The sequence below is a fragment of the Streptomyces sp. NPDC006259 genome, from assembly GCF_042870975.1.
Lineage (GTDB): Bacteria > Actinomycetota > Actinomycetes > Streptomycetales > Streptomycetaceae > Streptomyces.
Window position 1 is genome coordinate 1 of the sequence record NZ_JBIAHY010000007.1, and the last position, 114,247, is coordinate 114,247.

A 114,247-nucleotide genomic window follows, 5' to 3' on the forward strand; every position below is an offset into this window, starting at 1 on the left:
CGCCCGGTTACATTTCGAACCCGGAAGCTAAGCCTTACAGCGCCGATGGTACTGCAGGGGGGACCCTGTGGGAGAGTAGGACGCCGCCGAACAATCTTTGGAAGGACCCCTGGTCCCCAGCGTTCAGCTGGGGACCAGGGGTCCTTTTGTTTTTCCAGGAAGCGCCGGGTACCCGGCTGCGTGAGAATGACTTGCAGTACCGAAGACAGGAGTCACCCATGTCCACCAACTCTCCCGACGACCGACCGGAGCGCGACCAGCGACGGGACAGTGGGGACCGCGGAGACCGTGGCGAGCGCGGGGGTTTCCGCAGCGACCGCGGTGACCGTGGCGGCTTCCGTCGCGACAACGACCGTCCCGGTGCCGGCCGGCGCGACGACAGCCGTGGTGGCGGCAGCAGTGGTGGCGGCGGTGGCTTCGTCAGGCGTGACGACAACCGTGGTGACCGTGGTGGTTTCCGTCGGGACGACCGGCGTGATGACAACCGTGGTGGCGGGCAGGGCGATCGCAACCGTGGTGGTTACGGGCGTCCTGGTGATCGGCGTGAAGGCGACCGGGGTTCCCGTCCGGCGTTCCAGCGCGACGACCGTGACCGTGGACCGCGTCGCGACGACCGTGGCGAGCGACCCGCCTTCCGCCGGGACGACCGTGGTGAGCGTCCTCCCTTCCGTCGTGACGACAGGCCCGGTGACCGCCGCGACGACCGCGGTGGCCGTCCGACCTTCCGCCGTGACGACCGTCCCGGTGCCGGCCGGCGTGACGACAGCCGTGGTGGCGGCAGCAGTGGTGGCTTCGTCAGGCGTGACGACAACCGTGGTGGCGGGCAGGGTGACCGTGACCGTGGTGGTTACGGGCGTTCTGGTGATCGGCGTGAAGGCGACCGGGGTTCCCGTCCGGCGTTCCAGCGCGACGACCGTGACCGTGGACCGCGTCGTGACGACCGTGGCGAGCGTCCCGCGTTCCGTCGTGACGACAGGCCCGGTGACCGCCGTGACGACCGCGGTGGCCGTCCGCCCTTCCGTCGTGACGACCGTCCCGGTGACCGTCGCGACGACCGTGGTGAGCGTCCCCCGTTCCGCCGCGACGACCGTGGTGAGCGTCCTCCCTTCCGCCGCGACGACCGTGGTGAGCGTCCTCCCTTCCGTGGTGATGACCGCGGTGACCGTCCGGCCTTCCGCCGCGACGACCGTGGTGAGCGTCCCGCGTTCCGTCGTGACGACCGTCCCGGTGACCGCCGCGACGATCGCGGTGAGCGTCCCCCGTTCCGTCGTGACGACCGTCCCAGTGACCGGCGTGACGATCGCGGTGAGCGTCCCGCCTTCAGTCGTGACGACCGGCCCGGTGACCGCCGCGACGATCGACGCGATGACCGGCGGGGCGAAGACCGCGGTGGGTTCCGGCAGCGCGACGACAGCCGTGGTGGCGAGCGTGGCGGCGACCGCGGTGGGTTCCGCGGCCGTGACGACCGGGGTGGGCGTCCCGGTGGTTTCCAGTGGCGTGACGACCGCGGTGGCCGTCCCGGTGGCTTCCGGGGACGTGACGACCGCGGTGGGCGCGACGACCGCAGGGACGACGGGCGTGGCGGTGGCCGGTTCCGTGACGACCGGGACCGCGACCGGGAGCCGATCAAGCGGCTGCCGATCCCCGAGGACGTCACCGGCGACGAGATCGACAAGGACGTACGGCAGGAGCTGCAGAGCCTGCCCAAGGGGCTCGCTGAGGACGTCGCGAAGAACCTGGTGATGGTCGCGCGGCTGATCGACGAGGAGCCCGAGCGCGCCTACGAGTACTCGAAGGTGGCTCTGCGGCTGGCGTCGCGTGTCGCCGCCGTACGGGAGGCGGCCGGATTCGCGGCGTACGCCACCCAGAAGTACAGCGAGGCGCTGGCCGAGTTCCGTGCCGCGCGGCGGATGACCGGGACCGTGGAGCTGTGGCCCGTCATGGCCGACTGTGAGCGCGGACTCGGGCGGCCGGAGAAGGCGCTGGAGATGGCCGGTGCTCCCGAGGTGCACAAGCTCGACAAGGCCGGACAGGTGGAGATGCGGCTCGTCGCGGCCGGTGCCCGGCGTGACATGGACCAGCTGGACGCGGCCATCGTGACGCTCCAGAGCCCCGAGCTGGCCTCGAACTCGGTGCAGCCGTGGACCGCGCGGCTGCGGTACGCGTACGCCGACGCGCTGCTCGCGGCCGGCCGCAAGGGCGAGGCGCGGGAGTGGTTCGCGAAGGCCGTGGAGGCCGACCGGGACAGCAGCACCGACGCCTCGGACCGGCTGGCCGAGCTGGACGGCGTGGAGTTCGTCGACGCGCTGGCCGAGGACGACGGCGAGGACGTCGTCGTCGAGGGTGAGGAGCCGGTCGAGGGCAAGGCCGACGACCAGGACTGACCCGCGTGAGTGAAGAAGGGGCTCGCCTCCGGTGCCATACCGGGGGCGAGCCCCTTTTTCGTCTCCCGATCAGGACTCCGGCCCGAACTCCGGCCTCGACTCCGATCCGGACTTCGCCCCGAACGCCGTCCCGCTGTCCGATCGGACCCCGGTCAGAGGTCCAGTGCGCGCAGGACCAGGCCCGAGGCCGGTTTGGGGCCGAACGACGTCGACTTGCGGGGCATGGTGACGCCCTGGCGGGCGAGGTCGCGGACGACCTCCTCGCGGACCGGGTGCAGCAGCACGGCCGTACCGGCGTCGCGTTGCGCCTTCTCGACCGTGGCGGCCGTGTCGTGGATGTAGGCGATGCGGCTGGGGTCGTCCTCCGGGATGTGCCACACATGGTCGAGAAGCGTGGCGTGCAGGACCGTCGCGTCCAGGGTGCGCCAGGCCTGCGGGCGGTCGGCGGGGACGGTACGGGCGAGGAGGGCCGGGTCCGGGCGGTCGATGAGGTGGAAGGCGCCGTCGCCGGCCAGCAGGAAGGCGTTGCCCTCGACGGTCGCGTCCGCGAGGGCGTCCAGGGCGCGGGGCAGGGGCACCTCGAGACGCCGGACACGGAACAGGCCCTCCACGGCGGACACGGCCTCGGCGACCGGGAGCCCGTGCAGGAGGCGGTGGATGGCGCGGACCCGCAGGGGATAGCGGACGGTGTCCACCAGGAGCACCAGGCCGTCGTCCCACGGGCTGGGCGAACCGTGCTCCGCGCGTAGACGCAGATACGTCGCCCAGCGGTGATGGCCGTCGGCGATCAGGGCCTGGTGCTGGGCGAGGTCGGTCCGGACGCGGGCCAGCTCGGCCGGGTCGGTGATCGACCAGAGGCGGTGGCTGAAGCCGTCCTCCGTGGTCGTCGACAGGAGCGGGTCCAGCTCCGCGGTGCGTTCGACGATCTCCGCCGCCGTGCCGTTGCCGCGATAGGTCAGGAGCAGCGGTTCCAGGTTGGCCCGGGTGGCGCGCATCAGGGCGGCGCGGTCGGCGACGATGTGCGGCATCACGTCCTCGTGCGGGAGGACCACACCGGCCGAGGGCTCCGAGACCCGCAGGGTGCCGATCAGGCCGCGTTGGAGCATGCCGTCGGCGTGCCGCTGTTCGTAGACGTACAGGGCGGGTACGGGGTCGGTCGTGAGGACGCCCTCCGAGAGCCAGCGGCGGAGCGTGTCGGCCGCCTGTTCGTTGCGGGCGCTGGGGGTGATGGCCTGAGGGAGGATCAGACGGACGATGTTGTACGGGTCCGCGTCCTGGAGGTGGTGCAGGCCGTCGGGGCGGACCACGACGTCGTACGGCGGGGAGGTGACGGCGGCGAGACTTCCGACCCGGTCGGGGTCGTAGCGCAGGCCTCGGAACGGGGTGAGTTCCAGGCCTCGGGGCGCCGTCGCTTCCGAGTGACCTGCTGAGTTCATCCCGGCATCGTACGTCTGTCGGTGGCATGCGCGATGATCGGGGAAAGCGATCGAACGAGGAGCGATGTGGAATGAGCCGGAGCGTCAGGACGGGGCCCCGGGGCAGCCGGCAGGCCCTGAGCGAGGCGTACGACACGGCGCTGCTCGACCTCGACGGGGTGGTGTACGCGGGAGGGCACGCGATCGTGCACGCCGTCGAGTCGCTGGCCACCGCGCGGGAGGGCGGGATGCGGCTGGCGTACGTCACCAACAACGCGCTGCGCACGCCCGACGCGGTGGCGGATCACCTCACAGAGCTGGGCATACCCACGGGGGCGGACGACGTCATCACCTCGGCGCAGGCGGTCGCCCGGCTGATCGGTGAGCAGGTGCCGGCGGGGGCGCGGGTCCTGGTGGTCGGTGGGGAGGGGCTGCGGGTCGCGTTGCGCGAGCGCGGGCTGGAGCCCGTCGACTCGGCGGACGACGACCCGGCCGCCGTGGTGCAGGGGTTCGGCGGGCCCGACCTGCCGTGGGGGCGGTTCGCCGAGGCGTCGTACGCCGTCGCGCGCGGGGTGCCGTGGTTCGCGTCCAACACCGACCTGACGATTCCGAGCGGGCGGGGCATCGCGCCGGGGAACGGCGCGGCGGTGGAGGTCGTGCGGATCGCGACCGGTGCCGAGCCGCAGGTCGCGGGCAAGCCGCTGCCCCCGATGCACCGCGAGACGATCCTGCGGACGGGCGCCGAGCGGCCGTTGGTGGTCGGGGACCGGCTGGACACCGACATCGAGGGCGCGTTCAACGGCGAGGTCGACTCGCTCCTCGTGCTGACCGGGGTGACCGACGGCGCGCAGCTCCTCGCCGCGCCGCCGCAGCACCGGCCGACGTACGTGGACGCCGATCTGCGCGGCCTGCTGACCGGGCAGCCCGAGGTCGAGCAGGAGGGGGCCGGCTTCCGGTGCGGGGGATGGACCGCGTCGGCGGGCGCGTCGGGGAGGCTGGAACTCGACGGTGAGGGCGCTGTCCTGGACGGTCTGCGGGCGCTGTGCTCGGCGGCCTGGACCGCGGCGGGCGAGGGATCGTGCGGGCTGGACGGGGGGAAGGCGCTCGCTCGGCTGGGACTGTGAGTCAGGCGGCGTGCCGGCCGGGTGGGATCCCGGCGGGGGCCGGTGGGACGGGCGATGGCCGTGGCCTTCCGGCAGCGGCCGTGACCAGGGAGCGAAGAGAGATGCAGGGTAGGCTAACCTAACTGCGTGTTGGTCGACAGTGTTCTCGAACAGCGCGCGGAGACCGCCCCCGCGCCCCCGACCCGCCGGGCGATACGCCCCCTCGGGCTGCTCGTCTCCGTGGCGGTCCTGCTGCTGGTGGCAGCGGCGAGCATCGCCATCGGCGCCAAGGAGCTGTCCCTCGACCAGGTGTGGCACGGTCTGTTCCAGGACACGGGGACGTACGGCGATGTCGTCGTGGGGGAGCGGGTCTCACGGACGGTGCTCGGGCTGCTGGTCGGCGCCGCGCTGGGGTTGTCCGGGACGGTGCTCCAGGCCCTGACGCGCAATCCGCTGGCCGACCCCGGACTGCTCGGCATCAACGCGGGCGCCTCGGCGGCGGTGGTCACCGCCATCACCTACTTCGGTGTGACCAGCCTCAGCGGCTACGTGTGGTTCGCCTTCTGCGGTGCGGCGGCCGTCGGCGCGCTGGTCTGGTTCCTCGGCGGCAGCCGCGGGGCCACGCCGGTGCGGCTCGCGCTCGCCGGAACCGCGCTCAGCGCCGCGCTGTTCGGCTACGTCCAGGCTGTGATGATCATGGACAAGGCGGCTCTCGCCCGGATGCGCTTCTGGACGGTGGGCTCGCTCAGCTCGGCCACCGAAGACATGATCTGGCAGGTGCTGCCCTTCCTCACGGCCGGCACCCTGCTCGCGTTCGCCCTCGCCAGGCCGCTGAACGCCATGGCCATGGGCGACGACACCGCCAAGGCACTCGGCGCCCACCTCAACCGCACCCGGGCGCTGTCCATGCTCGCGGCCACCGTGCTGTGCGGGGCCGCGACCGCCGCCTGCGGGCCGATCGTGTTCGTGGGGCTGATGGTCCCGCACGTCGTGCGCTCCTTCACCGGGCCCGACCTGCGCTGGATCATGCCGTACGCGGCGATCCTGTCGCCGGTGCTGCTGCTGGGCTCCGACGTGCTGGGCCGGGTCGTCGCCCGCCCCTCGGAGGTCCAGGTCGGCATCATCACGGCGATCATCGGCGGCCCGGTCTTCATCTTTCTCGTACGACGGCGGAGGACGGCCCAGCTGTGAAGACCGCATCCGAGTCCGCGCCGGAGCGGACCACGCGAGCCGTGCGCCGCACCCCCGGCGCACCCCGCGCCCTGCGCACCCCCGGCGGACTGTCCCTCCGGGTGGACCCGCGCGCCCTGATCGTCGTGACCGTGCTGGCCCTGGCCGCGCTCGCGGCCGGCGTGGTGCTGATCGGCACCGGCGACTTCCCGATCTCCACCGCCGACGTACTGAAGACGCTCGTGGGCAAGGGCACCGAGGGCCAGGAGTTCATCGTCAACGACCTGCGGCTGCCGCGGGTGATCGTGGGCCTGCTGGTCGGTGCCGCGCTGGGGCTCGGCGGCGCGGTGTTCCAGGCCGTCTCCCGCAATCCGCTGGGCAGCCCGGACGTACTCGGGCTCGGTCAGGGGGCGACGGCCGGCGCGCTCGTGGTGATCGTGCTGATGTCCGGCTCCGCCAACCAGGTCGCCGTCGGAGCGCTCGTCGGCGGACTGGTCACCGGCGCCGCCATCTACCTGCTCGCCTGGAAGCGGGGTGTGCACGGCTACCGGCTGGTCCTCGTCGGCATCGGCGTGTCGGCGATCGCCACCGCCGTCAACGGCTATCTGATCACCAAGGCCGACCTCGTCGACGCGGCCCGCGCGGTCGTGTGGATGACCGGATCGCTCGACGGCCGGGACTGGAAGCAGGTCTGGCCGCTGCTCGTCCTGTGCTGCGTCCTCGTCCCGCTCGTCCTCGCCAACGCGCGTGGGCTGCGGATGATGGAGATGGGCGACGACGTCTCCAACGCCCTCGGGGTGCGCGTGGAGCGCGTACGGCTGCTGCTCATGGTCTGCGCCGTCCTGCTCACCGCCGCCGCCACCGCCGCCGCGGGACCCGTGGCGTTCGTGGCGCTCACCGCGCCGCAGCTCGCCCGGCGCCTGACCCGCTCGCCCGGACCGAACCTGGTGCCCGCCCTCTTCATGGGCGCCGCCCTCCTGGTCGGCGCCGACTGGGCGGCGCAGCGGCTGTTCGGTGACGGACAGCTGCCCGTGGGCGTGGTCACCGGCGTGCTCGGCGGCGTCTACCTGCTGTGGCTGCTGGTCACCGAGCGCAGGGCGGGCCGGATATGAGCAGCGCCACCACCCGTGTCGGCCACGGGCCGAACCATCGAAGGAGCACCGTGAACCGCCTGTCCGCCGAGAACGTCACCCTCGCCTACGACCAGCGGGTCATCGCCGAACAGCTGTCGGTGGAGATCCCCGACCACTCGTTCACCGTGATCGTCGGCCCCAACGCCTGCGGCAAGTCGACGCTCCTGCGGGCGCTGTCCCGGATGCTGAGGCCGAGCGAGGGCCGGGTGCTGCTCGACGGACAGGTCATCCAGTCGATGCCCGCCAAGAAGGTCGCCCGGACGCTGGGCCTGCTGCCGCAGTCCTCGACCGCGCCCGACGGCATCACGGTCGCCGACCTGGTGGGCCGCGGCCGCTATCCGCACCAGGGCATCCTGCGCCAGTGGTCGACCGAGGACGAGCGGGTCGTGCGGGAGTCCATGGCACAGACCGGAGTCGCCGAACTCGCGGACCGGTACGTCGACGAGCTGTCCGGAGGCCAGCGCCAGCGGGTGTGGATCGCGATGGCCCTCGCCCAGCAGACCCCGCTGCTGCTGCTCGACGAGCCCACCACCTACCTGGACATCCAGCACCAGATCGACGTCCTCGACCTGTGCGCCGAACTGCACGAGGAGCACGGCCGCACCCTGGTCGCCGTCCTGCACGACCTCAACCACGCCGCCCGGTACGCCACCCACCTCATCGCGCTGAAGGGCGGCACGGTCGTCGCGCAGGGCCCGCCCGGCGACGTCGTCACGGCCGCTCTGGTCGAGGAGGTCTTCGGGCTGCGCTGCCAGGTCATCGACGACCCCGAGACGGGGACGCCGCTGGTGGTGCCGGCCGCGCGCAGGGCACGCGCACGCGTGCCCGTCACGGAAGCGTCCTGACGCCCACCCGGCTCTCCGGCGGCCCGCCCGCAGGAGCCACCGGACGGTCGCGGGAGGACCCGGCGGTCGAAGGTGTTCCCTCGTCAGCGTCAGAGGAGTTTCCTGAGCTGGAGCAGGTCCCTGAGGCCTGCCTCCAGCCGAACCCGCCCCGAACCCCACGCCTTCGCGAAGTTCAGCTCGCCGTCGACCAGCGCCACGAGGTCGTCGCCGGTCATCCGCAGCCTGATCGCGGCCTTCTCCCGAGGAGGGCCCTCCACGGTGTCCCGCACGACGATCCGGCCGCCCGTCATCCGGCCGGTGAACGTGACGTCCAGGTCGGTGATCCAGCAGCTCACCGAGCGGTCGAGGGCGGCGGCCGCACGGACGTCCCCCCCGGCGCCACCCATGTTCTCCGAGAGCTTCTCGAGTGCGGCGCGGCACTCCTCGATCGTGGCCATCGCGCTCGACGGTACCGCAGCGGTTCGGGGTAGCGTCGGGTGCATGAGCGACACAGTTCCGCAGCCGGAGGCCGCGCCCCAGGCGCAGGAGCACGACCCCTCCGCCGCCGCCCCGCTCCAGGTGCCCCGTACCCCCACCGGCGACGCCGAGGTCGACGCCCACCTGGACCGGCTGGCCGACGCGGACCACCTCGCCACGGACGGACACCTGGAGGTGTACGAGGATGTACACCGGGGGCTGCGCTCCGCGCTCACCGCGCTGGACGCCCGCCCGGACACTCCGGTGCCCGCCCGTCGCCCGACCACCATCCCTGAATGAGACCCCTCCGGGTCCCCTCTTTGATTCGCCGTACGGCAGTAGGAGCTGAACCGAACGTGGCTGGAGTCGCACGTCGTCGTCTGGACGCGGAGCTGGTGCGCCGCAAGCTCGCGCGCTCGCGTGAGCACGCCGGTCAGCTGATCGCCGCGGGGCGGGTCTCGGTCGGCAGGACGGTCGCCACCAAGCCCGCCACACAGGTGGAGACGGCGGCGGCGATCGTCGTCTCCGTCGACGACGGCGATCCCGATTACGTGTCGCGGGGCGGACACAAACTCGCCGGTGCGCTGGAGGCGTTCGTGCCGCTGGGGCTCCTCGTCGAGGGGCGGCGGGCGCTGGACGCCGGCGCGTCCACCGGCGGTTTCACCGATGTGCTGCTGCGCGCGGGCGCCGCGCACGTGGTCGCCGTCGACGTCGGGTACGGACAACTCGCCTGGTCTCTTCGCGGTGATGAACGCGTCACGGTCAAGGACCGTACGAACGTACGCGAGTTGACGCTCGAAGCGATCGATGGGGAGCCAGTGGATCTTGTCGTGGGGGACTTGTCCTTCATCCCGCTCGGGCTGGTGCTGCCGGCCCTGGCGCGGTGCACCGAGCCGGACGCGGACCTGGTGATGATGGTCAAGCCGCAGTTCGAGGTGGGTAAGGAGCGGCTGGGCAGCGGGGGTGTCGTGCGCAGCCCGCAGCTGCGCGCCGAGGCGGTGCGGGGCGTGGCCCACAAGGCGTGGGAGCTGGGACTGGGCGTGAAGGGGGTCACCGCCAGTCCGCTGCCCGGACCCTCGGGCAACGTCGAGTACTTTCTGTGGCTCCGGGCCGGGGCGCCTGCTCTGGACCCGGCCGATGTCGACCGTGCAGTGGCGGAGGGGCCGCGTTGACCCAGAACCGAGCTCGTACTGTTTTCCTGCTGGCCCACACCGGGCGGCCCGCCGCGATCCGCAGTGCGGAGCTGGTGGTGAAGGGGCTGCTGCGCGAGGGCATCGGGGTGCGCGTCCTGGAGTACGAGGCCGCCGACCTGCCGCTGCCGGACGAGGTGGAGCTGGTCTGCGAGGCCACCCCGCAGTGCCTGGAGGGCTGTGAGCTGCTCATCGTCCTCGGCGGTGACGGGACGCTGCTGCGCGGTGCGGAGTTCGCGCGGGCGTCCGGGGTGCCGATGCTCGGCGTCAACCTCGGCAGCGTCGGCTTCCTGGCGGAGGCCGAGCGGGACGATCTCGACAAGGTCGTCGACCGGGTGGTGACGAAGTCGTACGAGGTCGAGGAGCGGATGACCGTCGACGTCGTCGTGCACCGCAACGGGGACATCGTGCACACGGACTGGGCGCTGAACGAGGCGGCCGTGCAGAAGGCCGGCGCGGAGAAGCTGCTCGAGGTGGTGCTGGAGATCGACGGGCGGCCGGTCACCGGGTTCGGCTGCGACGGGATCGTGCTGTCGACGCCGACCGGGTCCACGGCGTACGCGTTCTCGGCGGGCGGGCCCGTGGTGTGGCCCGAGGTCGAGGCGCTGCTCATGGTGCCGATCAGCGCGCACGCCCTGTTCGCGAAGCCGCTGGTGACCTCGCCGAACTCGGTGCTCGCGGTGGAACTGCTGCCGCACATTCCGCCGGGGGTCCTGTGGTGCGACGGGCGGCGGACCTTCGACCTGCCGCCGGGGGCTCGGGTGGAGGTGCGCCGGGGTGCCGTGCCCGTGCGGCTGGCGCGTCTGCACCACGCGTCCTTCACCGACCGGCTGGTGGCCAAGTTCGCGCTGCCGGTGTCCGGGTGGCGCGGGGCCCGGCACTAGAACGCGTCCGGCGCCCGGGTGCCTTCCCGGCGCCGGGGCGTCCCGTCGCGGGCGGGGAGCACCGCGGCCGCTGCTCGTCCGGGGCGGACGCGACACGACCACCCCGCCGCCGCGAGGGCCGTCCGGGCAACGAGGATCGCCTCGCGAAGGTAACGCCGTGTCGTCGTTACGGGGGGTGGCGTCGCACGGTGTCGGCAAAACCTCGTATGGTCGGGGACGTGTTGGAGGAGATGCGGATACGGTCGCTCGGGGTCATCGACGACGCGGTCGTCGAGCTGTCGCCAGGCTTCACCGCGGTCACGGGTGAGACGGGCGCGGGCAAGACCATGGTGGTCACCAGCCTCGGGCTGCTGCTGGGCGGGCGCGCCGACGCCGCGCTCGTGCGGCTCGGCGCCGACAAAGCGGTCGTGGAGGGGCGGATCAGCGTGCCCGCGGGCGCCTCGGTGGCCGTACGGGCCGAGGAGGCCGGGGCCGAACTGGACGACGGGGCACTGCTGATCAGCCGTACCGTCTCCGCCGAAGGGCGGTCGCGGGCGCATGTCGGCGGGCGGAGTGTGCCGGTCGGGCTGCTCGCCGAACTCGCGGACGAGCTGGTGGCCGTGCACGGACAGACCGACCAGCAGGGGCTGCTGAAGCTGTCCCGGCAGCGGCAGGCCCTCGACCGGTACGCGGGCGACGCGGTCGCCGAGCCGCTCGCCCGGTACACGGAGGCCTACCGGCGGCTGCGGGCCGTCTCCGGTCAGCTCGACGAGATCACCACGCGCGCGCGTGAACGGGCCCAGGAGGCCGACATGCTGCGCTACGGCCTCGACGAGATCGCCGGCGTCGAGCCGCGCGCGGGCGAGGACGCGGAACTGGCGGAGGAGGCGGAGCGGCTCGGGCACGCCGAGGCGCTGTCCGCGGCCGCCACGGCCGCCCACGGAGCCCTGGCGGGCAACCCCGAGGACCCCGAGGGCATCGACGCCACCACGCTGGTCGCGGGCGCCCAGCGGGCCCTCGAGGCCGTTCGGTCGCACGATCCGGCGCTGGCCGCGCTCGCCGACCGGATCGGGGAGATCGGGATCCTGCTGGGCGACGTGGCGGGGGAGCTGGCGGGGTACGCCGACGATCTCGACGCCGATCCGCTGCGGCTGGCGGCGGTCGAGGAGCGGCGGGCCGCGCTGACCGCGCTGACCCGGAAGTACGGCGAGAACGTCGACGCGGTCCTCGACTGGGCCGAGCGCGGTGCCGCGCGCCTGGGCGAACTGGACGGCGACGACGAGCGGATCGACGAGCTGGCCGCCGAGCGCGACGCGCTGCGGGCCGAGCTGGGCGGGCTGGCGCAGGCGCTGACCGACGCGCGGACGGAGGCCGCCGAGCGGTTCGCCGCCGCCGTGACGGCCGAGCTGGCCTCGCTGGCGATGCCGCACGCGCGCGTGTCCTTCGACATCCGGCAGACCGAGGATCCGGAGGGCGTGGAGGTAGGCGGACGTTCCGTCGCCTGCGGGCCGTCCGGCGCCGACGAGGTGGAGCTGCTGCTCGCCCCGCATCCGGGGGCCCCGCCGCGGCCCATCGCCAAGGGCGCGTCCGGCGGTGAGCTGTCGCGCGTGATGCTCGCGGTGGAGGTCGTTTTCGCGGGGACGGACCCGGTGCCGACGTACCTCTTCGACGAGGTCGACGCGGGCGTGGGCGGCAAGGCGGCGGTGGAGATCGGGCGGCGCCTGGCGCGGCTCGCGAAGACCGCGCAGGTCGTCGTCGTCACCCACCTGCCGCAGGTGGCGGCCTTCGCCGACCGGCAGCTGCTGGTGGAGAAGACCAACGACGGGTCCGTGACACGCTCCGGCGTGAAGGTGCTGGAGGGCGAGGAGCGGATCCGGGAGCTGTCCCGGATGCTCGCGGGCCAGGAGGACTCGGAGACGGCACGCGCACACGCGGAGGAACTGCTGGAGACGGCACGCGCGGACGCGTAGCGGCGGGAACGGAGGGCGGGACGGCGACCCACGGGTCCGTCCCGCCCTTCGGCCTTCCCGGGCCGGGCAGGGTCGGCTTGCCTAGGGTGGTCCGATGATCACACGAAGGAGCAGGGGTGCCGCGTTCGCCGTGGCGGCCGGCCTCACACAAGCGGGAGCGGCGGCTCTGCGCGCGGCGGCGCCCGGCGGGCCGGAGCGCTGGGAGCGGACGAACTTCGCCGGTCGGACCGTGGATCTGTACGCCGGTCCGGCGGCCGTCCTCGCGGCGGCGCTCGGGGCGGCACGGGTGCGTCCGGCCGCGGCCGGGGCCGTACTCGCCGCCGGCGCCTGCGGGGCGTACGACGACCTCGTGGGCGCCGGTGACCCACGGCGCGGCTTCCGAGCGCACCTGGGAGCGCTGCGGCGGGGGGAGGTCACCAGTGGGGCCGTCAAACTGGGCGGCATCGGGACGGCGGGGCTGCTGGCCGGGGCCCTGCTGAAGGAACGGCCCCTGGACAAGGTGCTCGCGGGCGTCGTGATCGCCGGGGCGGCGCACTTCGTCAACCTCGTCGACGTACGCCCAGGCCGGGCCGCCGGTGCGGTGCTCGCGCTGGGCGTGCCGGGGTCGCTGCGGGCGGGGCCCGGTGGTGAGCTGGCCGCGGTGGCGACGGGGGTCGCGGCGTCCGTGCTGCCCGACGACCTGGGGGAGCGCTCGATGCTCGGTGACGCCGGGGCGCACGCGCTGGGCGCACTCCTGGGTGCGGCGGTCGTGGTGGGCAACGGGCGGGCGGGACTCGTGGCGCACGCGGCCGCGGTCGTGGGCGCGGCGGTGTGCGGGGAGCGGGTGAGCGCGCTGGCGCGGGGCCCCCGACGGTCGGCGGTCGGGGACGCGGGAGAGCGAGCCGGTGTGAGTGCCGCCGCGTAGGGGACGGGGGCAGGCGCGGTCGACGGTGTCGGCAGGCCCTCGGCCGGGCCCGCCACCCGTCCTGCACCCCGCCGAGCGCGTCGGCAGAGGTGCTCGGGCGCGGCGGCGGGGAAACCTTTCGGGTGCGGTGGCAGGAAGCCCTTCGGGTGCGGTGGCAGGCCGGTGGGGTGCTCGGGGGGCGTCGGACGGTGGGGGAGGTGCGGGACGCTCGGGGTGACGGGTTCCGCCGCCCGTCGGCCGGTTCGCGCCTCGGGTTGTGGAGCGCCTGCGTGGTCTTCGGGCAGGTCGCCACCGAGCCCCGCCGAACAGGTTCACCCACCGAACGGAACCTCGCCTTCCTTCACTCGTGTGGGTGACATGCGGGGGCGTGTTGCCGGGGCCGCGAGTGGTTGACGGCACGGAACACCCGTGCGTCCTGGCATCCTTGGGCGGAGGACGTGGAGGAGCGCGAGCGGTCCACCCTCCGCCCGAGTCCCTTCTGTACGGTCCTTCGTGACCGACCGATGCCGAACCAGGAGCCCCGGCCACGTGAGCAGCCACTCACCGCACGGCCAGTCGTCGCTGCGCACCGTGCAGGTGCTGGGCGGCGGCAACGCCGGCAGCAGCGCCCATGTGCGCTCCCTGGCCGCGGGGCTCGTCGCGCGGGGCGTGCGGGTGACGGTGTGCGCCCCCGCCGAGACCGATCACGCCTACGACTTCACCGGCGTCGGCGCCGATCACGTGCACGTGCCACGCAGCAGCGATCCCGCGTCGGTGGCGGCGCTGCGGGCGGCCTGCACGGACGCCGACCTCGTCCACGCGCACGGACTGCACGCCTCCTTCCGGGCCGTGCTCGCGCTCAGTGGGCGCAGCACGCCGCTCGTCGTCACCTGGCACAACCGGGCGCACGCCGAGGGCGCCCGCGCCCATCTGCGGCGCCTGCTGGAGCGGCGGGTCGCCAAGGCCGCCGCCGTGGTGCTCGGCACCACCTCCGACCTCGTGGACCGGGCGCGCCGCACCGGCGCACGGGACGCCCGGCTCGCCGCGGTGGCACTGCCCGGCCCCCGCCGGGCCGAGGAGGACCCCGAGCGGCCGCGAGCCAAGGTGCGGGCCGAACTCGGTGCGATCGGCCGCCCGTTGCTGATGGCGGTCGGCTCCCTCGACCGGTCCCGCGGCTACGACGTCCTGCTCGACGCCGCCCGCGTGTGGGGCCGGCTGGATCCCCTGCCGCTGGTCGTGGTCGCGGGGGAGGGGCCGCTGCGGGCGGAACTCCAGCGCCGTATCGAGGACGAGGGCCTGCCCGTCCGACTCCTCGGGCGGCGCGACGACGTCGGCGAACTGCTGGCCGCCGCCGACCTCGCCCTGCTGCCCGGTGCCGGGGAATCGCGTTCGGTGCTGGCGCAGGAGGCCCTCCACGCGCGCGTGCCACTCGTCGCGGCGCTGACCGGCGGAGTGCGCGAACTGGTCGGCGACGCGGCCGAACTCGTCCCGCCCGGCGACGCGGTGGCCTTCGCCGACGCCGTCGTACGCCTCCTCGCCTCACCCGAACACCGCGAGCGGCTCCGGGACTCGGGCATCCGGCAGACGACCACCTGGCCGAGCGAGGACGAGACCGTCGCGCAGGTCCTCAGCGTGTACGACGAGTTGACGCAGCCGCTGCCGATGATCTGACGCGGGCCGGCCGTCCGGCTCCGCGGCACGCGCCCGGTGGCGGGGGCCTCAGGGCACCAGCCGTCGGGCCCGCAGCGCCAGGCTCAACGCCAGCACGGTCTGCGGGTCGTCGAGGTCGGTGCCCAGCAGCTCGCCGATCCGGGCGAGGCGGTTGTAAAGCGTCTGCCGGTTGAGGTGCAGTTCGCGGGCCGTCTCCGCCTTGCGGCCCGCGTGCGCCAGGTAGGTCTCCAGGGTGGGCAGCAGAGGCGGCTTGGAGCGGTGGTCGTGGTCGCGGACCGGGCCGATCGCGCGGTCCACGAAGGCCGCGAGGTCCCGGTGGTCGCGCAGCCGCCACAGCAGCAGGTCGATGTCGAGGCGGCGGGCGTCGTACCAGGGTCGGTCCGACAGGCCCTGCGCCGCCGTCGCCGTCTCCGCCGCGTGTCCGAGGCCCGCCGAGGCCGCCGCCCAGCCGCCCGCGGCGCCGACCACCACGACGGGCGGCCGGGCACCCGGCCGCTGGATCCCGGCCCGCTCCACCCCGGCCCGCAGTGCCGCCGCGACCCGGTCCGCGACCGCCGGCCGTTCCGACTCCGAGCGCAGCCCCAGCAGCAGCGGCACGCGGCCCTCCACCGGCCGTACGCCGAGCAGGACGGGCACCCCCACCGACGCCAGCTCCTCGGCGACCGCCCGCGCCAGCACCGCCCAGCCGCCTCCGGCCGACAGCGTGTCGCCCAGGCGCATGACGACCGGCAGCAGCGGGCCGTCCCCGGGCTTGAAGCCGAGGACACGGGCCTGCGCCGGAGCCTCCGCCGCCGCGACACGGCCCTCGGCGAGGTCGGTCAGGAAGTCGCCCCGCCCCCGCGCCGCCAGCTCCTCCTCCTGGCGCGCCTGCATCAGCACCACGGCCAGGATCCCGGCCGCCCGCTCGGCGGCGATCCGGTGCACCGGAGCGAGCGGGGCGCGTACGGGCAGCAGCACGAGCCGTGCGCGCACCGCGCCCGCCCCCGGCCCGCCGCCGGGTACGTCCACGAGCACCGCATCGGCGGGCGCGTCCTTGTGCGGCCCGCGCAGCCCCTCCCACACCTGGAGCGGATCCGCCCGCTCGGGCCCGGCCCCGGCGGCGTACAGCAGTTGTCCGTCGGTGGTCTCCAGGAAGACCGGATTGTCGCTGAAGTCGGCGAGGATGCCCAGCACCTGGGGGATGCCGCCGCCGCCGAGCAGCGCCTGGGTGCAGCGGCGGTGCACCTCCTCCGCCTGCTGGAGCAGCGCGTAGTGGCCGTTGACGATCTCGGTGTGGATCTCCTCGGTGACGGCCACGAACGGCACCTCGCGGTGCAGCTGGACCAGCGGCAGACCGGTCGTGCGCGCCGTCTCCACCAGCGCCGCGGGCAGCCGGGCGAAGCGCGGGCCCAGTTCGATCACCAGTGCCGCGATGCCCCGATCGGCCAGGGTCCGCACGAACGCCCGCTGCTCGGCCGGACGGGTGCCGACGCCGTAACCCGTGGTGAGCAGCAGCTCGCCGCCCTTGAGCAGGGAGGCGATGTTCGGCACCTCCCCCGCGTGCACCCAGCGCACCGTGCGGCCGAGCCGCTCCGCGCCCGCCAGGATCTCGGGCAGCCCGCTGCGCAGGCCGGGCAGCTCCAGCGCCCGCCGCACGGTGATGCCGGCGCCCCGGCTGTCGAGTCGGGGGTCCGCGCGGCTGTCCATGGAGCGGACGCTACCCGCGGACCCCGTCCGGCGACCATCCGCCGGCCGACTCGACCCGGCGGACGGCTCAGCCGCCGTACGCCCCGGAGGCCGTCAGGCGCAGGGCCGTGTCGATCAGCGGGACGTGGCTGAAGGCCTGGGGGAAGTTGCCCACCTGGCGCTTCAGCCGGGGGTCCCACTCCTCGGCGAGGAGACCCAGGTCGTTGCGCAGGGCCAGGAGCTTTTCGAACAGCCTGCGGGCCTCGTCCACCCGGCCGATCATCGCCAGGTCGTCCGCCATCCAGAACGAGCAGGCCAGGAAGGCGCCCTCGTCGCCGGGAAGGCCGTCGACACCCTCGCTGTCGCCCTCGGTGGGGTAGCGCAGGATGAAGCCGTCCGACGTGGACAGCTCGCGCTGGATCGCCTCGATGGTGCCGATCACGCGCTTGTCGTCCGGCGGCAGGAAGCCCATCTGCGGGATGAGCAGCAGGGAGGCGTCCAGCTCCTTCGAGCCGTAGGACTGCGTGAAGGTGTTGCGCTCCTTGTCGTAACCCTTCTCACACACGTCCCGGTGGATGTCGTCGCGCAGCTCGCGCCAGCGCTCCAGCGGACCGTCCGCGTCACCGGACTCGATCAGCTTGATCGTGCGGTCCACGGCGACCCAGGCCATCACCTTGGAGTGCACGAAGTGGCGGCGCGGGCCGCGCACCTCCCAGATGCCCTCGTCGGGCTCGTCCCAGTGCCGCTCCAGGTAGCGGATCAGCTTGAGCTGGAGCAGCGAGGCGTAGTCGTTGCGGGCCAGTCCGGTCATGTGGCCGAGGTGCAGCGCCTCGGTGACCTCGCCGTACACGTCCAGCTGGAGCTGGTGCGCCGCGCCGTTGCCGACCCGGACCGGGCCGGAGTTCTCGTAGCCGGGCAGCCAGTCCAGCTCCGCCTCGCCCAGCTCGCGCTCGCCGGCGATGCCGTACATGATCTGGAGGTTCTCCGGGTCGCCCGCGACCGCGCGCAGCAGCCATTCGCGCCAGGCGCGGGCCTCCTCGCGATAGCCGGTGCGCAGGAGCGAGGACAGGGTGATGGCCGCGTCGCGCAGCCAGGTGTAGCGGTAGTCCCAGTTGCGGACGCCGCCGATGTCCTCGGGCAGGGAGGTGGTCGGGGCCGCGACGATGCCGCCGGTGGGGGCGTACGTCAGCGCCTTCAGGGTGATCAGCGAGCGGATCACGGCCTCGCGGTAGGGCCCGTGGTACGTACAGTGCTCGACCCACTCGCGCCAGAAGTCCTCGGTGGCCTGGAGCGACTGCTCGGGCTCGGGCAGCGCGGGCGGCTCCTTGTGCGAGGGCTCCCAGGAGATGGTGAACGCGATCCGGTCACCGGGGGCGACCGTGAAGTCGGCGTACGTCGTCAGCGACTTCCCGTAGGTCTCGGCCTCCGTGTCGAACCACACGGAGTCGGGTCCGGCGACGGCGACGGTACGGCCCTCGTGCTTGTGCACCCACGGCACGACCCGGCCGTAGGAGAAGCGCATCCGCAGGGTCGAGCGCATGGGGACGCGGCCCGAGACGCCCTCGACGATCCGGATCAGCTGCGGGGCGCCGTCACGCGGGGGCATGAAATCGGTCACCCGGACCGTGCCGCGCGGGGTGTCCCACTCGGACTCCAGGATCAGCGAGTCGCCCCGGTAGCCGCGCCGGGCCGCTCGCGGTGGCTCGGCGTCGGAGGCGTGCGCCGGACCGAGCCGCCAGAAGCCGTGCTCCTCGGTGCCCAGCAGCCCGGCGAAGATCGCGTGGGAGTCGAAGCGGGGCAGGCAGAGCCAGTCCACCGTCCCGTCGCGGCAGACCAGAGCGGCGGTCTGCATGTCTCCGATGAGTGCGTAGTCTTCGATGCGCCCGGCCACGTGCAACTCCAGTCGAACGGCCACGTAGGCCCCCATGAGGGGCTGTCGCTTGGTGCGGTCAAGGGGGAAGGTGTTGTCATGCGTCGTTGAGCGGTGAAGCAAAGCAGTCGTCCGCCGTGTTGGCAAAACGCCGATCGTTGCTCAACGAACTGACGAGCTCTCATTGTTCCGGTGGGTACGGGCTGGGGTGTGCCGTCTTGACCGGCCGGGCTCGGCAGCGATGGTCCGAGCAGGATACGACGCACGTAGATGATCTGCGTGCCGCTCCGGGCAACGCGGGTGGGCCGAACGGGTGAGCAGGGGGTGAGCGCCCGGCAAGCGCGTGCCCAGCTGTGCCGGACCGTGCGCGGAGCGTGCCCGGAAGCCGTCGCCCCGAGGCGCTGATACCCTGGTAGCCCGTGGACCGGTGGGCACGAAACCCCCGAACCGCAGCGACGGCACCCCCGGAGATCTCCGGCACGAACCGCTGGTGAAAGCCTCCGGGAGCCGCACCGCACCCCCAGATCGCGACCACGGGAGCCCCCTCTTGGCCATGCCGAACGCTGCTTTTCGAAACAGCTCCGCCACGACGACCAAGCACATCTTCGTCACCGGGGGTGTCGCCTCCTCGCTCGGCAAGGGGCTGACCGCCTCCAGCCTCGGCATGCTGCTCAAGGCGCGAGGCCTGCGCGTCGTGATGCAGAAGCTCGACCCGTATCTCAACGTCGACCCCGGCACGATGAACCCCTTCCAGCACGGTGAGGTGTTCGTCACCAACGACGGCGCCGAGACCGACCTGGACATCGGTCACTACGAGCGCTTCCTCGACCGCGACCTCGACGGCTCCGCCAACGTCACCACCGGCCAGATCTATTCGACCGTGATCGCCAAGGAGCGGCGCGGCGAGTACCTGGGCGACACCGTGCAGGTCATCCCGCACATCACCAACGAGATCAAGCACCGCATCCGCCGCATGGCGACGGACGAGGTGGACGTGGTGATCACGGAGGTCGGCGGCACGGTCGGCGACATCGAGTCGCTGCCGTTCCTGGAGACCGTCCGCCAGGTCCGCCACGAGGTCGGCCGGGACAACGTGTTCGTCGTTCACATCTCGCTCCTGCCCTACATCGGTCCCTCGGGCGAACTGAAGACCAAGCCCACCCAGCACTCCGTGGCCGCCCTGCGCAACATCGGCATCCAGCCGGACGCGATCGTGCTGCGCTGCGACCGTGAGGTCCCCACCGCGATCAAGCGGAAGATCTCGCTGATGTGCGACGTCGACGAGGCCGCGGTGGTGGCCTGCCCCGACGCCCGCTCGATCTACGACATCCCGAAGACCGTGCACGGCGAGGGCCTGGACGCCTACGTCGTCCGCAAGCTGGACCTGCCGTTCCGGGACGTGGACTGGACGACCTGGGACGACCTGCTCGACCGCGTCCACAACCCCGACCACGAGATCACGCTCGCCCTGGTCGGCAAGTACATCGACCTTCCCGACGCGTACCTCTCGGTCACCGAGGCGCTGCGTGCCGGCGGCTTCGCGAACAAGGCCCGCGTGAAGATCAAGTGGGTCACCTCGGACGACTGCAAGACCCCGGCGGGCGCCGGGGCGCAGCTCGCCGACGTCGACGGCATCTGCATCCCCGGCGGCTTCGGCGACCGCGGTGTGCTCGGCAAGGTCGGCGCGATCCGCTACGCCCGCGAGAACCGGATCCCGCTGCTCGGCCTGTGCCTGGGGCTCCAGTGCATCGTGATCGAGGCGGCGCGCAACCTGCTCGACATCGCCGACGCCAACTCCACCGAGTTCGACCCGGCCACCGCCCACCCGGTCATCTCCACGATGGCCGAGCAGCTCGACATCGTCGCCGGTGAGGGCGACATGGGCGGCACCATGCGGCTGGGCATGTACCCGGCGAAGCTGGCCGAGGGCTCGATCGTGCGCGAGGTCTACGACGACAAGGAGTACATCGAGGAGCGGCACCGGCACCGCTACGAGGTGAACAACGCCTACCGCGGGGAGCTGGAGAAGAAGGCGGGCATCCTGTTCTCCGGCACCTCGCCGGACGGCAAGCTCGTCGAGTACGTGGAGTACCCGCGTGACGTCCACCCGTACCTGGTCGCCACGCAGGCCCACCCCGAGCTGCGCTCGCGGCCGACGCGTCCGCACCCGCTGTTCGCCGGGCTGGTGAAGGCCGCGGTCGAGCGGAAGACTTCGAAGTAACACACCAGTTGTACGGTGGCCGGGGCGCATCCCTTCAAAGGTGAGCACCCCGGCCCCCTTTTTTCGGTTCGATCCGGCCGGTTCTCGTCCGGCCGGGTTCCTTTTGTACGTGTGGAAGGACAGGGCATGACGATCAAGGACACCGCTCAGGCGTGGGAGATCCGGGCGACGGAGACCCCCTTCGTGGGCAACAAGACCTCCGTCCGCACGGACGAGGTGGTCATGCCCGACGGCTCGGTCGTCCGCCGTGACTACCAGGTGCACCCCGGATCCGTGGCCGTCCTCGCCCTCGACGACGAGGGCCGCGTCCTGTTGATCAAGCAGTACCGCCACCCCGTGCGGCAGAAGCTGTGGGAGATCCCGGCCGGCCTGCTCGACGTGCCCGGCGAGAACCCCCTGCACGCCGCGCAGCGCGAGCTGTACGAGGAGGCGCACGTCAAGGCCGAGGACTGGCGGGTGCTGACCGACGTCTACACCACTCCGGGCGGCTGCGACGAGGCCGTGCGCGTCTTCCTGGCCCGCGGTCTGTCCGAGGCCGAGGGGGAGCGCTTCGCGGTCGAGGAGGAGGAGGCCGACATGGAGCACGCGCGCGTGCCGGTCGACGAACTCGTCCGGGGGGTGCTCGCCGGCGAACTGCACAACAACTGCCTCGTCGTGGGCGTCCTCGCGCTGGCCGCCGCCCGGAGCGGCGAGGGGCTCGACGCACTGCGTCCGGCGCAGGCGCCCTGGCCGGCCCGCCCCTTCGAGGCGTGACCTGGCTCCTTGGACGGGGGACGCGCGACCTTCGAGGCGTGACGCCGCTCCTTCCAGGCGTGGCGCCGCTCCTTCGACGGGGGACCCGCGCCTCCTTCGAGGCGGAATCACGCCACCTTCGAAGCATGGCCCCGTTCCCTTCGAGGCGTCGCCCCGCCAAGGGCCCTTCCCTTCAGACCTGCGGTGTGACGATCGGCTGATCCGATCGGGCGACCCCACCGCCGCGCTCCTCACGGAACGTCGCACAGCGTGAACTAGGCTCTGGAACCAGCCCGATCCGGAGTCCCGGCGGGCTTGCGCGTGCGGTGGGACGGGAGTGTGGCCCGTGACGGATCAGGCAGTGGACACAGACGGCGTGCAGCTGTCCGGACACGCTGCGACGGAGGGCCATTTCCTGGGCCGTACCCGGGAGTTGAAGGAACTGCGCGCCGACATCGAACGCGCCGGACTGGACACTCTCTCCGGGAAGAAGGCCCCCCGCGCGCGCGTGCTCCTCATCGCCGGACGGCCCGGTTCCGGCCGTACCGCACTGGCGGAGGAACTCGTCCGGCAGGTCGCCGAGCGTTACCGGGACGGCGTGCTGCGCGTCCGGCTCGGCGAATCCGACGGCACCCCCGTCCCCGTCGAGCGAGCCGCCCGCGAACTGCTCACCGCGCTCGGCCGGCCGGTCCCGCCCGGCGCCGGTGCGGACGACCTCTCGGCCACCCTGCGCGAGGCCCTCGCCGAGCGGCGCACCCTGCTCCTGCTCGACGACGCGGCCGGCGCCGACCAGGTCGACGCGCTTCTTCCGGACACCCCCGAGTGCCTGGTCGTCGCCGTCTCGGCCGGCCCGCTCACCGGGATCTCCGACGTGCGGCCCTGCACCCTGGGCGGACTCGACACCAAGTCCGCCCTCGACCTGCTCACCCGCCACACCGGCTCGGTCCGCATCACCGTCGACCCGCGGGCCGCCGAGGGGCTCGTCGAGGCCTGCCAGGGGCACCCCGCCGCGCTGATCCTGGCGGGCGGCTGGCTCGCCGCCCGGCCCAAGTCGGCGGTCGCCGACCTCGCCAAGCAGCTCCACGCCGAGGGCGACGAGGGAACCCCCCTGAGCCGCGTCTTCCGGCTCGTGCACGCCACCCTGCCCCCGGCCGCCGCGCGGATGCTGCGACTGCTCTGCCTGGCCCCGGCCGGTCTCGTCGACCCGCACACCGCCTCCGCGCTCGCCGGCTGCTCGATCGGCGCCGCGCGCACCACCCTGGACGACCTCGTCGCGCTGGGCCTGCTGCGGACCGTGCCCTCGCCACTGCCCGAGTACGAGGTCCCCGCCTGCCTCCACCCCCTGCTGAGGACGGCCGCCGACACCCACGAACGCCCGGCCGAGGTGCAGCTGGCCCGCGCCCGCATGCTGGAGCGGACGGTCCGGCTGCTCCAGTCCTGCCGGGCGATCACCGAGACGGACAACCCGCAGGCCCGGGAGAAGCTCCAGGGCATGCCCCGCGCGCTGCGTTTCGCCACCCCGCGCGCGGCCGCCGACTGGTTGAGCGTCCGCCGGCCGGCCCTGCTCGCCTCCGCCCGTCTGGCGGTCGCCGACGGCGAGCTGGACACCCTGGCCAGGCGCCTGATGTCCCAGCTGGTCAGGGCGATGGTCGCGCACTTCGGCACCCAGGCGGCCGCGCCCGACCTCTACGGCGTCCACCAGCTCGTCCTGGACGTGGCCGAGCGCCGCGGCCTGCCCCGCGAGAAGGCCGCGGCCCTGCTGAACCTGGCCGACGTGGACGCGCGCACCGGACGCACGGCGGAGGCACTGGCACGCTACCGGGCCGCGCTGGACGCCGGACGCGAGGCGAACGACCCGTACGCGACCGGTCGCGCGATGGAATCCGTAGGCGGCGCGCACCTGGAACTGGGGGACTACGACCGGGCCGCCGACTGGTTCGGCCGGGCCCTCGCCCAGCGGCTGGCCCGCGAGGAGCGCGCGGACGCCGCCCGGCTGTACGGGCGCATCGCCACCGCCCACACCTACGCCGGACGGTACGGCGAGGCGCAGCGGGCCTGGCGGGCCGCGGCCGCCGCGCACCGCAAGGCCGGCGATGTGGCCGCGTCCGCACGGGCGTTGAGCGAACTGGCGAGGGTGCAGGAGTACGCGGGGCGGCCCGAGGAGTCGCTGCGCACCTGCCAGGAGGCGGTGGAGTGGGCCAGGCGCGTCGACGACACCCGTCTCCAGGCCGCCCTCCGGCTACGGCTGGCCGACACCCTGGAGCACCTCGGTGACCCCGCGGCCGCCCGTCTGCACCGCGGCGAGGCCGAGCGCATCCTGGGAGAGGAACCCGGCACGTGCGATCCGGAGCCGGAACACGGTGCTAACACCTGCGAAATCCGTAGTACACCCGCTGAAGGTTGATGCAATGAAAGGCTAGACAGCGGGAACACCTTCATTAGACTGGCTCTGCCGCACGTTCTCCTGCGGTGCATCCCGGTGCGTCCACTACCTCCGGGTATGCGTTGCTATGCCCCCACACCCTCTGAGCCAAGGACCGTGATCGACGTGAAGGTCGGCATCCCCCGCGAGGTCAAGAACAACGAGTTCCGGGTGGCCATCACCCCCGCCGGCGTGCACGAGCTGGTGCGCAACGGCCACCAGGTCGTCATCGAGCGCGACGCCGGTGTCGGGTCGTCGATCACGGACGGCGAGTACGTCGCCGCCGGTGCGCGGATCCTGGAGACCGCCGACGAGGTGTGGGCCACCGCCGACCTGCTGCTGAAGGTCAAGGAGCCGGTCGCCGAGGAGTACCACCGCCTCCGCAAGGACCAGACCCTCTTCACCTACCTGCACCTGGCCGCCTCCAAGGAGTGCACCGACGCCCTCGTCGCCTCCGGCACCACCGCCATCGCCTACGAGACCGTCGAGCTGCCGAACCGCGCCCTGCCGCTGCTCGCCCCGATGTCCGAGGTCGCGGGCCGGCTGGCCCCCCAGGTCGGCGCCTACCACCTGATGCGCGCCAACGGCGGCCGTGGCGTCCTGCCCGGCGGCGTCCCCGGCGTCACCCCGGCCAAGGCCGTCGTCATCGGCGGCGGCGTGTCCGGCTGGAACGCCACCCAGATCGCCGTCGGCATGGGCTTCGACGTGACCCTGCTGGACCGCGACATCAACAAGCTGCGCGAGGCCGACAGGATCTTCGGCACCCGGGTCAAGGCCGTCATGTCCAACTCCTTCGAGCTGGAGAAGGCCGTCGTCGACGCCGACCTCGTCATCGGTGCCGTGCTCATCCCGGGCGCCAAGGCCCCCAAGCTGGTCACCAACGAGCTGGTGTCCCGGATGAAGCCCGGGAGTGTCCTTGTCGACATCGCCATCGACCAGGGCGGCTGCTTCGAGGACTCCCGTCCGACCACCCACGCCGAGCCGACCTTCCCGGTGCACAACTCGGTCTTCTACTGCGTCGCCAACATGCCGGGCGCGGTGCCCAACACCTCGACCAACGCCCTCACCAACGCCACGCTGCCGTACATCGTCTCGCTCGCCAACAACGGCTGGGTCGAGGCGCTGCGCCGCGACCCGGCGCTGGCCAAGGGCCTCAACACCCATGACGGCCAGGTCGTCTACCGCGAGGTCGCCGAGGCGCACGGCCTGGCGCACGTGGAGCTGGACACGCTCCTCGGCTGACGTCCCCGGGCAAGTCGCCTTTCCGTAAAAGGCGATACGTCAACACGACGCGTCAACCGCGCCCCACCGGCCGGACCTTGCCCGCCAAGGTCCGGCCGGATGTGTGTATGGTCACTTCGCGGCTCTCGGTCAACTCGCCTCGAACGTAACCCTTCGACCGATTCGCACACCGGTGAAACCTGCTGTGCGACGGCCGTACGCCCTTGACAGCGGGATGTTTCATTGTCGACACATCGAGTCGGGTCCGGCGGATTGTGTTGCTGCGAACACCCGACACGCCATAGAGTCGCCAACCGTCGGCATGGTGCCACGCTGACCTTGTCTAGAAGTTTCCTGGTCACCAAGGAGGTAAGACGACTTGTGAATGAGTCGACATTTGCTCCCGGGGGTGGTCAACCAGGAATGCCTACGCGGAGTCCAGGCTCCATGGGGCTCGAGGCTGTCGGCTCCGTCGCTGTCAGAACCTTCGCAGCCCACCAGAGCCAGTCGCACCCCCACACGGCTCTGTCAGCACACCAGAGCATGGATGGCCATCACGTGAACGCCATGGCCGGCGACGGAAGTGGCGCGCCCCGCAACCACTTCGCCGACTACGACGAACTGCCCGAAGGGCACTTCTACGACCCCGACGCCGAGTACGAGCCCGACCCCGAGTACGCGGCCACACTCGCGCCCGACGCTGCCCGCCAGCGCCGCGAGCGCGTGGGCCCGACCGGGCGCCCGCTGCCGTACTTCCCGATCCCGGGACCGCTGACCAACCACGGTCCCGCGACGATCATCGCGATGTGCAACCAGAAGGGCGGCGTCGGCAAGACCACGTCGACCATCAACCTGGGTGCCGCGCTCGCGGAGTACGGACGCCGGGTACTGCTCGTGGACTTCGACCCGCAGGGCGCGCTGTCGGTCGGTCTGGGCGTCAATCCCATGGAGCTGGATCTCACGGTCTACAACCTGCTCATGGAGCGGGGCATGTCGGCCGACGAGGTGCTCCTGAAGACGGCGGTCCCCAACATGGACCTGCTGCCCAGCAACATCGACCTGTCCGCCGCCGAGGTCCAGCTGGTCTCCGAGGTCGCGCGCGAGTCGACCCTCCAGCGGGCCCTGAAGCCGCTGATGGACGACTACGACTACATCGTGATCGACTGCCAGCCCTCGCTCGGCCTGCTCACGGTCAACGCGCTCACCGCCGCCCACAAGGTGATAGTGCCGCTGGAGTGCGAGTTCTTCGCGCTGCGCGGTGTCGCCCTGCTGACGGAGACCATCGAGAAGGTCCAGGAGCGCCTCAACCCGGAGCTGGAACTCGACGGGATCCTGGCGACCATGTACGACTCGCGCACGGTGCACAGCCGTGAGGTGCTCGCGCGGGTCGTGGAGGCCTTCGACGACCACGTGTACCACACGGTCATCGGGCGCACTGTCCGCTTCCCGGAGACCACGGTCGCCGGTGAGCCGATCACCACCTACGCCTCCAACTCCGTCGGTGCCGCCGCCTACCGCCAGCTCGCCAGGGAGGTGCTCGCCCGGTGTCACGCCGAGTGAGTCTGCCGGGGGCCGACGAACTCTTCCGTACGACAGGGGGAATGGCGCTCCAGCCGTCCGCGCCCCGGCGCCCCGCCAACGGCGAGGCCCGGGTACCCGCTCCGGCGGGGGAGAGCGACGGTGCGGCCGGCTCCGCCGGGAACGCGCCGCACGCCGTGCCCGCACAGGGCGGGGACGGCGAGGGCGCCGAACACGCGGCGGCCGACGCCGAGCAGGGCGGCACCCGGGGCACCGGGGAGCGCTCGGGGCCGCGCCAGGGCCCGCAGGAAGGTTCTGCCGCCCAGGGCGACGCCCAGTCGCGCAAGCGCGGACGGGCCTCCGCCCGCCGGCCCAGCGGCCGGGAGCGGCACGACGAGAAGATCACCGTCTACGTGTCCGCCGAGGAACTGATGGACCTGGAGCACGCCCGTCTCGTGCTCCGCGGCGAACACGGGCTCGCGGTCGACCGCGGACGCATCGTCCGCGAGGCGGTCGCGGTCGTCCTCGCCGACCTGGAGAGCCGCGGCGACGCCAGCATCCTCGTACGACGGCTTCGCGGGCGGTAGCGGTAGCCTGCGGGGGCCATGACCTCGAACGATCCCGCCTCCGGCCCCGGCGCACCAGCCGGCCGTCGGCGTGCGCTGGGACGGGGACCGGGACCGGGTACGGCGCCTCCGGGACCGGGTACGGCACCTCCGGGACCGGAGAGGGCCGAGACGGTCGCACCGCAACCACCGCCGGTGCGGGAACCGGTGCCGGCACCGGCACCGCCACAGGAGTCGGCACCCGTCGCCGAGCCTGCCGACAGCCCGCAGGAGCCTGCCGACGGCCCGCAGGAGCCCTCCGAGGGGCCACCGGACTCCTCCGACAGCCCGCAGGAGTCCTCCCAGGATCCGCCGGACTCCTCCGACGGTGTCTTCAAGGTGCGGCTCGCCAACTTCGAGGGCCCCTTCGACCTGCTCCTCCAGTTGATCTCCCGGCACAAGCTGGACGTCACCGAGGTCGCGCTGTCGAAGGTCACCGACGAGTTCATGGCGCACATCCGGGCGATGGGCCCCGACGGGGACCTGGACCAGACGACCGAGTTCCTCGTCGTCGCCGCGACGCTGCTCGACCTGAAGGCGGCCCGCCTGCTGCCCGCCGCCGAGGTCGAGGACGAGGCCGACCTGGCTCTCTTCGAGGCCCGCGACCTGTTGTTCGCCCGGCTGTTGCAGTACCGCGCGTACAAGCGGATCGCCGACATCCTCCAGGAGCGGCTGGAGGTGGAGGCCCGTCGCTACCCGCGGACCGTCGGCCTCGAACCGCACCACGCCGAGCTGCTGCCCGAGGTCGTCATCTCCATCGGCGCGGAGGGTTTCGCGAAGCTGGCGGTCAAGGCGATGCAGCCGCGGCCCAAGCCGCAGGTGTACGTCGACCACATCCACGCCCCCCTGGTCAGCGTGCAGGAGCAGGCCGGGATCGTGGTCGCGCGGCTGCGGCAGCTCGGCGAGACCAGTTTCCGCACGCTCGTCGAGGACGCCGACGACACCCTCACCGTCGTGGCGAGGTTCCTGGCCCTGCTGGAGCTGTACCGGGAGAAGGCCGTCGCCCTCGACCAGGAGACCGCGCTCGGGGAGCTGCTGGTGCGCTGGACCGGTGGCGACGGGGACGACGAGCCGAGGGTGACCGACGAGTTCGACCGGCCGCCGGAGAGGACCGAGGAGGAGGACAAGCCGTGAGCGAGGAGACCCTGGGGGCCCCGGCGGCCCCGGCCGGGCCGCGTGCCGTCGCCGGCCTCGACCTCAAGCCCGCCCTGGAAGCCGTCCTGATGGTCGTGGACGAGCCCGCGACCGAGGAGCACCTCGCCAGGATCGTGGAGCGCCCGCGCCGCCAGGTCGCGGACGCGCTGCGGGAGCTGGCCGACGACTACACCGTGCAGGGGCGCGGCTTCGAGCTGCGGTTCGTCGCGGGAGGCTGGCGGTTCTACACCCGCGCCGAGTACGCCGCGGCCGTCGAGCGGTATGTCCTGGACGGCCAGCAGGCCCGGCTCACCCAGGCCGCGCTGGAGACCCTGGCGGTGGTCGCCTACCGCCAGCCGGTGAGCCGCAGCAGGGTCTCCGCGGTGCGCGGAGTGAACTGCGACGGCGTGATGCGCACCCTCCTCCAGCGCGGTCTGGTCGAGGAGGCGGGCACGGAACCCGAAACAGGTGCGATCCTGTACAGGACGACGAACTACTTCCTGGAGCGGATGGGCCTGCGCGGTCTGGACGAGCTCCCGGAGCTGGCGCCCTTCCTCCCGGAGGCGGAGGCGATCGAGGCCGAGACCCAGGAAGCCGTACCGTCGTTCGATCCGGACGCCCCGGATGCGGACGACGGTCCCACGACGGACACGACGACGACGGAAATCTGATGCGAAGCAGCGGTAGCGGTAGCGGCAAGAGCGGTGGGCGCGGCAACCCCCGCGGTGCCGGCAACAACAGGGGCCAGAAGCCGGGCCAGGGCCGGGGGCAGGGGCAGGGGCAGGGCCGTGGCCAGGGCGGTCGCGGCGGCCAGGGCGAGGCCCCGGGCCGGCCCAGCAGGCCCCGCCCCGAGGAGCGCCGCTACGACGTGGGCCCCGGTGCGTCCCACGAGGGCCCGAAGGCGGGTCGCGGCGGCGCGGCCCGCGGTGGTGCCAAGGGCGGTCCGAAGAAGCCCCAGCAGCGCGGGCCGTCGGTCCCGGCGACCTCGCGCGAGTACGAGACGCGGGCCGAGGAGCGCAACCGCGAGCGGTACGCGGCCAAGAAGGACATCAAGCTGCCCAAGACCTTCCCGGGCGCCGAGCAGGAGGGCGAGCGGATCCAGAAGATCCTCGCGCGCGCCGGCTACGGCTCCCGGCGGGCCTGCGAGGAGCTGATCGAGCAGGCGCGCGTCGAGGTCAACGGCGAGATCGTCCTGGAGCAGGGCAAGCGGGTCGACCCGGAGAAGGACGAGGTCAAGGTCGACGGCCTGACCGTGGCGACGCAGTCGTACCAGTTCTTCTCGCTGAACAAGCCCGCCGGTGTCGTCTCCACGATGGAGGACAACGAGGGCCGGCAGTGCCTCGGCGACTACGTCACCAACCGTGAGACCCGCCTCTTCCACGTCGGCCGGCTCGACACCGAGACCGAGGGCGTCATCCTGCTCACCAACCACGGTGAGCTGGCACACCGGCTGACGCACCCCAAGTACGGCGTGAAGAAGGTCTACCTCGCGCACATCGTGGGCCCGATCCCGCGGGACCTGGGCAAGCGGCTCAAGGACGGCATCCAGCTCGAGGACGGGTACGCGAAGGCGGACCACTTCCGGGTCGTCGAGCAGACCGGCAAGAACTACCTCGTCGAGGTCACCCTCCACGAGGGGCGCAAGCACATCGTGCGCCGGATGCTCGCCGAGGCCGGGTTCCCGGTCGACAAGCTGGTGCGCACGGCCTTCGGCCCGATCACCCTCGGCGACCAGAAGTCGGGCTGGCTGCGCCGGCTGTCGAACACCGAGGTCGGCATGCTGATGCAGGAAGTCGACCTCTAGAGAGCCTCGACGCGTCCGGAGACCTTCGACGGCCTCCGGGGCGGCTTGTGGGAGCGGCCGGTTCCGGATTTTCCGGGCCGGCCGCTTTCTTGTGCCCGGACACCGGCCAGGTTTATAGTCGATACGACTATTAAAGGGGGTGGGCGGGTGCGCGGCTACGACAAGTACGCCTTCGAACCCTTCGCCGTCACCGTGGACCTCGCCGTCCTCACCCTGCGCGCGGGCGCCCTGCACGTCCTGCTCGTCGAGCGCGGGGAGGAGCCGTACCTCGGCCGCTGGGCGCTGCCCGGCGGATTCGTGCTGCCGGACGAGTCCGCCGAGACCGCCGCCCGGCGCGAACTCGCCGAGGAGACCGGCCTCGCCGACGTCTGCGGACTCCACCTGGAGCAACTGCGCACCTACAGCGAACCCGACCGTGACCCGCGGATGCGCGTCGTCTCCGTCGCCTTCGCCGCACTGCTGCCCGACGCGCCCGAACCGCGCGGCGGAGGCGACGCCGCGCAGGCGCGCTGGCTGTCGTACGACGACGCCGGGCCGCTCGCCTTCGACCACGGCCGGATCCTGGCCGACGCCCACCACCGGGTCGGAGCCAAGCTCGAGTACACCTGCCTCGCCACGGCCTTCTGCCCGCCCGAGTTCACCCTCGGCGAGCTGCAACAGGTCTACGAGACGGTCTGGGGCACCGGCCTGGACCGGCCCAACTTCCGCCGCAAGGTGCTGGCCACCCCCGGCTTCGTCGAGCCCGTCCCCGGCGGCGCCGCGCGGCTCACCGGCGGCCGCGGCAAACCGGCGGCCCTCTATCGCGCGGGTACCGCCACCACCCTGCACCCACCCCTGCTGCGACCGCCCCGGGAAGGACGTTCCGCATGACCACCACGACCGTCAGGAAGCGCGCCGCGACGGGGGCCCTGCTGGGCCTCGCGCTGGGGGACGCGCTCGGATTCCCGACCGAGTTCAACGACGTCCCGTCCATTCTCGCCAAGTGCGGGCCCTGGCGGGAGATGGAGCTGCCGAAGCGGGCCTTCGTCTCCGACGACACCCAGATGACGCTGGCCGTCGCGCGGGCCCTGCGCACGGCCATGGACCGCGGGCTGCTCGTGCCGGCCGGGCTGGAGCGGTCGCTGCGCGAGGAGTTAGTGGACTGGTACCGGTCGCCCGAGAACAACCGCGCCCCCGGCCGGACCTGCCTGACCGCCTGCGACCTGCTGAGAGACGAAGGGCGGCGGTGGCAGGACGCCGGCCGGATCGACTCCAAGGGCTGCGGCGCCAACATGCGTGTCGCGCCCCTCGGCCTCGCCCCCGGCCTCAGCGACGAGCAGCGGGCCGGCGCCGCCCAGCTCCAGTCGGGCCTCACCCACGGCCACCCCACCGCGCTCGCCGCCTCCGACCTCACCGCCCACGCCGTACGGCTGCTCGCGCAGGGCGCCGAACCCGCGGGCCTCGTCGGACTGCTGCGGTCGTACGCCCTCGACAACCGGACCCGCTACCACCACCGCTGGCTCGGCGACCTGTGGACCCGCTCCCAGGACCCGACGGCGGAACACTTCATCGCACGGGGCTGGGACGAGTGCCTGGGCGCCCTGGAACGGCTCCGGGAGGCTCTGCGCAGCCCCTCCCCGGAGACGGACCCCTGCCTGGCCACGGGGGAGGGGTGGATCGCCGAGGAGGCGCTGGCGACCGGACTGCTGTGCTTCCTGCTGTTCCCGGACGCCCCGGTCACCGCACTGCGCCGGGCCGCCTGCTCGTCCGGCGACTCCGACTCCGTGGCCTGCCTGGCCGGCACCTTCGCGGGCGCGTACGCCGGGGTCGACGCCTGGCCGACGCCGTGGGCCGACCGGATCGAGTACCAGAGCGAACTGGTCACCCTGGGGGCGCTGTGGGACCACTGAAGCCGCTCACGCCAGCGTGATGGCGTCGCCCTTCACCGCGATCTTCTCGGCGGGCAGCGGCTCGGTCGCCGGGCCGCCCGCCACCGCGCCGTCGGTGATGGAGAAACTGCTCTTGTGGCACGCGCAGTTGATCGTGCCGTCGGCGACGGTCGCGACGACGCAGCCCTGATGCGTGCAGACCGCCGAGAACGCCTTGAAGTCCCCCCGCGCCGGCTGTGTGACGACGACCTTCTCGTCCGGGAAGATCCGGCCGCCGCCGACCGGGATGTCGGTCGTCCGCGCCAGCTCCCGACCGGCGGCGGCGGACGTGCCGGACGGGTCGCCGCCCGCGTCCTGGTCGCCACAGCCGGCGGCGAGCGCCGCCGCGCCCGTCGCGAGGAGAACCGTCCGGCGGGAGGCGGGGAGGGTCATGTCGTCACTCCGGGGTGCGGGAGAAGCAGACGGTGCGTCCGAGGGACAGAGTGGCACAGAACGCGCGACTCGCGCCGGTGGACGTCGGACCGCGCAGCAGAGGCGTCGGCACCGCGCGGGAGGCGTCCCCAGCGCGCGGGAGAGGCGTCTCAGCGGGCGGGCGTGGTGTTCCGGGCCGGGCCGGGCTGACTACGCTGGATGACGAGGAGTCGTCGTCTAGGTGATCGAGGAGCAGCGCCGTGGCGGTACGAGCGGTCCGGGGGGCCGTCCAGCTGGACAAGGACGAGGCCGGACACATGGACGAGCAGGTGGGGGCCCTGCTCACCGCCGTCATGGAGCGGAACGCCCTCGTCGCCGACGACCTGATCAGCATCTGGTTCACGGCCACGCCGGATCTGCACAGCGACTTCCCGGCCGCCGCCGTGCGCAAGCTGGGCATCGTCGACGTGCCGCTGATCTGCGCGCAGGAACTCGACATCCGGGGGGCCATGCCGAGGGTCGTCCGCGTCCTCGCGCACATCGAGTCGGACAGGCGCCGCTCGGAGATCAACCACGTCTACCTCGGCGCCGCGGCCGCCCTGCGCAAGGACATCGCCCAGTGAGGACCGCGCTCGTCATCGGAACCGGGCTCATCGGCACCTCCGCGGCCCTCGCCCTCGCCCAGCGGGGCGTCGTCGTCCACCTGGAGGACCACGACCCCGAGCAGGCCCGTACGGCGGCGGCGCTCGGCGCCGGCACCGACGACGCCCCCCAGGACCCGGTCGACATCGCCATCGTCGCCGCCCCGCCCGCCCATGTGGCCGCCGTCCTCGCCGACGCCATGCGCCGGGGGGTGGCCCGCGGCTACCTCGACGTCGCCAGCGTCAAGGGCGGGCCGCGCCGGGAGCTGGAGGCGCTCGGCCTCGACCTGTCGGCCTACCTCGGCACCCACCCCATGTCCGGCCGCGAGAAGTCCGGCCCGCTGGCCGCGACCGCCGACCTCTTCGAGGGCCGGCCCTGGGTGCTGACGCCCACCCGCGACACCGACACCGAGGTGCTGAACCTCGCCCTGGAACTGGTCTCGCACTGCCGCGCCGTCCCCGTCGTGATGGACGCCGACGCCCACGACCGGGCCGTGGCGCTCGTCTCCCACATGCCCCACCTGGTGTCCAGCATGGTCGCCGCGCGCCTGGCGAACGCCGAGGAGGCCGCCGTACGACTGTGCGGGCAGGGCATCCGGGACGTCACCCGGATCGCCGCCTCCGACCCCCGGATGTGGATCGACATCCTCTCCGCGAACCCGGGGCCGGTCGCCGACCTGCTCGGGGACGTCGCGGCCGACCTCGACGAGACGGTCCGCGCGCTGCGGGCCCTGCAGTCCTCCGACGAGGAGAAGCGGCGCCAGGGCGTCGGCGGCATCGAGGACGTCCTGCGGCGGGGCAACGCCGGTCAGGTGCGGGTCCCCGGCAAGCACGGGTCCGCTCCGCGGTCCTACGAGGTGGTGGCGATTCTCATCGACGACCAGCCGGGCCAGCTCGCCCGCATCTTCGCCGATGCCGGTCGGGCGGGGGTCAACATCGAGGACGTACGCATCGAGCACGCGACGGGACAGCAGGCGGGTCTGGTGCAGCTGATGGTCGAGCCGAAGTCCGCGGTGGCCTTGTCGTCGGCCCTGCGGGAGCGAGGGTGGGCCATCCGGCAGTAGCACCCGGCACGGGTGCGGCCGTTCCCTGGGCGCTGCCGCACCCAGTCCTCCGATGCGGCGCCGCGCGGGTCCCGCCCTCGGATCCCGTCCTCCAAGCCCCGGGAGGTGGCCCCCGGACGGGCTGACGACGCCCGACCGGCGTCGAGAGGCGAGGGCGGGCGGGAGGCCGCGGCCGCCGTCGAGAAGCCGCGGCCGGACGAGTGACCCGTGCCCGGTAACCTTGTGCGGGGCACACTCGCGCCCCGTACACCCACCGCCACGCACCAGGAAGGTGTCCTCCCGTGGAAAACGGCGCCGCCCAGCCCGTGATTGTCGCCATCGACGGTCCGTCCGGCACGGGCAAGTCGAGCACGTCCAAGGCCGTGGCCGCCAAGCTCGGGCTGAGGTACCTGGACACCGGCGCCCAGTACCGGGCGATCACGTGGTGGATGGTCAGCAACGGGATCGACATCGAGGACCCCACGGCGATCGCCGCCGTCGCCGGCAAGCCGGAGATCGTCTCCGGCACCGACCCGGCCAACCCGACGATCACGGTCGACGGCACCGACGTGGCCGGCCCGATCCGCACCCAGGAGGTCACCTCCAAGGTCAGCGCGGTGAGCGCCGTACCCGAGGTGCGGACGCGGATCACCGAGCTTCAGCGGTCGCTGGCGGCCTCCGCCGAACAGGGCATCGTCGTCGAGGGACGTGACATCGGGACGACGGTGCTGCCCGACGCCGACCTGAAAATCTTCCTCACCGCCTCGCCGGAGGCCCGCGCCGCCCGTCGCAGCGGTGAGCTGAAGGGCGCCGACGTGCAAAGCACCCGCGAGGCGCTGATCAAGCGGGACGCCGCCGACTCCTCCCGCAAGACCTCCCCGCTCGCGAAGGCGGACGACGCCGTCGAGGTCGACACCACCGAGCTGACGCTGGCCCAGGTCATCGAGTGCGTGGTCACCCTCGTCGGGGAGAAGCGGGCGGCCAGGTGAGCGAGCTGCCCTCGGAGCGGGGCGCGGAGGTCGGGCGGCGCATCGGCGTCGGCCTGATGTACGGCTTCTGGAAGCCGCGGGTGCTGGGCGCCTGGAAGGTGCCGGCGACCGGTCCGGTGATCTTCGCCGTCAACCACTCCCACAACATCGACGGGCCGATGGTCATGGGCGTGGCGCCCAGACCGACGCACTTCCTGATCAAGAAGGAAGCGTTCATCGGCCCCCTCGACCCCTTCCTGACCGGCATCGGGCAGCTCAAGGTCGACCGGGACACCACCGACCGCAAGGCCATCACCCGCGCGCTGGGCGTGCTGGAGGCGGGCGGGGTCCTCGGGATCTTCCCGGAGGGCACCCGGGGCGAGGGCGACTTCGCCTCCCTGCGCGCGGGGCTCGCCTACTTCGCGGTGCGCAGCGGGGCGGCGATCGTCCCCGTGGCCGTACTGGGAAGCACCGAGCGGCGCGGACGGTTGTTCAAGGCACTGCCCCCGCTGCGCTCCCGCGTCGACGTGGTCTTCGGAGACCCGTTCGAGGCGGGCGACGGCAGCGGGCGGCGTACGCGCAAGGCGCTCGACGAGGCCACGGAGCGCATCCAGAAGCACCTGGCCGCCCACCTGGAACACGCCAGGCGGTTCACCGGCCGGCTGACGGACGAGGGATAGCGGCACAGACGGACCGAAGCACAGACGGACAGCACCACAGACGGACAGCACAACGAAAACGCCGGGCGTCCGGGCGGGCACTGGGCGACACTGAGTAGTGGATCAAACCGCCGAAAACGGGTGCTCCACCGATCACCACGAATGAACGCAGAGGTACGGACTTCATGAACGACCAGATCCAGCCCGACGGCTCGGACTCCTTCGAGCACGATCACGGGGCGCTCGGCGACGCCGAGTACGCGGAGTTCATGGAGCTCGCCGCGGTCGAGGGCTTCGACGCCGAGGACGTCGAGGGGGCGATCGAGGCCGCCGGGCACGGACCGCTGCCGGTCCTCGCCGTCGTCGGCCGCCCCAACGTCGGCAAGTCGACCCTCGTCAACCGGATCATCGGGCGACGCGAGGCCGTCGTCGAGGACAAGCCCGGCGTCACCCGCGACCGTGTCACCTACGAGGCCGAGTGGGCGGGCCGCCGTTTCAAGGTCGTCGACACCGGTGGCTGGGAGCAGGACGTCCTCGGCATCGACGCCTCCGTGGCCGCGCAGGCCGAGTACGCGATCGAGGCCGCCGACGCCGTCGTGTTCGTCGTCGACGCCAAGGTCGGCGCCACCGACACCGACGAGGCGGTCGTACGACTGCTGCGCAAGGCCGGCAAGCCCGTCGTGCTCGCGGCCAACAAGGTGGACGGCCAGAGCGGCGAGGCGGACGCGGCCTACCTGTGGGCCCTGGGCCTGGGCGAGCCCCACCCGGTCTCCGCGCTGCACGGCCGCGGCACCGGCGACATGCTGGACGCCGTCCTGGAGGCGCTGCCGGAGGCGCCCGCGCAGACCTTCGGCACGGCGGTCGGCGGCCCGCGCCGGATCGCCCTCATCGGCCGCCCGAACGTCGGCAAGTCCTCGCTGCTGAACAAGGTGGCCGGCGAGGAGCGCGTCGTCGTCAACGAGATCGCCGGCACCACCCGCGACCCGGTCGACGAGCTGATCGAACTCGGCGGCGTCACCTGGAAGTTCGTCGACACGGCCGGCATCCGCAAGCGGGTCCACCTCCAGCAGGGCGCCGACTACTACGCCTCGCTGCGCACCGCGGCCGCGGTGGAGAAGGCCGAGGTGGCGGTCATCCTGATCGACGCGTCCGAGTCGATCTCCGTGCAGGACCAGCGGATCGTCACCATGGCGGTCGATGCGGGCCGCGCGATCGTCCTCGCCTTCAACAAGTGGGACACCCTCGACGAGGAGCGCCGCTACTACCTGGAGCGGGAGATCGAGACCGAGCTGGCCCAGGTGGCGTGGGCGCCTCGGGTGAACGTCTCGGCGCGCACCGGACGGCACATGGAGAAGCTGGTCCCGGCCATCGAGACGGCCCTGACCGGCTGGGAGACCCGCGTCCCCACGGGCCGGCTGAACGCCTTCCTCGGTGAGCTGGTCTCGGCCCACCCGCACCCGATCCGGGGCGGCAAGCAGCCGCGCATCCTCTTCGGCACCCAGGCCGGCACCAAGCCGCCGCGGTTCGTGCTGTTCGCCTCCGGCTTCATCGAGGCGGGCTACCGGCGCTTCGTCGAGCGCCGACTGCGCGAGGAGTTCGCCTTCGACGGCACGCCGATCCACATCTCGGTGCGGGTGCGGGAGAAGCGCGGTAAGAAGAAGTGACCTGACGACGACACGGCCGGAGGGCGGCACCCACTGCGGGTGCCGCCCTCCGGCCGTGTCGTCGTCAGCAGTGTGCCTCAGCCGCTCCGCCGGGGCGCCGGGGGCAGGGCCGCGGGGACGTGGTGCATCCCGGTGGGCGTGTGCGGCTGCCCGAGCGGGCCGACCCGCTGCCACTGCGGTGGCGACTGCGCCGGTGACTGCGGCTGCGCCTGCGACCGGGCTGGGGCCTGCGACGGCTGGCCGAGCCGTGCGGTCTGCGCGCCCGCGCTGTAGGCGCTGTAGGAACTGCTGAACGACCCCGGCCGCGGCACCGTGTACGACCCCGTGCCGTGCGGGATGTTCCCGAAGGCGGTGAACCCCAGTTCGTCCTCGCCGCTGCGGTCACCCGGCAGCGAGCGGAACGACTTGACGTACTCGGCGTAGAGCGCGTCGTAGATCGGCGTGGCCGATGGGCCGCCCTGGGAGTCCTGGGCCGGTCGCGCGGACGGGATCGGGTAGGGCTGGCGGCGGGGAACGTCGTAGGTGTGCACGTATGTCCAAACGACGTGTGAGGTCGGGGGATGCGGCCGGTGCCCGGCGTTCGGGAGCGCGGGTCACGGCCCGCGGCCCCGCCGTCCGGGCTCAGGTTCCGGCGAGGGGCAGTGCCGCCCCGACCAGCTTTCCGTTCGCCGCCGCCTTGTCCAGCGCGCCCCGGAGCAGGTCCTCCCTGGGCTGGCGGCCGATCGAGCCCACCGGTGCCGCGAACATCAGCACCTGCTGGTGCTTGTTGGCGGCGGCCCGCCAGCCGTCCGTCACCTGCAACGGCTGGTGGGCCTGCCACCAGGCCACCGGCTGCCCGCCGTTGACCGAGGGCTGGAGCACCGCGTGCAGCTGGCCCGCCGCCAGCAGCACGGACCAGCCGTGCTGCACCGGAGGCACCTCGGACAGCTCGGACAGGGGCATGAAGCCCTGTTCGATGAGGAGCGGCAGGAAGTCGTCGCCGATGTCGGTGGCGCCGGGCCGCACGATGGGCGCGGTCGGCTCGACCACCAGGGCCGGGTGCAGCTCCCCGGAGATCAGGACCAGGCCACTGGTCACGCCGAGCACCGCCTGCTCGGGGACGACCTTGTCGGGGTCCAGGTCGACGGTGTCACCGCTGATGGAGCGCACGGCGCCCTGGAGCTGCTCCTCCGTGACCTGGACGATCTGCGAGGGCAGGCAGGAGGCGTGGGCGAAGGCGAGGACGGCGGTCTCGTCCCCGATGAACAGGACGGTGCTGGTGCGCTCGTGGTCGGAGTCGCCCGGGGTGCGGCAGGAGGTGCAGTCGTAACTGCCCGGGGTGTTCTCTCCGGCGAGCAGCCGGTCGGCTTCTTCGGCGCCGATCTCGGCGCGTACCTCGTCGCTGACGTCGAGCATGCGCGGCACGGGTGACTCCCTCGGATGCGGTGCGTGGGCGGGCCGGGTGGCTCCCCGGCTCATGCAGAGGACAACGGGCGAGTCGCGGTGGGGGTCACGCTGAACGGCGAAGCGAATCGAACCGGTCCGGGCGCACGGTCACGAGAGGTGCGCAATCGGCCACTCGACGCCAAAGAACGGGCAGGTCACGGAAGTTGGTTGCGTGAGCTGGAGAGCGGCCCATCGGGTGGTGGTCGACAATTGAGGCAATCGAGGAGGAAGTAGGCGTCCGGGATGCGTTGATACCGCGTTGACACCGGTGGTGACGGTGACTGGTCCGGGGTGGCGGCCAGTTCTTTGATGGCGAGCCGTCCGAGACGCTGGATCGCTCGGCGGGTGCGGCGGGCACCGCCCGGGTCCGTCCGCCGGCCGCGCACGGCCGGACAGCGCGCGGTACCACCGCCGCCGAGGGTCGAGGCGGGTTGCGACGACCGCGTTCCCGCGTGGCGGCGCGCTCCGCTCCCTAGGCCGCCCGTGCTCCTTCGGCAGCCGCCGCGGGGACCGCGCCACCGGCTCGGAGCGTTCAGGCCGGACGCCGTGGACTCCGAGCGGATGCGGGGCGGCGCGGTGAGTCTCGCCGGGGCGGCGCGCGGGCGGTCCGTCGTCGGGGTGGTCGGCCAGTCGACGGCCACCCGGCCCCGCCGCCTCGTCCATGGGCACACCGCCGCCGCCGTACGGTCTGCTCACCCCGCATGCCTCACTCGCGCCCTCTTCGCCGGCTCCTCCTTCCCGCCTCGCCCCTCGCGCCGCCTCCGTCGGCCGCCGTGCCGCACGGGTGACCGCGAGCCGCGGCCACGGCGCTCGCGCCGCCACGCGCCCGACGGACGGGCGGACGGGCGGAGGTTGTGTGGGGGAACCGTGGAATTCCTATGAGTGTTCGGTCCCGGCAGGCTCCTGCGGAATGGGAATGGAGCGGGGTCCGGGAACGGCTCTGGGGCCCTTTCGGCGGGGTAAGGGAAAGGGCCGGGCCTCCACGGGGAAATGGCGACCGAATAGGCGCGGAAGGCGTACGGAACCGCTCGTTCGTGTGACGGAGTCGGGCCGAAACGCGTGTCGTGATCCTGTGACAGAAGTGTGACCGTAGTGATCCACATCTCCCGTTCGGGGTTCCCGGAACGGCTGTGCCGCCCTAGCGTTGCGGGTATGGCACCGATTCCCACTCCGCCTGCGGAGCCCCAGGACAGTCCGGACGGATACGTCGGCCTCGAGAGCGGCAGGGCCGAGCGGCTCGCCCGTGAGCGGGGATGGTCGACGGTGCGCTCGCTGGCGCCCGGGACGGTCATCACCATGGAGTACCGCGCGGGTCGGCTCAACTTCGAGGTGCGCGAAGGACAGGTGACGCGGGCCTGGAAGGGCTGAGGTGCCGCGGGGCCGGGCGGGTGCGTACCGGCGGGCCCCGCGGGCCGGTCAGCCGCCTGTCAGGGGGCGGGCCGCCGAGGTGGTGGAGCCGTGCGGAAGCCGGTCCGCGTGCGGCGGACGGCGGCTGCCGACCGGGGTGACGGGCGCGCGCTCCGCGCGGGCCGTGTGCGGACCGGGGGCGAGGTGGACCGGCGCTCTGGGCGGGCGGGGCGCCGCCTCGTGGGCCGCGATCGTCTCGTCCTGCTGACCGGCCGAGGCGCGCTGCTTGAGCGGCACGGCCACCGGGACCGGGACCGGGGTCGGCACGGGCACCGCACCGGCGCGGCGGTCGCGCAGACGGTCGCGCAGGGTGAAGATCCAGGCCTCGGTGCGGGCGATCAGCGGCTCGCACCAGGGCAGTCCCAGCAGGATCAGCAGGCCGGCGGCCCAGCCGAGGATCACGTCGCTCAGCCAGTGCGTACCGAGGTAGACCGTGGCCAGGCCGACGCCGAGCGAGGTCACCGCGGAGAGGGCGGACAGCCAGCGCCTCGCTCGCGGGGTGGAGGCCAGATACGCGAGGATTCCCCAGGTCACCACCGCGTTGGCGGTGTGGCCGCTGGGAAATATATCGCCGCCCAGACCCATCTCGTTCGAGCCGATGGCGGTGGCGTAATGCGGTCCGAGACGGCCCATGCCGATCTTGGCGGCGCCCACCGTGATGTTCAGCAGCAGCAGTGACGCACCGAGCGTGAGCAGCGGCCGCAGGGTGTGCTGGCGCCAGGATCTCCAGCCGAGCCAGGCGCAGACCATGACGGCGGTGGGCCCGCGCTGGCCGAGGACCACGTAGTAGTCGACGAACCAGTGGATCTCGGACCACTGCTGGTACGGCCGGAAGAACATGACCTGCCAGTCGAGGCGGACCAGCCACGAGGTGGTCACCACGAGCCACACGATGGCCAGGTAGAAGGCCAGGGTCGCCGAGAACAGCGCGACCCGGTGCCTGCTCATCTGCGGCACATCGATGTGGGCCGGCCGTTCAGGCTCGCGGTCGAGCCTTGCGAACACCCGGTCCAGACGGGTGAGGTTTTGTTCGGTACGCACCCAATCGACGTTACAGCGAGTGAGTGCAGTTCCCTGCCGAATCCACGGCTTTGTGATGACGATGTGATGTGGGATTGCTCTCAGAAGGGTGCCTATTCCTCCGGATTCCGCAATCACCTGGCACGGTTCCCTTCAATTCCTTTGATCATTCCGGGGCTGGTTTTGGCTGACTTATGAATGCGTTCACCGAATGCACGGGCGCCATTCCCGGTCGGCTCACCGGTCAGCCGGACGGGTCAGGGCGGACCGGAACCGTTCAGCCACCACGCCCCGTAGACGGCCGAAGCGAGGGCGAGACCGCCGGCGACCAGCGCCGATCGCCGGGGCCGCGCCCTGGCGAGGGCCTGGGCGAGCGGGAACAGCAGCGGGAAGGCGGGGAGCAGCAGGCGCGGTTTCGAGCCGAAGTAGCTCGAGGCGCACAGGGCGAGCGCGAGGACGATCCCCGTGTAGACCAGCAGGGGGAGCGGCTGGCGCGCGCGGACACCGGCGACGTACAGCCGGATCAGCAGGACGACTCCGATGATCAGGGCGAGACCGGCGAAGGCCGACGGAATTGACGTGAACTTGTCGATGACGAATCGGGCGAAGGCGTACCCGCCGTCGAATCCGTTGCGCCAGCCCGCCTGGACGTCGAGGTAGCCGAGCGGACCCCGCCCCGTGTGGTGGCCGACCCAGAGGACATAGCCGGCGGCGCCCAGGGGGGCGAGGAGAAGACCGAGGGCGCGGGCGGCGGCGTGCGCGCCCCCTCGCTCGTCCTCCACGCCCTGGTTGGCGCCCTCGCGCCGGTCGGTCCGGAGCCGGGGGGCGCGTACATCCGCCGGCGCGCTCCCTTCGGGCGCCGTGTTCCGCTCCCGCCCGAACGAGACCATGCCCGCCACCCACACCGCCGCCACCACGGCCAGCCCCACCGGGCGGGTCAGCCCCGCCAGCGACGCCAGCAGACCCGCGGTCACCCACCGGCCGGTGAGGACGGCGTACAGCGACCAGGCGGCCAGCGCCGTGAACAGCGACTCGCTGTACGCCATCGACTGCACGATCCCGACCGGCAGTACGGCCCACAGCAGGACCGCGCACACCCCGGCCCGCCGCCCGTGGAGAAGGTCGGCGACCGCGAAGATCCCCCAGGCCGCGGCGAGCGAGGCGACCAGGGAGACGGCGAGACCGGCGTCGGCGTACGACAGGGGCGTCACGGCCGCGACCAGACGCTCCAGCCACGGCAGCAGCGGGAAGAAGGCCAGGTTGGAGTGGACGTCGCCGTTGGGCAGGCGCACCTCGTAGCCGTAGCCCAGCTCCGCCACCCGCGTGTACCACAAGGAGTCCCAGCGGGCCGTCAACAACGTGTACGCGCTCTTGTCCCGCGCGGCGCTCCACACGGCGAGGGCGAGCAGCCCCAGGGCGCGCACGGCCGCGTAGCCCAGCAGGGCGGGGGCCGCCCGGCGCAGGGTGGCGGGGCCGGCGGGCGGCGCCGCGCGGGTCTCTGGATCGGTCACCGGGCGATTATCGGCGGGGGCCGGAAGCGGAGGGTGCGCCGGGGTACGACGGGCCGTGAGCGGAGTGGTGCACGCCACATGGTCGGCCGGAGACCGTGAGAGGTCCGCCACGTGGACGACGCACGAACTCGCGTACGCTGCGTGTCACTCGTCGTTCGTCGCGCGGGCCGGAGACCACCGCTCCTCTCCGGCCGAGCCCCGGGGAGTCCCCACCCCCGCGAGCCCGCCGAACCCGGGGAAACTCTGGGAGGTACGTTCATGTCCGGGACGACCACGGCCGCCGTTCGGCTGCGCCGTCGGGCGGCCGGGGCCGGTGCCGACCGCTGGGTCGTGCTGGTGGTGCTGTGCGTCAGCCTGCTCCTGGTCGCCGTCGACGCCACCGTGCTGCATGTGGCGGTGCCCGCCGTCACCGAGGACCTGCGGCCCGACGCGATCGAACTGCTCTGGATCGTCGACACCTATCCGCTGGTCTGCGCCTCGCTGCTGATCCTCTTCGGCACGCTCGGCGACAGGATCGGCCGTCGAAGAGTGCTCCTGCTCGGTTACACGCTGTTCGGCGTGGCCTCGGCGATGGCGGCGTTCGCCGGGAGCGCCGAGATGCTCGTCGTCGCGCGGGCGCTGCTCGGCGTGGGCGGCGCGATGATCATGCCCGCGACGCTGTCGATCCTGCGCCAGGTCTTCCCCGACCGGCGCGAGCGGGCGCTGGCGATCGGCATCTGGAGCGCGGTGGCCGCGGTCGGCGCGGCGATCGGTCCGCTGCTCGGCGGCTTCCTCCTGGAGCACTTCTGGTGGGGGTCGGTCTTCCTCGTCAACATCCCGCTGATGCTGGTCAGCCTGCCGGTCGGGCGGCTGCTGCTGCCCGAGTCGAAGGGCGCCGGGCAGGGGCCGTGGGACGTCGTGGGCGCGCTGATGGCCGCCGCCGGACTGTTCGCCGCCGTCCTGGGCGTGAAGCGGCTGGGCGCCGGCGACCTGGGCCCGTCCACCCTGGGGCCGCTGGCCGTGGGCGCGCTGCTGGTCGTCCTGTTCGTCCGCCGACAGCGGCGCCGCGCGCATCCGCTGGTGGACCTGCGGATGTTCGCGCGGCCCGCGTTCAGCACGGCGGTGGGGTGCATCGTGCTGGCGATGCTGGCGCTGGTGGGTCTGGAACTGATCGCGGCGCAGTACCTCCAGCTGGTGCTGGACCTGTCCCCGCTGGAGACGGGGCTACGGCTGCTGCCGCTGACCTTCGCGGCGATGGCGGCCGGGCTCGCCGGGGCGCGGCTGCTGCGACGGTTCGGGCCGCGGCGGACGGTGTGCGCCGGGTTCTGCCTCACGGCCGCCGCGGTCCTCACGCTGACCGTGATGGGCCGGTCGGACAACGCCGGGCTGCTGCTGGCCGGCTTCCTGCTGCTGGGGTTCGGGCTGGAGACCACGCTGTTCGGGGCGTACGAGTCGATGCTGAGCGAGGCCCCGCCGGAGCAGGCGGGCGGGGCGGCGGCGATCGGCGAGACGTCGTACCAGCTGGGGGCCGGGATCGGGATCGCGCTGCTGGGCAGTGTGATGAACGCGGCCTACGCGCCGGGGCTGTCGTCGGTGCCGGGCGTGCCGGCCGCGGCGTCGGCCGCGGCGGGGAACTCGCTGGGCGAGGCCTACGAGGTCGCCGGGCGGCTCGGCGGGCCGGCCGGGGAGGCGCTGCGGCGCACGGCCCGGGACTGCTTCGTGCACGGACTGCATGTGACGCTGGTGGTGAGCGCGGGGCTGTTGCTGCTGGGCGCGGCGATGGCGTTGCGGCTGCCGCGGGTGATGCAGTGCGAGGCCCCCGCGGTGGAGCTGCCCTCGCCCCGGGAGGCCGTGCAGTCGCGGGTCTCGGCCTGACAGCCGTTCCTCTCCCACCCGGGGCGTCGCCCGTGCGGCCCCGACACCGCCGGCGGCTCTCCGGGTGGCGGGGGGAGTGGGGGCTGGACGGGGTCCGTGGGGCGTCGTAACGTCGGGGGAGTCGCGTGACTAGCGGTGCTAGTTTTCAGGTTTCGGAGGGAATCATGTCGTCGTCCTCGGGGTCCGTACCGCCTCCTTTCGACCCGTCCGACCCGCTGGGGATCGACGATCTCCTGGACGACGAGGACCTCGCCGTACGGGAGACCGTGCGCAGGTGGGCCGGCGACCGGGTGCTGCCGTACGTCGCCGAGTGGTACGAGAACGGCGAGCTGCCCCGGATCCGGGAACTGGCCCGGGAGCTGGGCGGGATCGGCGCGCTCGGGATGTCCCTGACGGGATACGGGTGTGCCGGTGCCACCGCCGTGCAGTACGGGCTGGCCTGTCTGGAGCTGGAGGCCGCCGACTCCGGGATCCGCTCCCTCGTCTCCGTCCAGGGCTCCCTCGCCATGTACGCGATCCACCGGTTCGGCAGCGAGGAGCAGAAGAGGACCTGGCTGCCGCGCATGGCCGCCGGTGAGGTCATCGGCTGCTTCGGGCTGACCGAGCCCGACCACGGCTCGGACCCCGCGGGCATGCGGACCCACGCCAGGAGGGACGGCTCCGACTGGATCCTCGACGGGCGCAAGATGTGGATCACCAACGGCTCCGTCGCGGGCGTCGCCGTCGTCTGGGCGCAGACCGGGGACGGCATCCGGGGCTTCGTCGTGCCCACCGACACCCCCGGGTTCTCCGCGCCGGAGATCAAGCACAAGTGGTCCCTGCGGGCGAGCGTCACCAGCGAACTGGTGCTGGACGACGTGCGGCTGCCCGCCGACGCCGTACTGCCGGAGGTCGTCGGACTCAAGGGTCCGCTCAGCTGTCTCTCGCACGCCCGGTACGGAATCGTGTGGGGCGCCATGGGGGCGGCGCGGTCCTGCTTCGAGACCGCCGTCGACTACGCGAAGTCACGGGAGCAGTTCGGGCGGCCGATCGGCGGTTTCCAGCTCACCCAGGCCAAACTCGCCGACATGGCGGTCGAGCTGCACAAGGGGATTCTGCTCGCCCACCACCTGGGGCGGCGCATGGACGCCGGCCGCCTGCGTCCCGAGCAGGTCAGCTTCGGCAAGCTGAACAACGTACGGGAGGCGATCGAGATCTGCCGTACCGCGCGGACGATCCTCGGGGCCAACGGGATCTCCCTCGAATACCCCGTGATGCGGCACGCGACCAACCTCGAGTCGGTGCTCACCTACGAGGGCACCGTCGAGATGCACCAGCTCGTACTGGGCAAGGCGCTCACCGGACTCGACGCCTTCCGCTGACCCCCGGAGGGGGCGGGGCCGGCGAGCGGCCCTGCCTCAGCTCTGGTTGAAGAAGCCGTCCGCGCGGTGCGCGGCCGGGTCGCCGTTGACGATCTCGGTGTTGGAGGGGCTGAGCAGGAACACGCGGGTCGACACCCGCTCGATCGAACCACGCAGGCCGAAGATCAGCCCGGCCGCGAAGTCGACGACGCGCTTGGCGTCGGCGGCATCCATGGCCGTGAGGTTCATGATGACCGGGACGCCCTCGCGGAACAGCTCGCCGATCGCCCGCGCGTCCCGGAAGCTGTCCGGGGTCACGGTGCCGATCCGGCGGCCCTTCTCCTCGGCCGTGTCGGTGGCGACCTTCACCCGCGGGTCGGTGACCCAGGCGTCCCGGGAGTCGGTCTCCTCGGAGTAGTCGTCGTCGTAGTAACGCTCGTCATCGTTGTCGTCGACGAGGCCAAGCCAGGCACTTGCCTTGCGTACCGATCCCATGGACGCCTCCTCTCACAGCGGTCATTCTTGCTTTCCGCATTCCCCATGGTCGTCCATGATGCGGATGTCGCGCCAAGTGGATAGACGCCGCGCGGGGGGTTTGTGACGGTACTGGTGCACAGTCGATCCGTCGAGAGTCCAAGTGCCCCAAGGGTCGTGACCTACACGGCTGCTGACTGTGAGTGAAATATGATTCTTCACGGCGTACGGGTGAGCGGCGGAGCGGATGGGTGAACCGGGCGCGCCGTTCCCGCGTGACAATCGGTCGATACGATGCGGCAGCTCACGGCCGTGTCCACGGCCGTTCGATGTCGTGGGGACGGGCCGCTCGACGTCGCAATCGACGAGGATCACGGGGGATCGACATGTTCGGGATCGTCAGGCCGTGCCGGCACCGGCTCGGTGAAGGGCTCAAGACCCAGTGGATGGCGCACTTGTGCGGGCTCTGCCTCGCCCTGCGCCGCGACCACGGACAGTTCGCACGGATCGTCACCAACTACGACGGCCTGCTGGTCTCCGTTCTGACGGAGGCTCAGGCGGAGCGGGGCCGAGCGGGCCGGCGTACGGCAGGACCCTGTCCGTTGCGCGGCATGCGCTCCGCGTCCGTCGCCCAGGGTGAGGGGGCTCGGCTCGCGGCGGCCGTCTCGCTGGTGCTGGCCGCCGCCAAGGTGCGTGACCATGTCGCCGACGGGGACGGGCTGCTGGCACGCCGCCCGGTCGCCCTGGCCGCGCGCCGCGTCGCCACCAGCTGGGGGCGGGCGGGTGCGCGCGGCGGATCCGCCGTCGGCTTCGACACGGCGGTCCTGGTCGACGCCGTGGACCGGCAGGTCGGCATCGAGGCGCTCGCCGGGCCCGGCACACCGTTGCTGACCGTCACCGAACCGACCGAGACGGCCACCGCCGCGGCCTTCGCGCACACCGCGATCCTGGCCGGCCGGCCCGGCAACGCGCAGCCGCTCGCCGAGGCCGGCCGCCTCTTCGGCCGGCTCGCGCATCTCCTCGACGCCGTGGAGGACCGGGAGAGCGACGCGGCCTCGGGTGCCTGGAACCCGCTCACGGCCACCGGCACCTCCCTCACGGAGGCCCGGCGGCTCGCGGACGACGCCGTGCACGGAATCCGGCTGGCCCTGCGTGACGCCGAGTTCACCGACGCCAAGCTCGCGCATGTGCTGCTCGTGCACGAGTTGCGCACCTCTGTGGACCGGGCCTTCGGCACCGCCTCGTGCGGACACGCGCACGCGCCGGAGCAGTACGGGCCGCCGCCGGGCAACCCGTACGCCCCGACCGGCCCCGGCGGTCCGCCGCCGCCCCCCCGTCCGCCGCACCGCGACCGGCGCGGCCTCATCGCCGGATGCCTGGTGTGGGCGGGCCTCGCCTGCACGTGCCAGATGTGCTGCGGCACGTACGAGGACCCGTGGACCCGGGAACCCAAGGAGGGTCTGTGCCAGCGCTGCGAATGCGACGACTGCTGCGAGGGATGTGACTGCTGCGGGAACTGCTGCGACGGCTGCTGCTGTGACGGTTGCGGCTGCGACTGCTGAGCCGGCCCACTCCCGCGTCAGCCCGTCAGCCCGTCAGCCCTTCAGCTCCGGCGGGGAGATCTGCGACTTCTCGATCGCCGAGCCCGTGGTGCCCCACTTCTCGAGGATCCTGGCGTAGGTGCCGTCGGCGATGAGCCTGTCGACGGCCGCCTGGAAGGCGGGGGCCAGCTTCGTGCCCTTGTCGAAGGCGAAGCCGACGTCGAGGCGGTGGAACTCGTTGAGGAACTTCACGCCGTCCTGGTGGGCGACGGCGTAGCGCAGTCCGTTGATGGTGGACATCACGACGTCGCTGCGGCCCTGCTGGACCGACGACCAGATCGCGCCCTGTTCGCTGTACGTCTGCACCTTGTACGCCTTCTTCCCGGCGTCGGTGCAGACGTGCTTGTTGTCCTCCAGCGTCGCCTCGAACGTCGTGCCCGCGCCGGTGGCGATGGTCAGACCGCACAACTGACCGAGTTCGGTCACCTTGGTCAGGTCGCTGTCCTCGCGGGTGGCGAAGCCCTGACCGTCGTTGATGTAGGTGACGAAGTCGATGGTCTCGAGGCGCTCGGTGGTGACGCCGAAGTTGCCGATCCCGACGTCGTACTTGCCGCTGTCGAGGGCGGGCAGGATCGCTTCGAAACTCGCCTGCTCCGTCTTCAGCCGCAGGCCCAGCACCTTGGCGACGGCCTGGGCGAAGTCGACGTCCTGGCCGGCCAGTGTCCTGCCGTCGTCCAGGTAGCTGGTGCCCGGCGGGGTGCCGCCGACGCTGACCGCGACGGTCAGGCCGCTCACGCCGGAGGGCAGCAGGGCGGCCGCCTTCGCGTCCTTCGGGATCGCGGAGACGACGTCCTCGGTGGGGATCGCGTCGGGCTGGGCGGCCGCCCGGGCGGTGCCGCCCGACCCGGCGCCGTCCGAGCCGGAACCGCAGGCGGTGAGCAGCAGCGTCGCCGACGTGATCAGGGCGAACGGGATGAGGATGCGCCGGTGGGAGCGCGTGGGCGTACGCATCGTGTGCGGTCTCCAAGACAGCCGAAAAGGGGGAGGGAAGCGCGAACCGAGGGGAGGGGGCGCGGGTGAAGGCAGAGCCGGGGGGAGGGGAGAACGCGAAGGGGGTGCCCGGGAACCAGGGCACGCAGGGGGTCAGCTCAACAGGAAGAGGACCACACTCGACCGAAGTCGATGTGGGAGCGCGTGACCAGCCACTGCTGTGGATGCATGGGCCAAGTGGAACAGGCATCCGGTGGTGCGTCAACTGACGTGAGACGTACGGCTCACAGTGTGGACATCCTTGACAGCGAGGGGAAACGCCCCCGTAGTCTCGGTGGACGGCCCTGCTGAGGGGCTCGGCCGTACGGCGCCGCGCGGCGCATCGGTGTGAAGGCACCCAACCGTGTTCGACACGAAGTCACGGAGCCTTCGCATGTCCTCCGACACCCTCGCCAAAGCCTCCGCCGCACCGGGCATACCGGAGCACGCGGACACCCTGCGGATCGTCCCGCACCGCCGCATCGGACAGTGGGCGGCCGCCGTCGCCGTCCTCGTCCTGCTCGGCCTCGCCGTCAACTCCGTCCTGCGCAACGAGGCGTTCCGGTGGGACGTCGTCGCCGACTACTTCACCTCCGACTTCGTGCTGCGCGGCCTGTGGCTCACGCTCTGGCTGACGGCGGTGGTGATGGTGCTCGGCTTCGCGCTGGGCACGCTGCTCGCCGCGGGCCGGCTGTCCGCCAATCCCGTTCTGCGCTCGGTCAGTTGGGGATACGTCTGGCTGTTCCGTTCGATCCCGATCCTGGTGCAGCTGCTGCTGTGGTTCAACATCGGGGCGCTCTATCCCCAGCTGTTCGGCGTGAAGACGGTGAACCTGTTCACGCCCGTCGCCGTCGCGATCATCGGGCTCACCCTGCACGAGGCCGCGTACGCCGCCGAGGTGGTGCGCGGCGGGATCCTCTCCGTCGACCGCGGCCAGATCGAGGCCGCGCAGGCGCTCGGGCTCAGCCGGTGGCGCCGCTGGTGGCGGATCGTGCTGCCGCAGGCCATGCGCTCCATCGTGCCGCCGGCCGGGAACATGCTGATCGGCACCCTCAAGGGCACCTCCATCGTCAGCGTCATCGCCGTCCAGGACCTGCTGTTCTCGGTGCAGCTCGTGTACCACCGCACCTACCAGGTGATCCCGCTGCTGATGGTGGCCACCGTCTGGTACACGGTCGTCACCTCGCTGCTCGGCGTCGGCCAGTACTACGTGGAGAAGCACTACGCGCGCGGTTCGGAGCGCACCCGATGAGACGCTCCCTGGTGATCGTGGGGGCCGGACCGCGGGGGACCGGTCTCATCGAGCGCATCGCCGCCAACGCCCCCGAGCTGTACGACGGTTCAGGCCTCGACATCCATCTCGTCGACCCGCACCCGCCGGGCGCCGGACGCATCTGGCGGGCCGCGCAGTCACCACTGCTGTGGATGAACTCGCACGCCGAGGACGTCACCATGTTCACCGACGACACGGTGGACATGGCCGGACCCGTCCGTGAGGGACCCACCCTGCACGAGTGGGCCGGCATCGACGGCCGCACCTTCGCCGACCGGCAGCTCCAGGGCGGCTACCTGCGCTGGGTGCACGAGCGGGCGGTGGCCGAGCTGCCCCCGTCCGTCACCGTCCACCACCACGCGCGCCGCGCCCTGCGCGTCAGCGGGCCGCGCGCGGGCCGCCAGCAGGTGTGGCTGGAGGACCGCCCCCGACCGCTCCTCGCCGACCTGGTGGTCCTCGCCCTCGGCCATCTCGACGCCGAACTCGACGGCGAACAGCGGGCGCTGGCCGCGTACGCGAGCGAGCACGGCCTGGTCCACCTGCCGCCGGACTTCACCGCCGACAGCGACCTGTCCGCACTGCCGCCCGGCGAACCCGTCCTGGTCCGCGGCTTCGGCCTCGCCTTCGTCGACCTCATGGTGCTGCTCACCGAGGGCCGCGGCGGCCGGTACGAGGGCGACACCTACGTCCCCTCGGGGCGCGAGCCGGTGCTCCACGTCGGCTCGCGGCGCGGCGTGCCGTACCACGCGAAGATCGGGTACGACTGGAGCGGGGAGCGGCCGCCGCTGCCGAGGTTCCTCGGGCCCGCCCAGACCGCCGAACTGCTCGCCCGGCCGCACGGGTTCGACTTCCGGCGGGACGTGTGGCCGCTGGTGGAGAAGGAGCTGGGATTCGCCCACTACCACCGGCTGTTCACGGCCCACCCCGAGCGCACGGCGGTCGCCTGGACCGACTTCGAGGAGAAGTACGCCGCCGCCGGGGACGCCGCCGAGCGGGAGACCCTCGTGGTGTCCGCCGTGCCCGATCCGGGCGACCGGCTCGATCTGGCCGCGCTGGACCGGCCCCTGGACGGGGTGCGGTACGGGTCCGCCGAGGAGTTCCAGGAAGGCCTGCGGCAGTACGTCGAGGCCGACCTGAACCGTCGCCACGACCCTTCCCGCAGCCCCGACCTGGCCGTCTTCCTCGGTCTGCTGTCCGTCTACGGGCAGCTCGTGAGGCTCGGGGACATCGGGTCCTGGTGGCACGGCTTCTTCAGCTACCTGGCCTCCGGCCCGCCCGGACCCCGGCTGCGCCAACTGCTCGCGCTGTCCCGGGCCGGGGTGCTGCACTTCGTCGGCGCCGACATGGCCGTACGCGCCGAGGACGGGGTGTTCCGGGCGTCGAGTCCGACCGTGCCCGGGTTCTCGGTCGAGGCGCGGGCGCTGGTCGAGGCCCGGCTGCCGGAACCGACGGTCAGGCGCGCCCGCGACCCGCTGCTGCGCGAGCTGCACGAGGAGGGCGTCGCCGAGACGCCGGACGGGCTGCTGCGGGTGGACCGCCTCGACGGGCGGATCCTGGACCGCGACGGCGAGCCGCATCCCCGGCGCTTCGCGCTCGGGCCGCACACCGACGGGCGGACGCCGGGCGCGTTCACCCGGCCGCGCACGGGCGGACCCGCGTTCCGGCAGAACGACGCCACCGCGCGGGCCGTACTGGTCTTCCTGCGCGACCTGGGCTGTTCCGCCGTCGGCTGACCCCGCCCGTCAACCCGTCTTCGATCCGATTCGATCCGAGGGAAATCACACCATGAGCGTCATGGTCGACATCAGGTCGGTGCACAAGAGCTTCGGCTCGCTGGAGGTCCTCAAGGGCATCGACCTGTCGGTGCGCGCCGGCGAGGTCACCGTCGTCCTCGGCCCCTCCGGCTCCGGCAAGTCCACGCTGCTGCGCACCATCAACCATCTGGAGAAGGTGGACCGGGGCGTGATCAGCGTGGACGGCGTGCTCGTCGGCTACCGGAGGTCCGGCGACCGGCTGTACGAGCTGCCCGAGCGGGAGGTGCTGCGTCAGCGGACCCGGATCGGGTTCGTCTTCCAGAACTTCAACCTGTTCCCGCACCTCACCGTCCTGGACAACGTCATCGAGGCCCCGGTGTCCGCGCTGAAGCGGCCCCGCCGGGCGGCGGTGGAGTCGGCGCGCCGGCTGCTGGAGAGGGTGGGGCTCGCCGACAAGGCTGACGCCTACCCGGGGCAGCTGTCCGGCGGGCAGCAGCAGCGGGTCGCCATCGCGCGGGCGCTCGCACTGGAACCCGGACTGCTGCTGTTCGACGAGCCGACGTCCGCGCTCGATCCGGAGCTGGTGGGCGAGGTCCTCGACGTGATCCGGGACCTGGCGACCCAGGGCACGACGATGATCGTCGTCACGCACGAGATCGGCTTCGCCCGCGAGGTCGCCGACACGGTCGTGTTCATGGACGACGGCCGGATCGTCGAACAGGGGCCGCCGGCGGAGGTGCTGGGACGGCCGAGGGAAGAGCGGACGCGACTGTTCCTCTCCAAGGTGCTGTGAGGTGGGGTGCGGTGAGCAGGGGCGATGTGGACTGGGGCGCCGCGGGGCGGGGTTCCGCGGGGCGAGTTCCGTGAACCCGAGTTCAGTGAACCGGGGAACTCTGAAACGGGGTGCGGTGAGCCGCGGTGACGTGGGCCGGGGTCTCGCGGCGCGGGGCGCTGGCGGCGGGGGCTCCGCGAGGCGAGGTCTTGTGGGTGGCGAAGGCCTGGTGAGCCGGGGTTCCGCATGCCGGGGAAGGGGAGTGTGCCGATGACGTCATCGGCCGGGCGGGGCCTGCCACATCTGGCCGCCGCCGTCGACCAGCCGGGGGTGTACGACGTCGGCGCCTACGTCGAGTTGGTCCGGCTCGCCGAGAGCGGCGGGCTCGACTTCGTCACCCTGGGCGACGCTTTCGCGGGAGCGGGAGCGGGAGCGGGAGCGGGAGCGGGAGCGGGAGCTGGGGCTGGTCCTGGAGCCGGCGTCGGACTCGGAGCCGGACCCGGACCCGGACTTGGACTTGGACTTGGGCCCGGATCTGGACCCGGGCCCGCACCCGGAGTCGGATCCGGAGTCGGCCCCGGCGCCGGGGGCGGACTTGACGCGGTGGATGTGCTGTCGCGGGCGGCGCCGGCCACGCATCGCATCGGCCTGGTGCCCACGGTCACCGTCCCGCCCGCCGAGCCCCGCCCCGTCGAGGCCGCCGTCGCCGCCCTGGACCGGGTCAGCCGGGGCCGGGCCGGCTGGCGGACCGACGCGTCCGACGGCGAGGAGGTGCCCCACGGCCTCACCGGCCTCTTCCCGCGGGGGCACCCCGTGCGCGTGGTCGACGCCGACGCCGACGCGGGTCAGGCCCGCCGCACCGTCGCCCGGTACGCCGACGTCGTACTGACGCGGGTGACGAGCCGCGCGCAGGCGCGGTCGGTGCGTGAGCAACTTCGGTCCGAGGCGACCGAGTTCGGCCGGGACCCGGATTCGCTGCGGGTCCTGGCGGCGCTGGTGATCGACCTGGGCGACGGCGAGCACGCCGCAGAGCCCGGCCATGGCGGGGGCGGCCCCCGGCACAGCGCGCGCGGCCCCCTCTATCGGGGCGGCCCCGTCGACCTCGCCGACCTGATCGCCTCCTGGCACCAGGACGGTGCCGTCGACGGCTTCCACCTCATCCCCGTCGAACCGCGCCGGGACCTGGAGCGGTTGGTCAACGGCACGGTGGCGCTGCTCCAGCACCGAGGCCTGTTCCGCACCTTCTATCCGGGCGACACCCTCCGGGAGCACCTGGGCCTGGCCCGGCCGGTCGGGCAGTACGCGGGAGGGCCGACGTGACGGACCGGAGGGGCGACTTCCGGACATCTCGCGGCTTGGGTGGCCGACGGTGCGGGGTTGGCGCTCACGGCGGTGGTCCCGGGGTATCGACATCGGCCCGTACGAGCCGAGTTGGTCTGTACCGGGACGCTTCGCGCCGTACGGCGAACCCCGCTCCGGGCGGGCGGCCGGCGCCCGGCCCACCCGCGTGACGCAGGGCTCGACGGCCGAAAGGTGCCCTTGCGCCGACCGGTCGTTCGGCCGAATACTCCCCCTCAGCGATTGTCAGGGGCATGGTCTGTTCGGAATCCGGACATGCGACGACCCCCGACTGCGCCTCACGGGCCCCGACCCCACGCGGGCCCCCGATTTCCCCTGGGAGGGAACGAAACGTGAGGATCAAGCGCACCACCGCCACCAGCGGCATCACCAGACGCACTCGGCTGATCGCCGTCTCCACCGGTCTCGTGGCCGCCGCCGCCATCGCCATCCCCCACGCGAGTGCCGCGGACACCACCCCCTTCAGCGCCGCGGAACTCAAGAGCGCCGGCAGCTCGGTGCTCAAGGCCGACGTCCCGGGCACCGCCTGGGCGGTCGACAGCAAGACCAACCGGCTCGTGGTCACCGTCGACAGCACGGTGTCCCAGGCCGAGATCGCGAAGATCAAGGAGCAGGCCGGCGGCAACGCCGACGCCCTGACGATCAAGCGCACCGAGGGCAAGTTCCAGAAGTACATCCAAGGCGGCGACGCCATCTATGCGAGTAGCTGGCGCTGCTCCCTCGGCTTCAACGTCCGTGACAGCGCGGGCAACTACTACTTCCTGACCGCCGGTCACTGCACCGACGGCGCCGGCACGTGGTGGTCCAACTCGTCCCACACCACGACGCTCGGCACCACGGCGGGCTCCAGCTTCCCGACGAACGACTACGGCATCGTCCGGTACACCAACACCTCGGTCGCCAAGGCGGGCACCGCCGGCGGTGTGGACATCACCCGCGCGGCCAACCCGACCGTGGGCACCACCGTCTACCGCGACGGCTCGACCACCGGCACCCACAGCGGACGGGTCACCGCGCTCAACGCGACCGTCAACTACGGTGGCGGCGACGTGGTCTACGGCATGATCCAGACCAACGTCTGTGCCGAGGGCGGCGACTCCGGCGGCTCGCTCTACGGCAGCAACGGCGTGGCCTACGGCCTGACCTCCGGCGGCAGCGGCAACTGCACCTCCGGCGGCACGACGTTCTTCCAGCCCGTGGTGGAGGCGCTGAACGCGTACGGCGTCAGCGTGTTCTAACCCGGAGTGTTCCAGGAGTGAGCCCCCGCACGCGATCGGCGTGCGGGGGCTCACGTCTGTCCGTGTGGTTCGCGGGGACCCGGTGGACCTGGTGGAGACAGCGGTGCCGTGGACCCGGTGGTGCCGTGGACCTGGTGGACCCGGTGGTGCCGGTGGGCCCGGGTCGTCCCGGCGTTCGCGATCCCCAACTGCTCACGTCCTTCCCGGGTTGACCCCGTCCGGCCTCCGGGCCGGTCCGAGGGTGGTGAAGACGCGAAGGGCGCGCGGTGCCCACCCTGTGCGCGTCCTCGATCCGACCTTGTGTGCTCCCTGTGCGGTTCGGAAGAGTGAACGCTCGTCAACCCAGCCTTCCGGGCCGTGGCGGCCCCCACGGCCGTCCGGCCCGTCCCCCACAGGAGGACCCGAGTTGAAGCACCGACGCATATCCGGGCGGCGGGCCGTCGTGACGGGAGCGGGCATCGCCGCTCTCGTCGCGGCAGGAGTCACCTTCCAGACCGCGAACGCCAGCGAAACCCCGGACACCCCGCGACCCCGGCTCCTGTCCGCCCTCGCGGCGGGAGAGCTCGGCTCGACGCTCGGCGCGGACCTCGGCGCCGACGCGGCAGGCGTCTACTACGACGCGCGGAGCAGGAACCTCGTCGTGAACGTGCTCGACGAGGCCGCCGCGAAGACCGTCGAGGCGGCCGGCGCCGAGGCCAGACTCGTTCAGAACTCCCTCGCCGAGCTGGCGAGCGCCCGTACGACGCTCAAGAAGGACGCGGCCGTCCCGGGCACCGCCTGGGTGACGGACCCGACCACGAACAAGATCGTCGTCACGGCCGACCGCACGGTCTCCACCACCGAGTGGGCCAAGCTCGCCGAGGTCGTCGAGGGGCTCGGCGCCAAGGCCGAACTCCGCCGCGGCAAGGGCGAGTTCACCCCCTTCGTGGCGGGCGGCGACGCGATCAACGGCAGCGGCGGGCGCTGCTCGCTCGGCTTCAACGTGGTCAAGGGCGGCAAGCCGTACTTCCTGACCGCCGGCCACTGCACCGAGTCGATCTCGACCTGGTCGGACTCCTCCGGTGCCGAGATCGGCACCACCGAGACCTCCAGCTTCCCCGGCGACGACTACGGCCTGGTCAGGTACACGGCCGAGGTCGACCACCCGAGCGAGGTGAATCTCCACAACGGCTCCGCCCAGGCGATCACCGGCGCCGCCGAGGCCACCGTCGGCATGAAGGTCACCCGCAGCGGCTCGACGACCCAGGTGCACGACGGCACGGTCACCGGCCTGGACGCCACCGTGAACTACGGCAACGGCGACGTCGTCAACGGTCTCATCCAGACCGACGTCTGCGCCGAGCCCGGCGACAGCGGTGGCTCCCTCTTCTCGGGCGCCAGCGCGATCGGCCTCACCTCCGGCGGCAGCGGCGACTGCGCCTCGGGCGGGGAGACGTTCTTCCAGCCCGTGACGGAGGCGCTGTCGGCGACGGGCACCCGGATCGGCTGACGCACCCCGGCCGGCACCCCGGTCGGCGCCCCGGCGGCATCGGGCAGGCACCCCGACCGCCACCGGCCTGACACCCCGGCGGCATCGGGCAGGCACCCCGACCGCCACTGGGTCGAGACCCCCGGCCGGCACCCAGGCTGGCACCCCCGGCCGAGCCCCGACCGAGACCCGACCGAGACCCCGGTCGGCATCCGGTCGACACCTCGACCGCCACCGGCCCGACACCCCCGCCGACACCCCGACCGCCACCGTCGACCCCATCCCGAGGAAGGTCCCGCCCCGCGCGTGAAGGGCGGGACTTCCGCGTTTGCGCATGTGAGAGGCGGTGGGGAAGCAGGGGGAGGGTGGCGGGCAGGGGAGCGGGAGGCGGCCGGACGGTCGTCGTACACGTGTTCGGGATTTGGTCTATGGTGGGGGTGAGAGAGTTGGGAACAGATGTTCGATAGCCTGTTTCCGGGACCTGGCGCCCGGACCCGGCGGGCTCGGTCGGACTCGTGAGTGCGGGAGGTGCGTATGCCGGATTTCACGCATCTGCACACCGTCTCCGGATACTCCCTGCGGTACGGCGCCTCGCACCCGGAGCGGCTCGCCGAGCGCGCCTTCGAGCGGGGCATGGACGCCCTCGCCCTCACCGACCGTGACACCCTCGCCGGTACGGTCCGCTTCGCCAAGGCCTGTGCGAAGGCGGGCGTACGTCCGCTGTTCGGGGTGGACCTGGCGGTGACGGCCCCCGAGCCGGTGCGCAAGGAGAGGCGCCGCACCCCGGTCCGCGGAGGCGCCTTCGTCGACGAGTCGGCCCCCCGTGTCACCTTTCTCGCCCGGGACGGCGCCCAGGGCTGGGCCGATCTGTGCCGGCTCGTCACCGCCGCCCACACGGCACCGGACACACCCCTGCTGAGCTGGGAGGACAACCATGGCGACGGTCTGACCGTGCTGCTCGGACCCGGCTCCGACGTCGGCCGCGCCCTCGCCGCGGGCCGGCCGGACCGCGCGGCCGGTCTCCTCGCCCCCTGGCGGGAGGCCTACGGTGACGCCCTGCGTCTGGAGGCCGTCTGGCACGGCCGGACGGGCACCGGACCCGGCTCCCTGCGCCTTGCCGCCCGTACCGTCGGATTCGCCGCCGAACAGCGGATCCGCCCGGTGCTCAGCAACGCCGTCCGGTACGCCGACCCCGGTCAGGGGCCGGTCGCCGACGTCCTGGACGCCGCCCGCCTCCTGGTGCCCATCGACCCGGCCAAGGAGATGGACTCCGGTGAGGCCTGGCTGAAGGGCGCGGACGCCATGCTGCGGGCCGCCGAGCGGATCGTGGAGGCCGCGGGCTTCCGGCGGGACACCGCCCACCGGCTGCTGGAACAGACCCGGGCGACGGCCGCCGAGTGCCTGGTCGACCCGGAGGACGACCTGGGTATCGGCACCGTCCACTTCCCCGAACCCCACCTGGTCGGCGCCGGCCGCCGTACCGCGCAGCGGACGCTGGCCTCGCGGGCGACGGCGGGGATGGTCCGGCGGGGATACGCCGGCCGGCGCGACTACTGGGAGCGGATGCACCACGAGCTGGACATCATCGCCCACCACGGGTTCGCCTCCTATTTCCTGACGGTCGCCCAGGTGGTGGACGACGTACGGGACATGGGTGTCCGGGTGGCCGCACGCGGCTCCGGCGCGGGCTCGCTGGTCAACCACCTCCTGGGGATCGCCCACGCCGATCCGGTCGAGCACGGACTGCTGATGGAACGCTTCCTGTCCAGGGAACGGGTGGTGCTGCCCGACATCGACATCGACGTGGAGTCCGCGCGCCGGCTGGAGGTCTACCGCGCGATCATCGGCCGGTTCGGCACCGAGCGGGTCGCGACGGTCGCGATGCCGGAGACGTACCGGGTCCGCCACGCGATCAGGGACGTCGGCGCGGCCCTGTCCATGGACCCGGCCGAGATCGACCGCGTCGCCAAGGCCTTCCCGCACATCAGGGCGCGGGACGCCCGCGCGGCCCTGGCCGAGCTGCCCGAGCTGAAGCCGCTCGCGGCGGAGCGGGAGAAGTACGGCAAGCTGTGGGAGCTGGTCGAGGCCCTCGACGCCCTTCCGCGCGGAATCGCCATGCACCCCTGCGGGGTCCTGCTCTCCGACGCCTCCCTCCTCTCCCGTACGCCGGTCGTGCCGACCAGCGGCGAGGGGTTCCCGATGGCACAGTTCGACAAGGACGACGTCGAGGATCTCGGGCTGCTCAAGCTGGACGTGCTCGGGGTGCGGATGCAGTCGGCGATGGCCCACGCGGTCGCGGAGGTGGAGCGCGCGACGGGGGAGCGGATCGACCTGGACGCGGTGGACCCCGGCGACCCGGCGACGTACCGGCTGATCCGCTCCGCCGAGACGCTGGGCTGCTTCCAGATCGAGTCGCCGGGGCAGCGCGATCTGGTCGGGCGGCTCCAGCCGGCCACCTTCCACGACCTGGTCGTCGACATCTCGCTGTTCCGGCCGGGGCCGGTCGCCGCCGACATGGTGCGGCCGTTCATCGAGGCACGGCACGGGCGGGCGCCCGTCCGCTACCCGCACCCGGATCTGGCGGAGCCGCTGAAGGGGACGTACGGGGTCGTCGTGTTCCACGAGCAGATCATCGACATCGTGGCGATCCTGACCGGCTGTGGGCGCGGCGAGGCCGACCGGATCCGGCGCGGGCTGTCCGACCCGGAGTCGCAGGGGCGGATCAAGGCGTGGTTCGGGCAGCGGGCGGCGGCGAACGGCTATGACGCGGAAACGATTCGGCGGACCTGGGAGATCGTCGAGGCCTTCGGGTCCTACGGCTTCTGCAAGGCGCACGCGGTCGCCTTCGCCGTACCGACGTACCAGTCGGCCTGGCTGAAGGCGCACCACCCGGCCGCCTTCTACGCCGGGCTGCTCACGCACGACCCCGGGATGTACCCGAAGCGGCTGCTGCTGGCGGACGCGCGGCGGCGGGGGGTGCCGATCCTGCCGTTGGACGTGAACCGGTCGGGCGTCGCCCACCGTATCGAACTGGTGTCTGAATCACCGTCGGCTGTCCGGGGTCTGCGGCTCGCCCTCCGCGATGTGCACGGCATCAGCGAGGCCGAGGCGAAGCGGATCGCGGACGGACAGCCGTACGCCTCACTGCTCGACTTCTGGGAACGGGCGCGCCCCAGCCGTCCGCTCGCGCAACGCCTGGCCCAGGTCGGCGCGTTGGACGCCTTCGGCGCCAACCGGCGTGACCTGCAACTGCATCTGGCCGAGCTGCACCGGGGCGCGCGGGGCGGGGGCGGTGGCCAGCTCCCGCTGGCGGGAGGCCGCGAGACCGCCCCGGCCGGACTGCCCGACCTGTCCTCGGCGGAGCGGCTCAGCGCCGAGCTGGGGGTGCTGTCGATGGACGCCTCACGCAATCTGATGGACGACCACCGGGAGTTCCTGGACGAGCTGGGCGTGGTGTCGGCGCGGCGGCTGCGCCAGGCGCGGCACGGCGAGACGGTGCTGGTCGCGGGCGCCAAGGCGGCCACCCAGACCCCGCCGATCCGCTCCGGCAAGCGGGTCATCTTCTCCACCCTCGACGACGGCACCGGACTGGTCGACCTCGCCTTCTTCGACGACTCCCACGACGCCTGCGCCCACACCGTCTTCCACTCCTGGCTGCTGCTGGTACGCGGAGTGGTGCAGCGCCGCGGACCGCACAGCCTCAGCGTGGTGGGCGCCGCCGCCTGGAACCTCGCCGAACTCGCCGAAGTCCGCGCCGAGGGAGGCCTGGACGAGGTCGCGGCGCGGCTGGCCGCTCCGACCGGCCCTCACTCGACGCCCGGCGACGGCAGCGGCGACGGCGGCGACGGCGGCGGCGACGACCGCGACGGTCCGGCACGCAGGCGGCTCGCCGGTTCGGACGGGCTGCCCGCGCCGGCCGGCTCCGCCGCCCAGGACGCGATGGAGCGGCGGCGCATCCGCATGTCCACGGGGTACGAGATGCACCCCTGGTCCGATCTGCGCCCCGCGGGCGAAGGCCCGGCGGTGGGAAGGAAGTTGTGGCACCAGAGTCCGGGGAGTGCGGGATGACCATCCTCTGCGTACGTTTCCAGCTGCCTCCGATGTACGAGGCGGCCCTGCCGGGGCTGCTCGGGCTCCTGGAGGAGTTCAGCCCCGTCGTCGAGGCGCTGCCGCCGGACGGGGCGCTGGTCGACCTGCGGGGCGCCGAACGGTACTTCGGGCGTGGCGCCGTCGAGCTGGCGTCCGTGATCCGGGTGCGCTCGCTCGCCCTGTACGGGGTCGACTGCGTGATCGGCGCCGGGCCGGGCCCGATGCTGGCCCGCATGGCCCTGCGGGCCGCCCGGCCGGGAGTGACCTGCGCCGTGACCGAGGACGGGACGCGGGAGTTCCTCGCCGGGAAGCCCGTCGCCTCGCTCCCCGGCGTCGGCCCCGCCACCGCCCGCACCCTGTGCGAGTACGGCCTCGACACCCTCGGCCGGGTCGCCGCCGCGCCGCTCTCCACGCTTCAGCGCCTGGCCGGCGCGAGGACGGGCCGCGAACTCCACGAGAAGGCGAACGGCGTCGACCGCGGCCGGGTCGTCCGCAACGCCGTTTCCAGCTCCCTCGCCGCCGAACGCGCCTTCGAGCGCGACGAGCTGGACCCGCACCGGCACCGCAGGGCGCTGCTGTCGGCCGCCGAGGAACTGGGCTCCCGGCTGCGGGCCGTGGAGAAGGTCTGCCGCTCCCTGACCCTCACCGTCCGCTACGCCGACCTCGTCCGCCCCCGAACAGGCTCCAGCGGGAGGACCCCCGTCTCCACCACCCGCACCCGCACCCTCGGGGAGCCGACCGCGCACTCGGCGGACCTGACGAGGACCGCGTACACCCTGTACGAGGCCCTCGGCCTCCAACGCGCCCGCGTCCGCGCGATCGCCCTGCGCGCCGAGGGCCTCACCTCCGCCGAAGAGGCCTCCCACCAGCTCTCCTTCGACCCCGTCGACGAGAAGGCCCGCCGCCTGGAGGAGGTCGCCGACCGCGCGCGGGCGAAGTTCGGCCCGCGGGCGGTGATGCCGGGGGCGCTGGCGGCGTGAGAGGGCTCGCGCGGCAGGGTCTGGCGGCTCCGCGGCTCCGCGGCTCCGCGGCTCCGCGGCTCCGCGGCCGCGCGGCAGGGGCGAGGCCGCGGGCGGGCCGGTCCGCTCCGAGCTGTTCGCCGCCGGGATCAGTTCGCCCACGGAGGAGTGATCAGGGTCCCGTCGGCCAGTTCCGCCGTCAGGCCGACGGAGGTGGTGACCCAGGTGATCGCGGTGTGATCCGTCGGGTTCTCGACCCGCAGGGTCGACCCGGCGTTGACGATCACGGTGTCGCCCGCGCCGACCCGCTCGGTACGGCCGTCGAGCGTGAGGGCCAGTTCGCCGACGAGGACGTGGAGGATCTCCTCCCGGCTGACCGTGTGCGCGGGAGCCCTCGTGCCCGGCGGGATCTCGCCCCGCCAGGCGGCCAGCTCCTTGCTGCCGGAGGCGGGGGTGGCGTACGAGACGAAGCGGGCGCCGTGGATCTCGTGGGTCACGGCGTCGGAGGAGCGGACGAACGGCATGGGTGTCTCCTGACGAAATTGGTCAAGCTGCTTGACTAGTCCGGCTGCTTTTATGGTCAAGCAGCTTGACTAAAACGTCAAGGGTGTTTCAATGCGGACGTGCAGAAATCCGACGCCCTCGCCCTGACCGCCACCCTGCTCGCCGCGGCCGGTGACCTCACGCGACGCATCAACGACGGCGTGGAGGCGCGCGGGTTCGAGGGGCGGCCCGCCTACGGCTTCGCCTTCACCCGGCTCGCCCCGGACGGGGCGACCGTCACCGAGCTGGCCGCGCACCTGGGGGTGACCAAGCAGGCGGCCAGTCAGCTCGTCGACGAACTGGTCCGCAAGGGGTACGTCGAGCGGCGGCCGCATCCCACGGACGCGCGGGCCCGGCTGGTCGTCCTCACCGGGCGCGGCTGGGAGTGCACCCGCGCCGCGGAGGAGGCCGCGGCCGACGCCGTGCGCGCGTGGGCGGAGATCCTCGGGGAGGGTGAAGTCCGCGTGTTGTGCGACCGTTTGGCGCGAATCGCCCCCTACGGTCCCCTCAGGCCCTCCTGGTGATCCGGCGTCAGGTGCCCCCGTCGTCGTCGACCGCCTCAGGAAGTTTTTACCGACGCGTAACTTCACGCCTCGGCTACTCGCCCGTAACTTGACGAGTGAACAGCATCCTCGTGATCCGGATCACCAGGCGTAAGGCCGTCGAACCTCCCTTGAGCCGCAAGGAGATCACGCGATGCCGCCCTGGAAGCGCCTGCTCGGACCACTCGCCGCCCTGCTGCTGGCGACCGCGGCCACCGCCGTCCCGGCCGCGACCGCCGCCCACGCCGCCACCGCTCAGAGCGGAGCAGCCCCCCACTCGAGCGAAGTCGCGGGACGAGGAGGCTGGAACGACTACAGCTGCCGGCCCTCCGCCGCACACCCCCGCCCCGTCGTCCTCGTCCACGGCACCTTCGGCAACTCCGTCGACAACTGGCTCGGCCTCGCGCCGTACCTGGAACACCGCGGATACTGCGTCTTCTCCCTCGACTACGGCCAACTGCCGGGCGTCCCCTTCTTCCACGCCCTCGGCCCCATCGAGAAGTCGGCCGAACAACTGTCCGCCTACGTCGACAAGGTGCTCGCCGCGACCGGCGCCACCGAGGCCGACCTCGTCGGCCACTCCCAGGGCGGCATGATGCCCCGCTACTACCTCAGGTTCCTCGGCGGAGCCCCCAAGGTGAACGCCCTCGTCGGCATCGCCCCCAACAACCACGGCGCCACCCTCGGCGGGCTCACCCACCTGCTGCCCTTCTTCCCCGGCGCCGAGGAACTCCTCACCGCCGCCACCCCCGCCCTCGGCCAGCAGCTCGTCGGCTCCGACTTCATGAAGAAGCTGAACGAGGGCGGCGACACCGTCCCCGGCGTCCGCTACACGGTCATCGCCACCCGCTACGACGAGGTGGTGACGCCGCACCGGACGCAGTTCCTGAGCGGGGCGAACGTCAGGAACATCCTCATCCAGGACTTGTGCCCGCTCGACCTGTCCGAGCACGCGCTGATCGCTCTCACCGACCGGATCGCCTTCCACGAGGTGGCCAACGCGCTCGACCCGGCCCACGCCACCACGACCACCTGCGCCTCCGCCCTCAGCTGACGGAGGCGGTCCCGCCGGGGTGACGGAGGCGGTCCCGCCCGGGGCCCGGCCGGCCTGAGCCGCCGGTCGGGCCCCGGAGTCCGTCGGATCAGCGGCCGCCCCGGCCGCCGCCCACCGCGCGCCGCCGCACCGACGCGAACAGCACCCCCGCCCCCAGCGCCAGCACGGCCGCCCCGCCGACCGCGAGGTACCCCGTGCCGGCGTCGCCGCCGGTCTCGGCGAGGCTCTCCCCGGCCCCGGCCACGGCCCCGGCCACTGCCGTCCTCGGCTCGTCGGCCCCGGCGGCGGAGGGCTTCGACGACGGGGCCGACGACGGGTCCGTCGTGGTGGCGGGGTCGTCGTCGCCGTGCCCGTGGTGCTCGATCGTCGACTTGTCGGCACCGTCCTCGATCTGCTCCTCCGACGGCGCGGACGGGGCCGGCCCGGACTCGGACGGCGAGGACGGTGCCGGGGCCGAGCCGCCGGTCGAACCGCCCGCCGCCCCGCCGAAGGTGACGTCCGAGCAGGAGTAGAACGCCTCGGGGCTGTCCGAGCGCTGCCACACCGCGTACAGCACATGCCGCCCCGAACGCTCGGGCAGCGAGCCGGAGAACGAAGAGAAGCCGCCGGCCGCGACCGGGTCGGTGGCCGTCGCCACCGGATGCTCCAGATCCAGGTCGGCCCAGGCCAGCGGCCGCGTCGGGTCGTAGCCCTCCTTGGTGACGTACACCGTGAAGGTGCCCTTGTGCGGGGCGGTCACCCGGTAGGCGAACGGGTACGACCCGCCGCGCACGCTCGTCGCCGGCCAGTCCCCGCGAGCCAGGTCGAGGCCCGCGAACTCGGCGTTGCCCGCGCTGCACAGCTTTCCGTCCGGGATCAACTCCCGGTGCCGGCCGCCGGCGTCACCGATACGGATGCCGTTCCAGTCGTACAGCGCCTGCGTCCCGCCCGCCGCGACGGCGGCCGCGCAGGCGTCCGACCCGGGGCTCTCGGGGCCTTCCGCGTAGCACTGCGCGACGCGGCTCACCGGGTCGCCCATCGATCCGTGCGCGGCCGCCGGGCTCGCGGACAGCGCGGTCATGGCCAGCGGGGCCAGACCCAGGGCGACGGCGGCGGCCTTGCGGCGTGCGGGCATGGGGGATCTCCTCGGAACCGGTGCTGATGTGTGCCGGAACCAAGAAACCCCGGAATCGCCTGCCGTGGACCGGACTGGACGATCTTTAAAGTCCCCTTAAGGGCCTGCTGAGACGGGGATCAGTCAGGTGGCGTGCGCGGCACGGCCGGCGCGGCGAGATCCGGCCCGCGACACAGACCGACGGACCGGCCGTGAAGGCCTGACCGCTCGGCGAGGCGGGCCGCGGCGGGCCTCACCCGTCCGGCCACCAGGTGCGTGCGATGTCCTTGCGCACCTCGGGACGACCGGCGGGACGCTCGTCGGTCTCCTCGCGGATCCTGCGGGATTCCGTCTTCTTCAGGGGCTTCTGCACGGTCGTACGGCGCATGGCTGCCTCCTTCAGGGTCCACCGAGTTCCGCGTTCTCACGGAGGTAGACCCGTTCCGGGAGAGTTCCTCATCGCCACCTGTTCTGTCAGTGGCGGCTGTCACGATTCGGTTGTCAGTGGTGGGTGTCACTCTTGGGCCCACGACAAACCACCGTGACGGGACGACTTCGGCCCGTGTCGACTGGGACGCGCGGGCCGAGACGTTCGACGAGGAACCCGACCACGGGCTGCGCGACCCGGACGTGCGCGCCGCCTCGGCGGACCGGCTGCGCGACTGGCTCCCGGACCGGCCCGGCGACCTGCTGGACCTCGGGTGCGGCACCGGCAGCCTGTCGCTCCTCGCCGCGGAGCGCCGCCATCGCGTCACGGGCGTCGACCTCTCCCCGGCGATGATCGACCGGGCCCGCGCCAAACTCGCCGGCCGTGACGCGGTGTTCCTGGTCGGTGACGCGGCGGCACCGCCGATCGGCGAGGAGCGCTTCGACACCGTACTCGTACGGCATGTGCTGTGGGCCCTGCCGGACCCCGGCCGCGCCCTGCGGCACTGGCGCGACCTGCTGCGCCCCGGCGGGCGGCTCGTCCTCGTGGAGGGCGTGTGGGGCACCGTCAGCCCCGTCGGCATACCGGCGGACCGGCTCACCGCCCTGCTGACGCCGCTCACCGCGCACACGCGCGTGGAGCGGCTGTCGGACGACCCGCGGCTGTGGGGCGGGGCGGTGGCGGACGAGCGGTACGCGGCGGTGGCGACCGTGCCGTCCTAGCCGGCCAGCTCCCCGAAGCGGTCGCCGCGGGCCAGGGCCTCCAGCTCGTCGAGCGCCGCCATCGCGGCACCCGCCGCCCCCGGGTCCCGCCCGGCCAGCCCGCTCTCCGCGAACTCGTCCTCGTCCAGCCGCCGTACGTCACTGCCGTCGGCGGAGCGCCACAGGTCCAGGTCGAGGTCCTCGACGACCAGCTCGGTGCCGGTGAGGATCGCCGGGCGGGTGATGTCGCAGTACCAGCCCTTCAGCGCGCCGGACGGGCCCCGGACCTCCTTCACGGAGTACCAGCGGTCCCGCCAGTAGAACTCCGTGAAGACGTCACCGGGCTCGAACCGCACGAAACCGAAGTCCCGTACGCCCTCGCTCGCCCACGGCGCCCGGACGGCGATCCTGGTGCCGTCGTCGGAGAGCAGCTCGGCGGGGTACCGGATCTTCGTCCGGCCGCCCTTGACGAGGACGACGTCCACGAGTCGGGCGGGGTCAGTCGAGTTCACGGGCATAGCGCACCTCGGTCGCACAGATCTCGTAGCCGATCCACTTGTTGACGGCGAGCATCGGGGCGTTGCCCGTGTCGTTGCCGGTGAACGCCTCCCGGTACCCCGCGGCGCGGGCGCGGTGCAGCGAGGCGTTCTTGGCGAGCTTGGCCAGGCCCCGGCCGCGATGGGCGCGGGCCGTGCCGGTCATGCCGGTGGTGTAGCGGGTCGCGCCGTCCGTGCGCACCGCGGTGAACGCGGCGGGACGGCCGTCGACGACGGCCACCGTGGTCAGGCCGAGGTCGAGCAGCGGATGCCGCCAGGTCTCCGCCAGCCAGGCCTCGTAGTCGGTGAACTCGGCCCCGACGTCGCCCGGTTCGTCCGCGGTCGTCTCCGCGTCCAGCTCGAAGAACGGGCGGGGATCGTCGGCGAAGTCCGCGGCGGTGCGCAGTTCGACGCCGGGCGGGGGGTCCTGGAGCGGTGGCAGCGTGCCGTTCGCCAGGTCCAGGCGGAGGAAGTGCGCGGAGCGGCTCGCCCGGTAGCCGCGCCCCTCGGCGAAACCGCGGTTGTCCGGCTCGTCCAGGACCCAGGCGAGCGTCCGCGTCGCCCCGTTCCCTTCCAGATGCTCCTCGCCCGCGCGGGCCAGCAGCGTTCCGGCACCCCGGCGCCGGTGCGCCGGGTGGACGTACACGTTGAGGGCGCCCTGGCCGGGCTCCGGGCTGTCGTGGGCGAGGCCCACCTGGGCCGTGCCGACGATCTCGCCGTCCGCCTCGGCGAGGAGCTGCCGGAAACGGGCGTCGGGATGGGTGCGGGTGAGGTCGTGGACCACGGACTCCGGGGTGGACACCATGAACGGCAGGGCGGCGCGGCGTACCCGCACGAAGCCCTCGACGTCCGCCGGCACCTCGGGACGCAGGTCGCGCACGATGACGGTCATACGGCGCACGGTATGCGTCCGAGCCGCGCGATGCCTCCCATTTTCCGGCGGGTGCGGGACAATCGGCCGGTGACCTTGAAGATCGACATCGTTGAGGGCGTCGCGCCGTACGAGCAGGTGAGGGCGCAGATCGCTGAACAGGCCCGGTCGGGGACGCTGCCCGTGGGCCATCGGCTGCCCACCGTGCGGGGCCTGGCCGAGTCGCTGGGCCTGGCGGCGAACACGGTCGCCAAGGCCTACCGGGCGCTGGAGGAGGACGGCGTGATCGAGACCCGCGGCCGCAACGGCACGTTCGTCGCCGCCACGGGCTCGGCGGCGGAGCGGGAACTCGCCACCGCCGCGCAGACCTACGCGGAGCGGGCCCGCCGGCTGGGCCTGGGCGAGCGGGAGGCTCTGGCAGCGGTCCGGGAGGCCCTGCGGGCGGCCAACGGCTGAGCGATGCCGGCCCCCGTCCCGGCCACCGCCGCCGTCCGCCCGCGCTGTCGGAGTCGCCTGGCATCAGACGCGCGCGGCGGGAGTCGCCCGCCGCCGTCCGCCCGCGCTGTCGGAGCCGCCCGGCATGAGATGCCCGCGCGGCCTGAGTCGCCGGGCACCGGACGCTCGCCCTGACGGAGTCGCCGGGCACCCGATGCCCGCGCGGCCGGAGCCGCCCGGCATCAGATGCCCGCGCGGCCCGCGCTGCCCGGCACCAGACGCCCCCGCGGCCAGAGCCGCCCGCATCCATCAGATGCCCGCGCGGCCCGCGCCGCCGCGCCGTCGGCTGCTCGCGCTGCCCGCGCCGGTCCGGTGACGGGTCCGGCCTGTCGTGAGCCGCTCAGGCCATGGTGCCTGTCCCAGCCGTTCGGCGGAGCGAGGGCGCCCGGTGCCATGTGCCGGTCGGCAGCCCAGGTGCCCGCCTGCTCGAACCCGTCGGCGCAGCTCGCCCGTGTGGCGCCACGCAGCGTCTCCGCCCCAGCCGCCCGGCACGGCGAAGCGCGCACGTCGTTCCCCAGGCGTGCCGTTCCTCAGCCCGTAGTCGCGGCGCGCGCCCGTGTCGGTCGCAGTCCGGCCCGTTCCGCGAGTCTTCCGAACAGCACCGCGTTCACCACCGCCGCGCCGCCGGGGTCGTTGTTGAAGTAGGCGTACACGTCGGCGCCGGCCGGCCAGGTGGTGGCGATGCGGTCGATCCATGTCTCCAGCGCGCGCCGGCCGTAGTGCGGCCAGGGGTGGGCGCGGCCCTGGTGGAAGCGGACGTAGCCCCAGTCCGTGGTCCGCCACAGCGGGGTCACCGGGCGGGACCGGACGTCGGCCCAGCACAGGGCCGCGCCCCTGCGCTCCAGGACCGTGCGGACCTCGGGGGTCCACCAGGAGTCGTGGCGGGGCTCGACGGCGACCCGGGTCCCGGACGGGAAGTGGGCCAGGCAGGCGTCCAGCAGACCGGGGTCGACGCGCAGGGTCGGCGGCAGCTGGAGCAGGACCGGGCCGAGACGGTCACCGAGTCCGGCCGCGTGGGTCATCAGGCGCCGCACCGGTTCCTCGGGCTCCCGCAGCCGCTTGATGTGGGTGAGGTAACGGCTCGCCTTGACCGCGACGACGAAGTCCGGCGGGACCCGCTCGGCCCAGGACGCGAAGGTCTCGCGCGAGGGCAGCCGGTAGAACGCGTTGTTGATCTCTACGGTGGCGAAGTGCGCCGTGTACTCCTCCAGCCACCGCCGCACGGGCACGTCGGCCGGGTACACGACGCCCTTCCAGTCCTTGTACTGCCACCCCGACGTGCCGACGAACAAGGTCATGCGTCCATCAAAGCACTACAGGTACAGCCCCGCGTCGTCCCCGCCGCGGGGCTCCGGCAGCGAGGTCGGGGAGGTGCCCCGGCGCAGTGCGTACAGCTCGGCGAGGGTCGCGCCGTCGCGGCCGACACCCTCCTCGGTGCCGAGCCAGTCCACCGCCTCCCGGCGGGTCAGCGGACCGACCTCGATCCGGGCCAGGCAGCGGCCGGGCCGCACGACCGCCGGGTGCAGCCGCTCCAGATCCTCGTTGGTGGTCACCCCGACCAGGACGTTGCGCCCCTGGCCGAGCAGGCCGTCGGTGAGGTTGAGCAGCCGGGACAGGGCCTGGCCCGCCGTGTGCTTGGCCTCGCCGCGGATCAGCTCGTCGCAGTCCTCCAGCAGGAGCAGCCGCCAGCGGCCCTTGCCGGGGCCGTCCTCCTCGCCGATCGCGATGTCCATCAGATAGCCGACGTCGGAGAACAGGCGCTCGGGGTCGAGGACGCAGTCGACCTGGCACCAGTCCCGCCAGGAGCGGGCCAGGGTGCGCAGCGCGGACGTCTTGCCGGTGCCGGGCGGGCCGTGCAGCAGGAGCAGCCGGCCGGCGATGTTGTCGGGGGTCGTCTCCATCAGATGGTCCATCGCCTCGGCGACGGGGGCCGTGTAGTTGGGGCGGATCTCGTCCCAGGTGCCCGCGGAGATCTGGCGGGTGGTGCGGTGCGGGCCGCGCCGCGGGGAGACGTACCAGAAGCCCATGGTCACGTTCTCCGGCTGGGGTTCGGGTTCGTCCGCCGCGCCGTCGGTCGCCTCGTTGAGCACCTTGGCGGCGAGTTCGGCGCTGGTCGCGGTGACGGTGACGTCCGCGCCGCGGTTCCAGCGGGAGACCAGCAGCGTCCAGCCGTCGCCCTCGGCGAGGGTGGCGCTGCGGTCGTCGTCGCGGGCGACGCGCAGCACGCGCGCGTGCGGCGGGACCAGGTCGGCGCCGGAGCGGAGCCGGTCGATGTTCACCGCGTGGGAGTACGGCTGCTCGCCCGTCGCGAAGCGGCCGAGGAACAGCGCGTCGACGACGTCGGACGGGGAGTCGGAGTCGTCGACGTTGAGCCGCATCGGCAGGGCGTCGTGTGGGTGCGCGGACATGCCCGCCATGATCCGGCACGGACGGCCCGTGTGCACCCGGTTTCCGCACTGCGCACCGGTGTGTCGGATCCGTCCCGTGGACGCGCGGTACGCCGAAGGACCCGGCCGGGGCGGGGCGCGCCCGCCCGGCCGGGCCCGTCGGCCGAGCCCAAGGCCTGGGCTGGGCCCGTCGGCCGAGCCCTAGCCTGGGCCGGGCCCTTCGGCTCAGCCCACTGCCCCGGCCGAGGCCCGTCGGCTCAGACCACGCCCCCGGCCGTCCCGAGCGCTCTGCGGTGGATCCGCCGGGTCCTGCGGACCACCGCGTACCCCTTGGTGAGGGCGCGGTCCCGCGCGAAGGCGCGGGCGACACCGCGGCCGTCGAGCAGCCGTTCGAACTCCTCGGCGCCGGTGCCGCGCCGCACGGTCACCCGCCGCAGGGCGTACGGCCCCTGCGCGCGCCGGGCCAGCGCGTTGCCGACGGCCAGCGCCTGGGCGAAGCCGTTCTCCCGGACGGCCGTTCGCACCCGTCTGCTGGAGTAGCCGTACGGGTAGGCGAACGACACCGGCGGGGTGCCCAGTTCGTCGGCGACGAGGTGCCGGCAGCGGGTCAGCTCGGCGCGCAGCGCGCTGTCGCCGAGCTGGTCCAGCTGCGGGTGGGTGTGGCTGTGGCCGCCGATCTCGACGCCCGCGTCCGCCAGTTCGCGCACCTGCCGCCAGTCCAGCATGGTGTCCGGGGCGCCGCCGGTGTCGTAGGCGCCGCGGAGCCAGCCGGTGGACACGAACAGGGTGGCCGGGAAGCCGTGCTCGGACAGGGCCGGCAGGGCGTGGCGGTGCACGCCCTCGTAGCCGTCGTCGAAGGTGATCAGGACGGGCCGGGCGGGCAGCGGCCGGCCGGAGCGCCAGCGGGCCGCGAGGTCGGCGGTGGTGAGCGGGGTCAGGCGCCGGTCGGCGATCAGCGCCAGCTGTCCGGCGAACGCCTCGGGGGAGACCGACAGGGCGTGGGTCGCCTCGTTCGGGTCGGCCGCGACCGCGTGGTACATGAGGATCGGGATCCCGGTCCCCGTCATGGGGCGGCCTCCCGGTCCGTGCCGGGGGGCGGGTCGATCCGTACGACCGCGAACGTCGTCCCGTCGCGGCGCGCCCGCACGCCGCCCACCACGTAGCCGCCGGCGGCCGTGAGCGCTCCGGCGAGGATCGCGCCCGCCCGGCGGGCTCCGCCGCGGCGGGCGAGCAGCTGGTCGCGTAGCCCCCGGACCACACCGGCCGGCAACACCCGCGTGGCGTACCGCCGTTCGGACTCCAGGCCCTTTCCGGCGCCGACGCTGCGGGCGACGAGTGCCTTGGACAGGCCCTCGGCGTAGGTGCGGGTGCGGAAGTACGCGAAGTGCTCGCGCGCCTCCGGCACCTTGTGGTGGACGACCGCTCGGTCGTCGACGAGGAGGATCGCGTCGGGTCTGGCGCGGGTGAGCCGGATGCACAGTTCGGTCTCCTCGCCGCCCAGCGGCCGCTTGTCGCCGTCGCGGCCGATGCCGGTGGCGAAGCCGCCCGCGAGGCCGAACGCCGTCCGCCGGAAGGAGGCGTTGCCGCCGAGGATGTTGCGCACCCGGATCAGGCCGGGCGGCAGGCCCCGGTAGGAGCAGCCCACCACCCAGTCGAACTCGTCGGGGAACCAGTCCGGCCGCCGCCCCGACGCCCACACCGGCTCGGTCCGGCCGCCGACGGCCATCACCCGCGGGTCGTCGTAGGCGGCGGCGAACCGGGCGAGCCAGTCGCGTTCGGCGACGGCGTCGTCGTCGAGGAAGGCGACGACCTCGCCGCGGGAGGCCGCGATGCCGGTGTTGCGGCCGGCCGACAGGCCGCGCGGGCCCGCGTTCGGCAGCACCCGCACGCCGGCGACCGCCTTGTACTGCCTCGTCAGCCGGTCCAGGAGCACCGGGTTGTGGTCGACGACCAGCAGAGTCTCCAGGGCCGGCCTGCTCTGGTCGCGCACCGAGGAGACCGCCGCGAGGATGTCCTCCCAGCGGTCCTCGGTGTAGACGCAGACGACGACCGAGACGCGGACGGAAGGACCGGCCGAGGCGGCGCTCTCGCTCAAGACACCTCTCCCCGGACCGGGTCGAGCGTCCGCGAGCGGCGGCTGTCGCGGCGCAGCGCCCGCCGGTTGGACCGCTCGCCGAGGATCACCCGCAGCACCCGCAGCCCGTCGCGCACGGCGCGCAGGTTGCTGACGCCGTGGATGCGCAGGTACTCGTGGCTGGGGATCTCCTGTACCTTCAGCCCGGCCTTGACGACCCGGATGTTCATCAGGGTCTCGACCTCGAAGCCGGTGCAGTCCAGCTCGATCTTGTCGAGGCAGTGCCGCCAGAACGCGTTGTAGCCGTAGCACAGGTCGGTGTAGCGGGCGCCGAACTTGCGGTTGACGAGGGCGCACAGGACGCGGTTGCCCAGTCTGCGGATGAGGGTCATGTCGTCGGTGCCGCCGCCGTTGGCGAAGCGGGAGCCCTTGGCGAAGTCCGCGCCCGACACCAGGGCGGAGACGTACGAGACGATCTCGCCGCCGTCGGCCGAGCCGTCCGCGTCGACCATCACGATGATGTCGCCGCCGCACGCCTCGAAGCCGGTGATCAGGGCGTCGCCCTTGCCCCGGCCCCGCTGGCCGACGATCTTGACGCCGGGCCACAGTTCTCGTGCGACCGCCACGGTGTCGTCGGTGGAGTTGCCGTCGACGAGCACCACTTCGTGGATCCAGTCCGGCAGGGTCTTGAAGACGTACGGAAGGTTCTCGGCCTCGTTCATCGCGGGGATCACGACGCTCACCGGTGGCGTGATGGCCAGGTGGCAGGAGATGGGCCGGTAGGTGTCGGCGGTCGACGGAGCCTGACGGTCCTGGCCCGACGTGGCCGGTTGAAGAACGGAACTCATGGGTCTGGTCCCTCTCGTCCGGTGGACCGCCCACCCCCGGGCGGCCCGGATGTAAGTCCGGTTCGAAAGGGGGGTTGTGGTGTCACCCCGGCCGCACGGCATGACGGAGGACCTCTCCGTAGCCCCTGCGACTCGGCACGGCGGAAGACCTCTCCGCGCACGCCGGGTGAGCTGGCAAAGCCGGTCGGCCACCGGAGAAGACGGCGGCCGACTGCGCGGCACGACCCGGTCGGCCCTGTACGGCCACCGGGCACGGCACCCCCCTACCGCGCCCCGCGCCGGAACCCGTCGCGGTCCTCGAGCCCTCCCCTAGAGCCGCTTACCGACGGTCCGATGCGGGTGAGATGTCTGACGGTATTGACGAATACGCCCGTATGGCAAGACCTGGACCGAGGTCTCACCTTTTTGTTCGTTTGACCGTTACGCAAGGGGTCGTCCCCTGATGGAGACGGACATTCGTGATCAGGGACCTGACATAAACGGTCCCCGGAGGCGGGGTGCGCCTCCGGGGACCGGAGGGGAACCGGTTGCCGTGTCAGCGGCGCCGGATCACGGGACGATCTTCAGCAGGCGGTTCGGGGAGCCGGTGCCCGCGCTGGTGACCTTGCCGGTGGTCGCGCTGTTGACGAGCGCCGTGGCGACCTGGGCCGGGGTGGCCGAGGTGTGGCCCGCCAGGTAGACCGCCGCCGCACCCGCGACGTGCGGGGTCGCCATCGACGTGCCGGAGATGGTGTTCGTGGCGGTGTCGCTGGTGTACCAGCCCGCCGTGATGGAGGAGCCGGGGGCGAAGAGGTCCAGGACCGAGCCGTAGTTGGAGTAGCTGGCCCTGGCGTCGGTGCTGGTGGTGGCGCCGACCGTGATGGCCTCGGTGACCCGGGCCGGGGACGAAGAGGTGGCGGTGGTGCTGCTGTTGCCCGCCGCGACGGCGTAGGTGACGCCGCTGGCTATGGAGCGGCGCACGGCCGCGTCCAGGGTGGTGGAGACGCCGCCGCCGAGGGACATGTTGGCGACCGAGGGGCCGGAGTGGTTCGCGGTCACCCAGTCGATGCCCGCGATGACACCGGCGGTGGTGCCGGATCCGGAGTTGTTCAGCACCCGGACGGCCACGATCTTCGCCTTCTTGGCGACGCCGTACGTGGTGCCCGCGATCGTGGTGGCGACGTGGGTGCCGTGGCCGTTGCCGTCCTGGGCGACGTTGTCGCCGTCGACGGCGTCGTAGCCGTTGACGGCCCGGCCGCTGATCTGGGTGTGCGTGATGCGCACGCCGGTGTCGATGACGTAGGCCGTCACGCCGCCGCCGGCGGTGTCCGGATAGGTGTAGGTGCCGGACAGCGGGAGCGAGGTCTGGTCGATGCGGTCCAGCCCCCAGGGGGCGCTGGACTGCGTGGCGTCCATGTGGACGGTCTGGTTCTGCTCCACCGCGGCGACCGCCGGGTCGGCGGCCAGTCTCCTGGCCTCGGCGGCGGACAGGGTCGCGGTGTAGCCGTTCAGCGCGGCGCCGAACGTCTTCCTCACCGTGCCGCCGTAGCTCTTGACGAGGTTCTTGCCGGTCGCCGAGGACGCCTTGAAGCCGGCGTCCTGCTGGAGGGTGACGAGGTAGCTGTCCTTGACGGCGGTGGGGGAGCCGGCCGCGAGGACCCTGCCCTCGGCCGGGGCGGCCTGGGCGGGGAGCGCGGTGAGCCCGCCGACGAGGGCGGCGGCCGCCACGGTGGCGGCGGCGGAGACGCGGACCTTGTTGCTGCGAAGGTGTGCCATTACGAGGGAGTCCTCCTCAGGCGGCGCGCGCGGGGTGGGGCGCGCGTCAGTGGGGGTGCGCGCGGAGTTCGCGCACACGGCGTCGGGCGTCGCGGCGTGCCGCCCTCGGCCGAGGCAAAGCCTCCGCCATCTACCTGCGTAGAACAAGGGTGTTGAAGGAGAGTCAACAAATTTGGCATGGTCACGTAATAAGAGGGGGGTGATCAATCGTCCGATGGGCTGAAAAGACTTGGCATGGACACTTCCCGTCAATGCGCGTAGTTGCTACGACGGTTGTGGCAGAAATCCTGCTAAAGGAGGTTCCATGAGACGTTCCCGCATCTCCGTACTCGTCAGCTCGATCCTCCTCGCCGTCGGCGCCGCCCTCACCGGGGCGGGCTCGGCGCAAGGGTCCCAACTCGCCGCATCCGGCGGCTATGTGGCCCTCGGTGACTCCTACTCCTCAGGCGTCGGCGCCGGCAGCTACATCGCCTCCAGCGGCGACTGCAAGCGCAGCACGAAGGCGTACCCCTACCTCTGGAACGCCGCGCACGCCCCCACCTCGTTCGCGTTCACCGCTTGCTCGGGCGCTCGAACGGGTGATGTTCTCGCCGGACAGCTCGGCCCGCTCAACTCCTCCACCGGCCTCGTCTCCCTCACCGTCGGCGGCAACGACGCCGGCTTCGCCGACGTCATGACCACCTGCGTCACCGGCTCCGACAGCACCTGCGTCAGCCGCATCGACACCGCTCGCGCCTACGTCGACTCCACGCTCCCCGGCCAGCTCGACAGCGTCTACTCGGCGATCCGCTCCAAGGCGCCCGCCGCCCGGGTCGTCGTCATCGGCTACCCCCGCTTCTACAAGCTCGGCACCACCTGCCTGGGCCTGTCCGAGACCAAGCGCACCGCCGTCAACAACGCCTCCGACCACCTCAACACCGTCATCGCCCAGCGCGCCGCCGCCCACGGCTTCGCCTTCGGCGACGTCCGCGGCACCTTCGGCGGCCACGAGATCTGCTCCGGCAGCTCCTGGCTCCACAGCGTCAACTGGCTCAACATCGGCGAGTCCTACCACCCGACGGCCTCCGGGCATTCGGGTGGCTACCTGCCGGTCCTCGACAGCGCCGCCTGAGCCGTCACTGAGAGGGTGACACGGAGGGGGAGGCCTCGCCCGACGGGGCCTCCGTCTCACAGGTGACCGAGAACGGCACCGAGTTCGACGTCGTGCGACCCGGCTCACGCACCTCGACACCGATCGCGTTGCGGTACGTCCCGCTCTCGGAGTACGTCGTCACGGTCACCCGCTCCTGCCGCGACCGGCCCCCGCTCGCCGGGAAGTCCAGCGTCTTCCAGCCCGAGTCCGTCAACTCGCCGTCCTGCGCCACCCAGCGGTAGGACACCTGCGCGGGCAGCCGGCCCACCGTGAGGGTCGCCGTGAAGGCGGGCGCCTGCGCCCCCGGCGGCGGACAGGGCCCCGAGTACTCCGTGTGCGAGCCGGTGACCGTGACCGCCACGGACTGCGGCGCCGCACTCGTGGCGCTCTCGCTTGCGCTCGCGCTCGGACTCGCGCTCGGTGAGGGCGTCCCGCTCGCCGGGGTCTCGCTCTGCCGCGCCGTCGCCGACGGACTCACGCCCTGCGACTGGCTGTTGACGACGTCCCCGTCCCCACCGCCGTCTCCGTCCCCGCCGTCCCGGCTCAGCAGCGCGTACGTCAGCCCGCCGACCGCCAGGGCCAGCGCCGCCACGCCGGCGACCAGCACCCCGGTGGTACGCCGGTCACGGCGCGGTCCGGTCCGGGTGGTGCTCCCCGCCCGGCCGGACCAGGGCGGAGCCGACGCCGGAGCCGGCTCGTCGCGCGAGGTCACGGAAGGCCCGGCAGCCGCCGGCGGGTACGGCGTCGTCGCCCGCAGCGTGCCGGACCGGGAGGTTCCGCCGGAGGCGACGACCCGCAGGTCCGCCTCGGCCACCTCGGCCGGCACCCGCTCGGCCGGATCCTTGCGCAGCAGCCCCTCGATCACGGGGGCCAGCGCGCCCGCCCGGCGCGGCGGCGGCAACTCCTCGTCGACGATCGCGCGCAGGGTGCTCAGCGGTGTGTCGTGCCGGAAGGGGGAACTGCCCTCGACCGCCGCGTACAACAGCACGCCCAGCGACCACAGGTCCGACTCGGGGCCCGGTGTGCGGCCCAGCGCACGCTCCGGCGCGAGGAACTCGGGGGAGCCGATGACCTCGCCGGTCATGGTGATCGCCGAGGTGCCCTCGACGGAGGCGATACCGAAGTCGCTGAGGACCACCCGGCCGTCGTTGGACATCAGCACGTTGGCCGGTTTCACATCCCGGTGCACCACGCCCACCTCGTGCGCCGTCCGCAGCGCGGCCAGTACCTCGGCCCCGATGCCCGCGGCCCGGGCCGGATCCAACGGGCCCTCGGCCTCGAGCAGTTCGGCCAGGGAGATGCCGCGCACCAACTCCATCACGATCCACGGCCGGCCGTCCTGCAGGGCGACGTCGTACACCGTCACGACATTGCGGCTGGCGACCCGGGCCGCGGCCCAGGCCTCCCGCTCCAGCCGGGCGTACAGGCGCTCGACGTCGGAGTCCGGCAGACCGGCCGGGGCGCGGACCTCCTTGACGGCGACCTCGCGGTGCAGCACCTCGTCCCGGGCCCGCCACACCGTGCCCATGCCGCCCTCGCCGAGCGGGGACAGCAGACGGTAGCGGCCCGCGATCAGACGCTCACTGCCCGGTTCTTCGGTCACCGCGCACCCCACTCCTCCTTCGCATCCCGGCGAATACCTCCCCAACGTAGCTCAGACCAGTACGGATGCGGCCCCCTTGAGCACCAGGCCGACCCCGAGGGCCACGACCACCAGTGCCGACCACAGGGGCAGGTTCCGGCGGACCAGCGCGACGGCCGGGTGGCCGGTCCGGCGCGGGCCCCGGTCCAGCAGCCGGGCCGCGCCGGTGCCCAGCCGGACGACGGCGAACCCGGCGGCCGTCAGCGTCAGGGCCAGCCCGACCCCGTACGCGACGACGAGCAGCAGGCCGAACCAGGCGTGCCCGAGCGCCGCCGCGCCGACCAGCACGACGACGGCGGAAGGGCTGGGGACCAGCCCCCCGGCGAAGCCGAGCAGGATCGTGCCGCGCAGGGTCGGGGCGGTGGGGTGGCTGTGGGTCACACCGCCGTGGGTGTGCGTATGGGTGTGCGCGCGGCCGTGCTCGTGGCGGTGCTCGCCGTCGTGGCCGTGGCGGGCACCGTGGCCGTGCTGCTCGTCCTCGTGGCCGTGGCCGTGCTCCTGCTCGCGCTCGTGGTCCCGCGGGTGGGCGTGGGGCGGGTGTTCCGCGGGTCCGCCGACCAGGGCGAGCTGACGGGCGGGCGGCTTCGCCGGCTCGTGCGGGTGCGGGTGGGGGTGGGGGTGTCCGTTTTCGGGGCCGTGGCCGTGGCCGTGGCCCCGGTGGTGCCAGGCCCGTCGTACGAGGGTCGCGCCCGCGCACAGGACCAGCGCGCCGCTGGCCAGGCCCAGCCAGGCGACCACCGAGGGCGCGGCGGCCGAACCGGCGGTGACCAGGAGGCCGAGGGCCACCACGCCGAGGGTGTGGGTGACCGTGACCGACGCGGCCAGGGGCAGGACGTCCGTGAAACGGGCCCGGTCGCCGCGGGCGGCGGCCGTCGCGGCCATGAGCGTCTTGCCGTGCCCCGGCGCGAGGGCGTGCATCGCCCCGAGGCCGACCGCGAGGACCAGGGCCAGCGCGCCGAAGCCGAGGGTGAGGTGCTGTCGGGCGACCAGGCCGTCCAGAGCCCGCGTCCAGCGATCCGCGCCGCGGGGCAGCACGGACGCGGCGGGTGCCTCGCCGTCCTCCTCGGCGAGGGCCGGGCCGCCGGGCCGCACGCGCAGGGAAGCGGTGGCCGTGTCCGCCGGTGAGGACAGCAACTCGGCCGGGTAGCGGGTGAGTTCGCGCGACACCGACTCCCGCGGCACGTCCGAGCCGCTGAGCGTCGTGCGGTCGCCGCGCGCGGTGATCTCCCGCCAGCCCGGCCCGGAGGAGGCGCCCGCGCTGCGGAAGGAGAGGGAGACCGACGCGTCCTCGGGCAGCGGAGCGGTCAGCCGGCACCGCACGCGCAGGGTGTCGAGGCCGGCCTGCCCCGGCCGCAGGTCCGCCTCGGCGGCGCCGACCGTGAGAGCGACCGTACGGCCGTCGACGGTGAGGCTGCTGCCCTCGGCGGCCGTGGCGCAGCGCTGCCGGGCCCACTCGGTCCGACCGAGCCGCTCGACGTCCGGCTTCGCCTGGGTCGCCGGGATCTCGGCCAGGTCCTCCACATGGTCGACGCGCAGTTGACCGGGTGCGGTCACGAGGCCGTCGTAGCGGTTGACGGTGAAGTTGCCCAAGGGGTGCGCGCTCGCACTGGCGGAAGGGAGCAGGGCGAGGGCGCACCCGGCGGTCAGGACGGCCGCGCAGGAGGCGGACACACGACGGAACGTCACTTGGCCGCCTCCAGCGTCTTCAGTGCGGTTCGGGCCTCGCGGGCGCCGAGGGTCGAGAAGCCCGGGTTGAGCCTCAGGGCCGCGGTGAGGTGGGTGCGGGCGTCCTTCGGACGGCCCGTGGCGCGTTCGACGACGCCCCGGTGGTAGAAGAAGGCGGCGCTGCGGTAACCGGTCGCCGTGGCTCGCCGGGCGTAGGGGAGCGCTTCGTCGTCCCTGCCGTTGACGTGCAGCGCCCAGGCGAGGGCGTCGGCGGTGTGCACGGTCCGGCGGCGGTCCCACTCGGCGCGGGCCGCGCGCAGTGCCGCCGCCCCGTCTCCGTGGTCGGCCGCCGCGAGCGCGGTGTCCAGGTCGGCGTTGACGCCGTTGGCGCGGGCGAGCGCCGTCCAGGCGTCGACGAGCCGGTACTGGGCCGCGGCCTTCGCCGCGTCGCCCTTGCCGCCGCGCACCTCGTACAGCTCGCCCAGCTCGACCAGCGGGCCCGGCAGCGGGAAGCGGGCGACCACGTCCTCCAAGCCCTCGATCGCCTCCGCCCGCCGGCCGCTCGCCGCCTGGGCGCGGGCGCGGCCCTCCAGGGCCGGGAGGTAGTTCTCGTCGGCGGCGAGGGCGCGGGCGTAGTGCGCGAGGGCGGTGTCCTGGTCGCCCTGGTTCCAGGCGAGCTGGCCGAGCTGGGTGGCCACGTAGGCGATGTCGCCCGGCGTGGTCGAGGCGGCGAGGGCCCGGTCCAGGACCCGGCGGGCGGTGGTGACGTCGCCGCGCAGCTCGTGGACGTACGCGTAGCGGGTGAACACCGGCACGCCGGGGCGCCGTTCGTCGGCAGTGCGAGCGGCCTCCGCCGCCTCCTCGTACCGGCCCAGCTCCACGAGGGCGTCCGTACGGGAGCACAGGGCGCGCTCGTTGTAGGGGTTCTGCTCCAGGGCCCGGTCGGCGAGGGCGAGCGCGTCGGTGAACTGGTGGCGGGCCGCGGCGAGGGCGGCACGGCCGGACAGGGCCTGGTCGTTGTCGGGCCGCAGGGCCAGAGAACGTTTCAGGGCCTTCTCGGCCTGCGGGTAGCGGGAAGGGTCGCCCTGGACGCGGGCCTGCTCGACGTAGGCGAGGCCGAGCGTGGCCCAGCCGGAGAAGTCCCTGGGCTGGTCGCGGAGATGGGCCTGGAGCGAGGCGATGCCGGTGCCGAGGTCGGCGCCCGTGAACAGACCGGGGGAGACGGCGGCGGCCGCGGCCACCGGCGTGTCCTCGCCGTCCCGCGCCGCGCCGACCGCGATCGCCCCGGCGGTGAGCCCCACGGCCAGCATGGCGGCGCACGCCCCGAGGTGCACGGCCCGCCAACGCCGCCCGGCGGCGGCGACCCGGCGGACGGCGGCGATCCGCTCACCGTCCACGCCGTCGGCACGGGCCGCGTCGTCCGTACCGGCCACGCTCTCGGCACCGTCGGCACCGGCCACGCTGTCGGAACCGTCGGAACCGTCGGCACCGGCCGCGTCGTCCGTACCGGCCACGCTCTCGGCACCGTCGGAACCGGCCACGCCAGCCTTTCCGGCGACCTCGGTTCGCCCGGTCTTCCGGGCTGCCTGGTTCTCCCGGTGCTCCTGGGCGGCCGGGATCTCGGAGGGCGTGTCGGTCACGCCGGTCTCCCGAGCGGCCTCGTTGGCGCCGGTCCCCACCGCCTCTTCGGTCTCTTCCGTCTCCTCGGTGGGGTGCGTCTCGTCCGACTCAGTGGTCTCACTGATCTCAGTGGTCTCAGCGATCCCCCCGGTCCCCTTCGGCCCGTCCGTGGGCGGGAGGCCCGTCGCTTCCCCGGACGCCGTTCTCTTCGCCGAGGCGGCGGTCCCGGGCCCGGAGGCCGGCCGCTCGCGCTCCGGTTCGCCGTCGTTCGTACGCGGGGACATGCCCTCTCCTAGGTCGCCTGGGGTGGATCGTCCTGCCGAAGTGCGGGGGAGCGGCGCGGCCCGCGCCGTGGGGGATGAGTACGCGGGCCGCGCCAGTCGGGTGGGGCGGGCCGGGGAGTGCAGGATTCTCCCCGGCCCGCCCGGACGAGGGGCCGTGCGAGGGGCCGTCGGACGGCACCCGGCACTGGGCCTAGTGACCGCGGTACGCCCGGCGGCCGTTGCCGCCGCTCGTCCGGCGCCACCACATCAGGCCGCCGCCGATGAGCAGGATCGCGGCCGCGCCGGCGCCCGCCGAGGCGGCCATCAGGGTGGTGTCCGTCCCGGACGTGGTGCCCGCCGGCTCGAGCGCGTCACCGAGCTGGCTGCGGACGTCGTTGCCCGTGTTGACGCCCTTGGCGACCGGACCGCGTGACCCCTCGGTCGGCAGCGCGACGTAGGGGAAGGCCTTCTCGAAGTGCTTGTCGTTCTTGTCGACCGCGTCACCGAGGTCGTTCTTCGCGCCGAGCAGTTCGCCCTCGACGACCTGGAGCGAGGCGTCGATCACGTCGTCGGTGAGCCGACGCCCGTTCGGGAAGCCCGCGTTGTCGCCGTCCAGCACGCCCAGCCGCTTGGGGGAGGCGGTCGGCTTGATGGAGGTGTTGAGGCGCAGCTCCTCCGATGGCGTCACGTGGGGCGGCTGGTTGAGGCCCTTCACGCCCTTGAGGAACACGTCCACCAGGTCGTTGCGCGGCTCGGCCGGCGCCTTGATCTTGTAGATCGCCTCGATGAGCTTCGGCAGCTCCGGGTTGGTGACGTTCTTCAGGAACCGGCCGTCGTCCTTCGGCACGGACGCGTTGAACTTGTCCTTGTCCTTGATGGGGTTGACGACCTCGTTGACCAGCGGGTTGCCCAGCCGGGACACCTGCGAGTAGTAGCCCTGCGCGTTACGGCGCTGGGTGGTCGACCAGATGCCCACGACGGGCTGGTGCTCGGACTCGGCGATCAGGTCCGTCGGCACCTGGAGGGCGATCGAGTTGACGTTGTACCCCTTGAGCGTGTCGTTGCCGACCTCGGAGAGGTTCCCGCCGTACAGCAGGTCGAAGACGCGCAGGTCGAGGAAGAACGGGTCGTCGGCCTGGCCGGCGAAGGTCTGCGCGCCGTTGGACAGCTTGTAGATCGCCTGGCCGCGCAGCTTGGCGTAGTCCGGCATCGACGCCTTGCCGACGTTCGACGGCGCCACCGGCACGTCGTCGGCCAGCTTCGTCCTGTGGACGACCTTCTCCTTCTTCAGCTTGATCAGCTCGAGGTCGTACGTCTGCGTCACGTTCAGGTCGGGGTCGTTCAGGCTCTCGACCGCCCCGGTGTTGTACAGGAACGTCTTCGCGTTCTTCACATGCGTCTTGAAGGTGTAGCGGAAGAGCAACTCGCCCTGCGCGTCACCGTTGTTGTCGATGTGGATGTCGTACTGGGCGTCCTCCGCGAACGGGAAGAAGTTCGGGCCGCCGGCCGGCTCCTCGAAGGGGATCCAGTTCGCGACGATCGTCGTCGTGTCCGGCTTGTCCGGGCTCACGAAGGCGTACACGTCGGTGTTGTCGTACTGCGGGGTGCCCGAGATGAGCGGGGCTTCCCGGTGGCTGGAGGCGGCCGCCTCGCCCGGTGCCAGCGCGGCGACGCCGGCGGCTGCGAGCCCCCCGGCGGCCAGCGCCCCGCTGATGAGGGTCGCGACGCCCCTGCGTCCGGATCCGCTCCTGGAGATAGCTGTCATGCCGTCCGTCCTCAGTGCCAACTTGTCTGACGGACAGTGATACGGAGCGGGTGGGGCGATCGGATGGGTCGGAATCCAAAAAGTTTTTCTTTCCTGCTCACCCGCGTTTTCGCCTTCTTGATCCGTACCACTGCCGGAGGTGTGTCCGTTGCGAGTACCTGGTACGACGGGACGGCCCGGATGCGGCCGTGGGGAGGGGGACCGGATGGAGGCGGACGAGTTGCTGGTGCTCGTCGCGGGAGGCGACCAGAGCGCCTTCGAGCGGCTCTACGGACTCGTGTCCGGGCCGGTGTTCGGACTGGTGCGGCGCGTGGTGCGGGACCCGGCGCAGTCCGAGGAGGTCGCCCAGGAGGTCCTGCTCGAACTCTGGCGCTCCGCCGCCAGGTTCGACCCCCGGCGCGGCAGTGCCCTGTCCTGGGTCCTCACCCTGGCCCACCGTCGCGCCGTCGACCGGGTGCGCAGCGCCCGCGCGGCCGACGAGCGCGAGCAGCGCGAGGCCCGGCGTGCCCACCACCCCGCCTTCGACCAGGTGACCGAGGAGGTGGAGGCGGGCCTGGAGCGTGAGTGGGTGCGCCGCTGCCTGGACCGGCTGACGGCCCTGCAACGCCAGTCCGTGACCCTCGCCTACTACGACGGCTACACGTATCGTGAGGTGGCCGAGCGGCTCTCGCTGCCGGTGGGCACGGTCAAGACCCGGATGCGCGACGGACTCACCCGGCTGCGCCACTGCCTGGGAGGTGCCGCGTGAGCGTCCTCGGATTCCTCCGCCGGGAGGACCTGCACTCGCTGGCGGCTCCCTACGCCCTCGACGCCCTCGAACCCGACGAGCGGCGCCGCTTCGACAGACACCTCGGCGGCTGCGACCGCTGCGCCGCCGAGGTGCGGGCCCTGTCCGAGGACGCCGTCCGGCTGGCCTGGTCGACGGCCGCGCCGGCCCCGGCCGAGATGCGCGACCGGGTCCTGGCCGCCGTACGGACGACTCCGCAGGAGCCCGCGCGTGAGCCGTTGCGGGAGCGGGTGCCCCCACTGCCGCCGCACGTCTGGGGCACCCGGCCGCCGCCCGGACGCTCCCGTGCGCCCCGGGCGCGCCGTCCGCTGTTCGTGCCGTTCGCCACGGCGACGGCCGCCGCGGCACTCGTCGTCGCCTCCCTCTTCGCGGTCGAGGCCGGCCGCACCCAGGACCGGCTGGACGCCGAGCGGGCCCAGGCGCGTGAGATCGCCCACGTTCTCGCAGCTCCCGACGCCCGCGCGAGCACCGGCAAGGACGCGCGGGGCCGCACGATCGGAGTGCTCGCCTCCGCCGCGACGGGGGAGGCGGTCGTCACGTTGAGCGGATACGACGGGCTGCCCGACGGGCAGGTGCACCAGCTGTGGGTCATGCGCCCCGACGCGCAACCGCGCTCCCTCGGCCTCTTCGAGGGTGACACGCCCCTGGTCGCCACCGGTCTCGATCTCTCCTCGGCGTCACTCGCCGTGACCGTCGAACCGGACGGGGGGTCACCGCAGCCCACTACTCAGCCGGTTGTCCAACTCACCCTGAAATCGGTCGGATTCGGAGAGTGACGGCCGAGGGATCGTCAACCCCCTTACGGGGAAGGAGATTCCCGTGACCGGGATACATGTGTGCCTCGCCGGGACGGTAGGGTTACCCTGCCCGTGCCGGGTGGACTCGTACGGGTGGGGAGTGACATGGAACAGATAGCAGTGCACACCAGGGCGAGGGTCCCTGCGATCACCTGCGGGAGCAATGCGACCAGTTCGCGGCTCGACCGCCATCTCTCGGTGCTGGCGGGTCCCGCCATACCGCAGCGGGAGACGGTCGAGGCGACCACGCTGATGCGGGAACTGACCTCGCGTGAGCCCGCCCGCCGCAGTCCGAGGGGCGCCCGGGTCAGCCGGGTCTCGCTCTTCGCGCCGCTGCGCCGACTGCGCCGTTCGCTCTTCGGCAGCAGCGACAAGCACTGAGGCCCGCGCTCAGGCGGCCACACCGTCCCGGCGCAACGCTGCGATCTCCTCGCCCGTCATCCCCACGGCACGCAGCACGGCTTCGGTGTGTTCCCCGAGCGCGGGCACGGCTCCCATCCGCGCCTCCGTCCCGCCCGGCAGTGTGATCGGTGGCAGCAGCGCCCGCAGCGGCCCGACCGGCGAGTCCACCTCCCGCCACCGCTCACGGGCCGCCAGCTGCGGATGGTCCGCCACCTCGCGCAGATCCCGCAGTCGCGCGCAGGCGATGCCCGCGGTCTCCAGGCGTGCCAGCGCCTCGTCGGCGTCCAGCGCGCCGAGCGCCGTCGCCACCAGCGCGTCCGTACGCTCCCGGTGCGAGACCCGGGCCGCGTTCGTCGCGTACGCCGAGTCGTTCCCCAACTCCGGACGCTCCAGCACCAGTTCGGCCAGCCGGCGCCACTCCCGGTCGTTCTGCACCGACAGCAGCACCCGCCCGCCGTCGGCCGTCGGATAGGCGTCGTAGGGCGCGATCACCGCGTGCGCGAGTCCGGTGCGCGCGGGGGCCGTACCGCCGTGCATCGTGTGGTGCAGCGGATGCCCCATCCACTCGGCGAGCGCCTCCAGCATCGACACCTCCACCGGCCCGCCCCGCCCGGTCGTGCCGCGCCGCACCAGAGCCGCCAGCACGCCCGAGAAGGCGTACATGGCCGCCGCGATGTCCGCCGCCGGGATGCCGGCCTTCACCGGCTGTCCGGGCGTCCCGGTCACCGACACCAGCCCCGCCTCGCACTGCACGAGCATGTCGTACGCCCGCTTGTCCGTGTACGGTCCCGAAGCGCCGTAGCCCGAGATGTCGACGGCGACCAGGCGCGGGTGTGCCGCGCACAGGGTGGCCGCGTCCAGGCCGAGCCGGGCCGCCGCCCCCTGCGCGAGGTTCTGCACGAACACGTCGGCCCCGGCGATGAGCCGGCGGACGACGTCCCGGCCTCGCGGGTCCTTGAGGTCCAGCGCGATCGACTCCTTGCCGCGGTTGCACCACACGAAGTGCGAGGCGAGACCGCCGGCCGCGGTGTCGTATCCGCGGGCGAAGTCGCCGCCGTCGATCCGCTCCACCTTGATCACCCGGGCGCCGAGGTCGGCGAGCTGGCGGGTGGCGAACGGGGCCGCGACGGCCTGCTCGACGGCGACGACGGTCAGCCCTTCTAGGGGCAGGGGCAGGGGCAGGGGCGAGGGCGGGGGCTGCTGGTCCATGGGGTGGATCATGTCCCGCGCGGCCCCGGTCTGTCATGGCCGCGCGTAGCGCCGCACGGCGAGCGGCGCGAACACCGCGATCAGCAGCGCGCACCAGGCCGGCGACCCGGCGACCGGATGCGCCACCGGCCAGGCGGAGTTCTCGGGGACCCGCGCGTTGCCGAACAGGTCCCGCAGGGCCGTCGTCACCGCGCTGAGCGGATTCCACTCGGCGAGGGAGCGCAGCCAGCCGGGCAGGTTGTCGGTGGGGATGTAGGCGTTGGACAGCAGCGGCAGCATGAAGGTGGCGCTGCCGAGCTGACCGGCCGCCTCCTCGCTCCGCGATGAGAGCCCCTACAGAAGCGCCAACTGGCCCTCCGGGCCCTCCTCGCCCGCGGTCAGGACCGAGGCCGGGCGACGGGTCCGGGGCGGCACCGGCAGCACGCCCGCCGCGCGCAGGTCCGCCGCCGTGACGGTGTCCGTCACCTTCACCTCCTCCTGCCGGGAGCGGACGTCCGCCAGCAGCGTCAACACCGTGATCAGTTCGAGGAGTTCCGACGTCCAGGGCTGGGGCCAGGTCCGTGGGCGGACGGCGGACAGGGTGCCGGGTACGCCGGGTGCCGTGCGCGCCGTGAACCACTGCTCCAGGACCCGTACGCCGCCCGCCTCGAAGTCCCACGCCTGCGGGGGGACCGGGGAGACCCGGCCCTCGTCGAGGTGGAGGGCCTCCTCGTCGCGGTCGTAGCGGACGGTCAGGGGCAGGGCGGGGAGCGGGGCGCGGACGTAGGGGCGGCGGCCGCCGGGGAGCTTGGGGCGTTCCCCGTCGCGGCGCAGGAGCCGGAGCACGCGGTGGCCCAGCTCGACGCCGCGGGACCACGTGCCGAGGTCCCGGGTGAGCGGGACCGTGAGGTCGCCACGGACGGTGGCGAGCGTCCAGGCCAGGAAGTCCAGCGGGTCGCGGGAGTGGCCGAGGTGGTCCAGCAGGCCCGGCGCGAGGTTGGGCTCCCTCGCGCCGGGGCGGCGGTACAGCGGGCGGACCCGGCCGGCGCGGAGCGTCGGGAGGAGGGAGGTCGCCAGGAGGTGCGGGGCCTGCGGCGACTCCACCACGAAGATCTGCCGCGGGTCCGCCACCCGCCACAGCTCGGGCCGGGCCGCGTCGATCAGCCGGTGGTCGGGGATGAGCCACTGCTCGTCGAAGGGGGCGGCGAGGACCCGCACCGGCTCGGGGCAGGGGCCGGTGGCGCGGATCAGCCTCTCCGTGCCGGCGGCGCTGCCGGGCAACTGTCCGACCGCGGTGTGCGCGGTACGCGAGCGGCTCGGCTCGAAGAGGGCCTCGCGGTCCCCTCCCGCCGCCTTCAGCAGCGCCTCCCAGCGGGCCTTCAGGGAGGCCGGGTCGGGGGCCACCGGCCACGCCCGGCCGAGCCGCGGCGGTGCGACGGACCACGGCATGAGGTCCGCCAGCGGCGGGGCGTCGTCGTGCGTCACGCGTGGCATCGTACGACGTGCTCAGTGCGCGTCGAGGGTGACCGTGAAGGAGAAGCGGTCACCGCGGTAGTGGATGACGGCCACGTCCAGCGGGCGGCCGCCGCCGTCGTAGGTGACGCCCGTGTAGTGCAGGATCGGGCTCAGCAGCGGCACCCCGAGGAGCCGGGCCGTCTCCGGGTCCGCGAGGCGGGCCTCGACCGTGTCGGTGATCCGGCCGATGTCGGCGCCCACGACGTCCCGCAGCACCTTGGTCATGGGCCAGCGCGCCAAATCCTGCGGGTCGATCAGCGCGGCGAGTTCCGGACGCACGTAGTTGCGGGCGTGGTTGGTCGGCTCGCCCGTCTTCTCGTCGCCGCGCAGCCGGTGGTACGTCGCCACCTCCGCCAGGTCCGGGAAGTACTCGGCGACGTCGGCCGGGACCGGAACCCCGCCGTGCGAGAGCAGTTCCGTCACCATGCCCGACTGCTGGGCCACGATCGCGTCGACCGAGCCCAGCAGCCGCACCGGGGCGCCCCGCCGGGCCGTCGGCTCGATGAACGTGCCGCGGCGCCGGTGCCGGGTGATCAGCCCCTCGTCCTCCAGCTCCTTGAGCGCCTGCCGCATGGTCAGCACGCTCACCCCGTAGTGCCCCGCCAACTGCTCCTCGGTGGGCAGCCGCAGGGGGTCCCTGGGCGAGCGGCCGAGTATCGAGGCGCGCAGCGACTGCGACACCTGGTACCAGAGCGGCAGCTTGCGGTTCAGGACGATCGAGTCCGGCGCGAAGGAGGTCACGGGGCCATCCGTACCTGGCGGGAATCCTCAGTGCAAGGGGCGGAAGTGGCGTTCGAGGCCCGACCACACCTCGTCGTAGCCCTGTTGCAGATGGCCCGCGCCGGCCGCCTGCGGAGTGAGGGTGACCGGCCACCGCGTCTCGAACATGAACGCCAGCCCGTCGTCGACCTTCTGCGGCACCAGCTCGGCCGCGCCCGCCCGGTCGAACGTCTCCCGGTCCGGGCCGTGCGCCGACATCATGTTGTGCAGCGAGCCGCCGCCCGCCACGAAGCCTCCCGGACCGGCCGTCTTCGCGTCGTAGGCCCCCTCGATCAGGCCCATGTACTCGCTCATCACGTTCCGGTGGAAGTACGGCGGCCGGAAGGTGTCCTCGCCCACCAGCCAGCGCGGCGCGAAGACCACGAAGTCCACGCCGGCCAGGCCGGGCGTGTCGGACGGGGACGTGAGCACCGTGAAGATCGACGGGTCCGGGTGGTCGTACGAGATCGTGCCGATGACGTTGAAGCGGCGCAGGTCGTAGACGTACGGGACGTGGTTGCCGTGCCAGGCGACGACGTCGAGCGGTGAGTGGTCGTAGGTGGCCGTCCAGAGGTTGCCGCAGTACTTGTTCACCACCTCCACCGGACCCTCGACGTCCTCGTAGGCGGCGACGGGCGCGCGGAAGTCGCGCGGGTTCGCCAGGCCGTTGGCGCCGATGGGACCGAGGTCGGGGAGGCGGAAGGGGGCCCCGTAGTTCTCGCACACGTAACCGCGGGCCGTCCCGTCGAGCGGTTCCACCCGGAAACGGACCCCGCGCGGGATCAGCACCACGTGGCCCGGCTCGGCGTGCAGCAGGCCGAACTCGGTGCGCAGCAGCAGTCCGCCGCGCTCCGGCACGATCAGCAGCTCGCCGTCGGCGTCGCTGAACACCCGGTCCATGGGCGCGTCGGCGTGGTACAGGTGCACGGCCATGCCGGCGCGCTGCGCGGCGTCGCCGTTGCCCCCCAGGGTCCACAGTCCCCGCAGGAAGTCCGTCCCCGGCGCGGGGTCGGGCATCGGGTTCCAGCGCAGCCGGTTCGGGTCCGGGACCGTGTCGGTGAAGGGGGCGGTGCGCAGCGCGCCGTTCTCCGCGCGGGTGAACGCCGGATGCGCCGCCGAGGGGCGGATCCGGTACAGCCAGGAGCGGCGGTTGTGGGCGCGCGGCTCGGTGAAGGCGGAACCGCTGAGCTGCTCGGCGTACAGGCCGAGGGGGGCGCGCTGGGGGGAGTTGCGGCCCTCGGGCAGGGCCCCGGGCACGGCCTCGGAGGCGTGCTCGTTGCCGAATCCCGTGAGGTACGTGAGCCCCTCCGCCGTCTTGCGTGCGTCCCCGCTGTTCATGCGTGCTCCCTCGACCGCCGATTCCTCTGTATCACCGTAGGATTGCGGTTTCCCGGACGCAAGAGGTGCGCGGGTCCTCCTCTGGGAGGACGATCACGGATGGCGAGAACCAGACCCCAGGGGGATCCCTGTGTCGCACCCGTGTTCTACGCTCCGAAGCATGTCGTGGACGCGTCGAATCCTGCCCGCGCTCGCGGTCGGTGTCCTGTCGGTGACCGGATCCGCGGGCTGCGGTCCCCGTGACGCGCCCGCGCCGTCCGGACGGGAGAGCGCGCTCTCCCCCTCGCCCGTCGGCAAGGTGCTCGACGACACCGACGAGGACGGGCGGCACTACCGCGAGGTCGGCGGGAAGGGTGCGCCGCGGGTGGGCCTGGAGGTGGAGCCCGACGCCGGGGGCGGCTGGGACGTGCGCCTGAAGCTGCGCCACTTCCGCTTCTCGCCGCCCGGCGCGCAGGCGCGCGCGGTCACCGGCCAGGGCATCGCCCGCCTCTTCGTGGACGACCGTCCCCTCGCCGACCTGCGCGTTCCCTCCTACCGCATCCCCGAGGGCTACCTCGGGCACGGCACCCACCAGGTCACCGCGCGGCTGTACGCGGACGACGCCACGGTGTGGGCGGTCGACGGGAAGCCGGTGGAGAGCACGGCGGACATCACGGCCTCGGAGCCGGACCCGGAGACCGAGTCGGATGCCCCGGACGGGTCGAGGACGTCGTCCCCCTCCGCGCTGAGCGCACCCGGCACCTCCCTCCGTACCGAGGGGCGAGGTTCACCGGACCGCGGCGGAAAGGCATCATGAAGCCCGTGCCCCACGCGACATCGCTCCGTCGCGCGCCCGTGCAGCGGCGCAGCGCCGAACGGCTGACCAGAATCCTCGACGCCTGCGCCGACCTCCTGGACGAGGTCGGCTACGACGCCCTGAGCACCCGTGCCGTCGCCCAGCGCGCCGGCGTCCCCATCGGGTCCGTCTACCGCTTCTTCGGCAACAAGAAGCAGATGGCCGACGCGCTGGCCCAGCGCAACCTGGAGCGCTACGCCGAGCGCGTCACCGAGCGGCTGAAGGAGGCCCGGCGGGGAGACTGGCGGGCCGCGATGGACGCCGTGCTCGACGAGTACCTGGCCATGAAGCGCACCGCGCCGGGCTTCTCCCTCGTCGACTTCGGCAACCAGATCCCGGTCGGCTCCCGCGCCGAGCCCAACCACCGCGTCGCCGACCGCCTCACCGACCTCCTCTCCGACTATCTCGGCCGCGCCTCCGACGACGACCTGCGCCGGACCTTCCTGATCGCCGTGGAGACCGCGGACACCCTCGTCCACCTGGCCTTCCGGATGGCGCCGGAGGGCGACCCGAAGGTCATCGAGGAGACGCGGGAGCTGCTCCGGGCGTACCTGGGACGCGTGCTGGACTGACGCGTCCGCCGGATCCCCCCGGGCCAGGGCCTCCCCGGCATGCGTACCGGTCGGTATGCTCGCGGGACGAGAGCGCCACAGCCGCCGCCTGCCAGGAGGACCCGTGTCCCGCACCGCCCTGCGAATCTGCCCCCTGTGCGAGGCCACCTGCGGGCTGACCCTGACCATCGAGGGAACCCGGGTCACCGGCGCCCGCGGCGACCGCGACGACGTGTTCAGCCACGGGTTCATCTGCCCCAAGGGCGCCTCCTTCGGCGCCGTCGACGGCGACCCCGACCGGCTGCGCACCCCCCTCGTCCGCCGGGACGGCGAACTGCGCGAAGCCACCTGGACGGAGGCCTTCGACGCCGTCGCCGCCGGGATCCGGCCGGTCGTCGAACGCCACGGCCCGCACGCGGTCGGCGTCGTCCTCGGCAACCCCAACGTGCACACCATGGCCGGCGCCCTCTACCCGCCGGTGCTGCTCGCCGGGCTCGGCACCCGCAGCCTCTTCACCGCCTCCACGGTCGACCAGATGCCCAAGCACGTCTCCAGCGGACTCCTCTTCGGCGACGCCAACGCCATCCCGGTGCCCGACCTCGACCGCACCGACCACCTGCTCCTGATCGGCGCCAACCCCCTGGAGTCCAACGGGAGTCTGTGCACCGCCCCCGACTTCCCCGGCAAGCTCAAGGCGCTCAGGGCCCGCGGCGGCACCCTCACCGTCATCGACCCGCGCCGCACCCGCACCGCCAGGCTCGCCGACCGGCACCTCGCGATCCGGCCCGGCACCGACGCCCTGCTGCTCGCCGCGATGGCGCACGTGCTGTTCGCCGAAGGCCTCGTGGAGCTGGGGGAGCTGACCCCGCACGTGCAAGGCGTCGAGGAACTGCGGGACGCCATGGCGGACTTCACCCCGGAGTCGGTGGCCGCCGCCTGCGACGTGGACGCCGCGGTCGTCCGCACCCTCGCCCGCGAACTCGCCGCCGCCCCCACCGCCGCCGTCTACGGCCGCATCGGCAGCTGCACCGTCCCCCACGGCACCCTCGCCAGCTGGCTCGTCGACGTCCTCAACATCCTGACCGGCAACCTCGACCGGCCGGGCGGCGCCCTCTTCCCGCAGGCCGCCACGGACCGGACACCCCGGCCCGCCGGTCCCGGCCGGGGCTTCGAACTCGGGCGCTGGCACTCCCGGGTGAGCCGGCACCCCGAGGCCAAGGGCGAACTGCCGCTCGCCGCGCTGGCCGAGGAGATCGACACCGAGACCGACGCGGGCACACCGGTCCGGGCGCTCATCGCCGTGGCCGCCAACCCGGTGCTCTCCGCGCCCGACGGCGACCGGCTCGACAAGGCGCTCGACTCGCTCGACTTCATGGTCGGCGTCGACCCGTACCTCAACGAGACCTCGCGCCACGCCGACGTCGTCCTGCCGCCGCCCCCGCCCTCCCAGAGCCCCCACCACGACTTCGCCTTCAACACCCTCGCCGTCCGCAACCAGGTCCGCTACACCCGCGCCGCCGTCCCGCTGGAGCCCGGCAGGATGGCCGAGACCGAGATCCTCGCCCGGCTGACCCTGGCCGCCACCGGCATGCACGGCGCCGACCCCCGCGCCGTCGACGACCTGGTCATCGGCCAGACCCTCGGCAAGGCCGTCAAGGACCCGCACTCACCCGTGCACGGCCGGAACCCCGAGGACCTGGCGGCACGGCTCACCGGCCGGAGCGGCCCCGAGCGCCGGCTCGACATGATGCTGCGCCTCGGCCCCTACGGCGACGGCTTCGGCGTACGCCCCGACGGGCTCGGCCTGGAGCGGCTGCTCGCCGAGCCGCACGGCATCGACCTCGGACCCCTGCGGCCGCGCCTGCCGCAGCCGCTGAAGACCCGCAGCGGGAAGATCGAGCTGCTGCCCCCGCCGATCGCCGCCGACCTCCCGCGGCTGCGGCGGGCGGCGGCCGAGCGCCCCACCGGGCTCGTCCTCGTCGGACGCCGGCACCTGCGGTCCAACAACAGCTGGATGCACAACGTCCCCGCACTCACCGGCGGCACCAACCGCTGCACCGTGCAGGTCCACCCCGAGGACGCCGAGCGGCTCGGGCTGCGCGACGGCGAGCCGGTGCGGGTCAAGGGCGCCGGGGGAGAGGTGAGCGCCCCCGCGGAGGTGACCGACGGCGTGCGCCGGGGCGTCGTCAGCATCCCGCACGGCTGGGGCCACGACCGCCCCGGCACCCGGCTGAGCCACGCCTCCACCGACCCCGGCGTCAACGTCAACCAGCTCCTCGACGGCAGCCTGCTCGACCCGCTGTCCGGCAACGCCGTCCTCAACGGCATACCCGTCGAACTCAGCCCACTGGCCTGACCTGGACTTTTGCGCTTATTGCTCGCACGTCAACGTCTTGTTAACACCGTTTGAACGGTCCTAACGTCAACGCACCGCCGACCCTCAGGTGGGATGTTCAAGGGCGAACGTTAGGTATCCATTCATGCTGACCATCCTCGGCTTCGCCATGATCGCGACCTTCCTGGTCCTGATCATGCTGAAGAAGATGTCGCCGATCGCGGCGCTCGTCTTGATCCCGGCACTCTTCTGCGTCTTCGTCGGGAAGGGCGCCAAGCTCGGGGACTACGTCCTCGACGGCGTCACCAGCCTCGCCCCCACCGCGGCGATGCTCATGTTCGCGATCGTCTACTTCGGTGTGATGATCGACGTCGGCCTGTTCGACCCGATCGTGCGGGCCATCCTGAAGTTCTGCAAGGCCGACCCGCTGCGCATCGTCGTCGGCACGGCGGTCCTCGCCGCGATCGTCTCGCTCGACGGCGACGGCTCCACCACCTTCATGATCACCGTCTCGGCGATGTACCCGCTGTACAAGCGCCTGAAGATGAGCCTGGTCGTCATGACCGGTGTCGCCGCCATGGCCAACGGCGTGATGAACACGCTGCCCTGGGGCGGCCCGACCGCCCGCGCCGCCACCGCGCTGAAGCTCGACGCCAGCTCCATCTTCATCCCGATGATCCCGGCCCTCGCCGTCGGCCTGCTGGGCGTCTTCGCCCTCTCGTACGTCCTCGGCCGCCGCGAGCGCAAGCGGCTCGGCGTCCTGACGCTGGACGAGGTCCTGGTCGAGGAGAAGGAGACCGAGACCGAGACCGAGACGGTGCTCGTGGGCGCGAGCACGGGTGCCGGTGGCGGCGCCCCGACCGTCAAGAAGGCCGTCCCCGCCGGGGGTTCGGGCGCGGGCGCCGACGACGACGCCGACGAGCCCGAGGACGACGAGCGCCTCGCCGGACTGGACCCGGACCGCGCCACCCTGCGTCCCAAGCTGTACTGGTTCAACGCGCTCCTCACGGTCACGCTGCTCACCGCCATGATCATGGAGTGGCTGCCGATCCCGGTGCTGTTCCTGATCGGCGCCGCGCTCGCGCTCACCGTCAACTTCCCGCACATGCCCGACCAGAAGGCCCGCCTCGGCGCGCACGCCGAGAACGTCCTCAACGTCGCCGGCATGGTCTTCGCCGCCGCCGTCTTCACCGGCGTCCTCACCGGCACCGGCATGGTCGACCACATGGCCACCTGGCTGGTGGACAACATCCCCGACGGCATGGGCCCGCACATGGCCTTCGTCACCGGCGTCCTGTCCATCCCGCTCACCTACTTCATGTCGAACGACGGCTTCTACTTCGGCGTCCTGCCCGTCCTCGCCGAGGCCGGCCAGGCGCACGGGGTGTCCTCGCTGGAGATCGCCCGCGCCTCCCTGGTGGGCCAGCCCCTGCACATGTCGAGCCCTCTCGTCCCGGCCGTCTACGTCCTCGTCGGCATGGCGAAGGTCGAGTTCGGCGACCACACCCGGTTCGTGGTCAAGTGGGCGGCCCTGACCAGCCTGCTGATCCTCGCGGCGGGCATGCTGTTCGGGATCATCTGAGCCGAGTGATCCGATCCGTACGCTCAAGAAGGACGTCACCATGAGGCCCGGTGGGAACCGCGGCTGGCTGCTCCGCCTCGTCATCGCCTTCGGCTTCGCGCAGGGGGCGGTGTCGATGGCCCGGCCCGCCGTCTCCTACCGGGCGCTCGCGCTGGGCGCGGACGAGCGGGCGGTCGGCGTCATCGCCGGCGTGTACGCCCTGCTTCCGCTGTTCGCCGCCGTCCCGCTGGGGCGCCGTACCGACCACGGCCGGTGCGCGCCCCTGCTGCCCTTCGGCGTGATCCTGATAGCCGGCGGCTGCGCGCTGAGCGGCGTCGCGGACTCCCTGGGGACGATGGCGCTGTGGAGCGGCGTCATGGGCCTCGGCCACCTCAGCTTCGTCATCGGCGCCCAGTCGCTCGTCGCCCGCCAGTCCGCGCCGCACGAACAGGACCGCAACTTCGGCCACTTCACCATCGGCGCCTCCCTCGGCCAACTGGTCGGCCCGATCGCCGCGGGCTCCCTGATCGACGGCTCCGACATGGCCGGCAGCAGTGCGCTGGCCCTCGTCGTGGCCGGCGCGGGCGCCGCGGTCGCGTTCACCTCCCTGTGGCGCATCGAACACCGCCCCACGTCCACCGCGTCCCGCACGGAACACGGCGGGCGGGTCCCCGTCGTCCGCATCCTGCGCGCCCGTGGTGTTCCCACGGGCATCCTCGTCAGCCTCTCCGTGCTGTCGGCGACCGACGTCCTCACCGCCTACCTCCCGGTGGTCGGCGAGCACCGGGGCATCGCGCCGTCCGTGATCGGCCTGCTGCTCAGTCTGCGGGCCGCGGCCACCATCGCCTGCCGCCTGGTTCTCACGCCGCTGCTGCGGCTGCTCGGCAGGACCGCGCTGCTCACCGTGACGTGTCTGCTGGCGGCCCTGCTGTGCGCCGGGGTCGCGCTGCCCGTGCCCGTGTGGGCGCTGGCCGTGATGCTCGCGGCGCTCGGCTTCTGTCTCGGGGTGGGGCAGCCGCTGTCCATGACGACCGTCGTCCGGGCCGCGCCCGACGGGGCCCGCTCCACGGCCCTCGCGCTGCGGCTGACCGGCAACCGCCTCGGCCAGGTCGCCGCGCCGGCCGCCGCCGGCCTGATCGCCGGGGTGGCGGGCGTGGCGGCACCCTTCGTGATGCTGGGCGGGCTGTTGCTCGTCTCGGCGGCCAGTTCGCTGCGCGCGACCGCCGCGCAGGGACCTGCGGAAGCCGGGACCGTTCCCGGAGACCGGCGGCTGCGCGCCGGGTTGCGCCGGTCGGGCGACATCTGACGGCGCGTCGGGGGCCGGTGCGACGGAGAGCGGACCGGGTGTGAAAGAGAGTCAGGTGAAAGCACGATTTGTATGAAAATCGTCTGACTCGGAGGAACATCCATGCCCACCCTGACGCTCCCGCCCGCCGTCGGCTCCCGCCTCGGCGTCACGGCCCTCGCGGCACTCACCGCAGCAGGAGCCACCTGGATCGCGGCACCGACCGCCGCGGCCGCTCCCGGAGACGGGGCCGACATCAGGATCCACAACGAGCGCGTGCCCTACGGCGTCTCGAAGGACGACCCCGAGGTCTGCCGGTTCTACCTGGACGCCGCCAACTTCGGCGACGTGACCACCGTCGCGTACACCATCCAGGCCCAGCCTCCGCTGCCCACCGCCGCCACCGTGACGGGCACCATCACCCTCGCCGGCGGAGCCGGGCACACCGACACGCTCGGACTGGCCGACGGTCAGTACCGGCTCACCTGGACCGTCGTGGGCGGCGTCGGGCCCAGGGAGAAGGTCTTCCGCGTCGACTGCCGCGGCGAGAAGGACAAGCACGACAGGGCCGACGGCCCCGGCAGCCCCATCGAGGACCACGGCCAGGGCACGGGCAGCCACGACGGCGGCCCGAAGGGCGGTGTCCACGCCGGTGGCGGCGGTCTCGTCGACACGGTCCACGCCTACACCCCGCTCAGCGCGGCCGCGGGCGTGGTGCTGGTGGTCGTCGGCGCGGCCGCGTACCTGCGGCTGATCCGCCGCCGTTCCCATGGTGCCGCGTAGGCGCCGACGCAGGCCCTGGTACCGGACCCGCGCCTATCGCCTCACCAGGACGGCCGCGATCGTGGTCGTCCTGGTGGCGGTCGGCGCCAGGTGCGACGGGCCGGACGAGTCGATCGTGCCGGCCCGCGCCGGACCGCCGGCGCCCGACCGGAGGCCGGCCACCTCGCCCACCCCGGTGACCCCGGCCCCCCGGGCCACTCCGACGACCCCGGCCGGCCGGGCCTCGGCGGGCGACGGCACGCCCCGGCCGACCGGGCGGTCGCCGTCGGCCCGTCCCGGGGCCACGCCCGCGGTCGGCTCCAGGGCCACACCCGGGACCAGCCCCGGGATCACGCCCAGGACCAGCCCCGGAGCCAAGGACAGGGCCAGGCCCAGGGCCGCCCCCAAGGCCGCCCCCGGGACCGCGCCCCGGCCACTGACCCGGTCCCGGGCGACCACCCTGCGCGTGCCCTCGCTGGGGATCGAGGCGCCGGTCATCGGGCTGGGGGTCGGCCGCGACCGGGAACTCGGCACCCCGCCGCTCGACAAGCCGAAGCTCGTGGGCTGGTACCGGGACGGACCCACACCCGGCGAGCGGGGCACGGCCGTCGCCGTCGGCCACCGTGACACCAGGACCGGTCCCGCGGTCTTCGCCGCCCTCGCGGAGGTGGCTCCCGGCAGCCGCATCGAGGCCCGGCGCGCCGACGGCCGTACCGCCGTGTACACCGTTGACCGCGTCAAGGTGTTCGACAAGGACCGCTTCCCGGACAAGGAGGTGTACGGGCCGCGCAAGCGTCCCGAGCTGCGACTGCTCACCTGCGGCGGCCTCTTCGACCGCAGAACGGGATACAGCAGCAACGTCGTCGTCTTCGCCCACCTGACCGCGACCCGCTGATCCGGCACCGGAACCGTCCCCGGCCCACCGCCCCGGCGGTCCGCCGTCCCCTCGGCGGACCGCCGGTCCGATTCGGGCACGGGGCTTCCCCGGGGTGCGCACAGTCCGTTAACTTCCGTGACTCACGGCCCCGTACCCGTGCGGGACTTCGCGGAGCACCCGCGTCCTGGCGAGACCCTGGGGACACTTGCATGACACGCGCCATCTCCCTGCACGACGTGAGCAAGGTCTACCGCGCCGGCGCCTCCCGTGTGGTGGACCGGCTGTCGCTGGACATCGCGCCCGGCGAGTTCCTCGTGCTGCTCGGACCCTCCGGCTGCGGCAAGTCCACCGTGCTGCGGATGATCGCCGGGCTGGAGCAGATCACCGAGGGGCAGTTGCTGCTCGACGGCGAGTACGCCAACGATCTGCCGCCGTCCGGCCGGGACATCGCGATGGTCTTCCAGAACTTCGCGCTCTACCCGACCATGACCGGCCGCGACAACATCGGTTTCCCGCTGCGCATCGAGGCCCCGAGCGCCGACCCGGGCCCCCGCGTCGACGCCACCGCGCGGATGCTCGGCATCGAGGACCTGCTCGACCGCTACCCCGGCCAGCTCTCGGGCGGGGAGCGCCAGCGTGTGGCCATGGGCCGGGCCATCGCCCGCCACCCCTCCGTCTTCCTGATGGACGAACCGCTCTCCAACCTGGACGCCAAACTCCGCAACCGGTTGCGGGCCGAGATAGCCTCCCTCACCCGGAAGCTGGGTGTGACGACGGTCTACGTCACGCACGACCAGGCCGAGGCGATGTCCCTCGGCGACCGGGTCGCGGTCCTGCGCGGCGGCGTCCTCCAGCAGATCGACACGCCCCGCTCGGTGTACGCCCTGCCCCGCAACGTCTTCGTGGCCGCCTTCATCGGCACCCCGCGTATCAACCTGCTGCGCGGGGTGGTCCGTGCCCCGCTCGACGGGGCGATGACGATCAGCCTCGGCAAGCAGGCCCTGCGGCTGCCCGAACCGCTCTCCCCGGACCACAAGCTGCTGCGGGTGCAGCAGGGCCGGGAGGTGATCGTCGGTCTGCGCTCGGAGGCCGTCCGCATCGGCGGACCCGCCGACGCCCGTCCCGACGAGACGCACATCACCGGCCTGGTGGAACACGTGGAGTTCCAGGGCCACGAGGTGCTCGTGCACTTCAACACCGGCTCGCGCCCCGCCGTCGTACCGGACCTGGAGTCGCCGCGTCCGCAGGCGCGGCCGAGCCGGCGGCGCCGACGGGACGCCAGGGTGCTGGACCGGCTGCGGGGGCGGGCGGGCAGCCGGCGGGCCGGGCCGGTGGTGGTGCTGGACGAGCCCGAGGGGCAGCCCGCCGCGGTCGCCTCACCGGACGGACGCCAGCCCGGCGACCTGGTCGTGCGGACCACCCCCGACTTCGACCTGCGGTACGGCATGCAGGTCCCGCTCCTCGTCGACCTCGTCCACCTGTTCGTCTTCGACCAGCACGGCGAGCGGATCTGCCCGGCTCCCGACCGGCTGCCGGACCTCGACGAGTGACCTCCGGGGCGGTCCGTCGTGCCGGGAGCGGGGCGCCGTACGGCGGACGCCCCTGGTGCCAGAAAACTATCGGCGCTAGTTTAGGGCGCGGACGACGACGACCGCCCGGAGGGAACGCGATGAAGGCACACGACGGCATCTACCTCGACGGCGCCTGGCGCCCCGCCGCCGGGCAGGACGTGATCGAGGTCGTGAACCCGGCGGACGAGCAGGTCATCGGCCGGGTACCGGCCGCCGGACCGCAGGACGTCGACGCGGCGGTACGGGCCGCCCGTGCCGCCCTCCCGGCGTGGGCGGCGACCGCGCCCGCCGAGCGCGCCGCGCGCCTGAGTGCCCTCCGGGACGTGCTGGCGGCCCGCAAGGACGAGATCGCCGAGACCGTCACCGCCGAACTCGGCTCCCCGCCGCCCTTCTCCCAGGCGGTCCACGCGGCCGTCCCGATCGCGGTCGCCGGCTCCTACGCCGAACTGGCCGCCGGCCACGCCTTCGAGGAGAGGGTCGGCAACTCGGTCGTCCACCACGAGCCGGTCGGCGTGGTCGGGGCCATCACCCCCTGGAACTATCCGCTGCACCAGATCGTCGCCAAGGTCGCCCCGGCCCTCGCCGCCGGCTGCACGGTCGTCCTCAAGCCCGCCGAGGACACCCCGCTCGTCGCGCAGCTCTTCGCCGAGGCCGTCCACGAGGCGGGCGTCCCGGCCGGTGTCTTCAACCTCGTCACGGGCCTCGGCCCGGTCGCCGGGCAGGCCCTCGCCGAGCACCCCGGCGTCGACCTGGTCTCCTTCACCGGCTCCACCGCCGTGGGGAAGCGGATCGCCGCGACCGCCGGCGCCGCGATCAAGAAGGTGGCCCTCGAACTCGGCGGGAAGTCCGCCAACGTCATCCTGCCCAGCGCCGACCTGGCCCGCGCGGTCAACGTCGGCGTCGCCAACGTCATGTCCAACTCCGGCCAGACGTGCAGCGCCTGGACCCGGATGCTGGTCCACCGCGACCGGTACGAAGAGGCCGTGGAGCTGGCCGCGACCGCCGCCGCGAAGTACGCCGACCGCATCGGCCCGGTCGTCAACGCCAAGCAGCAGGCGCGGGTGCGCGGCTACATCGAGCAGGGCGTATCGCAGGGGGCGCGACTGGTCGCCGGCGGCACCGACACCCCGCACGAGCGGGGCTGGTACGTCAGCCCGACCGTGTTCGCCGACGTCACCCCGGAGATGACGATCGCCCAGGAGGAGATCTTCGGCCCCGTCCTGTCGATCCTTCGCTACGAGGACGAGGAGGACGCCCTGCGCATCGCCAACGGCACGGTCTACGGCCTGGCCGGCGCCGTCTGGGCCGGCGAGGAGGCGGAGGCGGTGGCCTTCGCCCGCCGGATGGACACCGGACAGGTCGACATCAACGGCGGCCGCTTCAACCCCCTCGCCCCCTTCGGCGGTTACAAGCAGTCGGGCGTCGGCCGGGAACTCGGCACGCACGGTCTCGCCGAGTACCTCCAGACCAAGTCCCTTCAGTTCTGAGGAGCTTCCCCGTGGTTCGTGCCGCCGTCCTTCCCGCCGTGGGCGCCCCGCTGGAGATCACCGACATCGAGCTGCCCGACCCCGGACCGGGCCAGGTCCGGGTCCGGCTCGCCGCGGCCGGCGTCTGCCACTCCGACCTGTCGCTGTCCGACGGCACCATGCGCGTCCCCGTACCGGCCGTGCTCGGCCACGAGGGAGCGGGCACCGTCGTCTCCGTCGGCGAGGGCGTCACCGGCCTCGCGCCCGGCGACGGCGTGGTCCTCAACTGGGCGCCGTCCTGCGGCGCTTGCCACGCCTGCTCGCTCGGCGAGGTCTGGCTGTGCGCCAACGCGCTCAGCGGTTCCGCCGACGTGTACGCCCGCACCGCCGACGGCACCGACCTCCACCCCGGCCTCAACGTCGCCGCGTTCGCCGAGGAGACCGTGGTCCCCGTCGCCTGCACCCTGCCCCTGCCCGACGGCATCCCGCTCACCGACGCCGCCCTCCTCGGCTGCGCGGTCCTCACCGGCTACGGCGCCGTCCACCACTCCGCCCGGGTCCGCGCCGGCGAGACGGTGGCCGTGTTCGGCGTCGGCGGGGTCGGCCTCGCGACCCTCCAGGCGGCCCGGATCGCGGGCGCCTCGACGATCGTCGCCGTCGACGTCTCCCCGGAGAAGGAGGCACTGGCCCGAGCGGCGGGCGCCACCGAGTACGTCGTCGCCTCCGAGAACACCGCGCGCGAGATCCGCACCCTCACCGGCCGGCAGGGCGTCGACGTCGCCGTGGAGTGCGTGGGCCGCGCGGTCACCATCCGCACGGCCTGGGAGTCCACCCGCCGCGGCGGCCGCACCACCGTCGTCGGCATCGGCGGCAAGGACCAGCAGGTCACCTTCAACGCCCTGGAACTCTTCCACTGGGGCCGCACCCTCTCCGGCTGCGTCTACGGCAACTGCGACCCGGCCCGCGACCTCCCGGTACTGGCCGAACACGTCCGCGCCGGCCGCCTGGACCTCAGCTCGCTGGTCACCGGACACATCGCCCTGGAGGACATCCCGACGGCCTTCGAAAACATGCTCGCGGGCAAGGGCGGCCGAGCACTGATCGTCTTCTGACCGCTGACCGCTGACCGCTGACCGCTGACCGCTGACATTTGGCCATGGGTCGAGGCCGACGGCCCGGGGCCTGGCGTACCCGACGACGTCCTGACCTGTCCGGGCCGCCCCGTGACTTCGGTGCGCCCAGGCCGCCGGCCCTGCCGACCGGGCGCTTCGGCCGGTCGGGGTTCAGGGTGCCGCCGCCGTGGTCTTCTCAGGGGTGCGCGGGTGCCCGGGTGCGCGGCCTCGGGCCTGTGCTCGCGTGGTGTGTTCACCTCGGCGGCCTGTCGTGGGCCTGTGGCCGCCCTGACGCGTTCGGGCCCGCGGTCGTGATCCCGGCGCCCAGGCGGGCCGTGTCGGGGCCGGGCGTCCGGCGTCCGGGGTACCGGCGCTTTCGGCCGGGCGGGGTCAGGGGGTGGCCGTGGTCTTCTCAGGGTGCGCGGCCTCGGGTTTGTGCTCGCGTGGTGCGTTCACCTCGGCGTGGTGCTCGGCCTGTCGTCGGCCTGTGGCCGCCCTGACGCGTTCGGGCCCGCGGTCCTGATCCCGGCGCCCAGGCAGGCCGCGTCGGGGCCGGGCGTCCGGCGTGTGCACCGGCGCTTTCGGCCGGGCGGGGTCAGGGGGTGGCCGTGGTCTTCTCGGGGTGCGCGGCCTCGGGCCCGTGCTCGCGCGGGGCGTTCACCTCGGCGCCGCGCTCTCCTCGGGGCGTATCTCCTCCTCCACCGCCACGGCTCGTCCCCGTGACCGGGAGACCGCCACCCCCGCCAGGCAGAGCGCTCCGCCCGCCAGCGTGAGCGCTCCCGGCACCTCGCCCAGGGTCAGCCACGACATCAGCACGACCAGCGAGGGCACGGCGTACGTCGTGGCGCCCATGCGTCCCGCCGTCGTCCGGGCCAGTGCGTACGCCCAGGTGGTGAAGGCGAGCGCGGTCGGGAACACGCCCAGGTAGACCATGTTGAGCGTGGCCGACACCGGGGCGTCGGCGGCGTCCGCGACCAGCTGACCGGCGAACGGCAGGCACATCACCGCACCCACCAGGCACCCGAACGTCGTGACCTGCAAGGCGCCGGCCCGCCCCAGTGCCGGTTTCTGCGCCACGACCCCGCCGGCGTACGCGACGGCGGCCAGCAGGCACAGCACCACCCCGAGCAGTGAGGAGCCGCCCCCGCCCGACATCGACAGCCCGACCGTGACCGCCCCCGCGAACGACACCGCCATCCCGGCCAACAGCCGCGGCGGCAGCCGGTCGCCGAGGAACCGCGCGCCGAGCAGGGCGATCAGCAGCGGGCCGATGTTCACGACCAGGGCCGCCGTCCCGGCGTCCACCTCCTGCTCGCCCCAGTTCAGCGCCACCATGTAGAAGCCGAACCACAGCACTCCCGACACCGCGATCCCGCGCCAGGCGGGCCGTGGCGGCAGCCCCTCCCGCCGTACCAGACAGATCACCCCCAGGGTCAGGGCGCCGGCCAGCAGCCGCCCGAGGGCCAGCGCGCCGGGGGAGTACGCGGCGCCCGCGCTGCGGATCGACACGAACGCGGAGGCCCACAGCACGACGGTGACCGAGGCCGCACCGGCGGCGAGCAGTTCGGTACGGCGTTCCGGGCGAGGGGCGGTGTTCGTCATGCGCATGCTCCTGAGTCGGAAAGTCGGGGAAGTCGGGGAAGTCCGGGAAGGCGGGGGAGGGGGTGCTCGCGGATCTCGGACGGACGCCGCGCGCGGGACGGTTCACCGCAGGGCCGCCCGGTCGATGCCGAGAAGCTCGCCCAGGGCCCGTCGACCGGTCGCCGTCACCCGCACCGCCCGTTCGGAGCCGATGCGTTCGCACCACCCCGTGTCGAGGGCGTGCCGGCACAGGGCCGCGCCCGCGACCCCGGCGAGGTGCGGGCGGCGTTCGGTCCAGTCGAGGCAGGCGCGGGCCAGCGGACGGCGGCCCCCGCGGTCCAGGGCGATGCCGGCGCCCGCGAACCAGTCGAGCCCCGCGTCCGTCAGGGCGAACCCGGTGTCCTGGACGAGCAGCCCGCGCGTGGTCAGGGCGTCCGTGACGGCGATGCCGAGCCGTCCGGCGAGATGGTCGTAGCAGGTCCGGCCGCGGGCCATGGCCGAACCGGCGCTCGACTCGCGCAGGGTCCGGGCCCGTACGGCGTCGGCGGGGGCGACCTGGGCGGCGAGGTCCTCCAGGAGCTGGGCGACGCGCGCGTCGGCGAGCCGTACGTACCGGTGGCGGCCCTGCCGTTCCTCGGTCAGGACGCCGCCGGCGACGAGCTTGCCGAGGTGCTCGCTCAGCGTCGAGGCGGCGACGCCCGCGTGCCGGGCCAGCTCGCCCGCGGTCCAGGCCCGGCCGTCGAGCAGCGCCAGCAGGCACGCGGCGCGGGTCTCGTCGGCGATCAGGGCGGCCAGCCGTGCCAGCAGCGGCGCGCGGGGATCCCTCGTGGTCATGGCCCCAGCATGGGACACGGACGGTTCGGCGGGCGCCGAAGTGTCCCCGCCGCCGGGACTACGCCGTGCGCCGCAGCCGCTCGTACTGCTGCGCCAGCCCGTCCAGCAGGGCGGTGAGACCCGTCTCGAAGGCCCGCTCGTCGACCTTCTCCTGCTGCTCCGCCAGCAGGTGGGCCTGGCCGAGGTGCGGATAGTCGGCCGGGTCGTAGGCGCTGCGGTCGTCCACGAAGCCGCCGGCGAACGAGCCGAGCGCGGAACCCATGATGAAGTACCGCATCAGCGCGCCGATCGAGGTGGCCTGCGGGGGTGGCCAGCCCGCCGCGACCATCGCGCCGTAGACCGCGTCCGCGAGCCGCAGCGCGGCCGGACGGCGGCCGGGGCCGCGGGCGAGCACCGGCACGATGTTCGGATGGTCGCGCAGGGCGGCCCGGTAGGAGACCGCCCAGTCGTGCAGCGCGGTCCGCCACTGCCGGCCGTCCTCGAACATCGACAGGTCGACCTGCGCGCTCACCGAGTCGGCGACCGCCTCCAGGATCTCGTCCTTGGTGCGGAAGTGGTTGTAGAGCGAGGGCCCGCTGACCCCGAGTTCGGCGGCGAGCCGCCGGGTGGAGAGCGCCGCCAGGCCCTCCGCGTCCACGAGCGCGCGGGCCGTCTCCACGATGCGATCGGTGTTCAGCAAGGGCTTGCGCGGTCGGGCCATGGCGCACATAGTAGGGCTGCGACCAGGAAACTAGCAGTGCTAATTTAAATGCCGTTCCAAATCTCTGTGGGGTGACGCGCCATGCATCTGGGGCTCAGCGAGGAGCAGGAGGCCGTACGGCGGCTCGCCCGGGACTTCGTGGACCGCGAGATCACCCCGCACGCCGTGGCCTGGGACCGCGCCGAGGAGGTCGACCGGTCCCTCGTGAAGAAGCTCGGCGACGTCGGCTTCCTGGGCCTGACGATCGACGAGGAGTACGGCGGCTCGGGCGGTGACCATCTCGCGTACTGCCTGGTCACGGAGGAGCTGGGCCGCGGCGACTCCTCCGTGCGCGGCATCGTCTCGGTCTCCCTGGGCCTGGTCGCCAAGACCGTCGCGGCCTGGGGCGACGAGGAGCAGAAGCGGCGTTGGCTGCCGGGGCTGACCTCCGGCGCGTACCTCGGCTGTTTCGGCCTCACCGAGCCCGGCACCGGCTCCGACGCGGGCAACCTCACCACCCGCGCGGTCCGCGACGGCGACGACTACGTCATCAGCGGCACCAAGATGTTCATCACCAACGGCACCTGGGCCGACGTCGTGCTCCTCTTCGCCCGCTCCACGGACGCCCCCGGCCACAAGGGCGTCTCCGCGTTCCTCGTCCCCACCGACACCCCGGGACTGACCCGCCGCACCCTTCACGGCAAGCTCGGCCTGCGCGGCCAGGCCACCGCCGAACTGCTGCTGGAGGACGTGCGGGTGCCCAAGTCCGCGCTGCTCGGCACGGAGGGCAAGGGGTTCTCCGTGGCGATGTCCGCCCTGGCGAAGGGCCGGATGTCGGTCGCCGCCGGCTGTGTCGGCATAGCCCAGGCCGCGTTGGACGCGGCCGTGCGGTACGCGGGGGAGCGCGAGCAGTTCGGGAAGACCATCGCCCACCACCAGCTCGTCCAGGAACTGATCAGCGACATCGCGGTCGACGTGGACGCCGCCCGCCTGCTGACCTGGCGGGTCGCGGACCTCGTCGACCGCGGGCTGCCCTTCGCCGTGGAGTCCTCCAAGGCCAAGCTCTTCGCCTCGGAGGCGGCCGTCCGCGCCGCCAACAACGCCCTCCAGGTCTACGGCGGTTACGGCTACATCGACGAGTACCCGGCGGGCAAGCTGCTGCGCGACGCGCGGGTGATGACCCTGTACGAGGGCACGAGCCAGATCCAGAAGCTGGTGATCGGGCGGGCGCTGACGGGGGTCTCGGCGTTCTGAGTACGTCCTGAGTATCCGGACGGATGCGGGCCGGGCCTCATCCGAGGGATTCTTCCGCCATGAGTGACACACCGGTCAAGCAGAACACCGCCGCCTTCTACGGCCAGGCGGTCGCGTCCTTCGCCGTCGCCATGGTGGCGACCGCCGTCGGCATCTACCGGCTGCACGCCGACTCCTGGGTGCGCGCCTTCCTGGGCATCGCCGTCCTCTATCTCGTCACGTCCGCCTTCACCCTGGCGAAGGTGATCAGGGACCGGCAGGACGCCACGGCCCGGGTCTACAGCCCCTTCGAGAAGCTCTGAGTTCCTCGGGAGCCCCTGAGAGCCCCTCGCCAACCCCTGATCGGGAGCCCTGAGCGAGAAAGCCTTGATCGGGCAACCCCTGATCGCTGATCGGCAAGGCCTGAGCGGGCACTCTAAGCGATCGCTCACCTTCGGCGGTATGGTGGAGCTCCGGTACCGAGAGGGGCGAACCAGCGATGAGTACGGCGGAGGAGACGGCCGGCGGCGAGACCGAGCCGTGGGAAGAGGTCACCCCTGACGCGGCCCGGCGGTTGCTCGTCGCCGCCGTGGAGGCCTTCGCCGAACGCGGCTACCACGCCACGACGACCCGCGACATCGCGGGCCGCGCGGGGATGAGCCCGGCCGCGCTCTACATCCACTACAAGACCAAGGAAGAACTGCTCCACCGGATCAGCAGGATCGGCCACGACCGCGCGCTGGACATCCTGCGCACGGCGGCGCGCGGTGAGGGCAGCGCGACGGACCGGCTCGCGGAGGCCGTCAGTTCCTTCGTCGGCTGGCACGCGGGCCGGCGCACCACCGCACGGGTCGTCCAGTACGAGCTGGACGCGCTGGGCCCGGACGCCCGCGCGGAGATCCTCGCGCTGCGCCGGCAGGTCGACGGCGAGGTGCGCGGGATCATCGAGGAGGGCGTGGCGAGCGGCGAGTTCGACGTCGTCGACGTGCACGGGACGACCCTCGCGGTGCTGTCCCTGTGCATCGACGTGGCCCGCTGGTTCAACGTGGACGGCCCGCGCACCCCCGACGAGGTCGGCGCGCTCTACGCCGACCTCGTGCTGCGGATGGTGGGGGCGGCGAAGTAGCGGCGCGGCGGCCCGCCGCCCGCCCGGTGGAGGCTCAGAGGTAGTAGCGGGACACCGACTCCGCCACGCACACCGGCTTGTCCCCGCCCTCGCGCTCCACGGTGAAGGCGACCGTGACCTGGACGCCGCCGGCGACGTCGTCGACGGCGGAGATGGCCGCGGTGGCCCGCAGGCGCGATCCGACCGGGACGGGCGCGGGGAAACGGACCTTGTTCGTCCCGTAGTTGACGCCCATCTTCACGCCCTCCACCGCGATCAGCTGGGGGCCGAACAGGGGCAGCAGCGACAGGGTCAGATAGCCGTGCGCGATGGTGGTCCCGAACGGGCCCGAGGCCGCGCGCTCGGGATCGACATGGATCCACTGGTGGTCGCCGGTGGCCTCCGCGAACAGATCGATCCGCTTCTGGTCGACCTCCAGCCAGTCGGTGTGTCCCAGCTGCTCGCCCACCGCCGCCCTCAGCTCGTCGGGGGACGTGAAGATCCTCGGCTCTGCCATGTCTGCGGCCTCTCTCGCGCTCACGGAATGTCTAAGCAACTGCTTAGCATGGTGGGCGTGAAGGGTCATGTCAACGGACCGGGGGTGCGGGGGGATGGGTAGGCTCCGAGGGGTGCCCAAGATTCCAGAGACGCTCCAAGAACTCACGGTCGGCCAGGTCGCCGCCCGCAGCGGCGCCGCCGTGTCCGCCCTGCACTTCTACGAGTCCAAGGGCCTGATCAGCAGTCGGCGCACCTCCGGCAACCAGCGCCGCTACACCCGCGACACGCTGCGCCGGGTCGCCTTCGTCCGCGCCGCACAGCGCGTCGGCATCCCGCTGGCCACGATCCGGGAGGCCCTCGCCGAGCTGCCCGAGGGGCGAACCCCGACCCGCGAGGACTGGGCCCGCCTCTCGGAGGCCTGGCGAGCCGAACTCGACGAACGCATCAGGCAGCTCAACCGCCTCCGCGACCACCTCACCGACTGCATCGGCTGCGGCTGCCTCTCCCTCGACTCCTGCGTCCTGTCCAACCCGGACGACGCTTTCGGCGACCGCGGCGCCGGCTCCCGTCTCCTACCGGAACGACAGCCCCGGACCCCCGGGCCGCCCCGGCCCTCGACGGACCCGAACGAGGAATGCTGCGCCTGACACCGACGCGCCCGGCCGGTGCGGGCATGCGTGCCGGCCGGGCGGCCTGGGCGGCCGGTGCCGCCCGGCTCGGGCGGCCGCAGGCGGCCCCGCCTCAGCGCCGGGCCGTGCAGCCTCCCGCCTCAGCGCCGGATTGTGCGGCCTCCCGGCTCCGAGCCCGGCGCGGGAGGGGCGACGCCAGCGCCGGGCTGTGGCGCCACCCCGGCCACCGAGCCCGGCGGAGTCGCCCCCCCCCGTGTGCCTCACTCGTACTCCGTCCCTCCCTTCCGTGTCAGGTACGCCGCACTCACCGCCTTGGCGATGGCCCGCCCCCCGGTCACGGGGCTGTGGCGCTCCACGGCCGGCCGGATCACCACTCCCTCGCGCAGATGCAGCCCCCGTCCCGACACCGTCTCGCGCCCGCCGGCCAGTTCCAGCACCCGCGCACTGTCGTACGGCCCCTCGAACAGCCGTGGCACCAGCGGCAGTTCACCCCCCAGCGCGGACTCCGCGTCCAGCCACCGCACCGCACCCCCGATCTCGGCGGACACGTCGAACACCGCGTACCCGAGGGTGTCCCGCCGCCCGTCGGCGCCGTACGTCAGGTCCTGCACCCCCGCGCCGTACACCTCGCCGAAGATGCCGACGCGGCGCGCGCCCAGCCGCTCGGCGAGACGGGCCGCCGCCTCGGCGACGCCGTGGCCGCGGACGGCTCGCCAGTACAGGTTCAGCGGGTCCTCCTTCAGCGCCAGCGACTTCGCGCCGAACCCCTTCGAGGAGACGTACACCCGTCCCTCGTCGGCGACGTACGTCACCAGGCACGCCGACCCGTGCAGCTTCTCGGTGAGGATCACCGGCTCGCCGGCCGTGAAGACGTCCGGATTCCGCTGGATGTTCTCGATGTCGACCCAGGGCAGCAGGTCCGGTGCCGGCTCGACCTCCCCGTTCATCGTGGGAGGGATCGGCGGCACCCATTTGACGATGCCGAGCCGCTCCGCGAAGTCGGTCCCCTCCCGCGCCGCCCGTGCGAGGTCGACGTCCGCCAGTGCCTTCGGCCGGCACACGATCCCCTGCGACAGCTCGCCCCGCAGCCGCACCGCCTTGACCCGGTCGGCGTTGCCGCCCGCCAGCCGCCCGGTGAGCCCCAGCTCCTCGATCAGCTCGGCCGGCAGCACGGACTGCTCGGGGATGTACACGGCCGCCTCCCCCGTGCGGTAGGCGCCCTTGGCGACGACGGCCCGGTAGAGGCCGACCTGGGCCAGTTCCAGGGCGTCGGCGTCGGGATGCGTGTGGACGGTCAGCACTTCGGCGGTGACGCGCAGCGTCGACATGGGGGTCCTCCAGCAGGGGTCAGGGATGTCTCATCACCCCCAACTGTCCGTACGGGAAAGCGCTGGAGCGACCGAATTGCCGCTGGTAACGTCACCCTCTTCGGCCGGCGGAGTCGCCGCGCGCCGAGCCCTGAGGACGACGCACTGCCTTCCACAGCCCCGCCCTCGCCGCGGCCCTCGCGGACATCGACACGGTCTTCAGTGGTTTCGCCGGCCCGGACGGGACCGGCTGAGGCTTCCGCCACGCCCCCGAGGAGAGCGCGTGTCCGCGCACGCCGGACGGACGGGTGCCCGTGGACGCGATGGAGGTACCACCTCCTGGGAGTGGACGACCACTTCACCGACCACGCGGCCCCGGTGCGGCGCCCGCCGCCGCAGGCCGCGCGGGCGACGGCCGACGGCACCCCCGGAGCCATCGGTCGTCTGCCCCACGGGTGGAGCCGGGTTCGACCGGCGCCGCCTGCCGGCTGCGCGGGCCGCCGCGATCCACGCCTTCCTGATCGTCGGGTGGCAGGACGCCCCGGCGACGCCCCGGCGACGCCCCGGCGACGCCCTGGCGACGCCCGATCCGCCGTACGGCATCGACCGTGTCGTCGAGACCTGCGCCACGATCGCCCGGACCGCGCCCCCGCGCCCCCTCCTGGACGGACGGATCCCGGGCCGGGTCGCCGACGCGCACCTCGTCCACCGTGCCGACGGCCGGCTCTACGATCTCGCGTCCGACGTCCCCCCGTCCGCCTGGTGGCCGTACGACGGTGAGGAGCCGGCCGCCGTCGCCGAACCGCGGACCTGGCTGGGCGGATCCGGGGCCGTCCGACCGCGCTCCTCGGCCGAGCCCGACCTCGCGACCCGCGCCGGACTGCCGGCCCTTCCCGCCGCGGAGTGCCGGGCGCACCCGTACTGGCGCAACCCCTCGGCCACCAACCGAGCGTTGGACGGGGCGGGCTGCCCGTCCGGCAGGACCAGCGTGTCCTCCAGCCCGATGCGCGTCGCCAGCCCCAGCCGCCCCGCCAGCCGCAGCACGGTCCACGCCCCGCCGTCCTCGCCGTGCAGCAGCACGGGGCGGCCGTGCGCGCGGCCGAGGTCGGACAGCAGTGCGCGCGCGTCCCCTTCGGCGGTGTCCGGGCAGGTGTCCGTCACCTCCGCCAGCACCCGCAGCACCTTCGGCCCGAGCGGTGAGACGGCGAACCGCGCCGCCCCGTCGGTCCCGGACCAGATACCGGCCTCCACCGCGACGCCCAGGGCGATCAGCTCACCGGCGACCTCCTCCGCCCCCGGCTCGTGCCAGTTGACCGAGGCGAAGTCCGGCAGCACCGTCCAGCCGCGCACGCGGGCGCGTCTCGCCGCCGGGTCGCGCTCCGCCCAGGCGCCGGTGGTCACCCCGACCGGCACCGGCACCCGCCGGCGTATCGCGTCGACGGTGGCCGCGACCACGCGCGGGGACAGACTGTCCCGCCCGCACGGTGTCTTGGGATGGACATGGACCTCCGTGGCCCCGGCCGCGACGGCCCGCGCCGCGGACTCGGCCAGCGCCTCCGGCGACAGCGGCACCACCGCGCCGTCGGCGGCTCCCCGCGCTCCGTTCAGACAGACCTGCACCATGTCTCGATGGTGCCACCCGCCCCCGACATCGGACCGGGGCGCCCGAGGCGGGCAGCGAACAGGAGTGCGGCATCCCCGGCGCACCCCCGCCGTCCACGCGGATCCCGGACCGGGATCAGGCCGACATGAGCAGGCGTACGCGCCTGGCGTCCGCCAGGGCCTCGGGTGTGAGCACGGGGCGCGGGACGAGTATTCCGCAGTCCGTGCAGACCGGTCCCGCCGACGGTTCGTGGTCCAGGTCGTACCTCCACAGGAGCCGTTCGCCGTCGCACACCGGGCAGGTGGAGCCCGGTTCACGCTCCAGCGCGGCGATCAGCCGGCGCAGCACCTCGGCCAGCGGTTCACGGGGGTGGACCCGCGGGTCGTCGCACCAGGCCACGCCGAAGCCGCCCCAGGTCATCCGGTGCCAGTCGTCCACGCTGCCCGGCCGGCGCAGCCCGTCGTGCTTCTCCTTCCTGCGGCGGTCGGCGAACTCGACCTCGTAGGCCAGCCACACCACGCGCGCCTCCTCCAGCTCGTCCAGTGCGGCCACGAGCCGCGCCGGATCGGGGGAGCGGTCCTCGGGACCGAACCCGGCACGCGAGCAGAGATGGTCCCAGGTCGCCCTGTGCCCGTAGGGGGCGAACCTCTCAAGGCACTTGCGGAGCGAGTAGCGCCGCAGTGCCAGATCGCACCGCGGGTCGCGCACCTGTCTCGCCAGACTCCGGAAACCGGCCATCGCCTTGCACCTCCGTCACATCTGCACCTGCACTTCGGTCACTTCGGCGTCGTCGTACGGACGTCGCCGAATAGACGTATCGACACGCGATTCGGCTCCCTCCCGGTCCATCTGTTTTCCGATGCCGCCCCTAATCCGGATGAGCGACTCCGAAAAGTGACGCATGTTCATCTTCCACTTCGGGGATACCGGCGGTAACTTCTCCGCCACCCCCGTCGCAAGGAGTTGCCGATGTCCCGGCGAACCTCCCGCACCGCACTCGACAGACTGAGAACTCCCGGCAGAATCCCCGGGTTCCTGAAGTCCGCATCCGTATGCGCCTTGATTGTCGGACTTTTGTCACCGCTTTCCCAGACGGCGGCAGCCGCCGAGGTCACGGCCGTGAACGACCACTGCGGCAACCAGTGTTCCGACATCCTGCCGCCCGGCCAGAACGGCAACGCCACGCTGGCCCAGATCCTGCTCAACCAGGCCTTCGGCACCCAGCCCGCGCACGCCGAGGACCAGCTCGGCCCCTACGCCAACCTGGCCAAGGGCTACTCGACGCTCACCAACGCCACGATCAACACGTTCTTCAACGACGCGTCCTTCGGGGTCCCCGCCGATCAAGTCGCCTCCACCGTCAAGCCCGCGGGCCGCGCCGACGTCACGATCGTCCGCGACAAGAAGACGGGCGTACCGCACATCACCGGTACGACCAGGTACGGCACCGAGTTCGGCGCCGGCTACGCGGCCGCCGAGGACCGGCTGTGGCTCATGGACGTCTTCCGGCACGTCGGCCGGGGCCAGCTCACCTCCTTCGCGGGCGGCGACCCCTCCAACCAGGGCCTGGAACAGCAGTTCTGGCGCCACGCCCCCTATGCGGAGGCCGACCTCCAGGCCCAGATCGACAACGCGATCGCCACCAACGGCGCTCGCGGCCAGCAGGCCCTGGCCGACGCCAACGCCTATCTCGCCGGTGTCAACGCCTATATCGACGCCTCCGACAGCGGCCGCTACTTCCCCGGTGAATACGTGCTGACGGGCCACAAGGACTCAATCACCAACGCGGGAAGCATCGCCCATTTCAAGATCACCGATCTGGTGGCGCTCGCCTCCGTCATCGGCGCCCTCTTCGGATCGGGCGGCGGCGGGGAGGTCGACAACGCGATATCGCTGCTCGCCGCACAGGAGAAGTACGGCGTCGAACAGGGCACCGCGGTCTGGGAGTCCTTCCGCGAGCGCAACGACCCCGAGGCCGTCATGACCCTCCACGACGGCAGGAGTTTCCCCTACGCCGTCAAGCCCGAGGACCCGCAGGGCGAGGCCCTGCCCGACCCGGGCTCGGTCGTCGCCGAACCGCTGGTCTACGACCGCACCGGCAGCGCCGTCGGCACGAACGCCACCGGTGCCTCCACCGCCGCCACCGGCACCGCCATGGCCTCGGCCAGGCGAGGCATGTCCA

97 protein-coding genes, 1 rRNA gene and 5 pseudogenes (1 of these 103 cut by a window edge) are annotated in these 114,247 nt (G+C 73.0%); 65 read left to right on the forward strand and 38 right to left on the reverse strand.

Annotated features, from left to right (window positions below):
* The 3 genes and pseudogenes from rrf to ACFYO5_RS27745 all read left to right on the forward strand — a co-directional run.
* Positions 1-92 (forward strand): 5S ribosomal RNA (rrf, locus tag ACFYO5_RS27735); the annotation flags it as partial.
* 126 nt (positions 93-218) lie between these two features.
* Positions 219-1,298 (forward strand): annotated as a pseudogene (locus tag ACFYO5_RS27740) (hypothetical protein); the annotation flags it as partial.
* A 336-nt stretch (positions 1,299-1,634) separates the two neighbouring features.
* Complete coding sequence (locus ACFYO5_RS27745) at positions 1,635-2,384, forward strand: hypothetical protein (RefSeq protein WP_388714536.1); 750 nt, start codon at positions 1,635-1,637, stop codon at positions 2,382-2,384.
* A 152-nt stretch (positions 2,385-2,536) separates the two neighbouring features.
* Here the strand turns inward: ACFYO5_RS27745 and ACFYO5_RS27750 are convergent, their stop codons facing one another.
* On the reverse strand, positions 2,537-3,820 hold the full coding sequence (locus tag ACFYO5_RS27750; RefSeq protein ID WP_388713736.1) for a DUF1015 domain-containing protein: 1,284 nt from the start codon (positions 3,818-3,820) through the stop codon (positions 2,537-2,539).
* A gap of 71 nt (positions 3,821-3,891) precedes the next feature.
* Between ACFYO5_RS27750 and ACFYO5_RS27755 the strand changes: the two genes are divergently transcribed.
* From ACFYO5_RS27755 to ACFYO5_RS27770, 4 genes are all read left to right on the forward strand, one after another.
* Positions 3,892-4,923, forward strand: a complete 1,032-nt coding sequence (locus tag ACFYO5_RS27755) for an HAD hydrolase-like protein (protein ID WP_388713739.1) — start codon at positions 3,892-3,894, stop codon at positions 4,921-4,923.
* A 126-nt stretch (positions 4,924-5,049) separates the two neighbouring features.
* Entirely contained in the window at positions 5,050-6,093 is a 1,044-nt protein-coding gene (locus tag ACFYO5_RS27760; RefSeq protein ID WP_356563619.1) for an iron ABC transporter permease, read from the forward strand.
* Between the two features lie 41 nt (positions 6,094-6,134).
* Complete coding sequence (locus tag ACFYO5_RS27765; RefSeq protein WP_388714539.1) at positions 6,135-7,184, forward strand: FecCD family ABC transporter permease; 1,050 nt, start codon at positions 6,135-6,137, stop codon at positions 7,182-7,184.
* A complete protein-coding gene (locus ACFYO5_RS27770; protein WP_388713742.1) occupies positions 7,181-8,050 on the forward strand; it encodes an ABC transporter ATP-binding protein in 870 nt (289 codons plus the stop codon). Before ACFYO5_RS27765 ends, ACFYO5_RS27770 begins: the two co-directional genes overlap by 4 nt.
* Positions 8,051-8,139: 89 nt before the next feature.
* On the opposite strand, the gene ACFYO5_RS27775 is transcribed toward ACFYO5_RS27770, so the two are convergent.
* Entirely contained in the window at positions 8,140-8,487 is a 348-nt protein-coding gene (locus ACFYO5_RS27775) for a sterol-binding protein (protein WP_388713745.1), read from the reverse strand.
* Between the two features lie 43 nt (positions 8,488-8,530).
* On the opposite strand from ACFYO5_RS27775, the gene ACFYO5_RS27780 reads away from it, so the two are divergent.
* The 6 genes from ACFYO5_RS27780 (at position 8,531) to ACFYO5_RS27805 (ending at position 15,083) form a co-directional block, all read left to right on the forward strand.
* Positions 8,531-8,806 carry a hypothetical protein gene (locus tag ACFYO5_RS27780; protein WP_356563614.1) on the forward strand — a complete coding sequence of 92 codons (276 nt, stop codon included), beginning with the start codon at positions 8,531-8,533 and terminating at the stop codon, positions 8,804-8,806.
* A 56-nt stretch (positions 8,807-8,862) separates the two neighbouring features.
* Positions 8,863-9,678 carry a TlyA family RNA methyltransferase gene (locus ACFYO5_RS27785; protein ID WP_356563612.1) on the forward strand — a complete coding sequence of 272 codons (816 nt, stop codon included), beginning with the start codon at positions 8,863-8,865 and terminating at the stop codon, positions 9,676-9,678.
* Entirely contained in the window at positions 9,675-10,580 is a 906-nt protein-coding gene (locus tag ACFYO5_RS27790) for an NAD kinase (RefSeq protein ID WP_073498319.1), read from the forward strand. The genes ACFYO5_RS27785 and ACFYO5_RS27790 overlap by 4 nt, the downstream gene beginning before the upstream one ends.
* A 206-nt stretch (positions 10,581-10,786) precedes the next feature.
* Positions 10,787-12,529 (forward strand): DNA repair protein RecN, encoded by a 1,743-nt coding sequence (gene recN / locus ACFYO5_RS27795; protein WP_388713750.1) that lies wholly within the window; start codon positions 10,787-10,789, stop codon positions 12,527-12,529.
* Between the two features lie 94 nt (positions 12,530-12,623).
* A complete protein-coding gene (locus ACFYO5_RS27800) occupies positions 12,624-13,433 on the forward strand; it encodes a hypothetical protein (protein ID WP_388713753.1) in 810 nt (269 codons plus the stop codon).
* A gap of 528 nt (positions 13,434-13,961) precedes the next feature.
* Positions 13,962-15,083 (forward strand): glycosyltransferase family 4 protein, encoded by a 1,122-nt coding sequence (locus ACFYO5_RS27805; RefSeq protein ID WP_388713756.1) that lies wholly within the window; start codon positions 13,962-13,964, stop codon positions 15,081-15,083.
* A 48-nt stretch (positions 15,084-15,131) separates the two neighbouring features.
* On the opposite strand, the gene ACFYO5_RS27810 is transcribed toward ACFYO5_RS27805, so the two are convergent.
* On the reverse strand, positions 15,132-16,769 hold the full coding sequence (locus ACFYO5_RS27810) for a PucR family transcriptional regulator (protein WP_388713759.1): 1,638 nt from the start codon (positions 16,767-16,769) through the stop codon (positions 15,132-15,134).
* Positions 16,770-16,836: 67 nt separating this feature from the next.
* Positions 16,837-18,639, reverse strand: coding sequence for a glycoside hydrolase family 15 protein (locus tag ACFYO5_RS27815; RefSeq protein ID WP_356563642.1), 1,803 nt, complete (start codon positions 18,637-18,639; stop codon positions 16,837-16,839).
* A gap of 532 nt (positions 18,640-19,171) precedes the next feature.
* Here ACFYO5_RS27815 and ACFYO5_RS27820 point away from each other — a divergent pair.
* From ACFYO5_RS27820 to ACFYO5_RS27870, 11 genes are all read left to right on the forward strand, one after another.
* Positions 19,172-20,839: a CTP synthase gene (locus tag ACFYO5_RS27820; RefSeq protein WP_356563641.1), complete on the forward strand. Its 1,668-nt coding sequence runs from the start codon at positions 19,172-19,174 to the stop codon at positions 20,837-20,839.
* Positions 20,840-20,965: 126 nt separating this feature from the next.
* On the forward strand, positions 20,966-21,592 hold the full coding sequence (locus ACFYO5_RS27825) for an NUDIX hydrolase (RefSeq protein ID WP_356563605.1): 627 nt from the start codon (positions 20,966-20,968) through the stop codon (positions 21,590-21,592).
* Between the two features lie 325 nt (positions 21,593-21,917).
* On the forward strand, positions 21,918-23,975 hold the full coding sequence (locus ACFYO5_RS27830) for a tetratricopeptide repeat protein (RefSeq protein WP_388713763.1): 2,058 nt from the start codon (positions 21,918-21,920) through the stop codon (positions 23,973-23,975).
* 135 nt (positions 23,976-24,110) lie between these two features.
* Positions 24,111-25,235 carry an alanine dehydrogenase gene (ald, locus tag ACFYO5_RS27835; RefSeq protein WP_388713766.1) on the forward strand — a complete coding sequence of 375 codons (1,125 nt, stop codon included), beginning with the start codon at positions 24,111-24,113 and terminating at the stop codon, positions 25,233-25,235.
* Between the two features lie 402 nt (positions 25,236-25,637).
* Positions 25,638-26,774 carry a ParA family protein gene (locus ACFYO5_RS27840; RefSeq protein WP_388713769.1) on the forward strand — a complete coding sequence of 379 codons (1,137 nt, stop codon included), beginning with the start codon at positions 25,638-25,640 and terminating at the stop codon, positions 26,772-26,774.
* Positions 26,759-27,319: a hypothetical protein gene (locus ACFYO5_RS27845; protein ID WP_388713772.1), complete on the forward strand. Its 561-nt coding sequence runs from the start codon at positions 26,759-26,761 to the stop codon at positions 27,317-27,319. Before ACFYO5_RS27840 ends, ACFYO5_RS27845 begins: the two co-directional genes overlap by 16 nt.
* Before the next feature lie 18 nt (positions 27,320-27,337).
* On the forward strand, positions 27,338-28,471 hold the full coding sequence (locus ACFYO5_RS27850; protein ID WP_388713775.1) for a segregation/condensation protein A: 1,134 nt from the start codon (positions 27,338-27,340) through the stop codon (positions 28,469-28,471).
* Complete coding sequence (scpB, locus tag ACFYO5_RS27855; RefSeq protein WP_356563593.1) at positions 28,468-29,142, forward strand: SMC-Scp complex subunit ScpB; 675 nt, start codon at positions 28,468-28,470, stop codon at positions 29,140-29,142. Before ACFYO5_RS27850 ends, scpB begins: the two co-directional genes overlap by 4 nt.
* Complete coding sequence (locus ACFYO5_RS27860) at positions 29,142-30,275, forward strand: pseudouridine synthase (RefSeq protein ID WP_356563591.1); 1,134 nt, start codon at positions 29,142-29,144, stop codon at positions 30,273-30,275. Before scpB ends, ACFYO5_RS27860 begins: the two co-directional genes overlap by 1 nt.
* A gap of 147 nt (positions 30,276-30,422) precedes the next feature.
* The gene (locus ACFYO5_RS27865; RefSeq protein ID WP_388713779.1) at positions 30,423-31,145 is read left to right on the forward strand and encodes an NUDIX domain-containing protein; all 723 of its coding nucleotides are present in this window, start codon (positions 30,423-30,425) and stop codon (positions 31,143-31,145) included.
* Entirely contained in the window at positions 31,142-32,164 is a 1,023-nt protein-coding gene (locus ACFYO5_RS27870; RefSeq protein ID WP_388713781.1) for an ADP-ribosylglycohydrolase family protein, read from the forward strand. The genes ACFYO5_RS27865 and ACFYO5_RS27870 overlap by 4 nt, the downstream gene beginning before the upstream one ends.
* A gap of 6 nt (positions 32,165-32,170) precedes the next feature.
* Here the strand turns inward: ACFYO5_RS27870 and ACFYO5_RS27875 are convergent, their stop codons facing one another.
* Positions 32,171-32,575: a Rieske (2Fe-2S) protein gene (locus ACFYO5_RS27875; protein ID WP_388713783.1), complete on the reverse strand. Its 405-nt coding sequence runs from the start codon at positions 32,573-32,575 to the stop codon at positions 32,171-32,173.
* Between the two features lie 239 nt (positions 32,576-32,814).
* On the opposite strand from ACFYO5_RS27875, the gene aroH reads away from it, so the two are divergent.
* The 5 genes from aroH (at position 32,815) to der (ending at position 37,529) form a co-directional block, all read left to right on the forward strand.
* On the forward strand, positions 32,815-33,177 hold the full coding sequence (aroH, locus tag ACFYO5_RS27880) for a chorismate mutase (RefSeq protein ID WP_356563583.1): 363 nt from the start codon (positions 32,815-32,817) through the stop codon (positions 33,175-33,177).
* The gene (locus ACFYO5_RS27885) at positions 33,174-34,259 is read left to right on the forward strand and encodes a prephenate dehydrogenase (RefSeq protein ID WP_356563581.1); all 1,086 of its coding nucleotides are present in this window, start codon (positions 33,174-33,176) and stop codon (positions 34,257-34,259) included. The genes aroH and ACFYO5_RS27885 overlap by 4 nt, the downstream gene beginning before the upstream one ends.
* A gap of 281 nt (positions 34,260-34,540) precedes the next feature.
* On the forward strand, positions 34,541-35,227 hold the full coding sequence (gene cmk / locus ACFYO5_RS27890) for a (d)CMP kinase (RefSeq protein WP_388713787.1): 687 nt from the start codon (positions 34,541-34,543) through the stop codon (positions 35,225-35,227).
* Positions 35,224-35,886 (forward strand): lysophospholipid acyltransferase family protein, encoded by a 663-nt coding sequence (locus tag ACFYO5_RS27895; RefSeq protein WP_356563577.1) that lies wholly within the window; start codon positions 35,224-35,226, stop codon positions 35,884-35,886. Before cmk ends, ACFYO5_RS27895 begins: the two co-directional genes overlap by 4 nt.
* Before the next feature lie 164 nt (positions 35,887-36,050).
* Positions 36,051-37,529 carry a ribosome biogenesis GTPase Der gene (gene der, locus ACFYO5_RS27900; RefSeq protein ID WP_356563575.1) on the forward strand — a complete coding sequence of 493 codons (1,479 nt, stop codon included), beginning with the start codon at positions 36,051-36,053 and terminating at the stop codon, positions 37,527-37,529.
* A gap of 77 nt (positions 37,530-37,606) precedes the next feature.
* Here der and ACFYO5_RS27905 read toward each other — a convergent pair whose 3' ends face one another.
* Entirely contained in the window at positions 37,607-38,059 is a 453-nt protein-coding gene (locus tag ACFYO5_RS27905) for a hypothetical protein (RefSeq protein ID WP_356563573.1), read from the reverse strand.
* 91 nt (positions 38,060-38,150) lie between these two features.
* Complete coding sequence (locus ACFYO5_RS27910; RefSeq protein WP_356563571.1) at positions 38,151-38,933, reverse strand: hypothetical protein; 783 nt, start codon at positions 38,931-38,933, stop codon at positions 38,151-38,153.
* A 1,173-nt stretch (positions 38,934-40,106) separates the two neighbouring features.
* On the opposite strand from ACFYO5_RS27910, the gene ACFYO5_RS27915 reads away from it, so the two are divergent.
* The gene (locus ACFYO5_RS27915; protein ID WP_356563569.1) at positions 40,107-40,322 is read left to right on the forward strand and encodes an I78 family peptidase inhibitor; all 216 of its coding nucleotides are present in this window, start codon (positions 40,107-40,109) and stop codon (positions 40,320-40,322) included.
* Between the two features lie 48 nt (positions 40,323-40,370).
* On the opposite strand, the gene ACFYO5_RS27920 is transcribed toward ACFYO5_RS27915, so the two are convergent.
* Together ACFYO5_RS27920 and ACFYO5_RS27925 are read right to left on the reverse strand one after the other, a co-directional pair.
* A complete protein-coding gene (locus ACFYO5_RS27920; protein WP_388713792.1) occupies positions 40,371-41,402 on the reverse strand; it encodes a phosphatase PAP2 family protein in 1,032 nt (343 codons plus the stop codon).
* Positions 41,403-41,638: 236 nt separating this feature from the next.
* Positions 41,639-42,892 (reverse strand): mannosyltransferase family protein, encoded by a 1,254-nt coding sequence (locus tag ACFYO5_RS27925; protein WP_388713795.1) that lies wholly within the window; start codon positions 42,890-42,892, stop codon positions 41,639-41,641.
* Between the two features lie 258 nt (positions 42,893-43,150).
* Between ACFYO5_RS27925 and ACFYO5_RS27930 the strand changes: the two genes are divergently transcribed.
* Both ACFYO5_RS27930 and ACFYO5_RS27935 read left to right on the forward strand, forming a co-directional pair.
* On the forward strand, positions 43,151-44,746 hold the full coding sequence (locus ACFYO5_RS27930) for an MFS transporter (RefSeq protein ID WP_388713798.1): 1,596 nt from the start codon (positions 43,151-43,153) through the stop codon (positions 44,744-44,746).
* A 164-nt stretch (positions 44,747-44,910) separates the two neighbouring features.
* The gene (locus ACFYO5_RS27935) at positions 44,911-46,107 is read left to right on the forward strand and encodes an acyl-CoA dehydrogenase family protein (RefSeq protein WP_356563561.1); all 1,197 of its coding nucleotides are present in this window, start codon (positions 44,911-44,913) and stop codon (positions 46,105-46,107) included.
* Positions 46,108-46,143: 36 nt separating this feature from the next.
* Here ACFYO5_RS27935 and ACFYO5_RS27940 read toward each other — a convergent pair whose 3' ends face one another.
* The gene (locus tag ACFYO5_RS27940; RefSeq protein ID WP_356563559.1) at positions 46,144-46,581 is read right to left on the reverse strand and encodes a cell division protein SepF; all 438 of its coding nucleotides are present in this window, start codon (positions 46,579-46,581) and stop codon (positions 46,144-46,146) included.
* 365 nt (positions 46,582-46,946) lie between these two features.
* Here ACFYO5_RS27940 and ACFYO5_RS27945 point away from each other — a divergent pair, with 365 nt between their 5' ends.
* Positions 46,947-48,122 carry a DUF5685 family protein gene (locus tag ACFYO5_RS27945; RefSeq protein ID WP_388713802.1) on the forward strand — a complete coding sequence of 392 codons (1,176 nt, stop codon included), beginning with the start codon at positions 46,947-46,949 and terminating at the stop codon, positions 48,120-48,122.
* A gap of 33 nt (positions 48,123-48,155) precedes the next feature.
* Here the strand turns inward: ACFYO5_RS27945 and ACFYO5_RS27950 are convergent, their stop codons facing one another.
* A complete protein-coding gene (locus tag ACFYO5_RS27950) occupies positions 48,156-49,112 on the reverse strand; it encodes an ABC transporter substrate-binding protein (protein ID WP_388713805.1) in 957 nt (318 codons plus the stop codon).
* Between the two features lie 412 nt (positions 49,113-49,524).
* Here ACFYO5_RS27950 and ACFYO5_RS27955 point away from each other — a divergent pair, with 412 nt between their 5' ends.
* The 9 genes and pseudogenes from ACFYO5_RS27955 to ACFYO5_RS27995 all read left to right on the forward strand — a co-directional run bounded on the left by ACFYO5_RS27955 (position 49,525) and on the right by ACFYO5_RS27995 (position 62,063).
* Positions 49,525-50,382 carry an amino acid ABC transporter permease gene (locus ACFYO5_RS27955; RefSeq protein WP_388713808.1) on the forward strand — a complete coding sequence of 286 codons (858 nt, stop codon included), beginning with the start codon at positions 49,525-49,527 and terminating at the stop codon, positions 50,380-50,382.
* Positions 50,379-52,136 carry an FAD/NAD(P)-binding protein gene (locus ACFYO5_RS27960; protein WP_388713811.1) on the forward strand — a complete coding sequence of 586 codons (1,758 nt, stop codon included), beginning with the start codon at positions 50,379-50,381 and terminating at the stop codon, positions 52,134-52,136. Before ACFYO5_RS27955 ends, ACFYO5_RS27960 begins: the two co-directional genes overlap by 4 nt.
* Positions 52,137-52,188: 52 nt before the next feature.
* Positions 52,189-52,950 carry an amino acid ABC transporter ATP-binding protein gene (locus tag ACFYO5_RS27965; protein ID WP_356563550.1) on the forward strand — a complete coding sequence of 254 codons (762 nt, stop codon included), beginning with the start codon at positions 52,189-52,191 and terminating at the stop codon, positions 52,948-52,950.
* A gap of 249 nt (positions 52,951-53,199) precedes the next feature.
* Positions 53,200-53,346 (forward strand): annotated as a pseudogene (locus ACFYO5_RS27970) (FMNH2-dependent monooxygenase); the annotation flags it as partial.
* Between the two features lie 120 nt (positions 53,347-53,466).
* Positions 53,467-54,249: pseudogene (locus ACFYO5_RS27975) on the forward strand (FMNH2-dependent monooxygenase); the annotation flags it as partial.
* Positions 54,250-54,620: 371 nt separating this feature from the next.
* Positions 54,621-55,526 (forward strand): S1 family peptidase, encoded by a 906-nt coding sequence (locus tag ACFYO5_RS27980; protein ID WP_356563546.1) that lies wholly within the window; start codon positions 54,621-54,623, stop codon positions 55,524-55,526.
* A gap of 406 nt (positions 55,527-55,932) precedes the next feature.
* Positions 55,933-57,015: a S1 family peptidase gene (locus tag ACFYO5_RS27985; protein WP_388713814.1), complete on the forward strand. Its 1,083-nt coding sequence runs from the start codon at positions 55,933-55,935 to the stop codon at positions 57,013-57,015.
* A gap of 513 nt (positions 57,016-57,528) precedes the next feature.
* Positions 57,529-61,062: a DNA polymerase III subunit alpha gene (locus tag ACFYO5_RS27990; RefSeq protein ID WP_388713817.1), complete on the forward strand. Its 3,534-nt coding sequence runs from the start codon at positions 57,529-57,531 to the stop codon at positions 61,060-61,062.
* Positions 61,059-62,063 (forward strand): hypothetical protein, encoded by a 1,005-nt coding sequence (locus ACFYO5_RS27995; RefSeq protein ID WP_388713820.1) that lies wholly within the window; start codon positions 61,059-61,061, stop codon positions 62,061-62,063. Before ACFYO5_RS27990 ends, ACFYO5_RS27995 begins: the two co-directional genes overlap by 4 nt.
* Positions 62,064-62,191: 128 nt before the next feature.
* On the opposite strand, the gene ACFYO5_RS28000 is transcribed toward ACFYO5_RS27995, so the two are convergent.
* Positions 62,192-62,566 (reverse strand): cupin domain-containing protein, encoded by a 375-nt coding sequence (locus ACFYO5_RS28000; protein ID WP_388713823.1) that lies wholly within the window; start codon positions 62,564-62,566, stop codon positions 62,192-62,194.
* Positions 62,567-62,665: 99 nt separating this feature from the next.
* Here ACFYO5_RS28000 and ACFYO5_RS28005 point away from each other — a divergent pair, with 99 nt between their 5' ends.
* Both ACFYO5_RS28005 and ACFYO5_RS28010 read left to right on the forward strand, forming a co-directional pair.
* Entirely contained in the window at positions 62,666-63,109 is a 444-nt protein-coding gene (locus tag ACFYO5_RS28005) for a MarR family winged helix-turn-helix transcriptional regulator (RefSeq protein WP_356563538.1), read from the forward strand.
* A gap of 172 nt (positions 63,110-63,281) precedes the next feature.
* Positions 63,282-64,181 (forward strand): esterase/lipase family protein, encoded by a 900-nt coding sequence (locus ACFYO5_RS28010; RefSeq protein ID WP_388713826.1) that lies wholly within the window; start codon positions 63,282-63,284, stop codon positions 64,179-64,181.
* Between the two features lie 88 nt (positions 64,182-64,269).
* Here ACFYO5_RS28010 and ACFYO5_RS28015 read toward each other — a convergent pair whose 3' ends face one another.
* Together ACFYO5_RS28015 and ACFYO5_RS28020 are read right to left on the reverse strand one after the other, a co-directional pair.
* A complete protein-coding gene (locus ACFYO5_RS28015) occupies positions 64,270-65,295 on the reverse strand; it encodes a lytic polysaccharide monooxygenase (protein WP_388713829.1) in 1,026 nt (341 codons plus the stop codon).
* 232 nt (positions 65,296-65,527) lie between these two features.
* The gene (locus ACFYO5_RS28020; protein WP_086772750.1) at positions 65,528-65,662 is read right to left on the reverse strand and encodes a hypothetical protein; all 135 of its coding nucleotides are present in this window, start codon (positions 65,660-65,662) and stop codon (positions 65,528-65,530) included.
* A 110-nt stretch (positions 65,663-65,772) separates the two neighbouring features.
* Here ACFYO5_RS28020 and ACFYO5_RS28025 point away from each other — a divergent pair, with 110 nt between their 5' ends.
* On the forward strand, positions 65,773-66,423 hold the full coding sequence (locus ACFYO5_RS28025; protein WP_388713832.1) for a class I SAM-dependent methyltransferase: 651 nt from the start codon (positions 65,773-65,775) through the stop codon (positions 66,421-66,423).
* On the opposite strand, the gene ACFYO5_RS28030 is transcribed toward ACFYO5_RS28025, so the two are convergent.
* Complete coding sequence (locus ACFYO5_RS28030; RefSeq protein WP_388713835.1) at positions 66,420-66,920, reverse strand: DUF402 domain-containing protein; 501 nt, start codon at positions 66,918-66,920, stop codon at positions 66,420-66,422. The two genes, ACFYO5_RS28025 and ACFYO5_RS28030, sit on opposite strands and share 4 nt — an antisense overlap.
* Positions 66,901-67,830, reverse strand: coding sequence for a GNAT family N-acetyltransferase (locus tag ACFYO5_RS28035; protein WP_388713838.1), 930 nt, complete (start codon positions 67,828-67,830; stop codon positions 66,901-66,903). The genes ACFYO5_RS28030 and ACFYO5_RS28035 overlap by 20 nt, the downstream gene beginning before the upstream one ends.
* Positions 67,831-67,899: 69 nt before the next feature.
* On the opposite strand from ACFYO5_RS28035, the gene ACFYO5_RS28040 reads away from it, so the two are divergent.
* Positions 67,900-68,265: a GntR family transcriptional regulator gene (locus tag ACFYO5_RS28040; RefSeq protein WP_388713841.1), complete on the forward strand. Its 366-nt coding sequence runs from the start codon at positions 67,900-67,902 to the stop codon at positions 68,263-68,265.
* Between the two features lie 569 nt (positions 68,266-68,834).
* On the opposite strand, the gene ACFYO5_RS28045 is transcribed toward ACFYO5_RS28040, so the two are convergent.
* From ACFYO5_RS28045 to ACFYO5_RS28070, 6 genes are all read right to left on the reverse strand, one after another.
* Positions 68,835-69,602, reverse strand: a complete 768-nt coding sequence (locus ACFYO5_RS28045) for a DUF72 domain-containing protein (protein WP_388713844.1) — start codon at positions 69,600-69,602, stop codon at positions 68,835-68,837.
* 15 nt (positions 69,603-69,617) lie between these two features.
* Positions 69,618-70,712, reverse strand: a complete 1,095-nt coding sequence (locus ACFYO5_RS28050; protein WP_388713847.1) for a DUF5925 domain-containing protein — start codon at positions 70,710-70,712, stop codon at positions 69,618-69,620.
* 236 nt (positions 70,713-70,948) lie between these two features.
* Positions 70,949-71,758 (reverse strand): polysaccharide deacetylase family protein, encoded by an 810-nt coding sequence (locus tag ACFYO5_RS28055; RefSeq protein ID WP_388713849.1) that lies wholly within the window; start codon positions 71,756-71,758, stop codon positions 70,949-70,951.
* Entirely contained in the window at positions 71,755-72,786 is a 1,032-nt protein-coding gene (locus tag ACFYO5_RS28060; protein ID WP_388713852.1) for a glycosyltransferase family 2 protein, read from the reverse strand. The genes ACFYO5_RS28055 and ACFYO5_RS28060 overlap by 4 nt, the downstream gene beginning before the upstream one ends.
* A complete protein-coding gene (locus ACFYO5_RS28065) occupies positions 72,783-73,613 on the reverse strand; it encodes a glycosyltransferase family 2 protein (protein ID WP_388713855.1) in 831 nt (276 codons plus the stop codon). The genes ACFYO5_RS28060 and ACFYO5_RS28065 overlap by 4 nt, the downstream gene beginning before the upstream one ends.
* A 549-nt stretch (positions 73,614-74,162) precedes the next feature.
* Positions 74,163-75,368: a S8 family peptidase gene (locus tag ACFYO5_RS28070; RefSeq protein WP_388713858.1), complete on the reverse strand. Its 1,206-nt coding sequence runs from the start codon at positions 75,366-75,368 to the stop codon at positions 74,163-74,165.
* Positions 75,369-75,672: 304 nt separating this feature from the next.
* Between ACFYO5_RS28070 and ACFYO5_RS28075 the strand changes: the two genes are divergently transcribed.
* A complete protein-coding gene (locus ACFYO5_RS28075) occupies positions 75,673-76,479 on the forward strand; it encodes an SGNH/GDSL hydrolase family protein (protein WP_388713861.1) in 807 nt (268 codons plus the stop codon).
* Between the two features lie 4 nt (positions 76,480-76,483).
* Here ACFYO5_RS28075 and ACFYO5_RS28080 read toward each other — a convergent pair whose 3' ends face one another.
* From ACFYO5_RS28080 to ACFYO5_RS28095, 4 genes are all read right to left on the reverse strand, one after another.
* The gene (locus tag ACFYO5_RS28080) at positions 76,484-78,103 is read right to left on the reverse strand and encodes a protein kinase (protein ID WP_388713864.1); all 1,620 of its coding nucleotides are present in this window, start codon (positions 78,101-78,103) and stop codon (positions 76,484-76,486) included.
* A gap of 51 nt (positions 78,104-78,154) precedes the next feature.
* On the reverse strand, positions 78,155-79,828 hold the full coding sequence (locus ACFYO5_RS28085) for a nickel transporter (protein ID WP_388713866.1): 1,674 nt from the start codon (positions 79,826-79,828) through the stop codon (positions 78,155-78,157).
* A complete protein-coding gene (locus tag ACFYO5_RS28090; protein ID WP_388713869.1) occupies positions 79,825-81,711 on the reverse strand; it encodes a tetratricopeptide repeat protein in 1,887 nt (628 codons plus the stop codon). Before ACFYO5_RS28090 ends, ACFYO5_RS28085 begins: the two co-directional genes overlap by 4 nt.
* A gap of 190 nt (positions 81,712-81,901) precedes the next feature.
* A complete protein-coding gene (locus tag ACFYO5_RS28095) occupies positions 81,902-83,455 on the reverse strand; it encodes a DUF4331 domain-containing protein (protein ID WP_388713872.1) in 1,554 nt (517 codons plus the stop codon).
* Positions 83,456-83,660: 205 nt separating this feature from the next.
* Between ACFYO5_RS28095 and ACFYO5_RS28100 the strand changes: the two genes are divergently transcribed.
* From ACFYO5_RS28100 to ACFYO5_RS28110, 3 genes are all read left to right on the forward strand, one after another.
* Positions 83,661-84,203 carry a sigma-70 family RNA polymerase sigma factor gene (locus tag ACFYO5_RS28100; RefSeq protein WP_356563504.1) on the forward strand — a complete coding sequence of 181 codons (543 nt, stop codon included), beginning with the start codon at positions 83,661-83,663 and terminating at the stop codon, positions 84,201-84,203.
* Positions 84,200-85,018 (forward strand): anti-sigma factor domain-containing protein, encoded by an 819-nt coding sequence (locus ACFYO5_RS28105; protein ID WP_356563502.1) that lies wholly within the window; start codon positions 84,200-84,202, stop codon positions 85,016-85,018. Before ACFYO5_RS28100 ends, ACFYO5_RS28105 begins: the two co-directional genes overlap by 4 nt.
* Before the next feature lie 126 nt (positions 85,019-85,144).
* Positions 85,145-85,420 (forward strand): hypothetical protein, encoded by a 276-nt coding sequence (locus tag ACFYO5_RS28110; protein WP_356563500.1) that lies wholly within the window; start codon positions 85,145-85,147, stop codon positions 85,418-85,420.
* A 9-nt stretch (positions 85,421-85,429) separates the two neighbouring features.
* On the opposite strand, the gene ACFYO5_RS28115 is transcribed toward ACFYO5_RS28110, so the two are convergent.
* The 5 genes and pseudogenes from ACFYO5_RS28115 to hmgA form a co-directional block, all read right to left on the reverse strand.
* Positions 85,430-86,650, reverse strand: a complete 1,221-nt coding sequence (locus tag ACFYO5_RS28115; RefSeq protein WP_388713877.1) for a CaiB/BaiF CoA transferase family protein — start codon at positions 86,648-86,650, stop codon at positions 85,430-85,432.
* Between the two features lie 33 nt (positions 86,651-86,683).
* Positions 86,684-86,983, reverse strand: a pseudogene (locus ACFYO5_RS28120) (ABC transporter permease); the annotation flags it as partial.
* Entirely contained in the window at positions 86,984-88,123 is a 1,140-nt protein-coding gene (locus ACFYO5_RS28125; protein WP_388713880.1) for a type ISP restriction/modification enzyme, read from the reverse strand.
* Between the two features lie 12 nt (positions 88,124-88,135).
* Positions 88,136-88,885 carry a GntR family transcriptional regulator gene (locus ACFYO5_RS28130; protein WP_388713883.1) on the reverse strand — a complete coding sequence of 250 codons (750 nt, stop codon included), beginning with the start codon at positions 88,883-88,885 and terminating at the stop codon, positions 88,136-88,138.
* Between the two features lie 27 nt (positions 88,886-88,912).
* Positions 88,913-90,241 carry a homogentisate 1,2-dioxygenase gene (gene hmgA, locus ACFYO5_RS28135; RefSeq protein WP_388713886.1) on the reverse strand — a complete coding sequence of 443 codons (1,329 nt, stop codon included), beginning with the start codon at positions 90,239-90,241 and terminating at the stop codon, positions 88,913-88,915.
* 160 nt (positions 90,242-90,401) lie between these two features.
* Here hmgA and ACFYO5_RS28140 point away from each other — a divergent pair, with 160 nt between their 5' ends.
* The 10 genes from ACFYO5_RS28140 (at position 90,402) to ACFYO5_RS28185 (ending at position 102,596) form a co-directional block, all read left to right on the forward strand.
* The gene (locus ACFYO5_RS28140; protein WP_388713889.1) at positions 90,402-91,037 is read left to right on the forward strand and encodes a hypothetical protein; all 636 of its coding nucleotides are present in this window, start codon (positions 90,402-90,404) and stop codon (positions 91,035-91,037) included.
* Positions 91,034-91,648, forward strand: coding sequence for a TetR/AcrR family transcriptional regulator (locus ACFYO5_RS28145; protein WP_356563490.1), 615 nt, complete (start codon positions 91,034-91,036; stop codon positions 91,646-91,648). Before ACFYO5_RS28140 ends, ACFYO5_RS28145 begins: the two co-directional genes overlap by 4 nt.
* 103 nt (positions 91,649-91,751) lie before the next feature.
* Positions 91,752-93,983 (forward strand): molybdopterin oxidoreductase family protein, encoded by a 2,232-nt coding sequence (locus ACFYO5_RS28150; RefSeq protein ID WP_388713893.1) that lies wholly within the window; start codon positions 91,752-91,754, stop codon positions 93,981-93,983.
* Between the two features lie 124 nt (positions 93,984-94,107).
* Positions 94,108-95,544, forward strand: a complete 1,437-nt coding sequence (locus ACFYO5_RS28155; protein ID WP_388713896.1) for a CitMHS family transporter — start codon at positions 94,108-94,110, stop codon at positions 95,542-95,544.
* A 40-nt stretch (positions 95,545-95,584) separates the two neighbouring features.
* Entirely contained in the window at positions 95,585-96,829 is a 1,245-nt protein-coding gene (locus ACFYO5_RS28160; RefSeq protein ID WP_388713899.1) for an MFS transporter, read from the forward strand.
* Between the two features lie 102 nt (positions 96,830-96,931).
* On the forward strand, positions 96,932-97,591 hold the full coding sequence (locus ACFYO5_RS28165; protein WP_356563482.1) for a hypothetical protein: 660 nt from the start codon (positions 96,932-96,934) through the stop codon (positions 97,589-97,591).
* Positions 97,578-98,465: a class F sortase gene (locus ACFYO5_RS28170; RefSeq protein ID WP_388713902.1), complete on the forward strand. Its 888-nt coding sequence runs from the start codon at positions 97,578-97,580 to the stop codon at positions 98,463-98,465. Before ACFYO5_RS28165 ends, ACFYO5_RS28170 begins: the two co-directional genes overlap by 14 nt.
* Before the next feature lie 191 nt (positions 98,466-98,656).
* Positions 98,657-99,997: an ABC transporter ATP-binding protein gene (locus tag ACFYO5_RS28175; protein WP_388713905.1), complete on the forward strand. Its 1,341-nt coding sequence runs from the start codon at positions 98,657-98,659 to the stop codon at positions 99,995-99,997.
* A gap of 119 nt (positions 99,998-100,116) precedes the next feature.
* Entirely contained in the window at positions 100,117-101,505 is a 1,389-nt protein-coding gene (locus tag ACFYO5_RS28180; RefSeq protein ID WP_388713907.1) for an aldehyde dehydrogenase family protein, read from the forward strand.
* Between the two features lie 11 nt (positions 101,506-101,516).
* Complete coding sequence (locus ACFYO5_RS28185; protein WP_388713910.1) at positions 101,517-102,596, forward strand: Zn-dependent alcohol dehydrogenase; 1,080 nt, start codon at positions 101,517-101,519, stop codon at positions 102,594-102,596.
* A 657-nt stretch (positions 102,597-103,253) separates the two neighbouring features.
* Here ACFYO5_RS28185 and ACFYO5_RS28190 read toward each other — a convergent pair.
* The 3 genes from ACFYO5_RS28190 to ACFYO5_RS28200 form a co-directional block, all read right to left on the reverse strand.
* Positions 103,254-104,198, reverse strand: a complete 945-nt coding sequence (locus ACFYO5_RS28190; RefSeq protein ID WP_388713913.1) for a DMT family transporter — start codon at positions 104,196-104,198, stop codon at positions 103,254-103,256.
* Between the two features lie 102 nt (positions 104,199-104,300).
* Positions 104,301-105,011 carry an ArsR/SmtB family transcription factor gene (locus tag ACFYO5_RS28195; protein ID WP_388713916.1) on the reverse strand — a complete coding sequence of 237 codons (711 nt, stop codon included), beginning with the start codon at positions 105,009-105,011 and terminating at the stop codon, positions 104,301-104,303.
* A gap of 58 nt (positions 105,012-105,069) precedes the next feature.
* Positions 105,070-105,711 (reverse strand): TetR/AcrR family transcriptional regulator, encoded by a 642-nt coding sequence (locus ACFYO5_RS28200; RefSeq protein WP_356563471.1) that lies wholly within the window; start codon positions 105,709-105,711, stop codon positions 105,070-105,072.
* Positions 105,712-105,792: 81 nt separating this feature from the next.
* Between ACFYO5_RS28200 and ACFYO5_RS28205 the strand changes: the two genes are divergently transcribed.
* The 3 genes from ACFYO5_RS28205 to ACFYO5_RS28215 all read left to right on the forward strand — a co-directional run bounded on the left by ACFYO5_RS28205 (position 105,793) and on the right by ACFYO5_RS28215 (position 108,049).
* Positions 105,793-106,944, forward strand: a complete 1,152-nt coding sequence (locus tag ACFYO5_RS28205) for an acyl-CoA dehydrogenase family protein (RefSeq protein WP_388713920.1) — start codon at positions 105,793-105,795, stop codon at positions 106,942-106,944.
* A gap of 59 nt (positions 106,945-107,003) precedes the next feature.
* On the forward strand, positions 107,004-107,246 hold the full coding sequence (locus ACFYO5_RS28210; RefSeq protein WP_356563467.1) for a YiaA/YiaB family inner membrane protein: 243 nt from the start codon (positions 107,004-107,006) through the stop codon (positions 107,244-107,246).
* 176 nt (positions 107,247-107,422) lie between these two features.
* Complete coding sequence (locus ACFYO5_RS28215; protein WP_356563465.1) at positions 107,423-108,049, forward strand: TetR/AcrR family transcriptional regulator; 627 nt, start codon at positions 107,423-107,425, stop codon at positions 108,047-108,049.
* Positions 108,050-108,083: 34 nt separating this feature from the next.
* On the opposite strand, the gene ACFYO5_RS28220 is transcribed toward ACFYO5_RS28215, so the two are convergent.
* Entirely contained in the window at positions 108,084-108,545 is a 462-nt protein-coding gene (locus ACFYO5_RS28220) for a MaoC family dehydratase (RefSeq protein ID WP_356563464.1), read from the reverse strand.
* Between the two features lie 112 nt (positions 108,546-108,657).
* On the opposite strand from ACFYO5_RS28220, the gene soxR reads away from it, so the two are divergent.
* On the forward strand, positions 108,658-109,173 hold the full coding sequence (gene soxR, locus ACFYO5_RS28225; protein ID WP_388713925.1) for a redox-sensitive transcriptional activator SoxR: 516 nt from the start codon (positions 108,658-108,660) through the stop codon (positions 109,171-109,173).
* Positions 109,174-109,415: 242 nt separating this feature from the next.
* On the opposite strand, the gene ACFYO5_RS28230 is transcribed toward soxR, so the two are convergent.
* The 3 genes and pseudogenes from ACFYO5_RS28230 to ACFYO5_RS28240 all read right to left on the reverse strand — a co-directional run bounded on the left by ACFYO5_RS28230 (position 109,416) and on the right by ACFYO5_RS28240 (position 112,803).
* Positions 109,416-110,483: an RNA ligase (ATP) gene (locus ACFYO5_RS28230; protein WP_388713928.1), complete on the reverse strand. Its 1,068-nt coding sequence runs from the start codon at positions 110,481-110,483 to the stop codon at positions 109,416-109,418.
* A gap of 876 nt (positions 110,484-111,359) precedes the next feature.
* A pseudogene (locus ACFYO5_RS28235) lies at positions 111,360-112,085 on the reverse strand (3-keto-5-aminohexanoate cleavage protein); the annotation flags it as partial.
* A 115-nt stretch (positions 112,086-112,200) separates the two neighbouring features.
* Positions 112,201-112,803: a hypothetical protein gene (locus ACFYO5_RS28240; RefSeq protein ID WP_388713931.1), complete on the reverse strand. Its 603-nt coding sequence runs from the start codon at positions 112,801-112,803 to the stop codon at positions 112,201-112,203.
* Positions 112,804-113,034: 231 nt separating this feature from the next.
* Here ACFYO5_RS28240 and ACFYO5_RS28245 point away from each other — a divergent pair, with 231 nt between their 5' ends.
* Positions 113,035-114,247: the 5' portion of a penicillin acylase family protein gene (locus tag ACFYO5_RS28245; protein ID WP_388713934.1), read on the forward strand. Its footprint extends 1,574 nt past the window's final position; 1,213 of the gene's 2,787 nt are visible here — the first part of the coding sequence; its start codon is at positions 113,035-113,037; the stop codon falls past the right edge of the window.

What these genes read in the sequence shown, in the direction of transcription:
- ACFYO5_RS28170 (WP_388713902.1), top strand. Translation starts at nt 97,578, where the DNA reads ATGGTGCCGCGTAGGCGCCGACGCAGGCCCTGGTACCGGACCCGCGCC.
- ACFYO5_RS27780 (WP_356563614.1), top strand. Translation starts at nt 8,531, where the DNA reads ATGAGCGACACAGTTCCGCAGCCGGAGGCCGCGCCCCAGGCGCAGGAG.
- ACFYO5_RS28205 (WP_388713920.1), top strand. Translation starts at nt 105,793, where the DNA reads ATGCATCTGGGGCTCAGCGAGGAGCAGGAGGCCGTACGGCGGCTCGCC.
- ACFYO5_RS27750 (WP_388713736.1), bottom strand. Translation starts at nt 3,820, where the DNA reads ATGAACTCAGCAGGTCACTCGGAAGCGACGGCGCCCCGAGGCCTGGAA.
- ACFYO5_RS27825 (WP_356563605.1), top strand. Translation starts at nt 20,966, where the DNA reads ATGACGATCAAGGACACCGCTCAGGCGTGGGAGATCCGGGCGACGGAG.
- ACFYO5_RS28100 (WP_356563504.1), top strand. Translation starts at nt 83,661, where the DNA reads ATGGAGGCGGACGAGTTGCTGGTGCTCGTCGCGGGAGGCGACCAGAGC.
- ACFYO5_RS28220 (WP_356563464.1), bottom strand. Translation starts at nt 108,545, where the DNA reads ATGGCAGAGCCGAGGATCTTCACGTCCCCCGACGAGCTGAGGGCGGCG.
- ACFYO5_RS27770 (WP_388713742.1), top strand. Translation starts at nt 7,181, where the DNA reads ATGAGCAGCGCCACCACCCGTGTCGGCCACGGGCCGAACCATCGAAGG.
- hmgA (WP_388713886.1), bottom strand. Translation starts at nt 90,241, where the DNA reads ATGAACAGCGGGGACGCACGCAAGACGGCGGAGGGGCTCACGTACCTC.
- ACFYO5_RS27810 (WP_388713759.1), bottom strand. Translation starts at nt 16,769, where the DNA reads ATGGACAGCCGCGCGGACCCCCGACTCGACAGCCGGGGCGCCGGCATC.
- ACFYO5_RS28000 (WP_388713823.1), bottom strand. Translation starts at nt 62,566, where the DNA reads ATGCCGTTCGTCCGCTCCTCCGACGCCGTGACCCACGAGATCCACGGC.
- ACFYO5_RS28190 (WP_388713913.1), bottom strand. Translation starts at nt 104,198, where the DNA reads ATGACGAACACCGCCCCTCGCCCGGAACGCCGTACCGAACTGCTCGCC.
- ACFYO5_RS27935 (WP_356563561.1), top strand. Translation starts at nt 44,911, where the DNA reads ATGTCGTCGTCCTCGGGGTCCGTACCGCCTCCTTTCGACCCGTCCGAC.
- ACFYO5_RS27955 (WP_388713808.1), top strand. Translation starts at nt 49,525, where the DNA reads ATGTCCTCCGACACCCTCGCCAAAGCCTCCGCCGCACCGGGCATACCG.
- ACFYO5_RS28125 (WP_388713880.1), bottom strand. Translation starts at nt 88,123, where the DNA reads ATGCCACGCGTGACGCACGACGACGCCCCGCCGCTGGCGGACCTCATG.
- ACFYO5_RS28180 (WP_388713907.1), top strand. Translation starts at nt 100,117, where the DNA reads ATGAAGGCACACGACGGCATCTACCTCGACGGCGCCTGGCGCCCCGCC.
- ACFYO5_RS28020 (WP_086772750.1), bottom strand. Translation starts at nt 65,662, where the DNA reads ATGCGCCGTACGACCGTGCAGAAGCCCCTGAAGAAGACGGAATCCCGC.
- ACFYO5_RS28175 (WP_388713905.1), top strand. Translation starts at nt 98,657, where the DNA reads ATGACACGCGCCATCTCCCTGCACGACGTGAGCAAGGTCTACCGCGCC.
- ACFYO5_RS28045 (WP_388713844.1), bottom strand. Translation starts at nt 69,602, where the DNA reads ATGACCTTGTTCGTCGGCACGTCGGGGTGGCAGTACAAGGACTGGAAG.
- ACFYO5_RS27995 (WP_388713820.1), top strand. Translation starts at nt 61,059, where the DNA reads ATGACCATCCTCTGCGTACGTTTCCAGCTGCCTCCGATGTACGAGGCG.
- ACFYO5_RS28050 (WP_388713847.1), bottom strand. Translation starts at nt 70,712, where the DNA reads ATGTCCGCGCACCCACACGACGCCCTGCCGATGCGGCTCAACGTCGAC.
- ACFYO5_RS28140 (WP_388713889.1), top strand. Translation starts at nt 90,402, where the DNA reads ATGTCGTGGACGCGTCGAATCCTGCCCGCGCTCGCGGTCGGTGTCCTG.
- ACFYO5_RS27800 (WP_388713753.1), top strand. Translation starts at nt 12,624, where the DNA reads ATGATCACACGAAGGAGCAGGGGTGCCGCGTTCGCCGTGGCGGCCGGC.
- ACFYO5_RS28230 (WP_388713928.1), bottom strand. Translation starts at nt 110,483, where the DNA reads ATGTCGACGCTGCGCGTCACCGCCGAAGTGCTGACCGTCCACACGCAT.
- ACFYO5_RS27875 (WP_388713783.1), bottom strand. Translation starts at nt 32,575, where the DNA reads ATGACCCTCCCCGCCTCCCGCCGGACGGTTCTCCTCGCGACGGGCGCG.
- ACFYO5_RS27850 (WP_388713775.1), top strand. Translation starts at nt 27,338, where the DNA reads ATGACCTCGAACGATCCCGCCTCCGGCCCCGGCGCACCAGCCGGCCGT.
- ACFYO5_RS28165 (WP_356563482.1), top strand. Translation starts at nt 96,932, where the DNA reads ATGCCCACCCTGACGCTCCCGCCCGCCGTCGGCTCCCGCCTCGGCGTC.
- ACFYO5_RS28160 (WP_388713899.1), top strand. Translation starts at nt 95,585, where the DNA reads ATGAGGCCCGGTGGGAACCGCGGCTGGCTGCTCCGCCTCGTCATCGCC.
- ACFYO5_RS28240 (WP_388713931.1), bottom strand. Translation starts at nt 112,803, where the DNA reads ATGGCCGGTTTCCGGAGTCTGGCGAGACAGGTGCGCGACCCGCGGTGC.
- ACFYO5_RS27945 (WP_388713802.1), top strand. Translation starts at nt 46,947, where the DNA reads ATGTTCGGGATCGTCAGGCCGTGCCGGCACCGGCTCGGTGAAGGGCTC.
- recN (WP_388713750.1), top strand. Translation starts at nt 10,787, where the DNA reads ATGGTCGGGGACGTGTTGGAGGAGATGCGGATACGGTCGCTCGGGGTC.
- ACFYO5_RS27915 (WP_356563569.1), top strand. Translation starts at nt 40,107, where the DNA reads ATGGCACCGATTCCCACTCCGCCTGCGGAGCCCCAGGACAGTCCGGAC.
- ACFYO5_RS28035 (WP_388713838.1), bottom strand. Translation starts at nt 67,830, where the DNA reads ATGACCGTCATCGTGCGCGACCTGCGTCCCGAGGTGCCGGCGGACGTC.
- ACFYO5_RS28155 (WP_388713896.1), top strand. Translation starts at nt 94,108, where the DNA reads ATGCTGACCATCCTCGGCTTCGCCATGATCGCGACCTTCCTGGTCCTG.
- ACFYO5_RS28110 (WP_356563500.1), top strand. Translation starts at nt 85,145, where the DNA reads ATGGAACAGATAGCAGTGCACACCAGGGCGAGGGTCCCTGCGATCACC.
- ACFYO5_RS28215 (WP_356563465.1), top strand. Translation starts at nt 107,423, where the DNA reads ATGAGTACGGCGGAGGAGACGGCCGGCGGCGAGACCGAGCCGTGGGAA.
- ACFYO5_RS27755 (WP_388713739.1), top strand. Translation starts at nt 3,892, where the DNA reads ATGAGCCGGAGCGTCAGGACGGGGCCCCGGGGCAGCCGGCAGGCCCTG.
- ACFYO5_RS28145 (WP_356563490.1), top strand. Translation starts at nt 91,034, where the DNA reads ATGAAGCCCGTGCCCCACGCGACATCGCTCCGTCGCGCGCCCGTGCAG.
- ACFYO5_RS27960 (WP_388713811.1), top strand. Translation starts at nt 50,379, where the DNA reads ATGAGACGCTCCCTGGTGATCGTGGGGGCCGGACCGCGGGGGACCGGT.
- ACFYO5_RS28195 (WP_388713916.1), bottom strand. Translation starts at nt 105,011, where the DNA reads ATGACCACGAGGGATCCCCGCGCGCCGCTGCTGGCACGGCTGGCCGCC.
- ACFYO5_RS28010 (WP_388713826.1), top strand. Translation starts at nt 63,282, where the DNA reads ATGCCGCCCTGGAAGCGCCTGCTCGGACCACTCGCCGCCCTGCTGCTG.
- ACFYO5_RS27950 (WP_388713805.1), bottom strand. Translation starts at nt 49,112, where the DNA reads ATGCGTACGCCCACGCGCTCCCACCGGCGCATCCTCATCCCGTTCGCC.
- ACFYO5_RS28090 (WP_388713869.1), bottom strand. Translation starts at nt 81,711, where the DNA reads ATGTCCCCGCGTACGAACGACGGCGAACCGGAGCGCGAGCGGCCGGCC.
- ACFYO5_RS28115 (WP_388713877.1), bottom strand. Translation starts at nt 86,650, where the DNA reads ATGGACCAGCAGCCCCCGCCCTCGCCCCTGCCCCTGCCCCTGCCCCTA.
- ACFYO5_RS27820 (WP_356563641.1), top strand. Translation starts at nt 19,172, where the DNA reads ATGCCGAACGCTGCTTTTCGAAACAGCTCCGCCACGACGACCAAGCAC.
- ACFYO5_RS28070 (WP_388713858.1), bottom strand. Translation starts at nt 75,368, where the DNA reads ATGGCACACCTTCGCAGCAACAAGGTCCGCGTCTCCGCCGCCGCCACC.
- ACFYO5_RS28095 (WP_388713872.1), bottom strand. Translation starts at nt 83,455, where the DNA reads ATGACAGCTATCTCCAGGAGCGGATCCGGACGCAGGGGCGTCGCGACC.
- der (WP_356563575.1), top strand. Translation starts at nt 36,051, where the DNA reads ATGAACGACCAGATCCAGCCCGACGGCTCGGACTCCTTCGAGCACGAT.
- ACFYO5_RS27775 (WP_388713745.1), bottom strand. Translation starts at nt 8,487, where the DNA reads ATGGCCACGATCGAGGAGTGCCGCGCCGCACTCGAGAAGCTCTCGGAG.
- ACFYO5_RS27840 (WP_388713769.1), top strand. Translation starts at nt 25,638, where the DNA reads ATGCCTACGCGGAGTCCAGGCTCCATGGGGCTCGAGGCTGTCGGCTCC.
- ACFYO5_RS28015 (WP_388713829.1), bottom strand. Translation starts at nt 65,295, where the DNA reads ATGCCCGCACGCCGCAAGGCCGCCGCCGTCGCCCTGGGTCTGGCCCCG.
- ACFYO5_RS27990 (WP_388713817.1), top strand. Translation starts at nt 57,529, where the DNA reads ATGCCGGATTTCACGCATCTGCACACCGTCTCCGGATACTCCCTGCGG.
- ACFYO5_RS28065 (WP_388713855.1), bottom strand. Translation starts at nt 73,613, where the DNA reads ATGAGTTCCGTTCTTCAACCGGCCACGTCGGGCCAGGACCGTCAGGCT.
- ACFYO5_RS28055 (WP_388713849.1), bottom strand. Translation starts at nt 71,758, where the DNA reads ATGACGGGGACCGGGATCCCGATCCTCATGTACCACGCGGTCGCGGCC.
- ACFYO5_RS27940 (WP_356563559.1), bottom strand. Translation starts at nt 46,581, where the DNA reads ATGGGATCGGTACGCAAGGCAAGTGCCTGGCTTGGCCTCGTCGACGAC.
- ACFYO5_RS28210 (WP_356563467.1), top strand. Translation starts at nt 107,004, where the DNA reads ATGAGTGACACACCGGTCAAGCAGAACACCGCCGCCTTCTACGGCCAG.
- ACFYO5_RS27965 (WP_356563550.1), top strand. Translation starts at nt 52,189, where the DNA reads ATGAGCGTCATGGTCGACATCAGGTCGGTGCACAAGAGCTTCGGCTCG.
- ACFYO5_RS28200 (WP_356563471.1), bottom strand. Translation starts at nt 105,711, where the DNA reads ATGGCCCGACCGCGCAAGCCCTTGCTGAACACCGATCGCATCGTGGAG.
- ACFYO5_RS27860 (WP_356563591.1), top strand. Translation starts at nt 29,142, where the DNA reads ATGCGAAGCAGCGGTAGCGGTAGCGGCAAGAGCGGTGGGCGCGGCAAC.
- ACFYO5_RS28075 (WP_388713861.1), top strand. Translation starts at nt 75,673, where the DNA reads ATGAGACGTTCCCGCATCTCCGTACTCGTCAGCTCGATCCTCCTCGCC.
- ACFYO5_RS27870 (WP_388713781.1), top strand. Translation starts at nt 31,142, where the DNA reads ATGACCACCACGACCGTCAGGAAGCGCGCCGCGACGGGGGCCCTGCTG.
- ACFYO5_RS28030 (WP_388713835.1), bottom strand. Translation starts at nt 66,920, where the DNA reads ATGCCCGTGAACTCGACTGACCCCGCCCGACTCGTGGACGTCGTCCTC.
- ACFYO5_RS27930 (WP_388713798.1), top strand. Translation starts at nt 43,151, where the DNA reads ATGTCCGGGACGACCACGGCCGCCGTTCGGCTGCGCCGTCGGGCGGCC.